Annotated in this window: 74 protein-coding genes and 2 pseudogenes; 34 read left to right on the top strand and 42 right to left on the bottom strand. The window is 71.0% G+C overall.

Going from position 1 to position 98226, the window contains the following annotated elements:
* Positions 1–152: 152 nt before the first annotated feature.
* From ACFWV3_RS36350 to ACFWV3_RS36335, 4 genes are all read right to left on the bottom strand, one after another.
* On the bottom strand, positions 153–2456 hold the full coding sequence (locus tag ACFWV3_RS36350; protein WP_382418294.1) for a glycoside hydrolase N-terminal domain-containing protein: 2304 nt from the start codon (positions 2454–2456) through the stop codon (positions 153–155).
* Positions 2457–2481: 25 nt separating this feature from the next.
* Positions 2482–4608, bottom strand: coding sequence for a hypothetical protein (locus ACFWV3_RS36345; protein ID WP_382418292.1), 2127 nt, complete (start codon positions 4606–4608; stop codon positions 2482–2484).
* 324 nt (positions 4609–4932) lie between these two features.
* The gene (locus ACFWV3_RS36340) at positions 4933–5415 is read right to left on the bottom strand and encodes a universal stress protein (RefSeq protein ID WP_382418290.1); all 483 of its coding nucleotides are present in this window, start codon (positions 5413–5415) and stop codon (positions 4933–4935) included.
* A 17-nt stretch (positions 5416–5432) separates the two neighbouring features.
* Positions 5433–6956, bottom strand: a complete 1524-nt coding sequence (locus ACFWV3_RS36335) for an MDR family MFS transporter (RefSeq protein WP_382418301.1) — start codon at positions 6954–6956, stop codon at positions 5433–5435.
* 105 nt (positions 6957–7061) lie between these two features.
* Here ACFWV3_RS36335 and ACFWV3_RS36330 point away from each other — a divergent pair, with 105 nt between their 5' ends.
* Complete coding sequence (locus tag ACFWV3_RS36330) at positions 7062–7643, top strand: TetR/AcrR family transcriptional regulator (RefSeq protein WP_382418288.1); 582 nt, start codon at positions 7062–7064, stop codon at positions 7641–7643.
* On the opposite strand, the gene ACFWV3_RS36325 is transcribed toward ACFWV3_RS36330, so the two are convergent.
* Positions 7631–8221 carry a short chain dehydrogenase gene (locus ACFWV3_RS36325; protein WP_382418286.1) on the bottom strand — a complete coding sequence of 197 codons (591 nt, stop codon included), beginning with the start codon at positions 8219–8221 and terminating at the stop codon, positions 7631–7633. The two genes, ACFWV3_RS36330 and ACFWV3_RS36325, sit on opposite strands and share 13 nt — an antisense overlap.
* 69 nt (positions 8222–8290) lie before the next feature.
* Between ACFWV3_RS36325 and ACFWV3_RS36320 the strand changes: the two are divergent.
* A pseudogene (locus ACFWV3_RS36320) lies at positions 8291–9070 on the top strand (LysR family transcriptional regulator); the annotation flags it as partial.
* Here ACFWV3_RS36320 and ACFWV3_RS36315 read toward each other — a convergent pair.
* The 12 genes and pseudogenes from ACFWV3_RS36315 to ACFWV3_RS36260 all read right to left on the bottom strand — a co-directional run bounded on the left by ACFWV3_RS36315 (position 9051) and on the right by ACFWV3_RS36260 (position 25349).
* Positions 9051–10709 (bottom strand): PucR family transcriptional regulator, encoded by a 1659-nt coding sequence (locus ACFWV3_RS36315; protein WP_382418284.1) that lies wholly within the window; start codon positions 10707–10709, stop codon positions 9051–9053. The pseudogene ACFWV3_RS36320 and the gene ACFWV3_RS36315 overlap by 20 nt on opposite strands.
* A gap of 38 nt (positions 10710–10747) precedes the next feature.
* A complete protein-coding gene (gene menC, locus ACFWV3_RS36310; protein ID WP_382418282.1) occupies positions 10748–11848 on the bottom strand; it encodes an o-succinylbenzoate synthase in 1101 nt (366 codons plus the stop codon).
* Positions 11845–12654: a GNAT family N-acetyltransferase gene (locus ACFWV3_RS36305; RefSeq protein ID WP_382418280.1), complete on the bottom strand. Its 810-nt coding sequence runs from the start codon at positions 12652–12654 to the stop codon at positions 11845–11847. The genes menC and ACFWV3_RS36305 overlap by 4 nt, the downstream gene beginning before the upstream one ends.
* Complete coding sequence (locus ACFWV3_RS36300) at positions 12651–13718, bottom strand: M20 family metallopeptidase (RefSeq protein WP_382418278.1); 1068 nt, start codon at positions 13716–13718, stop codon at positions 12651–12653. Before ACFWV3_RS36300 ends, ACFWV3_RS36305 begins: the two co-directional genes overlap by 4 nt.
* A gap of 1 nt (position 13719) precedes the next feature.
* The gene (locus ACFWV3_RS36295; RefSeq protein ID WP_382418276.1) at positions 13720–16950 is read right to left on the bottom strand and encodes a serine hydrolase; all 3231 of its coding nucleotides are present in this window, start codon (positions 16948–16950) and stop codon (positions 13720–13722) included.
* A 17-nt stretch (positions 16951–16967) separates the two neighbouring features.
* Complete coding sequence (locus ACFWV3_RS36290) at positions 16968–17999, bottom strand: dipeptidase (protein ID WP_382418274.1); 1032 nt, start codon at positions 17997–17999, stop codon at positions 16968–16970.
* Positions 18000–18007: 8 nt separating this feature from the next.
* Positions 18008–18721 (bottom strand): annotated as a pseudogene (locus tag ACFWV3_RS36285) (ABC transporter ATP-binding protein); the annotation flags it as partial.
* Positions 18718–20556 (bottom strand): dipeptide/oligopeptide/nickel ABC transporter permease/ATP-binding protein, encoded by a 1839-nt coding sequence (locus ACFWV3_RS36280; protein ID WP_382418272.1) that lies wholly within the window; start codon positions 20554–20556, stop codon positions 18718–18720. The gene ACFWV3_RS36280 and the pseudogene ACFWV3_RS36285, both read right to left, overlap by 4 nt.
* The gene (locus tag ACFWV3_RS36275) at positions 20556–21533 is read right to left on the bottom strand and encodes an ABC transporter permease (protein WP_382418271.1); all 978 of its coding nucleotides are present in this window, start codon (positions 21531–21533) and stop codon (positions 20556–20558) included. The genes ACFWV3_RS36280 and ACFWV3_RS36275 overlap by 1 nt, the downstream gene beginning before the upstream one ends.
* Positions 21530–23107: an ABC transporter substrate-binding protein gene (locus ACFWV3_RS36270; protein WP_382418269.1), complete on the bottom strand. Its 1578-nt coding sequence runs from the start codon at positions 23105–23107 to the stop codon at positions 21530–21532. The genes ACFWV3_RS36275 and ACFWV3_RS36270 overlap by 4 nt, the downstream gene beginning before the upstream one ends.
* A complete protein-coding gene (locus ACFWV3_RS36265; RefSeq protein ID WP_382418267.1) occupies positions 23104–23976 on the bottom strand; it encodes a serine hydrolase in 873 nt (290 codons plus the stop codon). Before ACFWV3_RS36265 ends, ACFWV3_RS36270 begins: the two co-directional genes overlap by 4 nt.
* On the bottom strand, positions 23973–25349 hold the full coding sequence (locus tag ACFWV3_RS36260) for a serine hydrolase domain-containing protein (protein WP_382418265.1): 1377 nt from the start codon (positions 25347–25349) through the stop codon (positions 23973–23975). The genes ACFWV3_RS36265 and ACFWV3_RS36260 overlap by 4 nt, the downstream gene beginning before the upstream one ends.
* A gap of 239 nt (positions 25350–25588) precedes the next feature.
* On the opposite strand from ACFWV3_RS36260, the gene ACFWV3_RS36255 reads away from it, so the two are divergent.
* Positions 25589–26320: an ABC transporter ATP-binding protein gene (locus tag ACFWV3_RS36255; protein WP_382418263.1), complete on the top strand. Its 732-nt coding sequence runs from the start codon at positions 25589–25591 to the stop codon at positions 26318–26320.
* The gene (locus tag ACFWV3_RS36250; RefSeq protein WP_382418261.1) at positions 26317–28818 is read left to right on the top strand and encodes an FtsX-like permease family protein; all 2502 of its coding nucleotides are present in this window, start codon (positions 26317–26319) and stop codon (positions 28816–28818) included. Before ACFWV3_RS36255 ends, ACFWV3_RS36250 begins: the two co-directional genes overlap by 4 nt.
* Positions 28819–28856: 38 nt before the next feature.
* Here the strand turns inward: ACFWV3_RS36250 and ACFWV3_RS36245 are convergent, their stop codons facing one another.
* Both ACFWV3_RS36245 and ACFWV3_RS36240 read right to left on the bottom strand, forming a co-directional pair.
* A complete protein-coding gene (locus ACFWV3_RS36245; RefSeq protein ID WP_382418259.1) occupies positions 28857–29384 on the bottom strand; it encodes a hypothetical protein in 528 nt (175 codons plus the stop codon).
* A 3-nt stretch (positions 29385–29387) separates the two neighbouring features.
* Complete coding sequence (locus tag ACFWV3_RS36240; protein ID WP_382418257.1) at positions 29388–30194, bottom strand: hypothetical protein; 807 nt, start codon at positions 30192–30194, stop codon at positions 29388–29390.
* A 425-nt stretch (positions 30195–30619) separates the two neighbouring features.
* On the opposite strand from ACFWV3_RS36240, the gene ACFWV3_RS36235 reads away from it, so the two are divergent.
* Genes ACFWV3_RS36235 through ACFWV3_RS36175 form a run of 13 tightly spaced genes read left to right on the top strand, consistent with a single transcriptional unit; the run spans position 30620 to position 48319 of the window.
* The gene (locus tag ACFWV3_RS36235; RefSeq protein WP_382418255.1) at positions 30620–32371 is read left to right on the top strand and encodes a non-ribosomal peptide synthetase; all 1752 of its coding nucleotides are present in this window, start codon (positions 30620–30622) and stop codon (positions 32369–32371) included.
* The gene (locus ACFWV3_RS36230) at positions 32368–35181 is read left to right on the top strand and encodes a condensation domain-containing protein (protein ID WP_382418253.1); all 2814 of its coding nucleotides are present in this window, start codon (positions 32368–32370) and stop codon (positions 35179–35181) included. The genes ACFWV3_RS36235 and ACFWV3_RS36230 overlap by 4 nt, the downstream gene beginning before the upstream one ends.
* Positions 35178–35471: an acyl carrier protein gene (locus ACFWV3_RS36225; RefSeq protein ID WP_382418251.1), complete on the top strand. Its 294-nt coding sequence runs from the start codon at positions 35178–35180 to the stop codon at positions 35469–35471. Before ACFWV3_RS36230 ends, ACFWV3_RS36225 begins: the two co-directional genes overlap by 4 nt.
* Positions 35468–38794, top strand: coding sequence for a thioester reductase domain-containing protein (locus ACFWV3_RS36220; protein WP_382418249.1), 3327 nt, complete (start codon positions 35468–35470; stop codon positions 38792–38794). Before ACFWV3_RS36225 ends, ACFWV3_RS36220 begins: the two co-directional genes overlap by 4 nt.
* Entirely contained in the window at positions 38791–39633 is an 843-nt protein-coding gene (locus ACFWV3_RS36215) for a 3-hydroxyacyl-CoA dehydrogenase family protein (RefSeq protein ID WP_382418247.1), read from the top strand. Before ACFWV3_RS36220 ends, ACFWV3_RS36215 begins: the two co-directional genes overlap by 4 nt.
* Positions 39630–39869 carry a phosphopantetheine-binding protein gene (locus ACFWV3_RS36210; protein ID WP_382418245.1) on the top strand — a complete coding sequence of 80 codons (240 nt, stop codon included), beginning with the start codon at positions 39630–39632 and terminating at the stop codon, positions 39867–39869. The genes ACFWV3_RS36215 and ACFWV3_RS36210 overlap by 4 nt, the downstream gene beginning before the upstream one ends.
* Positions 39866–40960, top strand: coding sequence for an acyl-CoA dehydrogenase family protein (locus ACFWV3_RS36205; RefSeq protein ID WP_382418243.1), 1095 nt, complete (start codon positions 39866–39868; stop codon positions 40958–40960). The genes ACFWV3_RS36210 and ACFWV3_RS36205 overlap by 4 nt, the downstream gene beginning before the upstream one ends.
* On the top strand, positions 40957–41919 hold the full coding sequence (locus tag ACFWV3_RS36200) for a 3-oxoacyl-[acyl-carrier-protein] synthase III C-terminal domain-containing protein (protein ID WP_382418241.1): 963 nt from the start codon (positions 40957–40959) through the stop codon (positions 41917–41919). The genes ACFWV3_RS36205 and ACFWV3_RS36200 overlap by 4 nt, the downstream gene beginning before the upstream one ends.
* Positions 41916–42986, top strand: a complete 1071-nt coding sequence (locus ACFWV3_RS36195) for an HAD-IIIC family phosphatase (RefSeq protein WP_382418300.1) — start codon at positions 41916–41918, stop codon at positions 42984–42986. The genes ACFWV3_RS36200 and ACFWV3_RS36195 overlap by 4 nt, the downstream gene beginning before the upstream one ends.
* Positions 42983–44383, top strand: coding sequence for an AMP-binding protein (locus ACFWV3_RS36190; RefSeq protein WP_382418240.1), 1401 nt, complete (start codon positions 42983–42985; stop codon positions 44381–44383). Before ACFWV3_RS36195 ends, ACFWV3_RS36190 begins: the two co-directional genes overlap by 4 nt.
* Complete coding sequence (locus ACFWV3_RS36185; RefSeq protein WP_382418238.1) at positions 44380–45615, top strand: MFS transporter; 1236 nt, start codon at positions 44380–44382, stop codon at positions 45613–45615. Before ACFWV3_RS36190 ends, ACFWV3_RS36185 begins: the two co-directional genes overlap by 4 nt.
* Positions 45612–46652, top strand: coding sequence for a MupA/Atu3671 family FMN-dependent luciferase-like monooxygenase (locus ACFWV3_RS36180; RefSeq protein WP_382418236.1), 1041 nt, complete (start codon positions 45612–45614; stop codon positions 46650–46652). The genes ACFWV3_RS36185 and ACFWV3_RS36180 overlap by 4 nt, the downstream gene beginning before the upstream one ends.
* Positions 46649–48319, top strand: coding sequence for a DUF885 domain-containing protein (locus ACFWV3_RS36175; protein WP_382418234.1), 1671 nt, complete (start codon positions 46649–46651; stop codon positions 48317–48319). The genes ACFWV3_RS36180 and ACFWV3_RS36175 overlap by 4 nt, the downstream gene beginning before the upstream one ends.
* A gap of 55 nt (positions 48320–48374) precedes the next feature.
* Here ACFWV3_RS36175 and ACFWV3_RS36170 read toward each other — a convergent pair whose 3' ends face one another.
* The 6 genes from ACFWV3_RS36170 to ACFWV3_RS36145 form a co-directional block, all read right to left on the bottom strand.
* Positions 48375–51095, bottom strand: coding sequence for a GH92 family glycosyl hydrolase (locus tag ACFWV3_RS36170; RefSeq protein ID WP_382418232.1), 2721 nt, complete (start codon positions 51093–51095; stop codon positions 48375–48377).
* A 102-nt stretch (positions 51096–51197) separates the two neighbouring features.
* Entirely contained in the window at positions 51198–52472 is a 1275-nt protein-coding gene (locus ACFWV3_RS36165; RefSeq protein WP_382418230.1) for an alpha/beta hydrolase family protein, read from the bottom strand.
* Positions 52473–52560: 88 nt separating this feature from the next.
* Positions 52561–53814 (bottom strand): cytochrome P450, encoded by a 1254-nt coding sequence (locus tag ACFWV3_RS36160; protein WP_382418228.1) that lies wholly within the window; start codon positions 53812–53814, stop codon positions 52561–52563.
* A 1221-nt stretch (positions 53815–55035) separates the two neighbouring features.
* The gene (locus tag ACFWV3_RS36155; RefSeq protein WP_382418226.1) at positions 55036–55785 is read right to left on the bottom strand and encodes a DUF899 family protein; all 750 of its coding nucleotides are present in this window, start codon (positions 55783–55785) and stop codon (positions 55036–55038) included.
* 21 nt (positions 55786–55806) lie between these two features.
* A complete protein-coding gene (locus ACFWV3_RS36150) occupies positions 55807–57426 on the bottom strand; it encodes an ABC-F family ATP-binding cassette domain-containing protein (RefSeq protein ID WP_382418224.1) in 1620 nt (539 codons plus the stop codon).
* Complete coding sequence (locus ACFWV3_RS36145) at positions 57419–59029, bottom strand: ABC-F family ATP-binding cassette domain-containing protein (RefSeq protein WP_382418222.1); 1611 nt, start codon at positions 59027–59029, stop codon at positions 57419–57421. The genes ACFWV3_RS36150 and ACFWV3_RS36145 overlap by 8 nt, the downstream gene beginning before the upstream one ends.
* 225 nt (positions 59030–59254) lie before the next feature.
* Here ACFWV3_RS36145 and ACFWV3_RS36140 point away from each other — a divergent pair, with 225 nt between their 5' ends.
* Together ACFWV3_RS36140 and ACFWV3_RS36135 are read left to right on the top strand one after the other, a co-directional pair.
* The gene (locus ACFWV3_RS36140) at positions 59255–60196 is read left to right on the top strand and encodes a patatin family protein (RefSeq protein ID WP_382418220.1); all 942 of its coding nucleotides are present in this window, start codon (positions 59255–59257) and stop codon (positions 60194–60196) included.
* A 4-nt stretch (positions 60197–60200) separates the two neighbouring features.
* Complete coding sequence (locus ACFWV3_RS36135) at positions 60201–61673, top strand: amidase (RefSeq protein ID WP_382418218.1); 1473 nt, start codon at positions 60201–60203, stop codon at positions 61671–61673.
* Here the strand turns inward: ACFWV3_RS36135 and ACFWV3_RS36130 are convergent.
* Positions 61663–62616: an alpha/beta fold hydrolase gene (locus tag ACFWV3_RS36130; protein WP_382418216.1), complete on the bottom strand. Its 954-nt coding sequence runs from the start codon at positions 62614–62616 to the stop codon at positions 61663–61665. The genes ACFWV3_RS36135 and ACFWV3_RS36130 overlap by 11 nt on opposite strands.
* Positions 62617–62684: 68 nt before the next feature.
* Between ACFWV3_RS36130 and ACFWV3_RS36125 the strand changes: the two genes are divergently transcribed.
* Positions 62685–63266 (top strand): helix-turn-helix domain-containing protein, encoded by a 582-nt coding sequence (locus ACFWV3_RS36125; RefSeq protein ID WP_382418214.1) that lies wholly within the window; start codon positions 62685–62687, stop codon positions 63264–63266.
* Here ACFWV3_RS36125 and ACFWV3_RS36120 read toward each other — a convergent pair.
* Positions 63253–64470 carry an MFS transporter gene (locus tag ACFWV3_RS36120; protein ID WP_382418212.1) on the bottom strand — a complete coding sequence of 406 codons (1218 nt, stop codon included), beginning with the start codon at positions 64468–64470 and terminating at the stop codon, positions 63253–63255. The genes ACFWV3_RS36125 and ACFWV3_RS36120 overlap by 14 nt on opposite strands.
* Before the next feature lie 118 nt (positions 64471–64588).
* Here ACFWV3_RS36120 and ACFWV3_RS36115 point away from each other — a divergent pair, with 118 nt between their 5' ends.
* The 7 genes from ACFWV3_RS36115 (at position 64589) to ACFWV3_RS36085 (ending at position 69516) form a co-directional block, all read left to right on the top strand.
* Entirely contained in the window at positions 64589–65245 is a 657-nt protein-coding gene (locus ACFWV3_RS36115; RefSeq protein WP_382418210.1) for a winged helix-turn-helix transcriptional regulator, read from the top strand.
* 504 nt (positions 65246–65749) lie between these two features.
* Positions 65750–66727 (top strand): HAMP domain-containing sensor histidine kinase, encoded by a 978-nt coding sequence (locus tag ACFWV3_RS36110; protein WP_382418208.1) that lies wholly within the window; start codon positions 65750–65752, stop codon positions 66725–66727.
* Positions 66724–67365 carry a response regulator gene (locus tag ACFWV3_RS36105; protein ID WP_382418206.1) on the top strand — a complete coding sequence of 214 codons (642 nt, stop codon included), beginning with the start codon at positions 66724–66726 and terminating at the stop codon, positions 67363–67365. The genes ACFWV3_RS36110 and ACFWV3_RS36105 overlap by 4 nt, the downstream gene beginning before the upstream one ends.
* A gap of 9 nt (positions 67366–67374) precedes the next feature.
* Positions 67375–67848: a cation:proton antiporter regulatory subunit gene (locus tag ACFWV3_RS36100; protein ID WP_382418204.1), complete on the top strand. Its 474-nt coding sequence runs from the start codon at positions 67375–67377 to the stop codon at positions 67846–67848.
* A gap of 5 nt (positions 67849–67853) precedes the next feature.
* Positions 67854–69032: a cation:proton antiporter gene (locus tag ACFWV3_RS36095; RefSeq protein ID WP_382418202.1), complete on the top strand. Its 1179-nt coding sequence runs from the start codon at positions 67854–67856 to the stop codon at positions 69030–69032.
* Positions 69029–69334 carry a hypothetical protein gene (locus ACFWV3_RS36090; protein WP_382418200.1) on the top strand — a complete coding sequence of 102 codons (306 nt, stop codon included), beginning with the start codon at positions 69029–69031 and terminating at the stop codon, positions 69332–69334. The genes ACFWV3_RS36095 and ACFWV3_RS36090 overlap by 4 nt, the downstream gene beginning before the upstream one ends.
* 17 nt (positions 69335–69351) lie before the next feature.
* Positions 69352–69516, top strand: coding sequence for a hypothetical protein (locus tag ACFWV3_RS36085; protein WP_382418198.1), 165 nt, complete (start codon positions 69352–69354; stop codon positions 69514–69516).
* On the opposite strand, the gene ACFWV3_RS36080 is transcribed toward ACFWV3_RS36085, so the two are convergent.
* Genes ACFWV3_RS36080 through ACFWV3_RS36070 form a run of 3 tightly spaced genes read right to left on the bottom strand, consistent with a single transcriptional unit; the run spans position 69498 to position 73556 of the window.
* Positions 69498–70844, bottom strand: coding sequence for a carboxyl transferase domain-containing protein (locus tag ACFWV3_RS36080; protein ID WP_382418196.1), 1347 nt, complete (start codon positions 70842–70844; stop codon positions 69498–69500). The two genes, ACFWV3_RS36085 and ACFWV3_RS36080, sit on opposite strands and share 19 nt — an antisense overlap.
* The gene (locus ACFWV3_RS36075; RefSeq protein WP_382418298.1) at positions 70828–72246 is read right to left on the bottom strand and encodes an acyl-CoA synthetase; all 1419 of its coding nucleotides are present in this window, start codon (positions 72244–72246) and stop codon (positions 70828–70830) included. Before ACFWV3_RS36075 ends, ACFWV3_RS36080 begins: the two co-directional genes overlap by 17 nt.
* Positions 72240–73556: an SLC13 family permease gene (locus ACFWV3_RS36070; RefSeq protein ID WP_382418194.1), complete on the bottom strand. Its 1317-nt coding sequence runs from the start codon at positions 73554–73556 to the stop codon at positions 72240–72242. The genes ACFWV3_RS36075 and ACFWV3_RS36070 overlap by 7 nt, the downstream gene beginning before the upstream one ends.
* A gap of 126 nt (positions 73557–73682) precedes the next feature.
* Here ACFWV3_RS36070 and ACFWV3_RS36065 point away from each other — a divergent pair, with 126 nt between their 5' ends.
* Positions 73683–74384, top strand: a complete 702-nt coding sequence (locus ACFWV3_RS36065; RefSeq protein ID WP_382418192.1) for a FadR/GntR family transcriptional regulator — start codon at positions 73683–73685, stop codon at positions 74382–74384.
* 6 nt (positions 74385–74390) lie between these two features.
* Here ACFWV3_RS36065 and ACFWV3_RS36060 read toward each other — a convergent pair whose 3' ends face one another.
* The 4 genes from ACFWV3_RS36060 to ACFWV3_RS36045 all read right to left on the bottom strand — a co-directional run bounded on the left by ACFWV3_RS36060 (position 74391) and on the right by ACFWV3_RS36045 (position 77897).
* Positions 74391–75029, bottom strand: coding sequence for a DedA family protein (locus ACFWV3_RS36060; RefSeq protein WP_382418190.1), 639 nt, complete (start codon positions 75027–75029; stop codon positions 74391–74393).
* A gap of 206 nt (positions 75030–75235) precedes the next feature.
* A complete protein-coding gene (locus ACFWV3_RS36055; protein ID WP_382418188.1) occupies positions 75236–75418 on the bottom strand; it encodes a GNAT family N-acetyltransferase in 183 nt (60 codons plus the stop codon).
* A gap of 173 nt (positions 75419–75591) precedes the next feature.
* Positions 75592–76917 carry a cytochrome P450 gene (locus tag ACFWV3_RS36050; protein ID WP_382418186.1) on the bottom strand — a complete coding sequence of 442 codons (1326 nt, stop codon included), beginning with the start codon at positions 76915–76917 and terminating at the stop codon, positions 75592–75594.
* Entirely contained in the window at positions 76914–77897 is a 984-nt protein-coding gene (locus ACFWV3_RS36045; RefSeq protein ID WP_382418184.1) for a terpene synthase family protein, read from the bottom strand. The genes ACFWV3_RS36050 and ACFWV3_RS36045 overlap by 4 nt, the downstream gene beginning before the upstream one ends.
* 186 nt (positions 77898–78083) lie before the next feature.
* Between ACFWV3_RS36045 and ACFWV3_RS36040 the strand changes: the two genes are divergently transcribed.
* Entirely contained in the window at positions 78084–78842 is a 759-nt protein-coding gene (locus tag ACFWV3_RS36040) for a glucose 1-dehydrogenase (protein ID WP_382418182.1), read from the top strand.
* A gap of 57 nt (positions 78843–78899) precedes the next feature.
* Positions 78900–79922 carry a methyltransferase gene (locus ACFWV3_RS36035; protein WP_382418180.1) on the top strand — a complete coding sequence of 341 codons (1023 nt, stop codon included), beginning with the start codon at positions 78900–78902 and terminating at the stop codon, positions 79920–79922.
* Between the two features lie 194 nt (positions 79923–80116).
* Here the strand turns inward: ACFWV3_RS36035 and ACFWV3_RS36030 are convergent, their stop codons facing one another.
* Positions 80117–80677, bottom strand: a complete 561-nt coding sequence (locus tag ACFWV3_RS36030; protein ID WP_382418178.1) for a TetR/AcrR family transcriptional regulator — start codon at positions 80675–80677, stop codon at positions 80117–80119.
* Between the two features lie 61 nt (positions 80678–80738).
* Here ACFWV3_RS36030 and ACFWV3_RS36025 point away from each other — a divergent pair, with 61 nt between their 5' ends.
* The gene (locus ACFWV3_RS36025; protein ID WP_382418177.1) at positions 80739–81908 is read left to right on the top strand and encodes a cytochrome P450; all 1170 of its coding nucleotides are present in this window, start codon (positions 80739–80741) and stop codon (positions 81906–81908) included.
* 107 nt (positions 81909–82015) lie between these two features.
* Here ACFWV3_RS36025 and ACFWV3_RS36020 read toward each other — a convergent pair whose 3' ends face one another.
* The gene (locus ACFWV3_RS36020; RefSeq protein WP_382418175.1) at positions 82016–85042 is read right to left on the bottom strand and encodes a TIM-barrel domain-containing protein; all 3027 of its coding nucleotides are present in this window, start codon (positions 85040–85042) and stop codon (positions 82016–82018) included.
* A gap of 194 nt (positions 85043–85236) precedes the next feature.
* A complete protein-coding gene (locus ACFWV3_RS36015) occupies positions 85237–87135 on the bottom strand; it encodes an FAD-dependent oxidoreductase (RefSeq protein WP_382418173.1) in 1899 nt (632 codons plus the stop codon).
* A gap of 192 nt (positions 87136–87327) precedes the next feature.
* Here ACFWV3_RS36015 and ACFWV3_RS36010 point away from each other — a divergent pair, with 192 nt between their 5' ends.
* Positions 87328–88953, top strand: coding sequence for a GMC oxidoreductase (locus ACFWV3_RS36010; RefSeq protein WP_382418171.1), 1626 nt, complete (start codon positions 87328–87330; stop codon positions 88951–88953).
* 2 nt (positions 88954–88955) lie between these two features.
* Here ACFWV3_RS36010 and ACFWV3_RS36005 read toward each other — a convergent pair whose 3' ends face one another.
* From ACFWV3_RS36005 to ACFWV3_RS35985, 5 genes are all read right to left on the bottom strand, one after another.
* The gene (locus tag ACFWV3_RS36005; protein WP_382418169.1) at positions 88956–89435 is read right to left on the bottom strand and encodes a carboxymuconolactone decarboxylase family protein; all 480 of its coding nucleotides are present in this window, start codon (positions 89433–89435) and stop codon (positions 88956–88958) included.
* On the bottom strand, positions 89432–90511 hold the full coding sequence (locus ACFWV3_RS36000; protein WP_382418167.1) for a dihydrodipicolinate reductase: 1080 nt from the start codon (positions 90509–90511) through the stop codon (positions 89432–89434). Before ACFWV3_RS36000 ends, ACFWV3_RS36005 begins: the two co-directional genes overlap by 4 nt.
* Positions 90512–90589: 78 nt before the next feature.
* Positions 90590–92248, bottom strand: a complete 1659-nt coding sequence (locus ACFWV3_RS35995) for a discoidin domain-containing protein (RefSeq protein WP_382418165.1) — start codon at positions 92246–92248, stop codon at positions 90590–90592.
* Positions 92249–92326: 78 nt separating this feature from the next.
* A complete protein-coding gene (gene dinB / locus ACFWV3_RS35990; protein WP_382418296.1) occupies positions 92327–93517 on the bottom strand; it encodes a DNA polymerase IV in 1191 nt (396 codons plus the stop codon).
* A gap of 21 nt (positions 93518–93538) precedes the next feature.
* Positions 93539–94510, bottom strand: a complete 972-nt coding sequence (locus ACFWV3_RS35985) for a serine hydrolase domain-containing protein (protein WP_382418163.1) — start codon at positions 94508–94510, stop codon at positions 93539–93541.
* A 120-nt stretch (positions 94511–94630) separates the two neighbouring features.
* Here ACFWV3_RS35985 and ACFWV3_RS35980 point away from each other — a divergent pair, with 120 nt between their 5' ends.
* Together ACFWV3_RS35980 and ACFWV3_RS35975 are read left to right on the top strand one after the other, a co-directional pair.
* On the top strand, positions 94631–96151 hold the full coding sequence (locus ACFWV3_RS35980) for a glycosyltransferase family 39 protein (protein WP_382418161.1): 1521 nt from the start codon (positions 94631–94633) through the stop codon (positions 96149–96151).
* 135 nt (positions 96152–96286) lie between these two features.
* On the top strand, positions 96287–98092 hold the full coding sequence (locus tag ACFWV3_RS35975; RefSeq protein ID WP_382418159.1) for a trypsin-like serine protease: 1806 nt from the start codon (positions 96287–96289) through the stop codon (positions 98090–98092).
* Positions 98093–98226: the final 134 nt, after the last annotated feature.

Below are 98226 nucleotides of genomic sequence, written 5' to 3'. Positions count from 1 at the left end.
CCCACCCATCGTCACCGTTTGACACCCCCATCTCGTTGCAGCGAGTGCTGTGGCGCGACTCGTGACGGGACCCCACCGCCGGCCCTCTTGGCTCAAAGCGAAGGGCTCGGCTTCGCCTTCGCTTGCTCGCCTTTGGCTTCGCTTGGTTTCGTCTACGGGCGTAGCGTTGTTGACTGGCCCTTGCGTAGCTTGATTTTCCGCTTCTGCGTGCCGAACCTGACTTCGGTTTCTGTGCCGCCTGTGCTGGTGATCCGGGCGCTGGTGATCTTGCTGTTCTGCCACTCCAGGTCCACGGTGAAGCCGCCCCTGGCGCCGATTCCCGTTGCCTTGCCTGTTTTCCAGGCTTCTGGGAGTGCCGGTAGGAGCTCGATCACGCCTGGCCTGCTGTAGAGCAGCATTTCCAGCATTGCTGCTGGTGCGCCCATGTTGGCGTCGATCTGGAAGATCGAGCGGTCGCCGAAGCTGTACATGTCGAAGAAGTTCGGGGCTGTGCCGTTGGCGTAGTCGATCGAGGGGCGGATCACCTTCTGGATCAGCTCGTAGGCTCGGGTGGCGTCCTTCAGGCGGGCCCAGCAGGCCGCTCGCCAGGCCAGGCCCCAGCCGAAGCTCTCCATTCCTCGGGTGATCAGGTGCTGCTTGACGCCGTTGAGGAGGGTGGTGGGGGAGTCGTCGGTGTTGATGCGGTCGCCTGGGAAGAAGCCGACCAGTGGGGAGAGGTGGCGGTGTGTGGTCTCGCCCAGGTCGTCTGGTGACATCCACTCCTGGAGCATGCCGGTTTTCGGGCTGACCACCGGGAGGTAGAGCTTGGCCTGCAGGGCTGCGATCTTGCGGCCGTAGTTGCGGTCTCGGCCCAGGATCTCGGTTGCCTGGCGGTACTTGCCGAAGAGGTGGTGGACCAGCTCCTGGTTGTAGGTGTTGCCCCTGGTGTCCTGCGGGCCGTGTTCTGGGGACCAGTCGTGGTCGTCGACCAGGCCCTGCGGGGTGTCCACCAGGCGGGACTCCCAGAACTCGCAGGCGCCCTTGAGGAGAGGGTAGATCTTGGCCAGGTAGGTGCGGTCGAGGGTGTACTCGTAGTGCTCGTAGAGGGACATGCAGAGCCAGGCGTTGCCTCCTGGGTGCCACCACCAGCCGCTGCCGCCGTGGATGTTGGTGGAGAAGGCGATGGCCCAGCCGGCCACTCTGTTGTTGGTGTTGCGGAAGCGGTTTCGGTCGTCCTGGTAGACGGCCTGGGTGGTGGTCGTCCAGGACGGGAGCTGGGCCAGGCAGTAGTTGGCCAGGGCCTCGAAGGTGTCGGAGAGGGCTGCTCGGTCGGCCAGCCAGTAGTTCATCTGGATGTTGATGTCGGTGTGGTAGTCGCTGTACCAGTCGGGGTTGTTGGTGGAGAGCCACAGGCCCTGGAGGTTCAGCGGGAGGTTGTCTCGGGAGCCGGTGATGGCCAGGTAGCGGCCGAACTGGAGGTAGCTCGCCTCCAGTTCCGGGTCCGGGGTGGGGTTCTGGGCCCTTGCCTGGAGGCGGGTCCAGGTGTCCATGGCTCGCTGGGCGTCGGTGGAGCGGCCCAGGGTGATCTGCTGGCGGTCGTACTTCTTGCGGTAGTCGGCCACGTGGGTGTGGAGGAGGGCGTCCGGCTTGGCTCGGACGGCTGCCTTGTCCAGGGCGGTCTTGGCTGGTTCCAGTTGCGGGTCCTGGTAGCCGGTCGAGGCGACCGGGACGTAGTTGGTGCCGCCGGAGAAGACGATGACCAGGTCCGAGCAGTTGGTGAAGGTGAGGGTGGAGCCGTCGACCTTGACCGTCCCATTTGGACTGAAGGCGGTCACTGCCGCGCTGTAGGCGAGTTTGTTGGAGAGCGAGCCGGTGAAGAGGGCGGCGGTGTGCGGGGTGTCGCCCACCGTGGGCTCGCCGTGGGTGCCTCCGAGGGTGATGGTGCCGGACTGGGCGGGGCCGGTCAGGCGGGCGATCACCACGTCGTCGGGGTGGCTCGCGTAGAACTCGCGGCGGTACTGCTGCCGGTCGTGGGTGTAGGTGGTGGTGACGAGTCCGTTGCTGAGGTCGAGGGTGCGGCGGTAGTTCGTGGCGCCGGCGTGTGTGGGGACGTCCACGTAGAGCTTGGCCAGCAACGAGAACGTGCCGAAGTGCGTGGGGTCGTAGGGGAGCTGGCCGTCGCTCTCCAGCGTGTCGTTGAGGTCGCCGGTCCACAGGGTGACGTCGGTCAGGTAGAGGAAGTCGCGGTCGACGCCGCCGCCCACCAGGGCGCCCAGGCGGCCGTTGCCGATCGGGAGGCCCTGTTCGATGATCTTCGCCTCGTCGGCGGGGGCCGGGTACCAGAGGGTGGTGGGGGACGGGTTCAGCGTGCTCGTCGTGGGGCGGGCCGGGGTGGCGTGGGCGGTGAAGGTGGGCAGGACCAGGGCGCCCAGGCCCAGTGCGCCGGTGGCCTTCAGGAACGAGCGGCGGGTGGTCATCGGTGTGCTCCTGGGAGGTCGCGGGTCACGGGGCGGTCAGGGACGAGACGTGCACGGCGTTGTCCGGGCCGCGCACCGCTACCCAGGCCGTGCCGCCGGTGCCCGCCGCCGCGCCGACCGCTCCGGTGAGAGCGTTGCTCACGAACTGGTCGCGCTTCGACCACCACGTGCCCGCGCCGTCGACCAGGTCCTGCTGCCACAGCGTGTAGTCGCTGCCGCGGACCAACACGTTCACGCGGTCGCCGTTGGCCAGGGCCGTCGGGCTGCCGCTGATCACGCCGCCGAGCGAGGTCCACGCGGACCAGCCGTTCGCGGTGCGCCTGCGGTACCAGGCCGAGTCGTCCTGGAGGCGGACGGTGACGAACGTGCCGGCGGAGACCGTTGCGGCGGAGGGCCTGCCGTAGATCTGCTGGTTGCCGGGGGAGCCGACGGACGTCCAGGTGCTGTTGTTCCTGTCGCGCGTCCACACGCGACCGTCGCCGCCGCGGCCGAAGAGGCTCCAGCTGTCCGGGCCGGTGAACGCGACCGAGACCGAGTCGGTCAGGGCGCCGCCGAGCGACGTCCAGCCGCCCCAGCGGCCGTTCGCGTAGGTGCGCTGGTAGGCCGCGTTGTCGGTGCCGCGGACGAAGAGGTCGATCCGGCCGTTCGGGCTCGCGAACGCGGCGGGCTGGCCGAGGATCTGACCGTTCTTGGGGCCGCCGAGCGTCACCCAGCCGCGCCACTGGCCGCCGGTCAGTGAGCGTTGCTGCAGGCGGCCGGACGTGTCACGGGCGAACACCGCCATGGTCTGGTCGTCCCAGCGGACGAGGGCCGGGCTGGCCGAGGTCTCGCCGCCGACGTCGGTGCCGGGGACGGCGGTCTCGCCGCGCAGCTTGAGGAACGCGGTGCCGTGCGCGGGAACCGTGACGGTGTAGGAGGAAGTGGCCGTGCCGCGGTCGGCTCGGGCGCGCAGGTCGCGGATGCTCACGGTGCCCTTGAGGCCGGTGTCGGCGAAGTTCACGGTGAACTCGGCGGGCTGCTCGGTGCGGTTGAGGACAGCGACGGCGCGTTCGCCCTTGCCGGACAACACCTTGCTGTACACGTCGACGTTGTCCGCGCCCGCGACCCGCACGCCCTGGACGGCCAGCGGGTCCTGGTCGACCGCGATGATCTCCGGGTTCTTCAGCGTCTCGATCATCGACGGCGGCAGCGTGCGCGGGTCGGACCCGATGATCAGCGGCGAGGCCATCACCGACCACATGACGAGCTGCGAGGTCGACTCCTCCTCGTTGAGCTCGTAGGTGCCCTGTTCGGTCTTGCGCATCGGGATCAGGTAGTCGGGGTCGTTGTAGTGACCGGGACCCTGCGCGCCGGGCCGGTAGAGGTTGCGGTCCATGTTCCGCAGCACGTCGCGCCAGATGCCCTCGTACGGCGTGCCGAACGCGACGTCGGTGCTGGTGCGCCACGAGTCGCCGACGCGCGGTCCGTAGGTGTACGCGACGTAGGCGGTCTGGTCCCAGCGGTGCGGGACGCCCCACTCGTCGGTGACGGGGTTGCAGAGGTTGAGGATCATCTTGCGCCCGGCCCTCTGCACCGCCGCGGAGAACTGCGTGAAGGCGACGGCCGGGTCCATGTTCTGCGCGATGCCGCACAGGAAGTCGATCTTGATGGCGTCGAACTGCCAGCCGGCGAACTGCTTCGCGTCGGCCTCGTAGTAGCCGCCACCGCTGCCGGCCGCGCAGTTCTTGCCGTCGTACGCGCCCGCGTCGGTGTAGATACCCGCTCGCAAGCCCTTGGCGTGCAAGGTGTTCACGAGCTTGGTGAAGCCGGACGGGAACCGCGCGGGGTCGGGGACGAGCGCGCCCTTGCCGTCGCGCGGCGGGCTGGCGTTCCACCCGCCGTCGATCCAGACGATGTCGTAGCCCGCCTTCGCCAGTCCGCTGCTGACGAGGTGGTCGGCGACCCCGAGCACCTTCTCCTCCGACGCCGCGCCGACGGCGAAGTAGGAGTTCCACCCCATGTACGGAGTGCGCGCGAGACCGGAGTCGTAGTAGGTGGGCGCGCCTTGGTCGACGCCCGCGTGTTCCACCGGTGCCGGGGGAGCGGCGGCGGCCACGGAGGGCGCCAGCAGGGTGAGGGCGATGGTGGCCGTGGTCAGCAGGGCTCTCGGCATTCCCGTACCTCTCGTCGTCGAGGGCCACAGCATGCGACGGCCGCTCGATCGCGTCAAGAATAAATACTAAATTAAGTTTAGAAGTCGTCCGCCCTTCCGTACGCTAGCAGTGATCGGACCTATGGCAAGGATTTGGCGGACCGGAACCAGCGAGAGGCCGCGACTGAACCGATTTCATCCGAGGTATGCAGGCGGCTTGGCTCGCGCAGCACGGCGATCGACTCGTGGAAGTGCACACGGGGCGTCATCCAGCAGGGTTGTGAAACCTGCTCGATGACGCCCCGTGCAGTGAGGAGTCGTTGCGGACGATCTCGAACGTGCGGCTCAGGGCACCACGAGGACCGGCCAGTGGCCCGACCGGATCAGCCTCGTCGCCACCGAGCCGGCGAACCGGTGCCCCGCCTGCTGCGAGGCGCCGACCACCACCATGTCCGCCTGGCACTGGTCGGCGCAGTCGCGCAGCATCGTGAACGGGTCGCCGAACGCCTTCACGAACGTCACCGGCACGTCGAGCTCCTCCGCGGCCGACCGGATCTGGGCGGCGAGTTCGGCGTGCAGCTTCGCGGTGGCCTCGTGCTCGAACACGGAGGCCACCGCCGGGCTCAGCGCCGCCAGGGACGAGTGGCACGCCACGAAGGCGACGACCAGCCGGGCACCCTGGCGGCGGGCCAGGCCGAACGCCGACGCGGTCGCCCGCATCGCGGTGTCGGAGCCGTCGGCGCCGACCAGGACGGTCCGCGCCGACGGCCGGGGAGCGGGACCGAAGGAGTCCACTGTGGACTCGAAGGCGTTCACACCGGCACTCATCAGTTCCCCCTCGACGGCTAGCGAGCGACAGCCGAGTCTGCTTCCTTCTTCTCGAGGTCGATCGTCGTGCGCAACGTGATCGGCTTGAGCAGCAGCGCCGCCACCACGCCGATCAGGCCGACCGCCGCGGAGATCAGGAAGATGTGCGCCGTCGCGTCGCCGTAGACGGTGTGCACGATCGTCTGGACCTGGGGCGGCAACGCGCTGAGGTTCAACGCGCTGGTGCTGCCGGTCGACTGGCCCGCGGGCACGTGCAGCGCCTCGGACAGGTCGGCCGTCACGCGGTTGGCGAGCACGGCGCCGAGCACCGAGACGCCGATCGTGCCGCCCAGCGACCGGAAGAACGTCACGGACGCGCTGGCCGCGCCCAGCTCGCTCAGCGGCACGCTGTTCTGCACGGCCAGCACGAGGTTCTGCATGGTCATGCCGACGCCGATGCCCACCACGGCCATCGCGATGCCGACGATCCACAGCGCGGTGGCGTGGTCGACGAAGCCCAGGCCGAGGAAGCCGAGCACCAGGGTGATCGTGCCCGCCACGATGTACGGCTTGATCTTGCCCGTGCGGCTGATCAGGCGGCCGGAGATCGTCGACGACACCAGCACGCCGGCCATCAGGGGGATCGTCAGCAGGCCGGCCTCGGTGGGGGAGTAGCCGCGGCCGATCTGGAAGTACTGCCCGAGGAACACCGCGCCGCCGAACATGGCCATGCCGACCGCGAGGCTCGCGACGATCGCCAGCGCGGGGGTGCGCTGGACCACGATGTGCAGCGGCACCACGGGTTCGGCGACCCTGCGCTCGACCGCGACGGCGGCGCCGAGCAGCACCAGCCCGCCCGCGACCATGGCGCCGGTCTGCCACGAGGCCCAGTCGAACGAGTTGCCGACGAACGAGACCCAGATCAGCAGCACGCTCACGCCGGCGGCGATCAGCGCGGCGCCGAGGTAGTCGATCTTCACGTTCTCGCGGCGCCTGGTCTCGAGCTTCAGCGTCGCCTGCAGCACCACGAACGCGATCGCGGCGATCGGCACGGCGACCCAGAAGCACCAGCGCCAGCCGAGCCACGACACGTCGACGATGAGGCCGCCCAGCAGCGGGCCGCCGACCGTGGCGACGGCCATGACCGCGCCGAGGTAGCCGTTGTAGCGGCCGCGCTCCCGCGGCGGGATGATCGCGGCGATCACGACCTGCACCAGCGCCTGCAGACCGCCGACGCCGACGCCCTGGAACGCGCGCGCGGCGATGAGCTGGCCGGTGTCCTGGGAGAAACCGCTGATCAGCGAGCCGATCACGAAGATCACGATCGCGACCTGGACCAGCGTCTTCTTGTTGAACAGGTCGGCGAGCTTGCCCCAGATCGGGGTCGTGGCCGTCGCCGTGAGCAGGGTGGCGGTGACCACCCACGTGTACTGGGTCTGCGTGCCGTTCAGCGAGCCGATGATGCGGGGCAGCGCGGTGGACACCACCGTGGAGCTGACCATGGCCACGAACAGCGCGAGCAGCAACCCGGACAGCGACTCCAGCACCTGCCGGTGCCCCATCGCCTGAGTCTCGATCTTCAACGTCCCGCCCCTTCGTCCCTGCAATTCTTGCGCGTTGTGCAAATTTGCGCAATGAGAAACTTACTCCACGGTTAGGCTGGACGCATGGAGACCCTCACCACTCGTCGCGAGCACAAGAAGGCGGTGACCAGGCGGTCACTGGCCGGGGCGGCGCTGCGCCTCGCGATGGAGCGCGGGCTCGACGGGGTGACGGTCGAGGACATCGCGGACGAGGCGGGCGTGTCGCGCCGGACGTTCTCCAACTACTTCACCAGCAAGGAGGACGCGGTCGTGGACGCCGACCGCGAGCGACTGAGGGCGCTGGTCGCCATGGTGGCGTCGAGGCCGGCGGACGAGGGGGCGTGGCAGGCCCTGCGCGCGTCCACGGCGGAGCTCTACCGCGCCCGGCCCGTCCCGGACGTCGAGTGGATGGCCCAGCTGCGGCTGCTGCGCCGGCATCCGTCCCTGATCGCACGCCAAGCAGGCGACCAGGTCGCGCTCGAACGCGACCTGACCGCCGTGCTGGTGCCGCGGGAACCGGACGAGGAGGTGGCCCGGCTGATGGCGTCGACGTTCCTCGCCACCGTGCGCACCGGGATCGCGCTGTGGCTGGAGAGCGCGGGCGCCCGTCCGCTGCCGGAGATCGTCGACCGGCTGCTGAGCCGGGTGAGCGTTCAGGGCACGTAGACCTGCCCGGTCTGCCGTCCCTCGATCGAGCGGACGTAGGCCTGGACGACGTCGGCCAGCGGCACCGGCTTCATGCCGGGGAAGAAGTCGCCGTAGACGTCCAACGACTCGGTGAACACCGTCGGGCTCACGGCGTTGATGCGCTGCGGTGCGATCTCGATGGCGGCGGCCCGCACGAACGCCTCCAGCGCGCCGTTGACGAGCGAGGCGGCGGCTCCGGTGACGATGGGTTCGCGGGAGAGCACACCGGTGATCAGCGTGAACGACTCCGTGACGTGCGTCAGGCCTTCCCGGACCAGTGAGACCTGCGACAGCACCTTGCCGGTGAGGCCGGCCTGGTAGTCGTCGGCGGTGAGGTCGGTGATCGGCTTGAACGGCACGTGCCCGGCCGCCGCGGCGACGGCGTCGACCTGGCCGACGGTCTGGTAGAGGTCCACGACCTGGGCCGGGTCGGTCACGTCGTACTGCAGGTCGCCTCCGGTGCGGGAGACGGTGACGACGTCGTGCTTGCGTTCGGTCAGTCCCCGGTGCAGCGCGGTGCCGAGCGTGCCGGTGGCTCCTACGAGCAGAATCCTCATGCCGTCGAAGCTAGGCGCGGTTCCGCGGGCTGGGAAATGCCGTTCGTGCAGCACTTATGATCGGTGGTCATGAATGTCGAGCTGCGTCACCTGCGAGCGCTCGCCGCGATCGGCGACCACCGGTCGATCACCGCGGCGGCCCACGCGCTGCACGTCACGCAGCCCGCGCTGTCCCGCACGCTCGACCAGCTCGAACGGCGGCTGGGCGTGCGGCTGGTCGACCGCACCACCCGCCACCTGGCCCTGACCGGCCCCGGCCACCGGCTCTGGGAGCACAGCCACCGCATCCTCACCTCGCTGGACTCGGCGCTGGCCGAGGCCGTGCGCCCGCAGCCGCTGCGGCTGACCTTCGCCTGGGCCGCGCTCGGCCGGTTCACCATCCCGTTCCTGCGGGAGTGGCGTGCCGAGCACCCGGACGTGCTGGTCCGCATCCGCCGTTCCGACGACCCGGAGGCGGCGCTGCGCCGGGGCGACGCGGACGTGGCGGTGCTGCGGACCGGGGCGTCCGGCGCGGGCATCGAGCACGTCGCGCTGATCGAGGAACCCCGCGTCGCGGCCATCGCGGACGACCACCCGCTCGCGTCGCGCGAGGAGCTGGTGCTCGACGACCTGGTGGGGGAGTGCGTCGCGGTGTGCGAGACGGCGGCGACGACCTCGGCCGACCTGTGGCCCGCCGGGTCCCGGCCGCGCACGGTCGACGTGCCCGGCGTGGTCGAGTGGCTGACCTCGATCGCGACCGGGGCGACCGTCGGCGTCACGGCGGCCGGCACCAGCCACCACAACCCGCACCCCGGCGTGACCTACCTGCCGCTGGCCGACGCGGAGCCGATCACCGTGCACCTCGCCTGGCCGTCAGGGACGTCGCATCCGTCGACGGCGGCGTTCGTCGCGCTGGCTCAGCGGCATCTGGCCGCCACAACCGCAGCTGCAGCATCGCCGCGAACCGCGCGTTCGGATCGGTGAGGTCGATCTCCCCGACCTCCGACAACCGCCGCAGCCGGTAGCGGAACGTGTTGGGGTGCACGAAGACGGCGGCGGACGCGGCCGCCACGTCCCCGAACGCGTCCAGCCACGCGCTGAGCGTCTCGACCAGGCACGCGTTGTGCCTGCGGTCGTACTCGATCAGCCGCGCGACCGGGCCGGTCAGCGTGTCGCCGCGTTCGGCGATCAGGTCCGACAGTTCCAGCAGCAGGCCTTCGCCGTGCACGTCGGACACCCGCGCCACCGGCGACGACGAACGGCCGGCGCGCAGCACCCGCAGCACCAGGTCGGCTCCCGCGCGGGACCGGGCCAGTGAGAGGCCGTCCGCGAGCTGGCCCACGCCCACCAGCACGTGGTTGCCGATGCGGTTGCGGAAGTCGTTCGCGATCCGCAGCGCCCTGTCCTCCGACTCGGCGGGCAGGATCGCGTAGGCGACGTCGCTGATCAACGCCGCGGCGGCGCGCGGGTGCACGGCCGTCAGGTGCATGGCCAGCGCGTCGGCGACCTGCTGGCGTTCGGCGAGCAGCCGGGCGTGCGAGGCGGGGTCGTCACCGTGGGAGTGGGCCAGCGCCAGTGCCAGCACGACGCACGACTGGTCGGCGAGTCCCAGCCGTCGCACCGCCTCCGCGGCGCCCGTGCCGCCTTCCACGGCCGTCGAGACCAGGTCGGCGCGCAGCCGGCGTTCGACGTCGGCGCCCGCCCGCTGGCGCATCATGTGCAACGCCACGAGCTTGGCGGCGTCGGTGAACGCACGCGAGGCGTCGGGGGACAGCGGTGCGCGGACCGCCGCCCAGATCGAGCCGAGGAACTCGTCGCCCGCCTTGACCGCCACCGCGACCCTGGGCAGCACGAACCCGGCGGCGGAGTCCGCTCCCTCGATCGTGACGGGCTGGTCGCTGCGGTAGAGCTGCTGGAACACCCCGCGCGCCTCCAGCAGCTGCGAGAACCGCGCGGGCACCTGCCGGCCGAGGATCGTCTCGACGCGCGACGCGTCCGCCTCGTCCTGACGGCCGGAGAACGCGAGCACGCGCGAGCTGCGGTCCTCGATCGTCACCGGGGCGTCGATCAGCGACGCGACGGCGTTGGCCAGCGCGAACAGGTCGCCGGCCGGCACGCCGCCGATGGTGTCGGACGTGTCGACCTCGCCCTCGGCCAGCAACGACCGCAGCATCGCGGCGAGCTGAGTCCACGACGCGCCGGGCGCCAGGCCGAGCAGTGTCACCCCCGACCGGTCGACGGCGGCGGCGATCTCGTCGGTGACGACGACGGGGCCGCGCAGGACGAGCGCCGCGGCACCCTGCCCGCCCAGCACCTCCAGGATCTCCGCCGGGTCCCGCACGCCCACGCCCAGCACGAGCGCGGACGGGGGCAGCGACTGGTCGTCGTCGGGGTCGTGGATCACCACGCCGCCGATGTCGGTGGCGTGCCCGGGATCGCCCCGCACGAGGTCGATCAGGGTGGTGCCGAGGTCGTCGACCACTCGGGCGAGACCAGTCCGCTGGCTCATCCCACCACCTTGCCAACCGTCTACAGAGGATTCAACGACTACAGGGCGATCCACTCCGTCTTCACCGTCACGGCGTCCAGCGCGTCCGGCAGCGGCGTGACCCCGAGACCGGGGCCGGTCGGCACGGTCAGGTGCCCGTCGTCCAGCACGAACGGCTCGGTCACGTCCATCGCGTAGTAGCGGTCGGACGCCGAGGTGTCGCCCGGCAGCGTGCAGCCGGGCAACGCCGCCAGCGCCACGTTCGCCGCCCGGCCGATGCCCGTCTCGAGCATCCCGCCGCACCACACCGCGATCCCGTGCGCGGCGCACACGTCGTGGATGCGCCGCGCCTCCAGGTACCCGCCGACCCTGCCGGGCTTGATGTTCACGATCTGGCACGCGCCGAGCGTGATCGCGTCCGCCGCCGACTTGGCCGAGGTTATCGACTCGTCGAGGCAGATCGGCGTGCGCACCACCTTCGCCAGTTCGGCGTGGGCGAGGATCTCCTCCTCGTCCAGCGGCTGCTCGATCAGCAGCAGGTCGAACGGGTCGAGCCGGGCCAGGTGCCGGGCGTCGCCGAGCGTGTAGGCGGTGTTGGCGTCGACCTGCAGCAGCACGTCGTCGCCGAACCGCTCGCGCACGGCCCGCACCGGCTCGACGTCCCAGCCGGGCTCGATCTTGAGCTTGATCCGCACGTAGCCCTCGTCGAGGTAGCCGCCGACGGCCTCCAGCAGCTCCGGGATCGAGTTCATGATCCCGACCGACACCCCGCACGGCACGCGGTCGCGCGTCGCGCCCAGCTCGCGGCCGAACGACACGCCCCGCGTGCGCAGCTCCGCGTCCAGGACCGCCATCTCCAGCGCTCCCTTGGCCATCCGGTGGCCGCGGAACTTGCCGAGCCGCGGCGCCACGGACACCCCGTCGACGTCACCGCCCAGCGCCGGCACGAGGAACCGCCGCAGCACGTCCGCGCAGCCTTCCAGGTACTCCGACGAGTACACCGGGTCGGCCATCGCGACGCACTCGCCCCAGCCCTCCGCGGAGTCCGACACGGCCCGCAGCAGCAACAGCTGACGCGTGGTCTGCGTGCCGAACGACGTGCGGAACGGGGACTTCAGCGGCATCTCGATCCAGCGGACCTCCACCCCTTCGAGCTTCACGGCGCTTCCTCCCTCTCCACGACGTACCAGCCGGCCCTGTCGAACCCGGTGACGCGGGCGCCCGAGGCGAGCAGGTCGCCCAGCACGTCGCGCACGGCGTAGCGCCACTCGGTGGCCGCGGCCGGGTTCGTGGACCGCAGCGTCTCGATGTCCGGCGGGACGGCGACGAGCACCGTCGGCGCGGACCAGGTCCCCCGCACCGGCAGGCCGTCCTCGGAGATGCCGAGACCGATCACGCCCGTCGCGGAGGTGGCCTTGGGACGGCCTTCGCACGCGGCGGCGACCTCCGGCGAGGCGATGCGCCACCGGATCAGCAGGCGGTCGGTCTCGCTGCCGCCGTTGATGTCGTCGTCCATGTGGCCGTAGAAGTCCGGCAGGTACTCCGCCGCGTCCGCGGCGAGCTTGCCCAGGTTGAAGTAGGCGTTGCGGCGCACCAGCGGGTCGAACGTCCAGGTGATCTCGGTGATCCCGCGCTCCAGGGCCCACGTCCGCTGGTCGAGCTTCATGGCGTAGCCGACGTTGCGGCCGCGCATCCCCGCCGCCACGCCCGCGATGTGGCTGTGCAACGCGCTCGCCGCCGGCGGTGAGCAGAAGCCGATGCACGCGCCGACCAGGTCGTCGCCGTCGAAGGCGCCGGCGACGTAGCTGCCCGCCTTCGCCATGGCGCGCAACAGCTCCGCGTTCACGGGGGGAGCGCCGTTCTCGCCGGTCGGCCGCCAGATCGACTCGTACAACCGTTGCGTCGCCAGCAGTTCCGCGTTCTCGGTGAGCTGGCGCACCACCACGTTCTGCGCCACCAACGTCATGTCAGCTCCTTCACGAGCGCCGCGAGCAGGGCCGTGCGCGGCTCCAGCTCCGACACCAGCACGTGCTCGTTGTCCGCGTGCGCCCCGCCACCCACCGCGCCGAGTCCGTCGAGCGTCGCGATGCCCACGCCCGCGGTGAAGTTGCCGTCGGACGCGCCGCCGACCGCCGCCTGTGCCAGCTCGAAGTCCGCGAGCGAGGACGCGAGCTCGAACAGCCCGGACGACGCCGACAGCTCCATCGGCGCGCGGTTCGGGCCGCCGGTCACCTCGACCTTCGCCCCGTCCAGCACGGGGTGCAGCGCCCGCATCGCCTCGTCCACGCGGAACTGCTCGGCGACGTTGCGCACGCGCACGTCGACCATGAACTTCCCCTGTGCGGGAACGGTGTTCGTGGTCGTGCCGGCGGACAGCACCGTCGGCACCACGGTGGTGCCGGCGGCGGCATCGGCCAACGCCGACACGGCCAGGATCTGGTGTGCGGCCTCGATCGTCGCGTTCACGCCGCGTTCGGGTTCGAGCCCGGCGTGCGACGCCCTGCCGTGCAGCGTCACCTCGTACATGGACGTGCCCTTGCGCTCGGTCTTCAGCGCTCCGCCGTCCGCCGATCCCTCGGTGACGAACACGGCCGCGTGCCGCAGCGCCTCGGCCTCGATCAGCCCGCGCGACGACGGCGAGCCGATCTCCTCGTCGCCGGTGATCAGCACCGTGACGCCGTCGGGAGACCCCAGCGACGCGACGGCGTGGAAGATCATCGCGACGCCGGTCTTCATGTCGAAGCAGCCCGGCCCGCGCAGCACGCCGTCGTGCACCCCGAACGGGATCCGCTCCAGCGTCCCGATCGGCCACACCGTGTCGTGGTGGCCGAGCAGCAACACCTTGCGCGGCCCCGATCCCAGCCGCCAGCGCAGGTGCGTGCGGCCGTCGAGCACGACGTACTCGGGAGTGGAGCCGAGCAGCGCGGAGCCCACCTCGGCGGTGACCTCCGCACTGCGGGCGACCGCCTCCAGGTCCGTCGACGGCGACTCGCAGCTCACGAGCCGCTCGATGTCGTCGAGCAAGGTCATCTCAGGACACCTTCGGCGTGGCGCGGACACCCATGTGCACGTACTCCTCACCCGTGGGCAACGAGTAGAACACCACGGAGGTCCAGCTGGAGGTCTCCGACTCGCGGGTCACGAACGTGGTCTCGTCGACCGGCACGAGGTCGACGTCCGGCGGGTCGGGGACGACGCCCTTGAGCGGACCGGTGATGGCCGCCTTGAGCCGCAGCCCGTGCTCGCCCTCGTAGACCTCCATGAGCGTCGACTCCCGCTCGTACCGGCCGACGTACCGCTTCGGATCGATCTCCGGCAGCTCGGCCGGCGGCTCCATCGGCCGAGGCATGGCCACCCCGGCGAGCTCGGCGAAGATCTCCCGGTACAGCTCCAGGTAGATCTCGCGGGCGTGGTCGCCGTTGGTCAGCAGCGTGACCGCGAGCTGCTGCTCCGGCAGCAGGCGCAGGAACGCGGACTGGCCGATCGTGTTGCCGTCGTGGCCGATCAGCCGGTGGCCGTCCCAGCCGAACCGGATCCAGCCCACGCCCCACGAGTCGCCGAGCACGTTCGGGTCGGGCAGGTCGGTCTGCTTCTCGGTCATCGCCGCGGCGGAGGCTTCGGACAGCACCCGCGTGCCGTCCTGCGCCAGGCCGCCTTCGAGGTGCATGCGGGCGAACTTCAGCACGTCCGCGGTGGTCGAGAAGATCGTGCCGGCGGGGCCGAGCGAGCGCGGCAGCTGCCACACGGGTGCGGGCACCTGCTCGCCGTCGGAGTCCATGTGCCCGACGGCGGCGAGGTGCAGCAGGGCCTCCTCCGGCAGGGTGCCGGTGTGCTCCAGGCCGAGCGGGGCGAACAGCTTCTCCTTGAGCGCCGCGTCCCACGTCCCGCCGGTGAGCTTCTCGATCACCCGGCCCGCGAGCACGAAACCGGCGTTGCTGTAGGAGAACGTCGCGCCGAGCGGGTGGTTCTGCGGTGCGTCGGCGAGCAGCGCGACGTAGCGCTCCAGGCACTCGTCGCCCCGGCCGGTGTCGGTGAAGAGGTCGCCGTCGATGCCGCTGGTGTGGGTGAGCAGGTGCCGCATGGTCACCTTCTGCCCGACGACCGGGTCCTTCAGCTTCAGCTCGGGCAGCACGTCCACGATCGGCGCGTCGAGGTCGAGCTTGCCCTCGTCGACCAGCTGCATGACGACCGTCGACGTCCAGACCTTGCCGATCGAGCCGATCTGGAAGATCGAGTCGTCGGTGACCTCGACACCGGTGCGGGTGTTGAGCACGCCGTGGTGGGCCTGGACGACCTCGCCGTGGTAGAGGATGCCGAGCGCCGCGCCGGGGACGCCGTGCTTCGTCGCGAGCGCGGACAGCCTGCGCTGCCAGTGCTGCGCGTCGAGCGGGCGGCGGCCCTCGGCGTGCTCGCGCACCCAGTCGACGACGCGGTGGTTGAAGTCGGCGCGGTGCGACGGCTTGCCGTTGAGGATGAACAGGTGCGACTCGTCCGGGTAGAGCACGAGCTTGGCGGGCACGGAGTTCTGGCGCAGCGCGCTGAACCACTGCTCGGCCTGGCCGACGGGACACCGGTCGTCGGCAGCGCCCTGGTAGACGAGCGTGGGCGTGCGGACCTGGCCGACGAGCGTCAACGGCGACAGCTCCGCGAGGTGCTCGCCGAGACCGCCCAGCTCCAGCCTGGTGATGTAGTGCCCGCCGTCGGAGGTGCCGTCCATGCTGGTCAGGTCGGCGACCACGCCACCGGCGACCGCGGCGGCGAACCGCCCGTCGCGGCTGGTCAGGTAGCACGTCATGAAGCCGCCGTAGCTGTAGCCGGTGACGGCCAGCTTCTCCGGGTCGGCGAGGCCTTCCTCGACGAGCTGGTCGAGCGGCTCCAGGAAGTCGTTGGCATCGGCCTTGCCCCACGCACCGAGCGCCGCCCGGTAGAAGTCCTCGCCGTACCCGTCGCTGCCGCGCGGGTTGAGCGTCAGCACTGCCCAGCCCTGCTCCGCGAGAACCTGGTGGTAGAGGTGGACCGGGTCGGCGGTGCCGTTCCACGCGTTGTGCGGGCCGCCGTGGACGTCGAGCAGCAACGGCAACGGGCCGGTGCGCTCGGGGTCGCGCAGCAGCCAGCCGTGCACGACCGTGCCGTCGGAGATCGTGAACTTGCGCTCCTCGCGGACGAGCGCGACGTCCGAGCCGTGTCCGGTGTGGACGGTCACCTCGCCGCTCGCGAGGTCGACGGTCGCGACCTCGCCGTAGGAGGTGGCGGAGCCCAGGACCACGGCCGCGACACCGCCGGCGACGGACAGCGCCGACACCTCCAGGGACTCGCCGCCCAGGACCAGCCGCGGTTCGCCGCCGTCGCGGTCCACGGCGTAGAGCTGGGTGAAGCCGCGGTCGCGGGCGCAGAACAGCACGGTGTCGCCGTCGAGCGCGGGCACGCCGCCGGGATACCCCGGCGCACCGGGCATCACGTTGCGGTCGAGCGACCCGGACAGCGAGCGCACCTCGCCGTCGAGCGTCACGTGCAGCAGGTCGACGTGGCCGGCGTCGGCGGTGGTCCGTCCGGTGACGAGCAGGCCGTCGTCGGTCCAGGTGATCGTCGCGCCCTGCCCTTCGGCGAGCCCGACGACGCGCGGCTCGGCGTGCCCTTCCACGTCCACGACGTGGATCGGGGAGCGGAAGGTCAGGTCGGAGTCCTCGTCGCGGGCGGCGCTGAAGGCCAGCCGCGTGCTGTCGGGCGACCACGCGGGGGAGCCGGCGAAGTAGTCGCCGAACGTCACCTGGCGCACCTCGCGGGTCTCCAGGTCGAGCACGTGCAGGTGCGTGCGGATGCTGCGCAGGTACCCGGCGCCGTCGGCCTTGTAGGCGAGGCGGTCCGCGACGACCGGTGCCTTCACGTCCGCGATGTCTACGGGTGCCGAGAACGCGAGCTTGGTGCCGTCGGCGTTCCACACGGGAGCGCCCGCGCCGAGCGGCAGGTCCGTGAGCTGCTCCGGTTCGCCGCCGTCGGCGGGCAGCAGCCACAGCTGGGCCGGTCCGTCCTGGGCGCGCAGGAACGCGATGATGCCGCCCTTCGGCGACCACGTGGGCGCCGCGTCGGCCTTGCCCCTGGTGAGCTGCTTCGCCTCGCCGCCGGACAGCCGCCACAGCGCCCGTTCGTCGCGGTCGGCCTCGCGGTCGGTGGTCCGCAGCACGTACACGACGTCCGTGCCGTCCGGGGAGATGGCGGGCTGCTCGGGCAGCGCGAAGCCGTACAGGTCCTCGATGGTGGTCATGGCGGTGGTCCCCCTCGTCAACGGGTTGCGCCGAGCTCGGCGCGGAAGAGATCGAGCACGTTGCGGCCCAGCACCAGGGCGATGTCGTCGTCGGCCCAGCCGCGCTTCTGCAGCGCCTCGGTGACGAGCGGCAGGCCGGCCGGTCCCTCCAGACCGGGCAGGAACTGGTCGATCGGAACGCCCTCGATGGCCTGGGTCTCGCAGCACGGCGGCGTGGTGTCGGCGAGGACCTCCTTGACGAAGTCCGGGCCGAGGCCGACGTGCAGGATGCCCATGACGCCCGCGATGTGCTCGATGTGGTCGATGAGCCGGTCGATGGTGAAGTCGGACTCGTGCAGGAACGGCGCGAAGAAGTTCACGCACACCACGCCACCGTTGGCGGCGATGCCCCTGAGCTGGTCGTCGGTGAGGTTGCGGTGGTGGTCGCGCAGCGCCCGTGCCGACGAGTGCGTCGCCATGACCGGACGGGTCGCGAGCTCCAGCACGTGGTCGACACCCGCGGCACCGAGGTGGCTGACGTCGAAGATCATGCCGAGCCGTTCCATCTCGTGCAGCGCCTCGACGCCGGCCCTGGTGAGCCTGCTGCCGGTGGCGTCCTCGCCGCTGCCGTCGGCCAGCGCCGTGCGGCCGAAGTGGGCGAGCGACGCGATCCGCACGCCGAGCCGGCTGAGCGTCTCGAGCAGCTCGACGTCCTCGCCGACGCCGGGCGCGCTTTCGAGGGCGAGCACGAGCGCGATGCGGTGGGACTCGAGCGCCGCGTCGATCTCCGCGCCGGTGCGGCACAGCGCGACCGCGCCGGGATTGGCCTCGGCGATGCGGTGCGCGGCCTCGATTTCCCGCAGCGTCTGCCGCAACGCGCCTTCCGGGCGGAACACGTCGTCGACGAACACCGGCAGCACCTGCAGGTTGACCCCGCCCGCCTCCAGCTGCGGCAGCCAGCGGTCGCGGAAGTGCGGCACCCACTGCTCGACGGGCCGGTGCGCGATGGCGGTGAGCAGGTCGTTGTGGGTGTCCGCGACGACGCTGCGCCCGTGCAGATCGTCGATCATGAGGCCTCCAGCCTGGTGTTGCGCTTCGGCGCGGCCGCGAGCAGCTCACGGGTGTACTCGTGCCCCGGCTCGGTGAGCACCTGCTCGGCCGGTCCCTCCTCGACGATCCGGCCGTCCTTCATCACGGCTATCCGGTCGCTCACGTACCGCACGACAGCCAGGTTGTGCGAGATGAACAGCATCGACAACCCGAGCTGCCGCTGCAGGTCGCGCACCAGGTTCAGCACGGCGCCCTGCACGGACACGTCGAGCGCGGACGTGATCTCGTCGGCGATGATCACCTTCGGCTGCCCGGCCAGCGCCCTGGCGAGCGCGACCCGCTGCCGCTGCCCGCCGGACAGCCGCGCCGGCCGCGAGGTGGCCCGGCCGGGGTCGAGGTTCACCAGTTCGAGGAGCCGCGCGACCTCGGCCTTCTTGTTCACGCCGCGGGGCATGGCCTCGGCGATGGACCCGCCGATGCTCATCCGCGGGTCGAGCGAGGAGTACGGGTCCTGGAAGACCATCTGGACCTTGCGCCGGTGGCGGCTCTCGCCGTCGACCAGCACCCGGCCCGCGGTCGGCGCGACGAGGCCGACCGCGGTGGCGGCGAGCGTCGACTTGCCGGAGCCGGACTCGCCGACCAGGCCGACGACCTGGCCGGAGGGGACGACCAGCGTGACGTCGTCCACGGCCAGGTGGTGGCCGTAGCGGACGCTGACGCGGTCGAAGTACAGCTCGCTCATCGCGCACCTCCTGCGGCCAGCGCCAGTTCCTTCTCCGACTTCCAGCACGCCACCCGGTGCCCGTCCGCCATCGGCGTGAGCTCCGGCTCGGCGGTCCGGCACCGCTCCTCGGCGAGCGGGCAGCGTGGCGCGAACGGGCAGCCCTGCGCGATCTCGCCGGGCTCCGGTGGCCGGCCGGGGATGACCGCCAGCGGCGCGTCCTTGTCCGTGTCCAGGTCGGGCACGGCGGCCAGCAGTGCCGTCGTGTACGGGTGCCGCGCGGCCGTGAACAGGTCGTCGGTCGGCAGCTCCTCGACGATCCGGCCCGCGTACATCACGAGCACGCGGTCGCAGGTCTGCGCGACCACCGTGATGTCGTGGCTGATCAGCAGGACCGCCGCGGTGCGCTCGGCCCTGATCCGCGCCAGCAGCTTGAGCACCTCGCGTTGCACGGTGACGTCGAGCGCGGTGGTGGGCTCGTCGGCGATCACCAGCCGGGGCTCGCCCATCAGGCCCATCGCGATCATCGCGCGCTGGCGCATGCCGCCGGAGAACTCGTGCGGGTACTGCTTCACCCGCCGTTCGGGCTCCGGGATCCGCACCGCGCGCAGGCGGTCGACGGCCCTCGCGATCGCGTCCTTGCGGGAGAAGTTCTGGTGCACCTCGGACACCTCGGCGAGCTGGCTGCCGATCCGGCGCGTCGGGTTGAACGACGTCATCGGGTCCTGGAACACCATGGCGAGCTTCGTGCCCAGCTCCCGGTCCGGGGTGGCGCGCAACGGCTTGCCGTCGAAGTCCAGCTGGTCGGCCGCCACCGAGCCGGGGTGCTCGATCAGGCGCGACACGGCCAGCGCGGTGAGGCTCTTGCCGGAGCCCGACTCGCCGACCACGCCGATCATCTCTCCCTTGTGGACGGTGAACGACACCCCGCGCACCGGCGTGATGCCGCCGGGGAACGACACGTGCAGGTTCCGCACGGTCAGCAGGCCGTCGTCCGGTTCCTCCACAGTGGACTCGTGACGCGCCACCGCACGGCCGCGGACGTGTTCCCTGCCCCCGGCGGCGGCCGCGGCAGCCTCGCCGAACAGGTTGAACGCCAGCCCGGCGAGCACGACGGCGACGGCGGGGCCGAGTGCGGGCGCGGGGGAGATGTAGATGCGTTGCAGGCCTTCGCCTAGCAGGCGTCCCCAGTCGTAGGACGGCGCCTGCACGCCGATGCCGAGGAACGACAGGCCGGCGAACGCCGTCAGCGCGGACCCCGCCGCCAGGGTCGCGTTGATCACGAGCGGTTCGGCGATGTTCGGCAGGATGTGCCGCACCAGCAGCCGGAACCTGCCCACGCCGCACACCTTGGCGGCCTTGACGAAGTCACGTCCGCTGACCGCCGCGGTCAGCGTCTGGGTGAGCCGGGCGAACGACGGCGCCGTCGCGAAGGCGATGGCGAGCACGGCCCCGACGGTGCCGGTGCCGAAGATGACCGCGAAGAACAGCGCGAGCAGCAGACCGGGGAACGCCACGGCGATGTTCACCGCCGACGTGACGACCCTGGCCGCCCACCGCGGCAGCACCGACGGCACGGACCCCAGCACCAGGCCGGTCGTCACGCCGATCAGCGTGGCCAGCAGTGCGAGGCCGATCGTGAGCCGGGTGGCGACGAGGACGCGGTAGAAGATGTCGCGCCCGAGCAGGTCGGTGCCGAGCAGGTGCTCCGCGGACGGGCCCTGCTGCAACGAGTCCGTGTCGATGGCGGCGGCCCGGTCGCCCCACAGGACCGGGGCGAAGACCGCCAGCAGCACCAGCAGGACGAGCAGCACGGCAGACGCCAGGCCGACGGGGGAGCGGAGTGCGGCGCGCATCAGGCCTCCCTGATCGTCGAACGGGGGTCGAGCACCGCGAGCACGACGTCCACGACGAGGTTCACCAGCAGCACGCCGGCGCCGTAGACGAGCACGATTCCCTGCACGGTGGGGTAATCCTTCTGCTGGATCGAGCTGACGATCGTCGACCCGAGGCCTGGCCACGCGAACACGTTCTCCACCAGCACGGTCCCGGCGACGAGCGACGCCAGCAGCATGCCGCCGAGGGTCAGCGTCGCCGTGACGGCGTTGGGCAGCGCGTGCCGCAGGTAGACCAGCCGCGCCGGCAGCCGCTTCGCCCGCGCCGTGCGCACGAAGTCGTTGCCCAGCACGGAGAGCAGCTCCACCCGGACGATCCGCGCCAGCACGGCGGCCGGTCCGATCGCCAGTGCCAGCACCGGCAGCACCCACGAGCCGGGCGCGTCGTTGCCGGCGACGGGGAACAGGTTCAGCGTCACCGCGAGCAGGCTCACGAGCCCGACCGCCAGCAGGAACTCGGGGATCGCCGCGAGCACCACGCTCGACGAGGTGAACGCCAGCTCGCCGCCGCGCCGGCGGCCGCCCTTCGTCAGGATCGCCATCCCGACACCGACCGGCACCGCCACGACGACCACGAACAGGAACGCGAGCACCGCGAGCTGGACGGTCGCGGGCAGCCGGTCGCCGATCAGGTCGGACACCGGCGTGTTCGTGGTGAGCGAGACGCCGAGGTCACCGCGGAAGAGTCCCGTCAGGTACCGCCAGTACTGCACCGGCAGCGCGTCGTCGAGCCCCAGCGCCGCACGCCGGGAGGCGACGACGTCGGGAGGAGCGGAGAGACCGAGCGACTCGCGGACCGGGTCGCCGGGGATCAGGTGGATCATCAGGAACGCCGCGGTGACGAGCACCCACAGCGAGACCAGGAACCGCACGGCCCGGCGCCGGGCGAAGGGCAGCCAGGTGCTGCCGCCCTCCACCCGTCGCTGCACCTTCATCATGACGCGAGCATCCTGATCGACGCCGGGTCGATGCTGTCGCTGATCGTGAACTTCGCGCCCTTCACGAACACGGGCAGCAGCGAGTCGTAGTACGGGATGAAGCTGGCGTCCTTCACCAGCGCCGACTCCGCCTTGTTCCAGTTCTCGCAGCCGTCCTTGCCCGCCTTGGTGGCGGCCTCCTTCGACTGCGCCTCGAACTCGGGGTTCGAGATGTGGGCGAAGTTCACGCCCTCCGGCGGCAGCGTGCCGGACGCGAACGGCGTGAGCTGGCTCGGCAGCGACAGCGTCAGCGGCACCATCGACGCGTCCCACGCGCCGGTGTCGAACAGCGCCTGGTTGATGCCGGCCGAGTCGACGGGCGCGATCTCCACCTTGACGCCGATGCCCTGCCACGTCTGCTGGATCAGCTCGGCGGTCGAGGTGAGCGTCGGTCCGGCGACGGTCGGCTGGAGCAGCCTGACCGACAGCTGCTTGCCGTCCTTGGCCCGCGTGCCGTCGGCCCCGGCCTTCCAGCCTGCGGCGTCGAGCGCGGACGTCGCCGCCGCCTTGTCGAACTTCGGCAGGTTCGGGCCGACGTTGTCGCCGGTGCACGGCCGCGGCTGGACCGTCACGAGGCTCTGCGACGGCTTGCCCTTGCCGTTGGTGAGCACCTTGCCGATCTGGTTCAGGTCGAGGCCCTGGACGAGCGCCTTGCGCACGGCCGCGTCCTTGCCGGGGTGCCCGTCGGCCTGGTTGAACGTCAGCGTGCCCAGCGGGGTCGCGCCGTCGACGTGGTCGACCTTCTGCGCCTGCAGGCGTTCCTGGTCGGGACCGACGATCTGGGCGGCGGTGAGCTGGCCCTGCAGCAGCAGGTTGACCGCGGTGGTCTCGTTCGGGATCACCCGGATCACGATCTTGTCCGGCAGACCCGGCTGGTTCTGCTGCCAGTCACCGGGTCCCCACGCGAAGTCCTTGCGGCGCTCCATCGTGTACCGGTCGTTCGGCACGATCTCGGTGATCTTGAACATGCCGGTGCCGTTCTCGCCCTTGGCGAGCGTCGCGCGGTCGGCCATGCCCTTGGCGCACACGATCGACAGCGTGCCGATGTTGGTCAGCAGGAACGCGTCCGGCGTGGCGCTCGTGACGGTGACGGTGCGGGTCGCGTCGTCCGCCGTCGCCGTGGTGCCCGCCGGGACCTGGAGGCCGGTGAGCGCCGACTTGTTCGCCGGGTCGCCGACGAACGAGATGTTCGCGGCGACGTCCTTCGCGGTGAGCGGCGAGCCGTCGGTGCAGGTGATGTTCTGGCGCAGGGTGAACTTCGCGCTGGTGGTCGTGGCCTCCCACTTCTCGGCGAGCCCGGCGACGATCTCGCCCTCCGGCGTCCGCTCGATGAGGCTCGCGTAGAGGAACCGGTCGACCGCGCGGGCGGCGGAGAGGACCGTGAGGGCGGGATCCAGGCTGCCCGGATCCGTGCCGATCGACATGGTGAAGGTCTTGCCGTCGGCCAGGGCCTGGTTGCCGGACCCGGTGTTTCCCTGGGTTCCGCAGGCGGTGGTCAGGACAACGGCGCCGAACAGGGCTACCGCACGCTTCATGATGGGCTCCGGAGGTGGTCGACGGCGAGACGTCCGGCGCGGCCGATCACCGCGTCGACGGCGGGTTGCCGGAGGTCGAGCGACTGGGAACGCGTGAACACCGCCACGGCGTAGCGGCGTCCGTCGGGGTAGGTGACGACTCCGGCCTCGTTGCGCACGCTCGGCAACGTGCCGGTCTTGGCGGCGACCGCGACGTCGGCCGGGAAACCCGACGCGAGCCGGTGCGGCCAGACCTGCTGGGCCATGATCGACCGGACCTTCTCACAGGCTTCCGGCGAAGCCGCGCGATCGGTCCAGATGGCGTCCAGCAAGGTCGTGATCTCCCTCGGCGTCGAGGAAGTCGTGCGTTCGGGGTCCACGATGGACAACTTCGCGACCTGCTCCCAGGACGGGTTCGCGAGGACCTCCTCGGCGTGGTCCGTGCCGAGGTCCGCGGCCACCGAGGCGAACAGGTCCTCGCAGCAGCCCATGACCCGCGTCCTGCCGAGGCCCAGCTTCGCGAGCACCGCGTCGACCGCGGCCTGGCCGACGCGGTGGAAGACGACGTCGGTCGCGGCGTTGTCGCTCATGGTCATCATGAACAGCGCGAGGTCGCGCCAGCTCATCTCGACGTCGTCGGCGCAGCCGGCCGTGCCGATGCCGCCGACGCGGTAGCGGGACGTGACGCGCGTGCGTTCGGTCTCGTCGAGCCGGCCCGCCGCCACCTCCTCGGCGAACGCCACGGCGACGGGGATCTTGAACACCGACGCGAGCACGACCGGGTCGTCGGCACCGAGGCCCGCTTCCTGGCCGTGCTCGACGCCGACCTCGCGGGCGTGGACGAACCCCTCGACGCCCACGTCCTCGAAGGCCTCCCGGAGCGAGGTCACCTGGCCACCCGGCGGTCCGCGCGGCCGGTGTGCAGGTAGAGCGCGTGCCCGGTGCCGTCGTCGCCCACGAACGCGTGCGGCATGTGGATCCCGTGCACCGGCTCGGCGGCGACGAGGGTGTCGTTGCGCCACGGGACGAGCTCGGTCCTGCCGCCGGACTCCGGGCTGACCTCGGCCATGATCCCCTTGGGCACGAGCTCCATCCAGATCCGGCCGTCCTCGTCCTGCGTGATCACGCGCTCGGCGACCGACGACACGTACACACCGGTGAACCGCTCGCCGTCGACGCGCTCGGGGTCGGCGGCGGGTTCGGGCATCGCGGACAGCTCGATGCCGGCGAGCTCGCGCAGCAGGTGCCGGAAGACCGCCTGGTAGAGGTCGAAGGTGTTGCCGCCGTTGGTGAGCAGCGCGATCGCGAGACCCTGCTCGGGGACCAGGCGCAGGAAGGCGTTCTGACCGATCGTGCCGCCGTCGTGGCCGATGACCGTCCCCTGTGGATAGTGGAACATCTCCCAGCCCAGGCCCCACGAGTCGCCCATCAGCGCGAGGTCCGGCACCTGCACCTGCACGTCCTGCATGGCGCGCACGGACTCCGGCGACAGCACCCCGGCGCCGTCGTTCATGTGCATCCGCGCGAACTTCAGCAGCTCGCTCGCGCTCATGGCGAGCATCGACCCGGCGGGCGCGTTCGACCGCACGAGCGACCAGACGGGCGCGACCTCCGGGCCGGTGGCCTCGTCGTGGGTGAGGTGGCCGACGGCGGCGCGGAACATGATCGCCTCCTCGGCGCCGGTGGCGGCGTGGGTGAGGCCGAGCTTCGCGAACAGGTGCTCGCGCAGGCAGCGGTCGTACTGCTTGTCGCGCAGCACCTCGACGATCCGGCCGAGCACGCAGTAGCCGGCGTTGTTGTAGCTGAACATCTCGCCGGGCGGGAACAGCTGCGGGGTGTCGTGCAACGTGGCGACGTACTTCTCCACGCAGTCGTCGCCGCGGCCGGTGTCGGTGAACAGGTCACCCTCGAAGCCCGCCGTGTGGTTCAGCAGCTGCCGGACCGTGATGGCCGCGGACGCGTCCTCGTCGGCGACCCGGAAGTCGGGCAGGTAGTCGCGCACGGGCGCGTCGACGTCGAGCAGGCCCTCGTCGACGAGCTGGAGCACCAGCGTCGCGGTCCAGACCTTGGTGATGGAGCCGATCTGGAACACCGAGTCGGTGGTCGCCTCCACACCGGTGTTCTTGTTGAGCACACCCGCGGCGACCTCGACGACGTCGTCGCCCACCGTGACAGCAGCGCTCGCGCCCACCACGCCGTGTTCGGCCACCAGTCGCGGCAGGTTCTCCTGCAGCCAGTCGCTGATCTCGTTGAGCTTGGACATCCGCGCGCCCTCATCCACACGTCGACGTGACTCCGGTCACCCGGAAACCTAGGTCCGGCGCCCCTGCCGCCACCTCGTCCGAGCCGACGAATCTGACCACCCGGATCTGTCCGTCCCGACGAACCGTTCACCGGGGTGGAGCAGGCTCCACCTCCGTCCGGGCAGTCTGCGTGATCGTCCGCCGGCCCTCCCGAAATTACGTTCTTCCTCGGAAGTCGTTGCGAGACAAGGAGAACGTGATGAGGGCAGACGCGCTGTCGCTGCAGGCGGTGCGGAAGGTGTACGGCTCGGGCGGCGGTGCCGTCACGGCGTTGGACGAGGTCACCGTCGGCATCCGGCGCGGCACCTTCACCGCGGTGATGGGCCCGTCCGGCTCGGGCAAGAGCACCTTCCTGCACTGCGCGTCGGGCATGGACCGGCCGACGTCCGGGCGCGTCCTGCTCGGCGACACCGACCTGGGCGGCCTGAAGGAGGCCGCGCTCACCGAGGTGCGGCGCGACCGGATCGGGTTCGTCTTCCAGGCCTACAACCTGCTGCCGTCGCTGACCGTCGAGCAGAACATCACCCTGCCGCTGCGCCTGGCCGGACGCCGGGCCGACGCCGGGTGGCTGCGCGAGGTGGTCGCACGGGTCGGGCTGGACGGCCGGCTCTCCCGGCTGCCGTCCGAGCTGTCCGGCGGCCAGCAGCAGCGGGTGGCGATCGCCCGTGCGCTGGTCGCCCGCCCCGAGGTCGTCCTGGCCGACGAACCGACCGGTGCCCTGGACTCGCGGACGGCGCAGCAGGTGCTGGCGCTGCTGCGGTCGGTCGTGGACGAGATGGGGCAGACCGTGCTGATGGTGACGCACGACCCGGTCGCGGCCTCGGCCGCGCACAGCGTGCTGTTCCTGGCGGACGGCAGGCTGGCGGGCGAGCTGGTCTCGCCGACGCCGGAGAAGGTCGCCGAGCGCATGACGCACCTCGGGGAGTGGTGAGCGTGCTCAGCCTCGCCTGGCAGACCGTCAAGGCCCGCACCAGCGGGTTCGTCGGCGCCTTCGTCGCCGTCCTGTGCGGCACCGCCCTCGTCGCCGCCTGCGGGATCCTGATGGAGTCCGGCTTCCGCGGCGGTGTCCCGACCCAGCGCTACGCGGCCGCCGACGCGGTCGTCACCGCCGACCGGACCGTGCAGCCGCCCGACGCCGAGTCCATCGAGTTCGAGCACGCCTCGGAGCAGGCGCCGGTCCCGGCCGCGCTGGCCGCGAAGATCGCGGCTGTGCCGGGTGTGCGGGCCGCCGTCGCCGAGCAGACCTTCCCGGCCGTGGTGGTCGGGGCGGACGGGCCGCTCGCGGACAAGCCCGCGTTCGGCCACAACTGGGAGTCGGCCGTCCTCGCGCCCTACGCGCTGAAGGACGGCAAGGCGCCTGCCGACGACGAGGTCGTCCTCGACTCGGGGCTGGCCGCCCGCACCGGTGCGCGGGTGGGGGACGAGGTCAGGGTCATGACCCGCTCGGTGCCCGCCGCCTACCGGGTGGCCGGGATCGCGGAGGCCGGGGGAGACCGGCAGGCCGCGCTGTTCTTCAGCGCCGCCAGGGCCGCCGAGCTGGCCGGGCACCCGGACCGGGTCTCGGCGGTCGGGGTGCTGGCGGAACCGGGCGCGCGGGACCTCGCCGACCGGCTGGCGGAGGCCCTGAAGGACGACCACGTCACGGTGTCGGAGGGCGCGGACCGCAGCGCGGCCGAGTTCGACGACGTCAGCAGGACCAAGTCCATCCTCGCGATCCTGGCGGGCTCGTTCGGCGGGTACGCGGTGCTCGTCGCGATCTTCGTGGTGGCCAGCACGCTCGCGCTCGCCACCGAGCAACGCCGTCGCGAGTTCGCACTGCTGCGGGCCGTCGGCGCCACGCCCCGGCAGGTCCGCAGGCTGATCGGCGTCGAGACGACGGTGGTGGCCGCGGTCGCGGGCGTGCTCGGCAGCCTGCTCGGCATCGCCGTGAGCATCGGGTTGCGCGACGCGTTCGCGGCGATCGGCGTCGTCCCGGACGACTTCGCGTTGTCGATCAGCGCGATCCCGCCGGCCATTGCACTCGTGATCGGCGTCGGCGCGGCACGGCTGGCGGCGTGGAGCGCGGCGCGTCGGCCGTCGTCGATCAACCCCGTCGAGGCGCTGGGGGAGGCCGCCGTCCAGCGCCGGGACGTCGGCAAGGTCCGCCTGGCGATCGGCTGGGTGCTGATGGTGGTCGGGCTCGGCGCGACGGCGACGCCGTTGTTCCTGCGCGGCCAGCTCGGCGCCGCGACGTCGGTGATGGCGGCCCTGGTCCTGATCATCGCGCTCGCCCTGGTCGGTCCGCGGGTCATCGGCGGCGCGGTGCGGCTGGTGGCACCCGTGCTGGGCAGGGCGGGGGTGAGCGGCTACCTGGCGTCGGCGAACGCGCTGAAGAACTCGCGCAGGCTGGCCGCCGCCGTCACGCCGCTGATGCTCGCGATCGGCTTCTTCGTCGTGAACTACTACAGCCAGACCACCTTCACCGCCGCGGTGCAGCAGGAGACGACCCGGTCCATCACCGCCGACCACGTCGTCACCGGCGTGACGGGCGTGTCCCCGGAGGTCGCGGACACCCTGCGGCGGCAGGGGACGGCGGCGACGTCGCTGGTGCGCACGCAGGTGATCACCGAGTCCAGGAGCAGCGACAGCGTCCAGGTGGAGAGCCGTCCTGCGAACGGCCTCGACGCCACGGCCGGTGCCGCGGTCGACCTCGGTGTCGTCACCGGCACCCTCTCCGACCTCGTCCCCGGCACGGTCGCGCTCGGCGCCGACCACGCGTCGTGGGAGAACAAGAAGGTCGGCGACACCGTCGAGTTCTGGTACGCCGACGGGCAGAAGGCGAAGCTCCGAGTCGTCGCGACCTACCGGCACGACCTCGCGTTCGGCGACTACGTCCTGTCCGCCACCGACGCCCGTGCCCACACGGTGTCCGGAATGGACAGCGCGGTGCTGGTGAAGTCGGGCGACGCCAACGCTCTGCGTGAACTGGCCGGTCGCTATCCCGGCGTCCAGGTCGCGGAACGGGTGGCGGCACAGGACCGCAGCGACGAGCGGACCCAGTTCCTGCTCAACCTGATCGCGGTCGGCGTGATCCTCGGGTACGTGGCGATCTCGGTGTCGAACACGCTCGTGATGTCGACGGCCGCACGGCGCCGCGAGTTCGCCCTGCTGCGCCTCGTCGGCACCGGACGCCGGCAGGTGGTCAGGATGATGCGGACCGAGGCGGTGCTGACCGTCGGGCTCGCCGCCGTGCTGGGCACCCTGGTGGCCGCGGTTCCCCTGATGCTGCTGGCGATCGGCATGACCGGCAGCCCGGTCCCGGTCGGACCGGTCGCGGTCTACCTGGGTGCGCTCGCCGGTGCGGCGGTGCTGGGGATCGTGTCGATCGCGATCTCGACGCGGATGTCGTTGCGCGGCAAGCCGATCGACACGATCGGGACGCGGGAGTGAGCGGAGGGCGCGGCACGCGGTGCCGCGCCCTTTCGTTCCTACCGACCGAGGTGCACGCTGGCGTGCTGGTACACCTTGGACTGAGTCGGGTCCGCTTCCGGCATGTTCACCTTGTAGCACAACCCGGACAGCGTCTGCGGCTCCTCACCGGAGTGCCGGAACGGCAGGTCCTTGTGCCACAGTCCGGGGTCGACGGACGCGGTCGCGGTGATCAGCGCGTCGCGGACCGTGCGGAACCGGTCGTGCACCAGCTCCGGTGGCAGCAACCGGCCGGCCGCGACGCCGCCGGCGTTCAGCGCCCGGCCGCAGTCCCTGGTCTCCCACCGGGGGTCGACGTACCAGTGCGCGCGGCCCGCCTGGGCCTCGGTGAGCACGGCCAGCACGATCTCGTCCCACATCGACACGTGGATCACCAGGTCGGTCAGCGAGATCGGCTCCGGGCGCAGCGGGTTGTGGTGGATCTCCGGAGGGGTCCCGCCGAGGTCCGCCTCGATCGCCGCGAGCAGGTGGTCGCGGTCGGTCGTCAACGCCTGGCAGGCGGTGTCCTGGTCCATGTAGTCGGGCAACGCTCATCTCCCCGCTTGGGTCTCTGCCTCACGGCGCAGTTCGCCGTCGAAGTCCAGCTTGCCGCCTGGACGGGCGAAGGAGCGAGCCTTGCCCGCGCTGGTGCGGCGGATCACCGTGAGGCTGTTCTGCAGCATCTTGTGCGGTTCCAGCAGGTTCACGATCTCGAGCTCGCCCGGTTTCGCGCGGCCGACCTTGGCGATGTAGTCGAGGATGCCCTCGCCCTCGGGGTAGGTCATCAGGTAGTGCATGACCAGCAGGCCGCCGTCCGGGTTGATCAGGTCCCAGAAGTTGTCGAAGAAGTACAGGCACTCCCACGCGTCGACCCAGGCGAGGTCGATCGGGGCGAAGTCCTCCGGCAGCAGGTCGCGGCACTCGCGGACGTTGGCGTTGATCACCTGCACGCGGTCGTCGAGGCCGAGGGACTCCAGCACTTCGAGCACCTGCCCCGCCGACGAGTCGGGGATGGACAGGTCGTCGACCGCGACGAACCGCGGCTCGTACGGCTGCAGGTAGAAACCCGGCGCGCGCAGCGCGGGTTCGGCGTAGACCCAGTCGGTGTCCAGCGCTCCGGTGGTGTCCAGGTGTCTCGCGGTCTTGGCCGCGAGCGCGGCCGACTCGGCGCGCACCTGGTCCGCCACCCGCGCCAGTGCCGCCGCGAGGTAGGGCGTCGTGTAGCCCATGCCGACCTCGAGGACCCGCTGCGGGCGCGTCAGTTGCACGAGCGACGACAGCAGCGGCGCCACCACCTCGGTGCCCGCCGCCGGTACCAGCAGTCTCCCGACCGCAGCGTCGAACGCCGCGTCCATCATCGTTGCCCCCTCCGCGCTCCAGGACGCGGAACCCCGGTCGTCCGGTTTCGGACAATGCCCGACCACCGGCGAAATGGATGTCCGCGTGCCGTGATCAATCCACGCGGTCCCGGTCCGCGAACTTGATTGTCACGCCGCGCACTGTACACATCAGACGGGCGAGTGGGGAGGCGGAATGGGATGAGCGGATCTCCGGTCCCAGTTCAATCGAACGGCGTATTGCAGCACCTGATGGCCCAGTTATCGTTGTGCAACTGCCTCAGAGGTGCGCGCCTTTGAGTCGTCCGGGGTCCGGGGGGATCCACTTCGTGGTGTGGCGTACCTGCACGTTTGCGCTCAGGCGCAATGGCTAATACGAGATCCGAATCGGCGTATTCGGCTTCCCGATAGGGGGCCGGAAGAAACGTGTGCGGGGGTGGAGATCAATGCGTCCGGATGAACGGACGGTGCTGACGCTTGTCCGGGACCAGGTGGAGCAACGCCCTGAGTCCGTCGCGGTGAGCGGCGGGGGCGAGGACCTCACCTACCGGCGGCTGTGGGACCTCGCTGGCACGCTGGCGGCGGAGCTCGCGGGCCTGGGCGTGCGGCGCGGTGACCTGGTCGCGGTCGCCGTGAACCCGTCGGTCGACCTCGTCGTCGCGTTCCTCGGTGTCCTCCGCGCCGGCGCCGCCTACCTCCCGCTCGACAACCGCGCGCCCGCCGACCGCCTGGCGGTCATCCTCGACGAGGCCGCGCCCCGGGTCGTCGTGCGTGCCGTGGACGAGTCCCGCTGGACGGTGCCGCTGCCGTCCGGACTGACCCCGGTCACCGTGCCCCAGGAACCGTCGCAGCAGGTCAGCGACGTGGAAGTCGGCCGGGACGACCCCGCGTACGTGGCCTACACGTCCGGCTCGACCGGGCGGCCCAAGGGCGTGGTCGTGCCGCACCGCGCCGTCGTCCGGCTGGTGACGGACGCGGAGTACTGCCCCGTCGGACCCGGTGACCGGGTCGCGAGCCTGTCCAACCCGGCCTTCGACGCGACCACCTTCGAGGTGTGGGCGCCGCTGGCCGTGGGTGGCGCGGTCGTCGCCGTCCCGTCGCCCGTGGACCTGGTCCTGGAGGACTGGGTCACCGCGCTGCGCGACCTGTCGATCACGACGATGTTCCTCACGACCTCGCTGTTCCACTCCGTCGCACGCGAGCTCCCGTCGGCCTTCGAGCACCTGGAACACCTGGTCGTGGGCGGTGAGCAGCTCGACGCCGAGATGGTGCGCAAGGTCCTCGCCGCAGGTCCGCCCGGCCGGGTCGTCAACGGCTACGGCCCCACCGAGACCACCACGTTCGCCGCCGTCTTCCAGTGCACCGCCGACGCCATGCGCGACGTCGTCCGCACCCCGATCGGCTTCCCGCTGCAGAAGACGACCCTGCACGTCCTCGACGAGGGGCTCCAGCCTGTTTTCGCAGGTGAGACGGGCGAGCTGTGCATCGGCGGGCCCGGTGTCGCACTGGGCTACCTCGGCCGTCCCGAGCTCACCGCCGAACGGTTCGTGCTGGTGGCGGGCGAGCGGGTCTACCGGACCGGGGACCTGGTCCGGCAGCTGCCGGACGGGGCGCTCGAGGTGGTGGGCCGCCGCGACCGGCAGGTCAAGCTGCGCGGTTTCCGCATCGAGCTCGAGGAGGTCGAACAGGCCGCCGCGGCGACCGGGCTCGTGGACGCGGTGTTCGTCGAAAAGGTCGGCGAAGGTCCTTCCGCGACACTCGTCGGTTTCGCCCTGCCCACCGCCGGTGGCCAGGAAGAACTGCCGGTGCGGTTGCGGGAGCGTTTAGCGGGTGCGTTGCCCGACTACATGGTCCCGGCGCGGTGGGTGGTGTTGTCCCACGTGCCGCTCGGTCCCACCGGAAAAGCCGACCGGAACGAGCTGCTCGCACTCCTCGAACCGGTTCCGGAATCACGTGTCGATCTGCCCATAGAAAAAATTGATGACATCTGTCGTATCTGGCGGGAAGTACTTCGAGTGGCACGTGTGCACCCAGACGACAACTTCATTGATTTGGGTGGAAACTCATTGCTCGCCGTTCAGGCAGCGGCCAGGATGAATGAATTCCTGGTAACCGCGGTTGAACCGGCGGAAATACTTCTCGCCGAGTCCGCCGCCGAACTGGGCGCACGTGTGCGGCACTCCGAGGCGGTCTCGTGACCGGTCCCGTCAGGCGGCACGCGACCACCGCGCCGCTGTCATTTGCTCAGGAACGACTTTGGTTCGTGCACGCCGCCGCACCCGAGTCCCCGATCTACAACGTGCCGTTGTTCTTCCACTGGCGCGGCGAGGTCGACCAGGACGCGCTGCACCGGGCGCTGCTCGCGGTGGTCGAGAAGCACGAGGTGCTGCGGACCACCTACGAGGACCGCGACGGCGAGCGCGTCCAGGTCGTCGGCGAGGCACGGGTGACCGTCGAGGTCGTCGGCCACAGCCCCGACGTCGAGGCACGGCGCGGGTTCGACCTCGCCGCCGGGCCACCGATCCGCTGCGCGGTCTGGAAGGGACAGCCGGACGGGGACGCGGTCCTGCTGACCGTGCACCACATCGCCGTCGACGGGTGGTCGCTGCCCGCGTTGTTCGGCGACCTCGGGACCGCGTACGACGCCGAGATCGCCGGGCGCCACGCGGACCTGGGCGAGCCACCGGTCCAGTACGCGGACTTCGCGGTGTGGGACCGCGCCGGGCTCGACGAGGCGCTGCTCACCCGGCGCGCCGCCGAGCTGGCGGCGGTGCCCACCGGCCTGCGGCTCGGCGGGGCCAGGCCGGTCCCCGCCGGCTTCCACGCCGGCGACCAGCACCGCTTCCCGATCCCCGCGGCCACCTGGGACGCCGTGGGGGAGCTGGCCAGGAGGCTGCGCGTCACGCCGTTCGTCGTGCTGCTCGCGGCGTACGGCGAGGTGATCGGCCGCTGGTCCGGGCGCGACGAGTTCCTGGTCGGTGCCGTCACCGCCAACCGCACCCACCCGGCGGTCGAGGACCTGGTCGGCTTCTTCGTCAACACCGTGCCGCTGCGGTGCACGACCCGCCCGCCCACGTTCGCGCAGCGGTGCGCCGAGCTGCGCCGCGAGGCGTTCGGGTCCATGACCTACCAGCGCGTCCCGTTCGACCAGCTGGTCGCGAGGACGCCGGGACGAGGGCTCGTCGAGGTCGGGTTCGCGCTGCAGAACATGCCGGCGCCGGACACGACCAGGTGGACGGCGCCCGACGTGCTGCCGACCGGGACGGCGAAGTACGACGTGCTGCTGATCGTCGAGGAGACGGCGGACGGCGTGCTCGGCACCCTGGAGCACGACACGGAGCTGTACCCGGCGGAGCTCGGGCCGCGGCTGGCCGAGGACTTCGTCGCGCTGCTCGCCCGCGCGGTGGCCGAGCCCGAGGCGCCGCTCGCCGGGCTCGCGCTGCCGCACGGACCGCTGGAGATCCCGCTGGAGACCCCGCTGGAGATCCCGTCGCCCTCGCCGATGTCCACAGTGGAGCGTGCCGGCGGCGCGCTGTCGGAGTCCGAACGACGGGCGGCGGAGCTGTTCCGCGCGGTGCTGGCCGAGGCGGGCGTCGAGATCACGGACCCGGCGCGCACCGACAACTTCTTCACGCTCGGCGGCCATTCGCTGCTGGCGGTGGGCATGCTGGCCCGTGCCCGGCGGGAGCACGGCGCGGCGGTGCGGCCGAGCGAGTTCCTGGCGGAGCCGACCGTGGCCCGGCTGGGGGAGCTGCTGCGCGGCGGAAACCGGGAGACCGAGGCCGTTCCTGTGGACGGTCCGGTGCCGGCGACGTCGACTCAGCAGCGGTTCTGGTTCCTCGACCGGATTCCGGAGCTGCGCGCGGCGTATCTGGTGCCGACCGTCGTGCACTTCCCCGGTGAGGTGGGAGCGGAGGAGCTGCGGGACGCGGTCGACACCGTGCTCGCCCGGCATCCGTCGCTCCGCTCGCGCTTCCGCTTGGACCACGAGGAGAAGCGGGTCGTCCGCACGGCGTCGGAACCACCGGCGCGGGCGACGGTCACCGATGCGCGCGGCTGGGACGAGGGCAAGCTCGCCGACCACGTCGCCGAGCTGTGCTGGACCCCGTTCGACCTCGCGGTCGAGGCCCCGGCCAGGGCGGAGGTCGTGCTGGTCGCGAGCGGCGTCCGGCTGGTGTTGTGCGCCCACCACGCGGTGGTCGACGGCGCGTCGGTCCGGGTGTTGCTGGAGCAGGTCGCGGCCGTGGTGCGCGGAGAGGAGCTGCCCGCACCCGTGCGGTCGGATCGACCGGCCGCGCAGGCCGACTCCGCGGAGCTGATCACCGCTTTGCAAGGCGCGCCAACGGATGTGCGGCTGCCGCACGACCGGCCGCGCGCGTCCGTCCACAGCATCCTCGGCGCCATCCGCGCCGTCGACGCGGTGGACCTGCGGGAGGTGGCGAAGGAGTCGGGCTGCAGCGCGTTCGTGGCGACGGCCGCGGTGCTGGCGGTCGCGCTGGCGCGGAGGTCGGACCAGCGCGACTTCCTGTTCGCGTTCCCCTGGTCGGGCCGGGAACACCCGGACGCGGTCGGGATGTTCGTGAACACCCTGGTGCTGCGGGCGGACCTGCGCGGCGACCCGACCTGGCGCGAAGTGCTCGCCCGCGTGCGCGACGCCGCCTCGGTGGCCTACCGGGCGGCGGACGTCCCGTTCGACGAGGTGGTGGCCGCGGTGCACCCGCGGCGCGACCTGAGCCGCCCGGCGCTGACGCCCGTGTACGTCGCCTCCGGGGACGACTGGCGGCCGCCGCTCGACGGTGTGCTGCTGCCGCTCGACCCGCTGGCGGTGAAGTACGAGCTGGAACTGACGGTGGTCGAGACCGCGGCCGGGCTGCGGCTGTCCGCCGCCTACCAGGCCGACCTGTTCGACGACGACACGATCGAAGACCTGCTCGCGGACGTCCAGAAGGCGGCGGCCGCGCTCGTGACGAACCCCGATGGCCCCGCGTGTGAGGAGAAACTGCGTTGACGAAGCTCGATCACGTGCGGGAGGCGTGGGCCGAGGCACTGGACATCTCGCCGGACGAGGTGCCCACCGAGGTCAGTTTCTTCGACGCGGGCGGCAACTCGTTGCTGTTGCTGCTGCTCTGGGAACGCCTCAACGGCCTCACGACCCGCGACCTCAAGGCCGCCGACCTCTTCGAGCACAGCACCGTGCTCGCCCAGGCGGAGTTCCTCGAGAGCACCGACGAACCGGTCGCCGCCGCGGCGACGTCCCGGTCGGCGCTGCTCGGCCGGTCGCGCAGGGAAGCTTCATGAGCGACACCGACATCGCTGTCGTCGGCGTCGGCTGCCGCTTCCCGGACGCCTGGACGCCCGAGGAGTTCTGGCGCAACATCGACGCGGGCCGGGTGTCCGTCCAGGACCTGACCGAGGAGCAGCGCCGGGCCGGTGGCATCACCGACGACGTCGCCGCGCAGCCGGGCTTCGTCGCCAAGGGCACGTCCCTGCCGGGCGTGGCCGACTTCGCCGGCGAGTTCTTCGGCTACCCGCCCGCCGAGGTCGACGTCATCGACCCGCAGCAGCGGATCTTCCTGGAGGTCTGCTGGGAGGCGCTGGAGGCGGCCGGGCATCCGCCCCGCAAGGACGGTCCCGTCACGGGCGTCTTCGCGGGCAGTGCGGCCGGGACGTACTCGGCGGCGGTGTTCGCCGCGAAGACGCAGGCCGAAGGGCTCGCCGCGGCCATCGACGACCTCGGCCTCACCCTCGGCGGCCAGGCCGACTTCCTCACCTCGCGAGTCGCCTACAAGCTCGGCATGCGCGGCCCGGCGGTGAGCGTGCAGACGGCGTGCTCGTCGTCGTTGTACGCGGTGCACTACGCCGTGCTGAGCCTGCTGTCCGGTGAGTGCGACATCGCGCTGGCCGGTGGCTCGACGGCGCTGGAACCGTTGGCGGGCTACCACTACCAGCCCGGCGGGCTGCTGTCGGAGGACGGCTTCTGCCGGTCGTTCGACGCGAAGTCGAGCGGCACGTCGTTCAGCTCCGGCGTCGGCGTGGTCGCGTTGCGGCGCCTCGCGGACGCGCTGGCGGACGGCGACCCGATCCTCGCGGTCGTCAAGGGCAGCGCGGTCGGCAACGACGGCGCGGACCGGCCCGGCTACACCGCACCGAGTCCCGCCGGGGTGGCGGAGGTCGTCGCGACGGCGCTGCGGATCGCCGGCGTGTCGGCCGACGACCTGCGGTACGTCGAGGCGCACGGTTCCGGCACGCCGCTCGGCGACCACGTCGAGCTGATCGGGCTGAGCAAGGGCCTGCGGCGCAGCACGCACCGCACCGGGTTCGTCGGGCTGGGGTCGGTGAAGACCAACCTCGGGCACTGCGGACCGGCCGCGGGCATCGCGGGGTTCATCAAGGCCGTGCACATCGCGCATACCGGGACGCTGCCGCCGCACCCGTTCTTCGACCGCGCCCGTGACGAGGGCGAGCTGGCCGAGAGCCCGTTCTACCTCTCGAGGACGGCGGGCAGCGACACGGACCCGAACCGGCACGTGCTGGTGAACTCGATGGGCGTCGGCGGCACGAACGTCGCCGCCGTGCTCGCCGCCCCGCCCGTCGTCGCGAAGCCGCCGGCCGAGCCCGGCGACGTCGTGCGGCTGGTGCTGTCGGCGCGGTCGCGCGGCGAGCTGGACGCGATGTCGAAGCGGCTGGCCGACGAGCTGGACCGCGGCGAGCACCCGGCCGAGGACATCGCGCACACGCTGCGGGTCGGCCGGCAGTCCTTCGCGGAACGACGCGTCGTCACCGCGGCACCGGGGAAGCTCTCGGCGGCCCTGCGGCTGCCGCGGCCACCGGCGGTTCAGACGAAGCGGGGTGCCGCCCGTCGCGCGATCGTCGTCGGCGAGGCGTCACCCGACCTGCTCGCGGCACTGCCCGCGTCGACCCAGGTCGTGGCGGAAACCCCGGTCGCACCGCCGAAGGACGCCGTCGTCGTCGGAACCGACCTCTGGGACGCGCTGACCACGGCCTGGCTCCACGGGGTCGACGTCCGCTGGGACGCCGTGTCGAAGGGCCGGCGGGTCACGCTGCCGACGTACCCGTTCCAGCGCAGGCGGTACTGGCTGCTCGACCGGCTGCCCCCGATCGCCGCGGTGCCGCAACCCGGTGCCGCGCAACCAGTTCCGGAGAAGGCGCCCGTCGGGGACGACGTGGAGGCCGACGTCGCCGAGGTCTGGCGCGAGCTGTTCGGCGTCGAGACGATCGGCATCGACGACGAGTTCGGCTCGCTCGGCGGCACCTCCCTGCTGTCCGTGCAGATGGCGTTCGAGCTGCAGCAACGCCACGGCGTGCTGGTGAACGTCCACCGCGCGGGCGGCAGCAAGGCCACCGTGCGGCGGATCGCCGAGATCATCCGCGGCAAGCTCGCCGGTGCCGAACGCGGCTCCGCCGACATCGACCCGATCGCGGACGGCGACGGCGACCTGATGGACGCCGACATCCAGCTGCCGCTCGGTGAGGTCGCACCGGCCAACAACGGGACCGGCGTGCTGGTCACCGGCGCCACCGGCTTCCTGGGCGCGTTCGTGCTGCACGAGCTGCAGAAGGCCAGGCAGGGCACCATCCACTGCCTGGTCAGGGCCGCGGACGAGGCCGAGGCGTGGGCGCGGCTGAGCGAGGCCGCCGAGAAGTACCTGCTGCCGGCACCGGACCCGTCCCGCGTGCGGGCGGTCCCCGGTGACCTCCGTGAGATCGGCGACGTCTGCCGGGCGCACCCCGAGCTGGCCGCGGACGTCGGCCAGGTGCTGCACATCGCCGCGAAGGTCGTGTTCACCGAGCCGTACCGGGTGCTGCGCGAGGACAACGTGCTGCCGATGGTCGAGCTGCTGCGGTGGATGCGCGAGAGCGGCGTCGGCGAGTTCAGCTTCGTGTCCACGGTGGCGGCGACGGCCCCCGCGCTCGGTGTGGACGGCAGGGTGCTGGAGAAGCGCGCCCAGTCGCTCGACCCGCAGCAGGGCGGGTACGGCGCCGGCAAGTGGGCGGGCGAACGGCTGCTGGAGCGGGCAGAGGCCGACGGCATGCGCGTGCGGATCTTCCGGCCGGGGTTCATCCTCGCCGACAGCCGCACGGGTGCCTGCAACGACCGCGACCTGATCTGGCACATCCTGGCGAGCGGCCTGGCCGTCGGCGCGCACCCGGTCGACGACCGGGCGAACCCGATGGCACCGGTCGACGTCGTGGCCAGGGCGATCGCGGAGCTGTCCGTCGACGCCCGTGCCATCGGCCGCGCCTACCACCTGATCGACGAGAAGTGCCACGGCCTGCGCCAGGTGTTCGAGCTGCTCGACCTCCAGACGAAACCGCTGCCGTCGGACGAGTGGCTCGCGCTGGTCGGCAAGGAGGCCCTGGCCACCGGCAACGAGGTGCTGTCCACGATGGCGCTCTACGAGGTGGAGGGCCACGAGCTGGGCGAGGACGGCATGGAGGCCACGGCGTGGCGCTCCTGGTTGCGGGACAACGACCTCAGCTCCGCACCGACCACCGCGGTCCTGCGGGGCGGGCTGGCGTACCTGGCGGAGCGGAACGGCGCGATGCGCGCCGTGCTGCCGGAGATCGCCGGAACTCGGGAACTCGGGGAGAACTCATGATCGCGGTACTCGGCGCGGGCGTGATGGGCACCGGCATCGCCACGCTCGCCATCGGACACGGCGTCGACGTCACCCTCGTGGACGTCGACGACGACAAGCTCACGGCGGCCCGTGCCGCGGTGAAGCAGCAGCTGCGCGGCGCGAAGATCATGGGCACGATGCCCAAGTCCGGGCCGGCGGGCGAGCTGGTGTGCACCACGGACCTGGGCGACGCCGCGACGGCCGAGGCGGTGGTCGAGGCCGTCACCGAGCTGGCCGACCTCAAGGCCAAGGTGCTCGCCGAGGTCTCGTCGGTCGTCGCGCCGGGCACGTTGCTGCTCACCAACACCTCGGCCATCCCGGTCGACGAGCTGGCGTCGGTCGTGCAACGGCCGGAGGACGTGGCGGGCGCGCACTTCATGAACCCGCCGTACGTGATCCGCATGGTCGAGGTGATCCGCGGCCCGCGCACCGGCGAGGCCGCGATGGACTCCGTGCGCGGCCTGCTCGGCAAGCTCGACCGCGACCTGGTCGTCGTCGGCGACGGGCCCGGGTTCGTCATCAACCGCGTGTTGCAACGGGTCATCAACGAGTCCGCCCGCATCGTCGAGGAGGGCCTGGCCACGCCGCAGGACGTGGACGCGCTGTTCGAGGGCTGTCTCGGCCACCGCACCGGGCCGCTGGCGACGGCGGACCTCATCGGGCTGGACAACGTCGCGGACAGCCTGCGGGTGCTGCACGAACGCACGGGGGACGCGGGCTACGCGCCGTGCGACCTGCTGCTCGCGAAGGTGCGCGACGGCGAGTTCGGACGCAAGACGGGCAAGGGATTCTACGAGCACGGAGGGGTCTGGGCGTGAACATCACTGTGGGGCTGCACGACTTCCTCGTCTCCCGCACCAAGAGGACGTGGGAGCCGGACGAGGACCTGTTCGCCGCGGGTGTCGTGTCGTCGTTGTTCGCGCTGGAGCTCGTCGTGTACCTGGAGAAGGCGCACGGCGTGGAGGTCGAGGGCGAGTACCTGAGCATCGACAACTTCCGCACGATCAGCCGCATCGAGAAGATGGTGCACGAGCTGCAGGCGGCCACACCGTGAGCGACGTCCTCGGCTCCGCGCTGGAGCTGCTGACCGAGCGCGTGGCGGACCGGGCGGCCGAGTGGGACCGCGCGGGCGTGCTGCCCGTGGAGGTTCTGCGCGAGCTGGGCGCCAAGGGCGTTCTCTGCGCTCAGGTGTCCACATCGGACGGTGGGCTCGGGCTGTCCAGCGTCGAGAACGGCGAGCTGACCGCGCACCTCGGCACGTTGTGCGGCTCGACCAGGAGCGTGGCGACCTCGCACGGCATGGCCGCGTGGGTCGTCACCCGCCTGGGGTCGCGCAAGCAGCGGGCGGAGTTCCTGCCCCGGCTGACGAGCGGCGAGCTGGCCGCGGTCGCGTTCAGCGAGTCCGGTGCGGGCAGCGACCTGGCGTCCATGACGACCGAGATCCGGCGCGACGGCGACGAGGTCGTCGTGTCGGGCGGGAAGGTCTGGATCACGGTCGCCGCCTACGCCGACCTGGTCGTGGTGTTCGGCAGGTTCGGCGAGGGCGCCGGTGCCGTCGTGGTGCCGACGAACGCGGAAGGCGTGCACGTCGAACGGATCCCCGAACCGCTCGGTTGCCGCGCCGCCGGTCACGCCGTGGTCCGGCTCGACGACGTCCGGCTGCCCGCGGACCACCTGCTCAGCGGCGCCGGCATGTCGCTCGGCCTGCTGGTCACGTCCGCGCTGACCTACGGCAGGCTCTCGATCGCCTGGGGCTGCGTGGGAATGCTGCGCACCTGCCTCAAGGAGGCCACGGAGCACGCGCGGTCGCGCACGCAGTTCGGCGTCGCACTGGCCGAGCACCAGCTGGTCGCCGGGCACCTCGCGGACCTGCTCGTCGCGGAGCAGGTCGCGACCAGGATGTGCGAGCACGCCAGCCGGTGCTGGGACGACGGCACACCGGAGCTGGTGACCGCGTCCGTGCTCGCCAAGCACGTCTCGGCGACCAACGCGGCCCGTGCGGCGGCCACCGCCGTCCAGGTGCTGGGGTCGGCGGGCGCGCGGGACACCCACCCGGTGGCCAGGGCGTACCGGGACGCGAAGCTCATGGAGATCATCGAGGGCAGCAACGAGATCTCGCGGCTGCTGCTGGCGGGTGCGGCATGAGCATCGGCATCGGCTCCATCCACTGCGTGCTCCCGGAGCAGCTCGTGAAGGTGAGCGAGCTGCCCGAGTTCGAGGCGCTGGGCCACGACGAGGCGGAGTTCGCCCGCACCTGCGGTGTCGAGACGATCTCCGAGTTCGACGACGTCACGGCGGGCGACCTGGCCGTGCGGGCGACGCGGGAGCTGCTGGACCGCGACCCCGTCGAACCCGACCTGCTGATGCTGGTCGGGCCGCGCGCCCCGGACGTGCTGCTCGGCTCGGACGTCTGCCGCGTGCAGGCCGAGACGAAGCTGACCGGCGCGTTCGCCTTCACCGTCGACGGCCTGGGCTGCACGGGGTCCAGCGCCGCCTGGGCGCTCGGCAGGGACCTGCTGCTCGCCGACCCGGCGAGGCAGTCGGTGCTGATCACGCACGCCAGCAGGCCGACGGGCGCGGACCGGGTGCGGTTCCCGGTCACCGTGATCGGCGACGGCGCGTGCGCGATGACGCTGGTCAAGGGCGGGCGGCCGGTCCTGCGGGCGCACCGGATGGCGACCGACGGCACGTTCCACGACCTGTTCGGCGTCGACTACAAGCAGACGCCCTGGTACGAGTGGCGGGAGGAGTGCGAGTCGCCCGACCGCTACCGCTTCGAGCTGGCCATGCACAGCAAGGTGCGGCTCGGGAAGCTCGTGAAGGCCGTGCTCGCGGACGCGGGGATCGACCGGGCCGACGTGGCCGCGACGCTGATGCAGAACGTCACGGCCGGCGCGTACGACTTCTACCAGTCCCTTTTGGACCTGACGATTCACCCCGTCTGCAAGGAGAACCTGAGCCGCCACGGCCATCTCGGCGCGATGGACGTGGTGCTGAACCTCGACCGGCTGCTGGCGAGCGGGGAGCTCGCCGAGGGAGATCTGGTGCTGGTGCTGAACAACAGCCCGGTCGCCGCCTGGGCGGTGACGTTGTGGGAACTGTGAAATGCCTCGTCTGGGACCTCGACCGGACCCTGTGGGCGGGAACCCTGCTGGAGGGCTTCGAACCGACGCTCTCCGACGAGGTCCGCGAGACGATCGTCGAGCTGGACCGGCGGGGGATCCTGCAGTCCGTCGCGAGCCGCAACGACCACGACCACGCGTGGGAGTGGCTGGAGAAGCTCGGCGTCGCCGAGTACTTCGTGCTGCCGCGGATCGGCTGGGGCGCCAAGTCCGAGTCGGTGCGGGAGATCGCGGACAAGCTGAACTTCGCCCTGGACACCATCGCGTTCGTGGACGACCAGCCCACCGAACGCGCCGAGGTCACCTACCACCTGCCCGAGGTGCGGGTCTACGAGGCCGAACGGGTCGCGGAGCTGGTGGGGTTGCAGGAGTTCACGCCGGCGACCATCACCGTCGACTCGGCCCGGCGGCGCGAGATGTACCAGGCGGGCTTCCGGCGGGACACCGCACGGGCCGAGCACGCCGGCCCCGACGAGGAGTTCCTGAGGTCGCTCGACCTGGTCATGACGATCAGCAGGGCCACCGAGTACGAGCTGGCGCGGGCCGAGGAGCTGACCCTGCGCACCAGCCAGATGAACGCGACCGGCGTGCACTACTCGGACGAGGACCTGCGGGCGCTGCTCGCCGATCCGCGGCACGAGGTGCTCGTCGTGACGATGGCGGACCGGTTCGGCCCGCACGGCGCGGTCGGGTTGCTGCTGCTGGAGAAGCTCGGCCGGGCCTGGCACCTGAAGCTTCTGGCGACGTCGTGCCGGGTGGTCGCGTTCGGCGCCGGAGCGGTGCTGCTGCGGTGGCTCGCCACCGAGGCGGCCGAGGCGGACGCGCACCTCGTCGCGGACTTCAAGAAGACCGAGCGCAACCGCATGATGGAGGTCGCCTACCGGTTCGCCGGGTTCCGCACGGAGGACTGCGCGTGCCTCGCGGACGTGGGGACCGCGAACAGGGGGACCGCGAACAGGGGGACTGGGGACGTCCAGCACCTCCACCTCGTGCCCCAGCGGCACGAGCCACCGACCACCATGACCCTGGACGCGGTGAGGCTCGCATGAACACGCTGTACCACTGGTTCGCGCGGTCGGCCGAGCGCCACCCGGACCACGTCGCGATCGAGGTCGGGGGAGAGGCCCTGACCTACCGGGAGCTGCGCGAGCGGTCCGACGCGGTGGCGGCCGGCATCCTCGCGGCGCACGGTTCGGTGCCGGCGCGGATCGCGCTGCCGGCCGACCGGTCGCTGCCCACGTACCTCGGATACCTCGCCGCACAACGGCTCGGTGCCACCGTGACGCCGATCAACCCGGCCCACCCGGAGTCGCGCAACCAGGCGATCCTGGACCTGGCGAAGCCGGATCTCGTGCTGTCCGAAGTGGACGAACGGGACGGCGAGCTGCCGTCGCCGGCCGAGCAGGACGTCGCGTACGTCCTGTTCACCTCCGGCTCGACCGGCAGGCCGAAGGGCGTGCCGATCACGCACGCCAACCTCGAGCCCTACATCGCGCACAACATCGCGAAGTTCGAGGTCGGCCCCGGCTGCCGGATGTCGCACACGTTCGACCTCACGTTCGACCCGTCGGTGTTCGACCTGTTCGTCACCTGGGGCGGTGGCGCGACCCTGGTCGTGCCGGAACGCGCCGAGCTGCTCGAACCGGTGAGGTACCTGGCCGAGCGGGGGATCACGCACTGGTTCTCGGTGCCGTCGGTCGTCTCGGTGAGCGCGAACCTCGGCAACCTGCCCACGGGCGTCGAGAACTCGTTGCGGCACAGCATCTTCATCGGCGAGCAGCTCACGTACGGGCAGGCGCGGGCGTGGCAGGAGGTCGCGCCGCAAGCGGTCATCACGAACGTCTACGGCCCGACCGAGCTGACGGTGGCGTGCACCGAGTACACGCTGCCCAGCGATCCCGCGCGGTGGCCGGAGACGTCGAACGACACCGTGCCCATCGGCCCCGTCTACGCCTTCCTCGACTCGGTCGTGCTCGACGACGGCGAGCTGTGCGTGCGCGGCTCGCAGCGGTTCGCCGGCTACCTCGACCCGGCCGACAACACCGGCCGGTTCCTGCCGGCGCACCTCCCGCTGTCGGACGGGCACTACTACCGGACCGGCGACCGGGTGCGCGAGGAGAACGGGAACTGGGTGCACCTCGGCCGGCTCGACAACCAGGTGAAGATCCGCGGCTACCGGATCGAGCTCGGCGAGGTCGAGGCCGCCCTGCGCGGGCACGAGGGCGTGCGCGACGTCGTGGTGATCGCCGCCGACACCGGCGCCGAGACCGAGCTGGTCGCGTACTTCACCGGCGAGCCGCACACCACCGTCGAACTGGTGCGGTGGCTGCGCAAGCGGTTGCCGATCCACATGGTGCCCCGGCGCTTCCACCACCTCCCGGAGATCCCGCTGAACGCCAACGGCAAGGCGGACCGCAAGGTCCTGCGAGAGCTGGTGAGCTCATGACCGCGTTGCACGAGAAGCTGATCCGCCAGATCTACCCGCCGGCCGGCCCGGTCAGGGTGCTGGTGGCGGCCAACCTCGGACACGGCCTGTCCAACGGCATGCTGCTCACCGTCGTCGTGCTGTACTTCACGAACTCGGTGCACATCCCCGCCACCCAGGTGGGCATCGGCCTGACGATCGCGGCCGCGCTGAAGATGGCCGTGAGCGTCCCGCTGGGCCACCTGATCGACGTGATGGGCGCCCGCACCGCCGCCATCGCCTTCCACCTCGTGCGCGGCGCGTTCATCGCCGGGTACGTGCTCGCCGAGGGCGCGGTGGCGTTCGCGGTGGTGGCGAGCCTCGTCTACATCGCGGAGTCCGGCGCCCACTCGTCGCAGGCGACGGTGGTGGCGGCCGCGATGCCGCCGGAGGAACGCATCAAGGCGCGCGCGTACACCCGGTCCGCCAACAACATCGGCTTCTCGGTCGGTGCGCTGGGCGGTGGTGTCGCGCTGACCGCCGACTCCCGGCCGGTCTACGTGACGCTGCTGGTGATCTGCGCCGTGCTGTACGCGGCCAGCGGCCTGGTGTACCTGAAGCTGCCGAACGCGCCCAAGGTCGACCGGCCCGCGGGCGCCAGCCGGTGGGAGGTGCTCAAGGACCGGCCGTTCGCCGTGTTCGGGTTGCTGAACACCTTGCTGGTGATGAACGTCGGCATTCTGCTCGTCGCGCTGCCGATCTGGATCTCGCAGAAGACCAGCGCGCCGCCGGTGCTCTACTCCGTGATCCTGGTGCTCAACACGGTGATGGTCGTGCTGTTCCAGGTCCGGGCCAGTGAGGGCGCCGAGACGATCGAGGGTGGCGCGAAGGCGTTGCGGCGCTGCGGTGTGCTGCTGGCGGTGTGCTGCGCGCTCTTCGCGTTCGCCCAGGGCCAGTCGATGTGGGTCGCGATCGCGTTCCTGCTGGCCGGCGCGGTGGTGCACGCGGTCAGCGAACTCCTGTACAGCGCGGGATCCTGGGCGTTGGCCTACGAACTGGCGCCCGAACACGCCCACGGGCAGTACCAGGGCTTCTTCGGCATGACCTCGAACCTCGGGTCGATGGTCACCCCGCTCGTCGTGACCACGCTGATCATCGACCAGGGCTGGCCGGGCTGGCTCGTGCTCGGTGCCGTCCTGCTGGCCGCGGGTCTCGCGGCGCCGTCGGTCGCCCGGTGGGCGGCCGCCACCCGACTCCAGGAAAAGGCGGTGTGACCGCGGTGGACTTCAGCCTGTTCTACTTCGCCAACGACAACTGCTCGCTCGACGCGAACCGGTACGACCTGCTGCTGTCGGGCGCGAAGTTCGCCGACGCCCACGACTTCGCCGCGGTGTGGACGCCGGAGCGGCACTTCCACCCGTTCGGCGGGATCTACCCGAACCCGGCCGTGGCGGGCGCCGCGATCGCCGCCGTGACCGAACGGATCGGCATCCGCGCGGGCAGCGTCGTCTCGCCGCTGCACCACCCGCTGCGGATCGCCGAGGAGTGGTCGGTCGTCGACAACCTCTCCGGCGGCAGGGCCGGCATCTCGCTGGCGTCCGGCTGGCACGCGACGGACTTCGTGCTGCGCCCGGAGAACTACGAGAACCGCCGCCAGGTGGTGATCGAGAACGTCGAGCAGCTCCGCTCGCTGTGGCGTGGGGAGAAGATGCCGTTCACCGACGGCGTGGGGAACACCAGCGAGGTCAAGGTCTTCCCGCCGCCCGTGCAGCACGAGCTGCCGATCTGGGTCACCAGCGCGGGTGGCGCCGAGACGTTCCGCAACGCCGGCCGCATCAAGGCAGGCCTGCTCACCCACCTGCTCGGCCAGGACCTGGACGAGCTGGCGGACAAGATCGCGCAGTACCGCGAGGAGGCGGGCGACGCCGCGCACGTCGTGCTGATGGTGCACGCGTTCCTCGGCGACGACGAGGACGACGTGCGCGAGATCGTCCGCGAGCCGATGTCCGCCTACCTGCGCAGCTCGATCAACCTGCTGCTGGGGTCGCAGCTGCCCGGCGCGAGGAAGATCGACCCGTCGAAGCTGCGCGAGTCCGAAGTGGACTTCCTGGTGCAGCGCTCGTTCGACCGCTACTACGACGACGGCGGGCTGCTCGGCACCGTGCCCAAGGCCCTGAAGGTGGTCGAACGGGCGCGGGCCATCGGCGTCGACGAGATCGCCTGCCTGATCGACTTCGGCATCGACACCAAACAGGTCCTGGCGGGCCTCGACCACCTGAACGAGCTCCGACTCCTTGCGAGGAAGCCTTGACCAACGTCCACGCGCTGTCCGACCGGTACATCGACGAGTTCGCCGCGCTCGACCCGATCAACGGCAGCTACCTCGGCATCCCCGGCCACGACGAGAACCTGACGGACTTCTCGCCGGACGGCTACAAGGCCCGCGGCGAGCTGCGCGCCCGCACGTTGCGCGAGATGGCCGACGCGCCCGCCGCCGACGAGGCCGAGGAGCTGGCGCGGGAGGTCTTCCAGGAACGGGTCGGCACCGAGCTGGACATGTTCGAGGCCGGGCTCGACGAAGCGTGCGTCAACACGATCAACAGTCCCGTCCAGGACATCCGGATCGCGTTCGACCTCATGAACCCGGAGACCCGGGAGGACTGGGAGAAGGTCGCCCGGCGCATGGCGAAGGTGCCCGAGACGCTGAACGGTCTCGCCGCCTCCCTCGCGAGTGCGTTGCGGCGCGGCACCTCCACGTCCGGCCGTCAGCTCACCAAGATCGCCGGCCAGTGCGACACGTGGGCGGGCAACGCGGACCCCGAGGCGTTCTTCACGAAGTTCGTCCGCGGCGCCGGAAACGTCCCGGCGAGCCTCCGCGCGAAGCTGGAGACGCACGCGGAGGCGGCCAACGCGGCGTTCGCGGGGTTCGCGACCTGCCTGCGCGAGGAGATCGCCCCGCAGGCTCCGGACCGCGACGGCGTCGGCCCGGACACCTATGCTCTTTGGTCACGCCAGTTCCTCGGCGCTCGGATCGACCTGCACGAGGCGTACGAGTGGGCGTGGGGCGAGTTCGCCCGTGTGGAGAAGGAGATGCTGGCGCTCGCCGACCGCATCAAGCCCGGTGCGTCACTGGCCGAGGCCGCGGTGGTGTTGGACGCCGACCCCCGCTACCTCGTCGAGGGACGGGACGAGTACGGCGCGTGGATGCAGAAGCTGAGCGACCAGGCGCTGAGCGACCTGCGCGGTGTCCACTTCGACATCCCCGACGAGCTGATGCGCTTCGAGGTGCGCCAAGCCCCGCCCGGAGGGTCCGTCGGCCAGTACTACGCCGCGCCCACCGAGGACTTCTCCCGCGCCGGCAGCACCTGGTGGAGCGCACCGGCCGACCAGACCCGGTTCCACACCTGGCGGCAGATCTCGACGCTATACCACGAGGGCGTGCCCGGTCACCACCTGCAACTCGGCACCGCAGTGCACCAGGCGGACAGGCTGAACAAGTACCAGCGGCTGCTGGCGTTCTCCTACGGCCACGGCGAGGGATGGGCGCTGTACGCCGAGAAGCTGATGCGGGAGCTGGGGTACGTGTCGTCGGACGGCGACGTCTTCGGCTCGCTCACCGACGAGATGTACCGGGCGACGCGGGTGATCCTGGACATCGGCCTGCACCTCGGCCTGGACATCCCGCGCGGCACCGGTTTCCACGAGGGCGCGCGGTGGACGCCCGCGCTGGCACTGGAGTTCTTCCTGACCCGCACCACGGTCCGCGAGTCGCTCTCGCGCGACCAGGTGGACCGCTACCTCGGCTGGCCGGCGCAGGCCACGTCGTACAAGCTCGGCGAGCGCATGTGGCTGGAGGCGATCGCGGACGCCCGTGGGCGGCACGGGGAGGCGTTCGACCTCAAGGACTTCCACATGCGGGCGCTGGAGATGGGCTCGATGGGGCTGGACACGTTGCGGGTGCAGCTGGCGAGGCTCTGACGGACCGGGGGCGCACCGCGAACCGGTGCGCCCCCAACCGTTCCACGCCGTCAGGTCAGCTGGCGTAGACCTCGAACTCGTAGATCCGCGCCGCCGTGTTGCCGTCGTTGGTCGGCGTGGTGATGTTCAGCTTCACGTACCGCGCCGACCGTTGCGTGAACTGGTGGTAGGACCGGCTCGCCCGCGCCGACGAGACGGTCGCGACCGTCGTCCAGTTCGTGCCGTCGGTCGACGTCTGGACGTTGTAGGCGCCCGTGTTGAACCCGGTGCTCTCCCCGCCGAGCCCGGCGTGCTTGAGCACGACCGACCCGACGTTCTGCGCCGAGCCGAGGTCGACCTGCAGGGACTTCGTGCCGCCGGCCAGTGAGCACCACTTCCCGGACAGGCTGCCGTCGAACGCCTTGGCCGCCGTCTCGCTGTCGTTGCAGGGCGTGGACCCCGAGGCGGACTTGCCCAGCGCCAGGTTCGTGCCGAGGGCCGGCGGTGCCGCCGGGGGCGTGAAGCCGTCGTTGTACGAGGGCGGCACGTCCGAGGCGTTCGTGCCCCAGCTGCTGGGCGACGAGCCCATCGTGTAGCTCAGGGTCGTGTTGCCGGAGATGTCCCCGTAGCGCAGCCAGGACTTCGTCGTCGCGGTGCCGTTGCGGCTGAAGCTCTGCACGTACTGGGACGACGAACCCGCACCGGACGCGTTGATCTGCAGGGTGGCGCTGGGGCGGTTGACCGTGATGGACGGGAACAGCGGTCCGTGCAGCGCCAGCACGTCCGCGCCCGGCGTGGGCGGGTACATGCCCATCGCCGACCAGACGTACCAGGCGGAGGTGGCGCCGAGGTCGTCGTTGCCGGGCAGGCCGCCCGCCGCCGTGGTGAACGACTCGGACATCACCCGGCGCACGGCCGCGCTGGTGCCCTGCGGGTAGGCCGCGTAGTGGTACGCCCACGGCACGCCGTGCTCCGGCTCGTTGCCGATGTAGAAGTACGGCTGGCTGAGTCCGCCGTTGAGCTGCGTGAAGTGGTGGTCGAGCCGCTGGACCGCGGTCTTCGGGCCGCCCATCAGGTTGATCAGGCTGCCGAAGTTCCACGGCACCATCCACGTGTACTGCGACGCGTTGCCCTCGGTGTAGCCGCTCGGGCTGCCGGGGGAGACGGGCCACGCCCACGAGCCGTCGGAGTTGCGCTTCTGCACGTACCCCGACTCCGGGTTGTACACGTTGGCCCACCACTGGGCGCGGGTCATGTAGGTGTTGTACTTCGTCGTGTCGCCCACGGCCTTCGCGAACTGCGCGACGGCGAAGTCGGAGCTCGAGTACTCCAGCGAGTCCGACGGGTCCTCGGTGACGTAGTGCCGGCTGAGGTACCCGGACTGCCGGCCGCGGATCGCGCTGCCCTGCGTGGTGCCGCCGTTGGAGCTCTTGTCCATCAAGGACAACGCGGCGGCGGTGTCGAAGCCGCGCACGCCGAACGCGTACATGCTGGACACGATGATCGGCCCGGGATCACCGTTCATCACGAAGATCTCCTGGCTGTTGTGCGACCACTTCGGCAGCAGCCCACCCTGCTGCCCGTCGAGGACCATGGACTTGGCGATGTCACTGGCTTCCGCCGGTGCGAGCAACGCGATCAGCGACGCCCACGAGCGGTAGATGTCCCAGCCGGAGTAGTTCTGGTAGACGGTGTGCGACGCGGTGCGCACGGCCTGGTCGAAGCCGCGGTACTGGCCGTTGACGTCACTGGCGATGTTGGGGTTCTGGAACACGTGGTAGAGCGCGGTGTAGAACTTCTGCAGGTCCGTGGCGGAACCACCGGACACCTGCACCTTGTTCAGCACGTCGTTCCACGCCGTGTCCGCGCTCGCGCTGATGCCCGCGAAGTCGAAGCCCGTGTTCTCGGCGGCGAGGTTCGCCTGCGCGCCCGCGACGCTGACGAACGAGATGCCGACCTTCATCTGCACCACGGGGTTCGACGACGTGTCGAACGTGAGGTAGCCGCCCGAGTTCACGCCGCTGGTGCTCGCGGACCCGGCGGTCACCGTGCCGCCGAGCCACGTGCCGAAGCCGCTCGGCGTGCGGTCGAACTGGATGGCGTAGTAGAGCGGGTAGGTCTTCGACGACCCGCAGAAGCCACCGCCGGTGAACGTGCCGGTGAGCTGGCTGCCGTTGATCGAGATCGACCCGGTGCGGTTGCCGGTGGCGCTGCGGCTGCTGTTGATCAGCACCCTGGCCGCGGTCGTGCTCGGGTAGGTGAGCTTCATGAACCCGGTGCGCTTGGTGGCCGTCAGCTCGACGCCGGTGTTGTAGGTGTCGAGCCGGTTCTTGTAGTAGCCGGGCGCCGCCGACTCGTTGGACTTCGTGTAGGTGCCCGCGTAGCCGGTCCAGCTCGTGCCGGGGGAGTTCGTGATGTTTCCGGTGATCGGGAGGATGCCGAGGTCCTCGTTGTTCGCGCAGCCCGCGCCGTTGAAGTGGGTGAGGCTGAACTCCTCGATCTTGGTGTCGCTGTAGCGGTAGCCGGACGGCGAGGCGGTCGGGGTGTCCGGGCTGAACTGCACCATGCCGAACGGCACGACGGCGCCGGGGTAGGTGCTGCCGCCCGCGCCGCCGGGGACCGGGTTGGGCGAGTTGCTGTTGTCGGTGCCGATGAACGGGTTCACGTGCTGCGTCAGGGCGACGGCCGCGCGCGGTGCGGCCGCCGCGGGCGTGGCGGCGGCCAAGCCTGCTATCAGCAGACCAGCGGCGAGCAGCGGGATGGAGTGTCTGGCGCGTCGGTGCAGGGAGCCGAACATGGACCTTCCTCTCTTCGTCGGGCTGTGGTGTTCAGGGGCAGGGTTGGGTAGACAACGTTGTCAACGCCCACGCGGGGGCGCTGAGTCAGCGGGGGTGTCCGGTCAGCAGGTGGGGTAGAGGGCTCTCGTGCCGCCGGTGGCCTGCCGGTCGCTGAACCGGCAGCCGAACCGCGGGTCGTCCGTCCTGCGGATGTCGTCGCCCGCCGGGCGCTTGCCCCGGTCCACCCACGTCGTCAGGTCGCGCCAGGCGTCGCCGGCCTCGGCGGGGGAGAACTCGCAGTGGTCGACCGTGCGGATGGCGCGCTGCACCAGCAGGTTCGTGCGGCCGAACCGGGCGGCGTCGTCGCGGTAGTCCTGCTCCATCTTGAACGGCACGAACAGGTCGCCGATCCCGTGCAGCGACACGACGGGAGCGGTCGGCAGGCCCTGCACAGCGGGGATCTCGGTGAGCGCCCACGTGTTCCGCGCGACCGGGTCCGCGGCGCGAACCCGTTGCACGGTCGCGTTGACGTTCACCGGCGAGTTCGGCCGGTAGCGCGTGGTGAGGTTCGAGGCGATCAGTTGCGGGTTCTCGGCGAGGTTCGGGTTGGTGGAGGCGCCGACGAGCGTGTACAGGAAGTCCTGCCAGTACGCGTAGGCCGCGTCGGTGCCGGGGCGCGCGCCGCCGGTCAGGTCGGCGACCAGCGCGCGGAACTGCGCGTCGTTGCCGGCCAGTGCCTGGCGGATGCGCGGCACGACGGCCGACTGGTAGTCCGCCGGGAAGGGGTAGGCGCGGATGCCGGTCAGGGTCTGCGCGACGAGGTGGTAGCTCAGGAAGTAGTCGAACAGCTCGTGGTCGCCCACCACGCCGCACATCGGCAGCGCGCCGTCGTAGAAGCCGGGGTACTGCTCCAGGGACCGGGCGATGACGTGCCCGCCCATCGAGACGCCGGCGAGGAAGACCTTCTTCGGCCGTTGCACCTTCTGCCCGAACAACGTCGCCAGCTCACGGGTCGTCGTGACGCCGGCCCGGACGTCGTAGGCGTTGGCGTAGTAGGACGACGCCGCCCACGCGTACCCCTCGTCCAGCCACCGCTGCCGGAGTCCGTAGCCGGGCGTGTCGACGGTGAGGACCTTGCCGGTGCCGCGGTAGCCGTGCGCCCAGAGCGCGAGCCGCCCGTTCCAGTGCGGGGGCACCTCGATGACGTACCCGGCGTGGCTGTGCACGCCCTGCAGGACCCGCGTGGGCTTGCCGCCGACCTGCGCCGGGGCGAGCGGGGGGTTGTCGATCGTGTAGCCGGGCAACGGCTCGTCGCCGCGTGTTCTGTCCGCGGCCGCGGGATGTGCGGCGGTGACCACGAGGAGGAACGACAACGCGACGCCGAGCAGTCGTCTCATGCCCTCGGACGCTACTAGCGGGCGGGCCTCGTCCGCAGGAAGCCGTTCGGCCGCACGCGGGGTGTTCCGGTGCGGCCGAATGCCCTCGTCACTGGATCGGGCTGCTGTGCGCGCCGAGGTGGACCGGCAGCGAGTGCAGCCCGTAGACGATCGAGAGCTTGCGGAAGTCGAGCGCGCCCGGCTCGACCGCGAGCCGCAGCTCCGGGAACCGGCGGGCGAGCGCCGGGTAGGCGATCCGCAGCTCCATCTTGGCCAGCTCGGCGCCGATGCACCGGTGCGCGCCGTACCCGAACGCCAGGTGCTGGCCCGCCGGCCGGCTCGGGTCGATGACGTCGGGGTCGGCGTAGACGCTCGGATCGCGGTTGGCCTGCGACAGCGAGCACGCGACGATGTCCCCGGCCTTGATCTTCGTCCCGGCGATCACCACGTCCCGGCGCGCGATGCGCAGGAACGCCACCTGCACGACGGTCTGGTGCCGCAGCAGCTCGTCGACCACCCCGTTGACGGCCTCCTCGCCTTCGAGCACGCGGCCGAACAGGCCGGGGTCGCGCAGCATCGCGAGCGTGCCGAGCGAGATCATGCTCGCCGTCGTCTCGAACCCGCCCGTGAGCAGCCCGTCGGCCAGACCGGCGAGCTCGTCGTCCTCCAGCTCGTCCCCGTGCTTGCGGATGAGCTCGCCGAGCAGTCCGTCGTTCGGGTTCTGCCGTTGCGCCCGCACCAGCTCGCGGAAGTACACGATCGACTCGGACACGGCCGACAACGAGGCCGTCGCCGCCCCACCGAGGTCGAACCGCGACACGCTGCGCCGCTGGAACTCCTCGCGTTCACTCGCGGGCACACCCAGCAGCTCGCAGATCGTGAGCGCGGGCACCGGCATGGCGAAGTGCTCGACGAGGTCGACCGGTCCGTCCTTCATGGACATCAGGTCGAGCTGGTCCGCCACGATCTGCTCGATCCGCGGCACCAGTCGAGACAGCCGCCGCATCGTGAACTCGGGCGTGAGCACCTTGCGCAGCCGAGTGTGCTCCGGCGGGTCGCTGAACCCGAGCCCGCCGGGCGCCTCGTCGGCGGCCAGCCCCAGCTCGCGCAGGTGACCGAAGTCGTTGCTGAACGCGTCGGCGTCCACCAGCACCTGCTTGGAGGCCTCGTACCCGGTCACCAGCCACACCGTCACGGGCAGCGGCAACCGCGTGACCGGCCCCTGCGCCTGCATCCGCGCGAGCTCCGGTACCGGGTCCAACCCGTTGCGGCGCAGCGGTGCCAGCACGCGCGACGGCACGAACCACGACGCCCCGAGGTCGAAGCCGGTCTTGCTGAGGCGGGCGAGCAACCTCTTCCCCATCCATCCGGTCACGCGGGACCGGACGTCTGTCGCTGACTGCAGAACGTCCCTCATGTGCGGGTCCCTTCGGCGGAAAGGGTGACGTGGCAGCTGGACGGCCACAGGACCGGACAATAACGACGTCGCCGCGCGCACGTCGTCATACCTGGGCCTAACGCGCCGTCATACTTTGGTCCAGATGTTGATCAGGGTCCGATGGGGTGCGGCGGAGGGCGTCCGGGCGGGCGCGCAGGGTGAGCTTTCGGTCCGCTTCGGGGGCGTCTTCGGGGTCGCTTCGAGGGCGCTTTTGGTGAGCGTCGGGGCGCCACAGTGGACCGGACGATTGTGGCCGGGCGCTGTTTCCCCGGGCGGTCGGGGAGGTGACGGGTGCGGGACTTCGGTCGGCGCTGGTCGGGTGCGGTGGGTTGGTGGCGCTGACGGGGGACGGGTGCCGTGCGCACGGGTTGGTTCCGCGGGCATGGACTGCAACGCGCGCATGGCCCGCCGTATGCATTGCTGGCCGACGCGCGCACGGGTTGGCGACGCGCGCACGGGTTGGCGACGCGCGCACGGGTCGCTGACGTGCGCATGGGTTGGCGACGCGCACGGCCTGCCAAGCACATGACCAGCCGACCCGTGCACGGGTCGGCGGCGCACACGGGGTGCTGACGCGCGTATGGATCGCAACGCGCGCACGTCCTGCCATGCGCATGGCCAGCTGACGCGCGCGCACGGCCGACCAACGCGCGCACGGGTGGTCGGTGTGTGGAAGGGCGGCCGACGCGCGCACGGTCGACAACGCGCGATCCTGTCGGCCTCCAAAGGCGCCCACCTCGACAAGCCAACCGCGAAACCCGAACCGCGCCGCCGCCGTGCCGCCCCGCCATGCCGCTACGCCGCCCCCGCCACGGGGCCACGCCGCCACGCCTCGCTTCGCCACCGTGCGGCCTCGCCGCCTCGCTTGGCCGCCCTGCCGCTCCGTCCTGCCGCCGCGCCCCGCCGCCACGCTTCCTCACCTCGCCGCCCTGCCGCGCCCGCTCCGCCGCGCTGCCCCGCCCGCCGCCCGGCCCGCCCGGTTCCCGGCCCGCCTGCCTCCCGGCCCGACGCCGCCCGCCCCGACGCGCTCCGGCACCCGTCGCCCCCACCCCCACAGCGCCGAGCCCCGCCCCACCTCCACCCCCCCACCGTCCCCACGGCACAAAGACGAGGCGGCGCCACCCAGCACCGCCCCCCAGCCCAGACTCAGTGGCCGTGCCCCTGCCGCCCCAACGTCGTCACCGGCCCAGCCCCAGGCCGGGTCCACTGCGGCACCGGCCGGCTGTCCTCACCCCAGCTCGACTCCCCGTCCGCGTCACTCCGCCAGAACCACCCGGCATGACGCCCCTCCGGCCACCCCGGAGGCTGCACCTCCCACGCCTCACCCCGACCGCGCACCGTCATGTCCAGCAGACCGAGCGACCCGTTGACCCGCTCGGTGCCGCGCCCGGTCGTCGAGTAGGTCAGGAACGTGCGGGAGCCGTCGCGCAGGTAGCTGGTCAGGTAGCCCATCTCCCCGCCGACGGGGTCGTCCAGGCCGCGTACCGAGTACCAGGGCGACGCGTAGCCCATGAACGACACGAAGGCCGCCACCTCGTCCCAGGCGCCGGTGGTGACGAAGGCGAACGAGACGCCGCGGGCGTTGAGGTAGGCGGCGTCGTCGAAGTGCCACGGGATGTGCGTGCAGCCCTCGCACTGGCCCTGGTGCGGCGCGCCGTCCCACCACATGTGCTTGTAGACGACCAGTTCGTCGCGGCCCTGGAACAGGTCGAGGAACGGCACCGGGCCATCGGCGCCGACGACGGGGACGGTCCCGTCGAACTCCACCATCGGCAGCCGCCGGCGGGCGGCGGCGATGGCGTCGCCCTCGCGGGTGTGGGCCTTCTCGCGGAGCAGGAGCTCGTCGCGGGCCTTCTGCCACGTGGCCAGGTCGACGACGGGCGGTTGTCCGGTCATGGTCGCGGTCCCTTCGTGAAGTCAGGTGTCGAGGGGGCGTCGAAGCCGCGCGCCGCCTCTCGACATCGGGATCTCGACACCTCGCCACCGCGTCCGCAGCCAGCGGTCGTGGCTCGCGACCACGATGGCGCCCGGACCGGGACCCAGCGCGTCCTCCAGCTCGTCGCACAGCGTCGGCGACAGGTGGTTGGTCGGCTCGTCCAGCAACAGCAGCTGCGGCGGGGCGGCCACCAGCAGCGCCAGCGCGAGCCGCCGTTGCTGGCCGACGGACAGCGCGCCCACCGGTTTGCCCAGGTCCCAGCGGTGCAGCAAGCCCAGCGACGCCAGCGGTACCTCGGCCACGCGCGCGGCACCGAGCGCGCGGCCGTAGGTGGCACGGGCGGTGAGGCGCGGGTTGGCGAACGACGTGTCCTGGTCCAGCAGGCCCACGCTCACCGGAACCCGCCGCACGCCCGGCACGTCCAGCCGCCCGGCCAGGACCAGCAGCAACGTCGACTTGCCCGCGCCGTTCGGGCCGGTCACGAGCAGCCGGTCGCCGTCGCGCACGTCGAACCGGTCCACGTCCAGCCGGCTGGGCACCCGTACCTGCCGCAAGGACACCAGCTCGGCACCCGACGACGTCAGCGCCGCGTGGAAGCTCAGCGGGCGCGGGGGAGCGGGCACTGCGCTGCGCTCCAGGTCCTCCAGCCGACGGGTGGCGTTGCGGACCCGGCGGGAGATCTGGCTCTGCACGCGGTTCGCCCGCACGCCGTAGCCCATCTTGTCGCTGTCGCGCATCGCCCGGTTCGGCGCGACCCGGCCCGCGATCAGGCCCAGCGACGACCTCAGCTCGTCGAGCTCCTCCTGTTCCTCGGCGTACTGGCGTTCCCACCGGGCCCGGTCGGCGCGCTTCTGCCGCAGGTACTCGCTGTACGTGCCGCCGAACCGCACCGGACCGTCCACCGCGGGGTCCAGGTCGAGCAGGTCCGTGCACACCGCGTCGAGGAACGCCCGGTCGTGGCTCGCCACGACCAGCGCGCCGGGCAGAGACCGCAGCTGCTCCTCCAGGAACGTCGCCGCGTCGTCGTCGAGGTGGTTCGTCGGCTCGTCGAGCAGCAACGCCGACGGCTTGCCGACCACGAGCGCGGTCAGCATCAGCCGGCGGCGCTGGCCACCGGAGAGCGAGCCGAGCGGACGGTCCCACGGCACGTCGCCGAGCCCCAGCCCGGCGAGGACGACCTGAGCACGCCGGTCCGCGTCCCAGGCCTCCAGCCGCTGGGCCTGCTCCAGCCGGTCCGCGTACTCCGCCAGCCGCCCCTCGGACGTGAGGCGCTCCAGGTCGGCCAGCACCGCCCGCGACTCGGCCAGCGCGTCGTCGAGGACGTCGGCGACGGACGCCGAGTCCGGGAAGGTCAGCTCCTGCGGCAGGAAGCCCAGGTCAGGTGGTCGCGTGACGGTGCCGCCGTCGGGCTGGTCGGTCCCGGCGAGCAGGCGCAGCAACGTCGACTTGCCCGCGCCGTTCTCCCCGATCAGCCCGATCCGCCGGCCGGGCGCCGCCACGAGCGACACCCCGTCGAGCACCCGCCGCCCGCCGAAGCCGCGCACCAGCTCGTGCGCGACGAGCGCCGCCCCAGCCGCGGACTGAGCTGCGGAGTCAGCCACGGCCGGCCTCCAGCAGCTTGCCGCCCTCCAGGCGCAGCCGGCGGTCGATCCTCACCTCGCTCAGGAACCGCTCGTCGTGGCTGACGACCACGAACGCGCCCTGGTAGGCGTTCAGCGCACTCTCCAGCTGACCGGCGCTGACCAGGTCGAGGTTGTTCGTCGGCTCGTCGAGCAACAGCAGCTGCGGCGCGGGTTCGGCGAACAGCACGCACGCCAGCGTCGCGCGCAGCCGTTCACCGCCGGACAGCACGCCGACCGGAAGGTGCGCCCGAGGGCCGCGGAAGAGGAAGCGCGCCAACAGGTTCATCCGCTCCGCCGGGGGCATCGCCGGGGCGAACGCGGCCAGGTTCTCCGCCACCGTCCGCGCGTCGTCCAGCAGGTCCAGGCGCTGCGACAGGTACGCGACGCGGCCGTCCGCCCGTTTCACCTCGCCGCTGTCCGGCACCAGCGACCCGTGCACCACGCGCAGCAACGTCGACTTGCCCGCGCCGTTCGGGGCGGCGAGCGCGATGCGTTCCGGGCCGCGGATCGTGAGGTCCACACCGTCGAACAGGTCCCGCACCCGGATGCCGGACCCCGCGAAGAGGGTGCGACCGGCCGGAACGGCGGTCTGCGGCAGCTCCAGGCTGATCCGCTGCTCGTCCTTCAATGCGCGTTCGGCCTGGTCGAGCCGGGTCTTGGCGGCACTGAGCCGGGACGCGTGCGTGCCGTCGGCCTTCGCCGCGGACACCTCGGCGTTGCGCTTCATGGTGCCCGCGAAGATCCGTGGCAGGCCCGCGTTCGACAGGTTCTTCTGCGCGTTGGACGCACGGCGGGCCGCACGCTCACGGGCCTGCTGCATCTCCCGCTTCTCGCGCTTGACCTCCTGCTCGGCGCTGCGGATGTTCTTCTCCGCCACCTCGCGCTCCGCCGCGACCGACTCCTCGTACTCGCTGAAGTTGCCGCCGTAGAAGCGGATCTCGCCGCCGTCGAGCTCCGCGATCCGGTCCATCCGGTCGAGCAACGCGCGGTCGTGGCTCACCACGAGCAGGCAGCCGCGCCAGTCGTCGAGCACGTCGTAGAGCCGATGACGGGCGTCCAGGTCGAGGTTGTTCGTCGGTTCGTCGAGCAGCAGCACGTCCGGCTGCCTGAGCAGCTGCGCCGCGAGGCCGAGCGAGATGACCTGGCCGCCGCTCAGCGTGCCCAGCACCCGGTCGAGGGCGAGGTCGCCCAACCCGAGCCGGTCGAGCTGGGCGCGGGTGCGTTCCTCCAGGTCCCAGTCGGTGCCGATGGTGGTGAAGTGCTCCTCGGCGGCGTCACCGGACTCGACGGCCGCGATGGCGCGCAGGACGTCCGCGACGCCCAGCACCTCCGCCACGGTCAGCCCGGCGGTGAGCGGCAGGTCCTGCGGGAGGTAGCCGACTACGCCGTCGACGGTCACGGTGCCGTCGGACGGCGTGAGTGCGCCGGCGACGAGCTTGAGCAACGTGGACTTGCCCGCACCGTTCGGGGCGACGAGACCGGTGCGGCCGCCGGGCACGGTGACGGACAGGCCGTCGAAGACGGGGGTGTCGTCGGGCCAGGAGAAGGACAGGCCGGACACGACGATGAAAGCATCGGACATGGGTGTGAGACCTCAGGTGTGCTGCGCGCGGGTCGTGCACTTCGCGCGAAGGGAAAAGGGGACGACGAAACGGCCATCACGTCGATGGCCTGTCACATCCCGGGCTCACCCGGAGATGTCGTCTTCACCCACCAGCACGTCGAGCTCCTCGGTCGGAACGGTGATCTCCCCTTCACGATAACAGCCGTCGCGAATGGATTGCCGAGTCATGATTCACTCGGGTGTGTGACCAGTGAAGGACCCGTTCTGGAGCTGCTGCGCGAACGACAGCGGCGCGGGAGCGTTCCAGGACGACGCGACGACGGTGCCCGGCTCGTGCTGCTGATCGAGGGCGGCAGCTCGCGCGGCGCGTACTCGAGCGGCATGACCCACCCGATCGAGCAGGGCGGCCTGCTGCCGCTGTTCGACGCCGTCTACGGCAGCTCGGCGGGCACCCTGAACGCGGCCTGGCTGCTGTGCGGCCGCGTCGACCGCAGCAAGCACGCCTGGTGGGACCCGGCGGTCATGCGCACGACCATCGACCTGCGCCGCGCGTTCAGCAGGCGTCCGGTCGTCGACACGCGCCACCTCGTCCACGAGATCTACACGCAGCTGCACCCGATGGGCTTCCAGGAGATCCTCGACAACCCCGTCGAGTTCCACCCGATGGCCACGGACGGCCTGAGCGGCGAGTCGGCCGACCTGCACAAGACGATCCACGACACGTTGAGCGTGCAGACCGCGCTGCGGGCCTCGGCCGCCATGCCGCTGCTCGCCGGCGAACCCGTGGTGATCGACGGTCGCCCGTACGTCGACGCGGGCCTGACCGAGATGGTGCCGGTGCGCACCGCGCTGGCCCAGGGCGCCACCCACGTCGTCGCCCTGCGCACCCGGCGGACCGACGAGGTCGCGATGCCTCCCGCCCGCGCCGAACGCCTGCTGCTGACGCGCTGGTTCGCCAAGTACGCGCCGGGGGCGGCCGCGCCGTGGCTGAGCCGCGTCGAGTCGTGGGTCGAGGAGGAGGCGGCGCTGAACTCGCACCCCGCGTGCCTGCAGATCCGGCCGCCGCTCGGCAGCGCGCAGGTCGGCAGGACCGAACGGGGCCCCGACGTGCTGAAGGCGGCGTTCGAGACCGGCGTGGCCGCGGCGCGGGAAGCGCTGGCCGAGGTGGCCGAACAGCTACGTTGAGCGCGTGGACTTCGACGAGTACCGGAACTACGACGCGACCGGGCTGGCCCGGCTCGTCGCGGACAGGCAGGTGTCCGCGGCCGAACTCCTGGAGACGGCGCGCAAGCGTGCCGCCGAGGTGAACCCGAAGCTGAACGCGATCGTCAGGGACGTGCCGGCCGAGCCGTCCGACGACCTCACCGGGCCGTTCGCCGGGGTGCCGTTCCTGATCAAGGACCTCGGTCAGGACTACGCGGGCCTGCCCACCTCGAACGGGTCGCGCTCGCTGGCCCGGCACGTGGTCGCGCGGCACTCGACGGTGGTCCAACGGTGGGTCGACGCCGGGCTGGTGATCTTCGGCAAGACCAACCTGCCGGAGTTCGGCGCCAAGGCGATCAGCGAGTCGGTCGCGTGGGGTCCGGCGCGCAACCCGTGGGACCTCTCCCGGACGCCCGGCGGGTCGTCCGGTGGCAGCGCCGCCGCGGTGGCCGCCGGGATCGTGCCGTGCGCCGGTGCGAACGACGGTGGTGGCTCGACGCGGATCCCGGCGGCGTGCTGCGGGCTCGTCGGTCTGAAGCCGGGGCGCGGGCTGACGCCGTTCGGCCCGGACACGGCCGAGATGATGCATGGCGCGGCGGTGCAGGGCGTGGTGTCGCGGACCGTGCGCGACACGGCGGCGATGTTCGACGTCATCTCCGGTGGCGAGCCGTCCGGGCCGTTCTCGGTGGCCATGCCCGCGGAGTCGTTCCTGTCCTGCGTCGGTGCTGATCCGGGCAAGCTGCGGATCGGTGTGCGGGTGCCGTCCGCGATCAACCCGAACCCGGATCCGGAGGCGCGCAAGGCGGTCGAGTCGGCGGTCCGCGTGCTCACCGACCTCGGCCACCACGTCGAGGAGCTGCCGGAGGCGCCGTTCGACGACGCCGTGCTGGCCAAGGACTTCCTGCTGACGTGGTTCGTGAACCTCGCGTGGAAGGTCGCTGACGCGAAGCGCCTGACCGGGGCGCCGGACGTCGCGTTCGAACGCGACACGCTGCTCATGGCCGCGCTGGGGCGGGCCACGAGCAGCGTCGACTACGTGGACGCCGTGCACCGCAGGCACGAGCACACCCGCCGGCTGAGCGTCTTCTTCGAGTCCTACGACCTGCTGCTGACGCCGACGCTCGCGACCCCGCCGCCGAAGATCGGCCAGTTCGAGCTGCCGGCGTCGCTGCAGCGGGCGACCGACGTGCTGCTCAAGACCCGCACCGCGCGGTTCCTGCGGCACACGAAGATCGTCGACGACATGATCCAGGACAACCTCGGCTGGGTGCCGTACACGCAGCTCGCGAACCTCACCGGGCGTCCGGCGATCTCGTTGCCGCTGCACTGGACCGCGGACGGGCTGCCGCTCGGCGTCCAGTTCGTCGCGCCGCTCGCGGGGGAGTCGTTGCTGATCAAGCTCGCCGCGCAGCTCGAAGAGGCGTTGCCGTGGGCCGGTCGCGTGCCGGTCATGAGCTGAGGAACCGCAGCAGCTCCGCGGTGACGAACTCGGGGTTCTCCTCGACGAGCCAGTGTCCTGCGCGCGGAACGTCCACCGCGCGCACGATGTTCGTCATCCGCGGGGCCGCCGTGCCGCGGATCGCTTCCGCCTGTCCTTCGGCCGCCATGACCAACGTCGGCACCTGAACCGGTTGCGCCGCTTCGGTGTCGCGCACGTCCTGGTCCAGCGCGCGGTACAGCTCGAACCCGTTCGTCAGCGCGGCGGTGTACGTGCGGGCGTACTCGTCGATCTCGCGGTCGGTGAACGGCGACTTCGTCGAGGTGCCGCCGAAAGCCGTGCCCTGGTAGGAGACCTGCGGGTAGAAGAGCCTCAGGTAGTCGCGGACGTCGTCGTGCACGACCGCCTCCGGCACCTCGCGCTGGGAGTGGAAAGCGATGTGCCAGCTGAGGTTCCGGTAGGTGCGGGCGTCGATCGCGGGACCCGGCAGCGGCAGGTCGAGGTAGCCGAGTTTCGCCGTGTCCGCGGGGAACTGGCTGGCGTACTGGAACGCGACGGCGGCACCGAGGTCATGGCCGATGATCGACGGGTTCTGCAGGCCGAGCTTCCGCGTCAGCGCGTGGACGTACTTCGCGAGTGTGGCTTTGTCGTAGCTCTTGGCCTTTCCGGTGCTGTCGCCCAGGCCGGGCAGGTCGAGGGCGTAGACGGTGTGGCTCTTCGCCAGCTCCGGCATGATCGGCCACCAGCCGTACCAGGTCTGCGGCCAGCCGTGTACCAGCACGACCGGTGTGCCGCTTCCGCCTGTCACGTAATGCATCCGGACGCCGTCGACGTCCGCGAACTCGTGCTTGAAGCCCTGCTGGAACGCCGGGTCGTCGCGCGTGATGGCGGTGTGGCCGGGAAGTTCCGGTGCCGGGGCGCAGGCCGTGAGGAACAGGAGTAGTGCGAGCACGAGGCGTTTCATGGCCACCAGAGTTGCGGGGCTCGGCCTGGTCTGGCACGAAAACTTGCCGCTCTGGCAAGATCGGGCTCGTGAACCGCGAAACCGAAGAGGTGCTCGACGGCGTCGGACCCCGGCTGCGGGCACTGCGCCGGCACCGCGGTGTCACCCTCGCCGACGTCTCGACGACCACCGGCATCTCGGAGAGCACGTTGTCCCGCCTGGAAAGCGGGCAGCGCCGCGCCACCCTGGAACTGCTGCTCCCGTTGGCTCGCATGTACGACGTGCCGCTGGACGAGCTGGTCGGCGCGCCCCGCACCGGCGACCCGCGCATCCACCTGACGCCGATCCACCGGTTCGGGATGACGTTCGTGCCGCTGTCCCGGCGGCCGGGCGGGGTGCAGGCGTTCAAGATGCTGATCCCGGCGACGCCGAAGCCACTCGACCCGACTTCGCAGACGCACGACGGGTTCGAGTGGCTGTACGTCCTCAACGGACGGTTGCGACTGGTGCTCGGCGACCTCGACCTGACGGTGCCACCGGGGGAGGCCGCCGAGTTCGACACCTCGTCACCGCACTGGCTGGGCAGCGCGGACGGCGGCGCGGTCGAGCTGGTGGTGCTGTTCGACCCGCAGGGCGTGCGCGCACACGTCCGTCCCGCTACTTCCGGTTGAGCCTCGCGGTGGCGATCACGCCGCCCAGGGCCACGACCGCGGTGATGACGCCGAACCAGGACGCCATGGTCGCCGCGCCGACGACTCCGGCCACAGGCCCCGCGACGACCGCCGAGACGCCCATCCCGAGGTAGCCGACGACGTAGATCGCGGTGAACAGCCCGGCCCGCTCGTGCGGCGCGACCTCCGGCACCAGCCCGCGCGTGGTGCCGGCGAACGCTGCCCCGATGCCCGCGCCGGTGACCAGCGCCGCGACCCAGATGAGCGGCAGCGCGTGGGCACCGATGCTGCCGACGAACAGGACCGTGCCCGCGGTGATCCCGCTGGTGCCGAGCAGCCGCAGCCGGTGCGGGCGGACTCCGCTGGTGGTGGCGGAGGCGACCGTGCCCACCGCGAACACGACGAACGCCGCGAGCGCCGCCACGATCGGGCTGTGCACCTGGAAGACCGACACCAGCACGACGGGAACCAGTCCCATCCACAGCGTCATCAGCATGAACGCGCTCACGATCCCCGGCACCGTCGTCGCGTACAGCCGGCGCACCTGCGGGGGCAGCGACACCCGAGGCACCAGCGACGCCAACGCGCCGGGCTTGCGCGTGGCGGTCTCCGGCGTGAAGACGGCGAAGGCCGTCGCCAGCACCATGACCACGACGAGCACCAGCCACACCGCGAACGCCGCGTCGGACGCGAACTGCGCGACGAGACCCGAGTAGAGCGCCCCGATGCCCAGCCCGGCGAGCGGCGCCATGCTGGTCATCTGCGCACCGAGCTTCTTGTGCTTTTCCGGCGCGAGCTCGACGACCGCCGCGCTGAGCGAGCTCGACGCCGCCGCGGTGGCGACGCCCTGCACGATCCGGCCGACGATGAGCCACTCGATCGACGGCGACAGGAGGAACACCACCATCGCCACCAGGTCCAGCCCCAGCGAGCTGATCATCAGCGGCCGCCTGCCGACGTAGTCCGACAGCGACCCGACCACGGGGATCGTGACGAGCAACGCGAACGCGTAGACGCCGAACGCCAGCGTCAGCATCGACGGCGCGAACCCCCAGTGCGCCTGGTAGATCGGCAGCAGCGGACCGGGCGCGCCGGCCGCGACGAGGACCGCGACCATCGCCGCCGAGATGCCCGCGAAGCCGACGCCGTGCGGCAGGAAGACCCCCCTCGTCCTGGCAGCGGGGCGGTCGAGGACTGCGGTCATGACGGTTCCTCCACGTCGGGTTGAGGAAACCGACGCTAACGACCGCACTTCGTCTTTGCAAGTAAACTCTTCTTTGGAAAGTTAGCTAGTTCCGCGCAAGCGCGCTATCGTGGGCTTCGTGAAGCGACGTGACTACGCCCAGTACTGCGGACTTGCCCGAGCTCTGGAGCTCGTCGGCGAGCGCTGGGCGTTGCTGATCGTGCGCGACCTCACAATCCGCCCCCGCCGCTACACCGACCTCCAGGAAGGCTTGCGCGGCATCCCGACCAACGTGCTCTCGACCCGGCTGAAGGAGCTCGAACAGGCGGGCATCGTCGAACGCCAGGTGGCTCCGGCGCCCGCCCGTGGTGTCGTTTACGCGCTGACCGAGGTGGGGCAGGCGCTCGAACCGTCGCTGATCGCTCTTGGTCGGTGGGGCTCGTCGCAGCTCGGTGATCCGCAGCCCGGTTACGTCGTGACTCCCGACGGGGCCGTGCTGAACATGCGCGCTGCCTTTCAGACGGGGGAAGCGGCTGGGCTGACGGCGTCGTTCCAGCTGCACCTGGCTGACGTCGTGGTGCACGCGGTTCTCGTCGACGGGAAGTTGACGTCCGGGCTCGGGCCGGCGCCCGGTGGGGCCGACCTCGTCATGACGGCTCGGTTCGCGGAGGACGAGATCCCGGCGTACCGGACGTTCGTGCGGGCGGCGAAGGAGGGGCGGGTGGACCTGGAGGGTCCGGCCGAGCTGTTCGACACGTTCCTGCGGGTGTTCACGTATCCGGCGAAGGCTGCTTAGTCGCTGGCTGCATGGTGCATTCCGCGCTTCGCGGCCGGGTGCATCTTGCGTTCGACGTCTGGCTGCCACATGCATGGTGCTTTCGGCGTCTCGCAGCCGCGTGCACCTTGCATCCGGCGCCTCGCCAGCACGCGCATCTTGCATCTAGCGCTTCGCCACCGCGCGCATCTTGCATCTGACGTCTCGCCGCAGCACGCAATTTGCATCCTGCGCCTGGCCGCCGTGCGCAACTTGCCTTCAGCGCCTGGCTGCGACGTGCAACTTGCATTCAGCGCCTGGCTGCCGCATGCACCTTGCAACCAGCCCCTCGCCACCACCCCGCCAGGTGCATCTGGCGCCTCACCCCGCCCACCGAGCCGTGACCCCGGCCACACCCCACCCTCACCCGGTCCACGTGTGGGTGGTCACGCCCACCCCGCCGACCAGCGCACCTCCGAGCTCCCCGCGAACATGGGTGTTGCCACGGATGGACACGTGGCGCCCTCGCCAGTCAGCCTCGCAGGCGTGGCGGGAAGTGATCACGGAAAGGCGGCGCGCGTGTCGTTGTTCGGGCGGATCTTCCTGCTCAACGCCCTGGTCCTGGTGGCGGCGGCCGCCGTGCTCGTGTTCGGGCCCGCGACGGTGTCGACGCCGGCGCTGCTCAGGGAGGTGCTGGTGCTGGCGGCCGGGCTGGCGGTGATGCTCATCGCCAACGCCCTGCTGATCCGGGTGGGGCTGGCGCCGCTCGGCAGGCTGACCAGGGCCATGACCACCATCGACCTGCTCAAACCGGGACCGAGGTTGCAGGCCAGGGGGCACGGGGAGATCGCGGAGCTGATCACCACGTTCAACAGCATGATCGACCGGCTGGAGGCCGAGCGCGGGTACAGCTCGGCCATCGCGCTGTCGGCCCAGGAGTCCGAGCGGCGGCGGGTGGCGCAGGAGCTGCACGACGAGGTGGGGCAGTCGTTGACGGCGGTGTTGCTGGGGCTCAAGCGGGTGGCCGACCAGTCGCCGCCCGAGGTGTGCGAGGAACTGGTGCAGGTGCAGGAGACCACGCGCAGCACGCTCGACGAGATCCGCAGGATCGCGCGGCGGCTGCGGCCGGGGGTGCTGGAGGAGCTCGGGCTGGTGAGCGCGCTGAAGTCGTTGACCACGGAGATCACCACGCAGACCGACCTGACGGTGAAGCGGTCGTTCGACAAGAACCTGCCGAAGCTCGACGCCGAGACCGAGCTGGTGGTCTACCGGGTGGCGCAGGAGGGGCTCACGAACACGGTCCGGCACGCCGACGCCGGGAAGGTCGAGCTCAGCCTCAAGTCGCGGACGTCGCACGTCGAGCTGCGGCTCCAGGACGACGGGCGGGGGATCGGTGCCAGCCAGGAGGGCGCGGGGATCCGGGGGATGCGGGAACGGGCGCTGCTGGTCGGCGCCGAGTTGGCGGTGGGGCCCGCCCAGCCGAGGGGCACCGAGGTGCGCCTCGTGGTGAAGGCGGCCGAATGACCGTGCGCATCCTGCTGGCCGACGACCACGCGCTCGTGCGGCGCGGCGTCCGGCTGATCCTCGACAACGAACCGGACCTGGAGGTCGTGGCCGAGGCCGGCGACGGCGCGGAGGCGATCACCAGGGCCAAGGCCGACCAGCCCGACCTCGCGATCCTCGACATCGCCATGCCCCGGCTGACCGGGTTGCAGGCCGCCCGCGAGCTGTCCCGGATCCAGCCGGACCTCCGCATCCTCATGCTCACCATGTACGACAACGAGCAGTACTTCTTCGAGGCGCTCAAGGCGGGCGCCTCCGGGTACGTGCTCAAGTCGGTGGCCGACCGCGACCTCGTCGAGGCGTGCCGGTCGGCCATGCGCGGCGAGCCGTTCCTCTACCCCGGCGCGGTGAGCTCGCTGATCCGCAACTACCTGGACCGGGCAAAGGAGGGGCTGCCGCCGCGGACGATCACCGACCGCGAGGAGGAGATCCTCAAGCTGGTCGCGGAGGGCCACTCGTCCAAGGAGATCGCCGACCTGCTGGTGATCAGCGTCAAGACCGTCGAGCGGCACCGGGCCAACCTGCTGCAGAAACTCGGGCTCAAGGACCGCCTCGAGCTCACCCGGTACGCGATCCGCGCCGGGCTCATCGAACCCTAGGAAACTCGAGTGAACGTCGAAGTGACGCCCCTGCCCGGCATAGGGGTCAGGCAGGACTTCTCCATCCGCTCCGGCCGCCGGATCGGCGTGATCACCTACCGCGACGGGAAGTTCGAGCTCATCCTGTCCAAACAGGACGATCCAGACGCCACCGCGGCGTCGATCCCGCTCGCGCCGGAGGAGGCGGGGACGCTGGCCGGGTTGCTCGGCGCGCCGCAGCTCGTGACGCAGCTCGACAAGCAGCACCGCGACATCGCCGGGATCTCGACCCGCCAGCTGCCGGTCACCGCGTTCGCGAGCCGCACCCTCGGCGACACCGGGCTGCGCACCCGGACCGGCGCGTCCATAGTGGCCGTCGTGCGGGCGGGCAACGCGCATCCGTCGCCGGGTCCCGACTTCCTGTTCGAGAACGGCGATCTCGCGGTCGTCGTCGGCACCGCGGAGGGGCTCGATGCCGCCGCGGACATCCTGACGGGCGGCTGAGCAACGTGCACGACACCACGATCGCGCTGATCCAGCTCGGTGCGGTCTTCTTCGGACTCGGTCTGCTCGGCCGCCTCGCCTGGAGATTCGGCATCTCGCCGATCCCCCTCTACCTCGTCGGCGGGCTCGCGTTCGGCTCCGGCGGGCTCATCCCGTTGCACGGCATCGAGGAGTTCGCCCACCTCGCCAGCGAGATCGGCGTGGTGCTGCTGCTCCTCCTGCTGGGCCTCGAATACTCGGCGTCCGAGCTCACGACGGGCTTGAAGAAGTCGTGGATGGCGGGCGTCCTCGACATCGTGCTCAACGCCGCGCCCGGTGCCATCGTCGCGCTGCTGCTCGGCTGGGGACCGGTCGGCGCGCTCGCGATGGCCGGCGTCACCTACATCTCGTCGTCCGGCATCATCGCGAAGGTCCTCGGCGACCTCGGCCGCCTCGGCAACCGCGAGACACCGGTGATCCTCTCGGTGCTGGTGTTCGAGGACCTCGCGATGGCCGTCTACCTGCCGGTCCTCACGGCGGTGCTCGCGGGCGTCAGCTTCCTCGGCGGCCTCACGTCCGTCGGCATCTCGCTGCTCGCGATCACCGTGGTCCTGGTGGTGGCGCTCAAGTACGGCCGGGTGATCTCGGCGATCGTCGACAGCCCCGACCACGAGGTGTTCCTGCTCAAGCTCCTGGGCTCCGCGCTCCTCGTCGCGGGCATCGCCTCGGAGCTGCAGGTGTCCGCCGCCGTCGGCGCGTTCCTCCTGGGCATCGCGATCTCCGGCTCCACCGCCGAGAACGCGACCCGCCTGCTCGAACCGCTGCGAGACCTGTTCGCCGCGATGTTCTTCGTCGTCTTCGGCCTCAACACCGACCCGCGCACGATCCCGCCCGTGCTCGGCATGGCGGTGCTGCTCGCGGTGATCACCACGCTGACGAAGGTCGCGACGGGCTGGTGGGCCGCCCGCCGCCAGGGCATCGGGAAGATGGGCAGGGCCCGCACGGGTGCCGCGCTCGTCGCCCGCGGCGAGTTCTCGATCGTCATCGCCGGGCTCGCCGTCGCGTCCGGTCACGTGAGCGAGCAACTGGCCGCGCTCGCCACCGCGTACGTGCTGCTGATGGCGATCATCGGTCCCATCGCCGCCCGCTACGTCGAACCGGTCGGCGAGTTCTTCCTGCGCCGCAAGGAGGCTGCCGCGCAGTGAGGTGGCCGGCACTCCTGCTGGCCCTGCTGCTGGCGTTCGTCGGCACGAGCGCGCGCGACACCGCGGCCGACCAGCCGGGATCGGGGCTCAACGCCCCGGTCTCGGCCGTCCACGTGCACACGACGGGCTCGCCGGACGCCTGCTGGGCGTTGGTGAGCGGTGCGAGCGTCCCGCGCCCGCCGTGCACACCGGCGCTCGCCGTCGTGGCGGGGGCCGTCAGCGTCGAGGGAACGACCTCGGGTCACCGGTCGAGCCGGGCACCGCCGTTCGCGGCCGCCCCGACTCCCCGCAACTCCCTTTGACCTGAGGAAAACCACCGATGTCGATCGTTGCTGCCGTGTTGCTCGTCGCGTCCGTCCTGTTCGCGATCGGAGCGTTCGTGGGGATGGTGACCAGGAAGGACCCGTTCTACGGCGTCGTCGGGCTGGTCACGCTGTGCGTCCCCAGCTCGATGCTGGCCTTCACCTACCTGGTGGTGGCCTGATCCGCGGGCCGGTCGAGCCGGGCGAAGCCGCGCGCGACGCCCAGCTCGACCAGGTCCTGCGGCCGCAACCGCAGCTGGTCGGCCGTCCGCCGCGCCTGCGACGGGTCGCGCTTCAGGATCGCCGCCGCCAGCTCGGGTGAGATCACCGCGAGGTAGCTGTCCGGCGTCACCCACATCCGCTCCGGCGAGGCGAACGCCAGCGCGCCACCGGATCCGCCCTCCCCGATCAGCAACGTCGTGACGGGCACCCGCGCCGCGGCGATCGCCGTGAACATGTCCGCGATGGCCGCCCCCACGCCCGCCTTCTCCGCCGCCACGTCATTGGCCGCACCCGGCGTGTCGACGAGCGTGAGCACCGGCACGCCGAGCCGGTCGGCGAGCCGGACGAGCCGCGCCGCGGTCCGGAACCCGGCCGGTCGGGTGGCCGTGCCGCACTGCGCCGCGTAGGCGAACGTGACCCCGTCGCGGTGCCCGAACCCGCACAGCACACCGGGATCGACGCCACCGGCGCGGTCGCCGTTGATCGGCTCGTGCCACTCGAAGTAGGCCGCCAGGTAGTCCTTCGCGTGCGGGCGGAGCGTGGTGCGGGCACGCTGCACGGCGTCCCAGCCGGTGTCCGGCACCGTCGTGGCGCCCAGTGCGGACGGCACGGGAGCGGCGTCCCGAGCCGGTGTGGTGAGCAGTCGCAGCCACCGCTCCAGCCGCGGGCGCAGCTCCTCCGCCGGCATCAGCTGGTCGACCAGACCGGCCGCGAACTGCTGCGACACCGAGTAGCCCGGCGGCCGCACCCGCGACCCGGCGAACCCCACCTGGGCACCGCGCAGGCCCAGCACGACGTCGGCGCCCGCGCCGAGCGTCGCCCAGCCGCCGCCGGTCGTCGGGTCGCGCAGCACGGCGACGTGCGCGAGCCCGGCCTCGCGGTGCAGCGTGAGCTGCCGGGCGATCCGGGGGAGCTGCATCAGGGCGGGCGTGCCCTCCTGCATGCGGCTGCCGCCGGTCGCGACCAGGGAGACGACCGGGACCCGCAGCTCGCGGGCCTTCGTGAACGCCTGCTCGACGCGGGCGCCGGTCCGGGTTCCCAGCGAGCCGCCGAGGAACCCGAACTCGAACGCCACGAGCACGGCCGTGACGCCGCCGATCTCCGCGACACCGCAGACGACGGACTCGCGTTCGCCGGTCTGGGCGGCGGCGGACGCGAGTGCGTCGTCGTAGCCGGGCCACCCGAGCGGCCCGTCGGTGCCGCACGGTCCGGTGTCGTCCGGCAGTTCCGCGAACTCCGCCGCGACCTTCCCGATCAGCGCGCGGGCGGGCTCACGTCCCGAGGGCACGCTTCATCACCTTGCCCATGTCGTTGCGCGGCAACGACTCCACGAACCGCACCCGGCGCGGGCGCTTGTGCGGCGTCAGCAACCGCGCCACGTGGTCGGACAGCTCACCGGCGTCCGGGGCGTCGCCGGACGGCACGACCCAGGCGACGATCCGTTCGCCGAGGTCGTCGTCGGGTTCGCCGGTGACCGCGACCTCCTTCACCGCCGGGTGCTCCAGCAGCGCGTTCTCGATCTCCCCGGCGCCGATCTTGTAGCCACCGCTCTTGATGATGTCCGTGGCCTTGCGCCCGACGATCCGGTAGTAGCCGTCGTCGTCGCGCGTGCCCACGTCGCCGGTGCGGAACCAGCCGTCCGCGAACGCCTCCGCGGTCGCGTCGGGCCGGTTCAGATACTCGGTGAACAGGTTCTGCCCGCGCACCTGGATCTCGCCCACCGCACCGGTCTCGTCCAGCACCGCGCCGTGGTCGTCGACGAGCCGCACCTCGACGCCGGGCAGCGGCAGACCGACCGCTCCGGGCCGCCGGTCGCCGGACGCGCGCACGCTGGTGTTCATCAGCGTCTCGGTCATGCCGTACCGCTCGACGACCCGCTGCCCGGTGGCGGCCGCGATCCGCTCGTGGTCGCGCACCGGCAGGGCGGCCGACCCGGACACCAGCAACCGGGCCTGCTTCAACGCGGCCGCGAGCTCCGCGTCTCCACCGACCTCCTCCGCGATGCGGTGGTACATCGTCGGCACGCCGAACATCATCGTGCCGTCGGCGTCCAGCGCCCGCGTGACCTGGTCGGTCGAGAACTTCCCGAGGTGGTGCAGGGTTCCGGCGAGCCGCAGCGGACCCAGCACCCCGAGGATCAGCCCGTGCACGTGGAACAACGGCAGCGCGTGCACCAGCACGTCGTCCGCGGTCCACTCCCACGCCTCGGCCACCGAGTCCAAAGTGGACAGGATCGCCCGCCGCGGCAGCACCACGCCCTTCGGCGACCCGGTGGTGCCCGACGTGTAGACGATCAGCGCCGGCGCCTCGGGACCGGGCTCGGCCGGCAGCTCGACGGGGTCGCCGTCGAGCGTCACGTCCCGGCGCGGCACCGAGTCCAGGCCCGCGGGCAGCGCCACCCCCGGCGCCGCGAGGACCGAGGCGGGCGCGCTGTCCGCCACGATGTGCGCGAGCTCCCGTTCACCGACCTTGGGGTTGAGCGGCACCGCGGGCACCCCGGCGAGCAGCGCCGCGACGACCGCCACGCACGTCTCGATCGTCGGCGTGGCCCAGATCGCCACCCTGGGCGACCCGGCGAGCTGCCGCGCCAGGGTTCCGGCGCAGGCGGCCAGCTCGGCGTGGGTCAGGGCGCGGTCGCCGAAGCGGAGTGCGACGCGGTCGGACTGCAGTGTGAACAATGGACTCACCAGATTCCCGGGACGACGAGGACGAGCCACACCAGCGGCGGCGCTGCCGCCACCATGATCCCGCCGTAGACCATGAGCTGCTTGAAGAACCGGTCGCGGTCGACGTCCTGGGCGCCGGCGAGCACCAGGGCGCCGTTGGTGGAGAACGGGCTCACGTCGACCACCGTCGCCGACACCGCCAGAGCCGCGATCAACCCGACCGAGCTGACCTCGCCCTGCAGCAGGAACGGCACGGCCAGCGGGATGAGCGCGCCCATGATGCCGACCGACGAGGCGAACGCCGACACGATCGCGCCGATGTAGCAGATCAGCAGCGCGGCGAGCAGGGGAGTGCCGACCCCGGCGACCGAGTCGCCGGCCCACTTGATCGTGCCCATCGTCTGCAGCACCGCGACGTAGGTGAGGATGCCGCAGATCAGCAGCACGGTCGGCCAGGTGATCTGGGTGATGGCCTGCTTGGACGTCTCCGGCCACACCACGCTGAGCAGCACGGCGACCGTGATCGCGGCGAGGCCGACGTCGAGGTCGAACACGAGCGCCGCCACGACGAGCGCGACCAGTCCGGCGAGGGTGGCGATGCGCGGCGTGGTCAGGGTGAGCCGCTCCTCGACCACCTTGGTGTCCGCACCACCGCCACCACCGTCAGCACCACCGCCGGCACCGCTGACCTCGACGTCCTCGTCGGCGGTCTGGGCGTTCAGCGGGTGTCGGGCCAGCTTCATCCCGCCCAGCACCACGAACACCACGGCGGCGATCACCAGGTTGACCACGAGGCTCGCCAGGAACAGCACGATCTCGCCGCCCGGCAGCCCCTCCTTCGCCACGATGCCGTTGACGATCGTCCCGTAGATGCTGATGGGGGAGAACCCGCCGGCCTGGGCGCCGTGCACGACCATGACGCCCATCAGCAGCGGGTTGATCTTGTACTTGGCCGCGAACCCCATCGCGATCGGCGCCACGATCGCCACCGCCGCCGGGCTGACCGCGCCGATCGCCGTCAGCACGCCGGTGATCGCGAACATCACCCACGGCATCAGCGCGATCCGCCCGCCGACCAGCCGGATCGCGACGTGCACGAGCCAGTCGGTGGTGCCGTTGGCCCGCGCGATGGCGAACAGGAACGTCACCCCGACCAGCACGACGAAGAGCGACCCGGGGAACCCCTTGAAGATGTCGTCGGTCTTCATGTCCGCGACCAGCGTGCCGACCCCGAAGGCCGCGGCGAACGCCAGCGCTCCCATGTTGATCGACCGCGTCGTGGCGATGACGAACACCACGACCAGCACGAGTATCGAGATCAGTTCGGCGGACATGCAGGGCTCCCGTCGTTGGGGCTGTCCGGATAGTGGCCGAGTGGCTCAGCCACTTTCCGCCCAGCTTCCACCCGCTGTCAAGAGGTGGCCTAGTGGCTGAGCCACTCGGCCGGATATCCTGGGCAGATGTCCGAGGCACTGCGGCCCATGGTCAAGTCACGCCTGTACGAGCAGGTGCTCGAACGCCTGCGCGCACACGTGAGCGAGGCCGGGCTGAAGGCAGGGGACAAGCTGCCCGCCGAGCGCGACCTCGCGGCGAGCCTGGGCGTGAGCCGCGCGTCGGTCAAGCAGGCGATCGTGGTGCTGGAGGTCCAGGGCCTCGTCGAGGCACGTCACGGCGGCGGCACCTACCTCGTGCGCGACACCCTCGACGTCGAACCGGTCGAGCAGCTCGTCGAACGCCGCAAGCGGCTCCCGGAGGTCCTGGAGGCCCGCGAGGCGCTGGAGACCAAGCTCGCCGAGCTGGCCGCCGAACGCCGCACCGACGCCGAGCTGGAGGACATCGAGCAGGCGCTCGTCTTCATGCGCGAGGAGATCGCGAACGGCGACAACGGCGTGGAGGGGGACCGCCGTTTCCACGCCGCCGTCACCGCCGCCGCGCACAGCTCGCTGCTCGCGGACTTCATGAAGACGATCGCCACCCAGATCACCGAGAGCCGCACGGAGTCGCTGCGCCAGCCGGGGCGTCCGTCCCGTTCGCTGGCGCAGCACACCGCGATCTACGAGGCGATCGCCGCGGGCGACGGCAAGAAGGCCGCCGCGGCGATGCGCAAGCACGTGCGCACCGTCGCGAAGGTGCGCCTGCTCACCTGGGTGCCGGAAGACTGACGAAGATCAAGACTTCAGCTCGGACAGGTCGTCCTGCTGACGGTCGGACCGTCTGACGCGCCGGCGGACGATCAGGACGACCACCCCGGCCGCGACCACGAAGCACGCGATGGCGGCCCCGCGCCCTGCCCACCTGCTCGCCGCGGCGAGCGACCCGCCGGCGGCGTAGCCGACCAGGACGTTGGTGGACATCCAGGTCACCACGCCCGCCGCCGAGTAGGCCGTGAACACCGGGGCGGGAAGGCCGGACGCGCCCGCCGACAGGGGCATGCAGGTGCGCACGAACGGAATCCAGCGCGCGAAGAACACGGCGGGACCGCCCCGTCCGCGCAGCAACGACTCGGCGCGGTCGAGATAGCGCGCCGCCCGGCTGGAGGCGCGGACCGTCCTCCTCGTGTGGAGGGTCCGTCCCGTCCAGTACGCCACCTGGTCACCGGCGATCCCCGCCGCCACGCACACCGGCAGGGAAAGCGTCAGCGGCAGCACACCTTGGTAGCCGAGGAGTCCCACGACGAGCAGGGTGCTCTCGGCCGGGACCGCGAAGCCGATCAGCACCGCGGTCTCGACGAACATCAGGAGCGCCGCGACGAGCAGCAGCGTGTGCGGGGGCAGCTTCGCCACCGTGTCCACCCAGTCGGTGAACACGGCGTCAAGCCTTGCTCGGAGTCGCCGGGGAGGGTGGGAGGAGGGCGGTGGGGAGGCTCATGCGGGTCTGCTTTCTGCGGTGCGGACCAACGAGAGCGCCGGAGACCGTGCGCCGAGTCCACTGTGGCGTCTGCGAGCAGCCAGCCGGTGAAGTGCAGGTTGCGGATGAGGCGGTTCACCCGATCGCCTCACCGGGGCGCCGGTGTTCAGTCGTCGAGGACCCTGGCGAGGAGCATGGTGGCCGGACCGAAGCCGGCCCGCCGGTAGAAGGGCACCGAGCGTTCGCTGGGTGAAAGGACGATCCGGGCGCAGCTGCGGGCCCGTGCGTGCGCGACGGCCGCGTCGAGCAGGGCAGTGCCGATGCCGCGTTCGCGGTGGGCGGCGAGCACGAACGCGTTGCCCAGGTACGGCCGGCCGGCCCGGCTTCGGCATCCGCTCGAACAGGGCGAGGTTCACCATCCCCACGGCGTGGCCGTCTACCTCGGCCACGAACGCCGTCCGGCGCGGCGCTTCCGCAACACACCACTGCCGGTCCGTCGGACCACCGCAGGAACTGGAGGAGTCATGATCCGACCCTCCTCTCCAGCCGGACCCGGACCGCCTTCGGCATGTGCAGCATCGAGATCCGCGCCCGCGCCGGCTCACCGACCGCCGTCCACCGCCAGGTCCGCAGCACCTGGCTCAGCACGATGACCATCTCCGCGAGGGAGAACTGCATGCCGATGCAGAGCCGGGGCCCACCGCCCCACGGCACGAAAGCGCCGCGGGGGAACGACTCCGCTGCCCACCGGTCGGGGTCGAACCGGGTGGGGTCGGGGAAGACGGCGGGGTCGCGGCCGAGCTGGTAGGCGCTGTAGGCCACGTTCGTCCCGGCGGGCAGGTGGTGTCCGCCGAGCGTGGTATCCCGGGTGGTGACGCGGGTCAGCAGCCAGGTCGGCGGGTGCACGCGGAGCGACTCGTGGAGGACGTGGGTGATGTACGGCATCCGGTCGACGTCCTCGCCGGTGGGGTCGCGGTCGCCCAGGACGCGGTCGGCCTCCTCGGCGGCTCGGCGCTGGATCTCCGGGTGGTGTGCGAGCAGGTCGACGGTCCAGGACAGCACCGTCGAGGAGCTCTCGACGCCGGCGAGGTACATGCTGATGAGCTCGTCGTGGATCTGCTCGGGGCCGAGGCCGCTGCCGTCGGCGTCCCTGGCGGCCAGCAGCAGTTCGGGCACGTCCTGCTCGGCGTGGGCGACCGGGCAGGACGGCTTGCCCGCCAGGGTGACGGAGTCCTCGATGGCCTGGTGCACGCGGCTGGACGCGCGCTTCCACTCCGCGCCGACGGTGAAGCGGCGCAGCCGGGCCGGGGTGATCAGCTGCCTCAGCCATCCCGTCGCGATGGTCGAGACGTCCTCCTGCAGCTGCTCGAACTGCTCAGGGCTGATCCGGGAGGAGAACAACGTCGCCGTGGTCTGCCGGCGGATGATCGCGTGCAGGGCGGTGCGGGCGTCGAGGACCTGACCGTCCTGCCATGAGCTGATCAACGGCGCGCTGTGGGCGACCATCAGCCGCGAGTAGCCCGGCATGCGGGAGCGGGCGAACACCGGCTGAACGAGACGGCGGTTGCGCCGGTGCCTGGCGTGCGCGCACGTGATCAGGCCGTCGCCCATGACGGTGCGGACCTGGTCGAACACCGCGCCGCCGCGGTCGTACACGTCGTCGTGGACGAGCATCTCCTGCACGAGGTGCGGGGCGCACACGACGTAGATCGGCAGCGTTCCGACCTTCAACCGCACGAGGTCGCCGTGAGCGCGCAACGAGTGCAGCAAGGACCACGGCCGCAACAGGCGCAGGGCGTGCCCGACGAGCGGGAGATCGCCGGGCGCGGTGGCAACGTCAGACGTCATCTCGGTAACCCGTCCTCGAGAAGGTTCGGGGCCGCCGCGTCCTCACCGACGACCACTCTGACTTGGAACGACGAGTCCTCCAGCTCCTGCACCTCGCCGTACCGCGTCTCGTCGGGCACGTGCGCGCGAGCCATCCCGAGGTGGTGCGCGCAGGCCAGTTCCTGCCACCACGTCAGGTCGGGCCGGTGCGCACGGGCTCGGTCCAGGTCGGCCAACCGCCGGCGCACGATCGACAGGTGCATCGCGGCGAGTTCTCGCGCTGCGGAAACCCTTGTGGTGGAACGCTTGTCGGCGATCAGCGAGCAGAGGTTCGGCACGCCGCGCCGCTCGTCCCTCGCGACCGAGGTGACGTCGTTGAACGCCACCATGTAGTCGTGCTTCGCGAAGACGTAGGCGTTGCGGACGTACGAGGTCGTGTGCTGCTCGGGGCTGAGTTCCTTATGGTGCACGAACTCCAGGAGGTCCAGCCAGGCCGCGGCTCCCGTGCCGTCCGGCCGGCGCCGCACGTAGTCCTCATAGGACTCCCGCCGTCCGCGCTCCGGTAGCCGGGCGTTGTCGTACCAGGTGTTCAGATTGCCCAGGAAGCGCCGGAACCAGCGTTCGCTCATCCCGCTGTCCCGCAGCTCATCGCCCAGCTTCCGCCACTCCTGGAAGTAGGGGTCGGTGGTCGCCGGGGTGTCGCCGCGCAGAGCCGCGAACACGGCGGCGGTGTGGTGTTCGGAGATGCCCCACTGTTCGCCGATGTCGTCGTCCATCGTCCACAGCGTGAGGAGTTTCGCGATGGTGAGCAGTCGTTCCGGCCGGCCACGCGGGTAGGAGTGGCAGGCGAAACGCTCGGCGTGGGTCAACGGACGCAGCTGCCCTGCCGGATGACCGCTCGGCATCAGCGTTGCGCCACACGCCCAGTCACGCACTCGGCCGCCCACCGCGGTCAGCAGGTCGGGGTCGGGAGGGACGTCCCACGTTCGGGGATACCACATGTCCACCATCAGGAGCTCAGAACGATCGGTTGCCGTCATCCAAAGTGTCCGTCTCATCTGGCCGGATGTGATGAACTGCGCCGCTTCTCCTGTCTACCACTGGGGATGGGCACGCGCTACGGTGACCGCAACCGCAGAACCTGTTGCGGCAGAAGAATTTACTGACTCCATTTCAGGAGTGGCCGAATGACGCTCGCGGGTAAGTCGGTGCTCGTCACGGGAGCAGCGCAGGGGATCGGAGCGGCGATCGCCGAGCTGTGCGCCGATCAAGGTGCGGCTGTGGTGGTCGTCGATGTGCAAGAGGCACAAGGAGAAGAGCTCGCGAGGAGCATCAACGCCCGCGGGGGTGAATGCTGCTTCGTCCGAGCGGACGTCACCCGTGCCGCCGAAGTGGACGCTGCCGTTCGTCTTGCGGTGGAGCGGTACGGCCGGCTGGACTGCGCCGTCAACAATGCCGGGATCGACGGGGAGAGGTCCTTGTTGCACCTTTCGTCGGACGACAACTGGGCCGCCGTTCTCGCGGTCAACCTCACCGCGGTGCGCCTGTGCATGAAGTACGAGCTCGCCCGGATGAACGAGCAGGGGTCGGGTGCCATCGTCAACGTCTCCTCCGCTGCGGGGCTCGTCGGCGTCGACCAAGGACTGTCCGCCTACGTCGCGGCCAAGCACGGAGTGGTGGGCCTCACGCGTGCGGCCGCCCTGGAGTACGCGAAGAAGGGCATTCGCGTGAACGCGGTGTGCCCGGGAGTCGTGCGGACTCCCATGCTGGACGCCCTGCTGCGGGACGGCATCGTCACGAACGAGTTCGCGGAGGGCATGCACCCGTTCGGCAGGCTGGCCGAGACCGCCGAGGTCGCCGAGGCCGTGGCCTGGTTGTGCTCCGACGCCTCCTCGTTCGTCACGGGACACCCGCTCGCCGTCGACGGGGGCCTCGTCGCGGGCTGACCCGCTGAGCCCCTCGCCCTCACGCCGAAGTTCCCCCGACCTCAGGAGGCGGCTTTCATGGACGAGAAGAACGACCAGCCGGTCCCGCCCGCGCTGCGGATGATGGCCATGGTGACCGGGTTCCAAGTCTCCCAGGCACTGTACGTCGTCGCCGAGCTGGGCGTGGCGACCGCACTGGCCGACGGGCCGCTCCCGTGCGCGGAGCTGGCCGAGAGGGTGGGGTGCGACCCGGACGCACTCCGTCGCATCATCCGGTTCCTCGCGTCGGCAGGAGTGTTCCAAGTGGACGGTGACTCCGTCCGGGCCACCCCGCTGGGCCTGACGCTCGCCGATGGCGCACCCGGTTCCATGCGCGACATCGCCCGGTACTTCATGCAGACCCACTACCTGCCGTTCACGGATCTCCTGCACACGGCGAGAACGGGGGAGAACGCGGCACAGCACCACCTCGGCATGCCCTTCTTCGACTGGGTGAACAAGTCTCCGCACCTGGTCGAGCTGCAGAACCGCGCCATGGCGGCGGGCGCGGGAGGGCGGGACGAGGCGTTCTTCGCCGGTTACCGCCTCCCGCCCGGTGACGTGGTCGTCGACGTCGGGGGCGCGGACGGCAGCGTGCTCGGCCACCTCCTCGCGCACGAGCCGGACCGGCGGGGTGTCGTGCTCGACCTGCCGGACGTGATCGCCGCGGCCCGCGACGAGCACGCGGCCTCAGCGGTCGCGGACCGGGTGGACCTGGTCGCGGGGGACTTCTTCGACGAGGTGCCGGCGGGCGACGTCTACTTCCTGTCCGTGGTGCTGCACAACTGGGACGACGACTCCGCGGGCCGAATCCTGGCCACCATCGCGGCGGCGGCGCCCGGCGGAGCCCGAGTCGTGCTCCTCGAGACGGTGCTGCCGGAGGGGGAGATTCCCGTCTTCGAGGCGATCCTGGACCTGACCATGCTCGCCGTGCTGAACGGACGGGAGCGCACCGCATGCGAGTGGCAGGTCCTGCTCGAGCGCAACGGGTTCGCTCTCGACCGCATCGTGGAGACCGCGACCCCGTTCTCGTTCGTGGAGGCCACGCTCGCCGCGCGGTAGGCACGTCCGCGTTCTGGGGACTGGAAGACACCGGGCACCTCGCGGTGATCGACAAGTTCCGCGCCGCCGAAGCCTCTGTCGCACAGGGCTTCAGGCTCTCGAAGCCGACCATAGCGGGGGCCTCGGTGCAGGTCGACAGGACTTCTCCGCAGGTGCACGGATCAGACAAGAACTGTGCGCTGGCCCGAAAAGCTCTAGGCGGGCTTCCGCGCGCCGTCGAGAAAGATCGCCAGTGCGGCCTCGGTGGCTTCCTCCGGTGTCATCCGGTCGCCGATGGTCAGGTAGAGCGCCCGTTCGAGGATCGCGGTGAACATCTCGAACACGGCCTCGCCGCGCAGGTCGTCCCGCAGCACCCCGTCGCGGACGGCGCGGTCGACGACCTCGCGCAGCGGGCGGGTCACGCGGTCGATGTCGGCCGGGTCGGAGTGGGTCGCGTCGACCTGGCTGATCACGGCCGCGTACTGGGCGCCGTTGCGCATGACCACGGCCGTGATCCTGGCGATCGCCCGGTCGGCGGGAAGGTCGTCGAGGGCCGCGGCCTCGAACGCCTTGGCGATCTCGGCGATCCCCGCCTCGCCCACGCCCTGCCGCAGCGACTCGCGGGTCGGGAAGTGCCGGTACAGCGTGGCCCTGCCGACGCCCGCCTCCTCGGCGATCTCCGCGATCGCCGCGTCCGGGCGGCGGCTCAGCAGCCGGGTGGCGGCGTCGAGGATCGCCGTGCGCGTCCGCTGCATCCCCGCTTCCGATCTCACCACCGGGTCAGGTTACCTCTCCATCGTGAGACACGCGTGTCTCACGATGGAGTACGTTGGTCTCATGACGGAAGCGATGGAAGTACCGCTGCAGATCCGGCGCCACGGGTTCGACCCCGTCGAGGAGCTCGCACGGGTCCGTGACGACGAAGGGGTCGTGCCAATCACGACGCCGTTCGGCCTGCCCGCCTACCTGATCTGCCGCTACGAGGACGTGCGCGAGGTGCTCGCGGACGGGACCCGGTTCAGCAACGCCCTCGTGCCGTTCAACCGGCTCGGCGGGGACGACGAGCGGACCGGCAGCCTGATCGCGCTCGACCCGCCCGACCACACGCGGCTGCGGCGGATGCTCACGCCGGAGTTCACCGTGCGCCGCATGCGCAGGCTGGAGCCGCGGATCACCGAGATCGTGGACGCGGCGCTGGACGACCTCGAGACGGCCGGCCGCCCGGCGGACCTGGTGGCGCACTTCGCGTTACCGGTGCCCTCGCTGGTGATCTGCGAGCTGCTCGGCGTGCCCTACGCCGACCGCGCCGAGTTCCAGGACCGGACCGTGCGCATGCTGGACGCGTCGCTGCCGCCCGAGGAACAGACCGCCGTGTGGCGGGAGAACCGGTCCTACATGGCGACGCTGGTCGCCCGCGCGCAGGCCGACCCCGGTGACGACTTGGTGGGCATGCTGGTGCGCGAGCACGGCGACGACCTCGCCACCGCGGAACTGGTCGACATCGCCGCGCTGCTCCTGGTGGCGGGGCACGAGACCACGTCGAACATGCTCGGTCTGGGCACCCTGGCCCTGCTGCGGCACCCCGACCAGCTGGCCCTGGTCCGCGAGGACCCCGCACTGGTCGAGCCCGCGGTCGAGGAGCTGCTGCGCTGGCTGTCCATCGTGAACACGACGGCGCCGCGGATGACCACCACCGAGGTGCGGATCGCCGGGCACGCGATCCCGGCCGGGTCGCTGGTGCTGCCGTCGCTGTCGGCCGCCGACCGCGATCCCGCCCTGGTCGAGAACCCCGGCACGCTCGACGTCGGCCGAGGCGCTCCCGGGCACGTCGCGTTCGGCCACGGCGTGCACCACTGCCTCGGGGCGCCGCTGGCCCGGATGGAGATGCGCATCGCGTTCCCCGCCCTGCTGCGACGTTTTCCCGGTCTCGCCCCGGCCGAGGACCAGGACGACTTCCGGACCTTCAGCGTCATCCACGGACTGCGCTCGCTGCCCGTGACCTGGTGAGGCGATCCGAGGCTCGCCCCGTCCGGTGGTCCTCGAACGGACAACCGTTCTGCCGCAGGGAAATCAGGCGTGGGACAAGACCGTCTTGTCCCACGCCCGTCAGAGCGCTAGACCCGGACCACCACCTTCTGGAACGCCGGCTTGCCCGGCGCCTTCAAGGTCCTGGTCGTGCCGTCGGCGTTGTGCACCACGACCGTCCAGTCCCGTTTGGACACCTTGCCGGGGAACCAGCCCCTGGCCGGGTGGATGGTGACCTTGTCGCCGTCCTGCACGATGCGCGTGCGGGACGAGAGCTTGCGGCCGCCGTCTTCGTAGAGCGAGAACTCGCCCTTCGCGCCGGCCGTCACGTGCACGGTCAGCGCCTCGGTCTTGTTCTTGGCGTCGTTGGTCACGTTGTCGGTCCGCTCCACCAGGACGCCGCCCGAGCGCAGGAACACCGGCATGGTGTCGAGCCCCGCGCTGACGGTCGCCCAGGTGTTGCCCTGGTAGACCTGCCCGGTGAAGTAGTCGGTCCAGGTGCCGGGCGGGAACCAGACCCGCGTGGAACCGGTGGTACCGGGCGTGGTGATGGGCGCGACCAGCATGTCCGGGCCGAGCAGGAACTGGCTGTCCACAGTGGAGTACGCCTCCGGGCTGCCCGGGTACTCCAGGTAGGCCGGGCGCACCATCGGCACGCCGGTGCTGTTCGCCTGCTCCGCCAGCGAGTAGATGTACGGCACCAGGCGTTCGCGCAGGTTCAGGAACTTCGTCGCCGACGCGTTCGCGGCCGCGCCGTACTGCCACGGCAGGCGGTCGCTGTGGTTGCTGTGCAGGCGCGTGATCGGCTGGAAGACGCCGAGCTGCACCCACCGCGCGTACATGTCGTCCGGCATCTTGGTGGTCCAGCGGAGCTGGCCGTTGTCGAGGTACTGCTCCGACCCGCGGATGCCGGTGGTGTCGTTGTGGCCGCCGATGTCGTGGCTGATGTTCGACATGCCCGTCGACACGCCCTCGTTGGACGTGTAGGCGATGGTGCCCTTCATCGTGGCCCACGTCGACGAGGTGTCGCCGGTGAAGTGCAGCGTCGTGCGCTTCTCCGCCCACGGCCCCGTCGGCAGCGCGCCGCCGCCGCTGTACCCGCCCGCCTGCAACGAACCGAAGCCGCGGGAGAACGCGAACGCGCCCATCTTCGCGTACTGCTCGTTGATCCACGTGTCCGGCGTGACACCGCGCTGCGACGACCCGGAGGCGTCACAGCACCAGTCGAGCCACCAGAAGTCGGTCGGCATCTTGCCGTGCAGCTCCACGTAGGCGCGCAGCTGGTCCGGGTCGCCCCAGTCGAAGCTGTAGTTGTCCACGCCGTCGCGGGTGCCCGTCTTGGCGAGCTTGCCCTTGGCGGTGGCCTGCGCCTTCGCGAAGTCCGGGTCGTTGCCCTGGATGCTCGGGTGGATGTTGAGCGTGGTGTGCAGGCCCTGGCCGTGCGCCCAGTCCAGGAACCCCTGCGGGTCGGGGTACTTGTTCTGGTCCATCTGCCAGCCGTTCCACAGGTTGCGCGCCTTGAAGTCCGTGTCCACCACGAGGACGTCGAGCGGCACGCCGTTCTGCCGGAACGCGGGCACGATCCGGTCGCGGAAGTCCGCGGCCGTCCGGTCGATGTACTCGGAGTACCAGACGCCGTAGGCCCAGCGCGGCAACAGCTTCGGCCCGCCGGTCAGCGTGGCGAGGTCGCCCAGCGCGGTCTTGTAGTTCTGGCCGTAGCCGAACACGTACCCGTCCTGGTACGGCTGGGCGCCCTTGTTCGCCCGCAGGGTCCCGTCGCGCAGCGCGGAGGGCGTGTCGTCGAGGGTGAACCAGCCGTCCCGGTAGAGCAGGCCTGGGTAGAGGCGGGGACCGCCGTTGTCGCCGTTGTAGCCGTCCAGCGAACGCCGGTAGCCGCCGAGCGCCAGGTGCTGCGCCGACGAGTTGATCCCGATCGTGTCCAGGTTGACGTGGCAGCCGGCCGTCGGGCACGTGACCGTGAGGTCGGACGCCCCGGCGGGCAACGGGACCTGCAGCGTCGTGGTGCCCCACGTCGTCCAGTTGTCCGTGGCGGGCACGGTGTACGACTGGCCGTTGACCAGCACGGTCCTGGCCTCGTGCTTGCCGTCGCCACCGGTGCCGTTGGCGAAGCGCAGGACGACGGGGTACGTGCCGGCCGACGGGACGCTGGTCACGCGCTGGACCAGCTTCGTGCCGCCGACGAGCTCGGCGACGAACCCGGTGCCCGCGTAGCCCGCGTGCTCGTCCGCGACCTTCGCCGCGCCGCTGACCACGCCGTTCTCGGCCTCGCAGGTGGTGCCGAACCGGCACTCGTCGGTCGCCCTGACGCTCGGGTAGGCCTGGCCCGCGGTCAGCAACGCCAGGCTGTCAACGTTGACGTTGCCCGAGTCGCCCGCGTTCTTGGTCAGCGCGACGCGGTGTTCGCCGGCGGCCAGGTCGACCTCGGTCTCCACGGTCCGCCAGTCGTTCCAGTCGTTCCCGCGGGCCAGCGTGACCTGCTTCGGCGACTGACCGTCGACGCTCAGGCTGAGCGTGCGGTTCTCGTACTTGCCGTCGCCGCCCTGGCCGTTGGCGTACCGCACGACGACCCGGTGCCTGCCCGCACTGGTCGCGCGCACCGTGGCCGTGACGCCGTTGTTGGTGTACTGGAACCCGGCGACGAACCCGGAGCCGGTGTGGCCGGGGTGGTCCGCCTGCACGAGCATGCCCTCGCGCGCCTGCTCCTCGGCCTCGCAGAGCTGCCCGGTCGCACAGACCACCCGCCGCCACGGGGACGCGGTCGTGCCACCGGCCTTGAGCTCGAGGTTGTCCGCGCGGAACGGGCCGGAGCCCACGCGGTACCGCAGGGTCATCGCCGAGGTGGTGATGACCAGCCAGCCGTCGGTCACCCGTGAGCTGTAGGACGGGGGCGTGATGTTCCGGTTGACGGCGTTGAACGTCGCCGCGTTCTCGAACCGGGTGTCCCCGGCGTACTCCGTTCTCACGAGCGTGGGGGAGAGGATCTGGAATCGGGCCTGCCCCGAGACGACCGTGCCGTTCGGCTGGGCGGTCGCGGGGGCGGGAAGACCCATGGTCAGCAATGCCAGCAGGGGGATGACTGTCGCGCGTCTTGGCATCGTTCTCCTCGTCTGACGCCTTCGGCTTCCGAGGTGTTCAGGTACCTGAACGTCCTTCACCTTGGCCTGACGTTGTGGAGCGATCAAGACACCACTCGGACGATGGGTGCGACGGTCGAACGGAGGAGCGTTGCGCATGGTGCAAATAAGCTTTTCGGACCACCGGGGGACTGTCGTCGGTGGACACCCCCGCGCTAGGCGGTCCCGCGCCTCGCTTCCGGTAGGGTCGCCGCCCCGAGCGCGGTCTCCAGCTGCTCCCACCGCGTCACCAGGTCGGACAGCATCAGCATCATCACCTCGGGGAAGGCGTACAGGAAGCTCTGGTACCGGTAGTGGTCGAGGTAGAACACCGAGACCTCACCCACCGCCGTCACGGACGTGGTGCGGGCGTTGAAGAACATGTCGTAGTGACCGAGCAACGTGCCGGAGCCGAGCACCGCGCGTTCGTAGATCCCTCCGAAGTCGACCTCCACGTCACCGCTGCGGACGAGGAGCACGCCGTGTGCCGCCTCGTCCTCGCGGAACAGCTGATCTCCTGCTGTGTAGGGGATCTCGTCGAACATCGACGCGAGCGTCTCCAGCTCGGAGTCGAGCAACGCGCCGAACAGGCGCACGCCGTGCGGGTCCGCGCTCGACCTCAGGCACGCCACCCGTGAGGCCAGGTCGTCGTCGGTGAGGTGGTTCATCCTCATCCGCACGAACCGCAGCATCCGGTCGGTGTTGCGCGACTGGCGGCGGGACTTGCCCGCGCTCGGTGGCGTGTAGAGCGACGAGTCGCCGCTGATCCGCGCGGCTTCCCGCAGTCCGGACTCGTAGGCACTGTGCACGCAGCCCCAGTGGTACGGGTTCGTGCCCTCGCCGGCGAAGAACAGCGCGTCGCCGACGGGCTCGGCGAGGGTGGCGATGTCCTGGGAGGACGAACCGACGCCGATGCTGGTGTAGGAACCAAACGCGTACGGGTCGCTGGACCACGCGGTGCGGGACACGGCCGAGGGTGCGGGCGCGTCCGCGCCGAAGATGTCGCGCACGACGGACTGGGCGTACGCCGAGACCTCGTCCGCGGACCACGTCTCGGCCGAGCGGCCGAGGGACGCGCCGAGCAGCATCACCAGTATCGGCTTGCCGTGCGACTTCCACATGCTGATCACGACGGTCGGGTGGCGGTCGGTGTCGCGGCACAGGTAGCCGAACACGTACTGCTCCCGCGGCCAGAACGGGTCGTCGTAGTGCAGGGCGATCTTGTTCAGCGTGCCGAAACCCAGCCGCTCGATCGCCGACCGCTTCGCGTCCGGCAGCGGTGGCACGAACTCCACGGCGCCGGCCTTCAACACGCCGAGCGGCACGGTCACGAGCACCTTGTCCGCCTCGAACACGCCGTGCGACGTCGTCACTCGTCCGGGCTCGATCCGCGAGACGACGTGTCCCAGCCGGACGTCCAGGCCGTCGGCGAGGGCGTCCACAACGGACTGGTAGCCCTGGTGCAGGGTGCTGTCGCCGTAGCCGTAGACGAGGTAGCCCTCCTCCCAGTGCTGCAACGACAGCTTGTCCGGGTCCTCCGCCGCGTCCTCGCGCAGGATCACGTTCAGGTGGTAGCGCACGGCCTGCTCGTCCTCGGGGGACAGACCGCGCTCGGCGAGGATCCGGTTCAGCGCCGAGCCCAGCGGCACGTCGGGCAGCTCGTCGTGACGCGCCGCGGCGGCGCGTCGTTCGAGCTCGTGCAGCACCTCGTCGGCCAGTTCGAGCGTGCGGGTCTTGTGGCGGTGGCCCATCGCCCTGCCGTCGGCGCCGAACAGGTCCAGGCTGTCGAAACCGCCGGTGTACGCGCTGTCCCCGCCCACGTAGCTGTACGGGATGCCCAGCTCCTCCACCAGTTCGGTGACGGGGTTGCCGTCCGTGCCGTGGATCCAGTGCGCGCCCAGGTCGACGCCGTGCTCGTCGGTCCAGATCCGCCCGCCGACCCGGTCCCGCGCCTCCAGGACCGTGACGGGATGGCCCCGGCCGCGCAACGCGCGTGCCGCGGCCAGTCCCGCGATCCCCGCGCCCACGACCAGGACGCCCGGTCTGGCGCCCTCGCTGTCAGATACCACCGGCATCGCTCGATTGTGGGGCGGCCGGGCGTGTCCGGACATTCCCGGATCGTGTGCTCCCGCTGGGCCGTCCGGGTTGTCCCGCACACCGGCCACCCGCGCTGCGCTCCCCGAATGAACCGGGACGACCAGGTAGTGACTTGACCTGTCGGCGCAGGTATAACTTGTTCTCATGCGCCCACAGTGAGGAAGATCACAATGAAGCACACAACGTCGTGTGACAACGGTTTGCCCGGTCCCTCCCGTCGCACCTTTCTTGCTGGAACAGGTTCTATTCTTGGAGCCGTCGCCCTCGGTGGCGCCACTCCGGTCGCCCGAGCGTCCACTTCGATCGCCGACGCGGCGGTCGTTCCCGCGCTGGTCATCGGCACCGGGTACGGCGGATGCGTCACGGCCCTGCGGCTCGCCCAGGCGGGCATCGACGTGCAGATGGTCGAGATGGGCATGGCCTGGGACACCCCGGGCTCCGACGGCAAGATCTTCGCCAACACGACCACACCGGACCAGCGGTCGTTCTGGCTGCGCACCAAGACCAAACAGCCGCTCAGCAACTTCCTGGGCTTCCCGATCGACAAGGCCATTCCGAAGTACACCGGCATCCTCGACGCGGAGGAGTTCGCCGGCATCATCGTCTACCAGGGCCGCGGTGTCGGTGGCGGCTCGCTCGTCAACGGCGGCATGGCGGTCACGCCCAAGCGCGAGAACTTCGGCGAGATCCTGCCCACGGTCAACGCCGACGAGATGTACGACACCTACTACCCGCGCGCCAACGCCGAGCTCGGCGCCAGCCTGGTCCGGTCGGCGTGGTTCGAGAGCACCGACGCCTACCAGTACGCGAGGGTCGGCCGGAAGCACGCCCAGCGGTCGAACTTCCCGTACGTGTTCGTGCCGACCGTGTACGACTGGAACTACATGGAGCAGGAGGCCGCGGGCACCGCCACGAAGTCGGCGCTGGCGGGGGAGATCCTCTACGGCAACAACTACGGCAAGAAGTCCCTGCAGAAGACGTACCTCCCGAAGATCAGGGCGACCGGCCGCGTCACGATCTCACCGCTGCACCGGGTCGCCTCGGTCGCGCCCACGTCCGGCGGGTACCTCGTCACCATCGAGCAGCTCAACACCACCGGTGACGTCATCGCCACCAAGCAGGTGACGGCGGCGAAGGTGTTCTTCGCGGCCGGCAGCGTCGGCACCAGCAAGCTCCTGGTGAAGCTGAAGGCCACGGGCGCGCTGCCGAACCTCAACGGCGAGGTCGGCAAGGGCTGGGGCGACAACGGCAACGTCATGTGCGGCCGCGCCAACCACCTGTGGGACCCGACCGGCAGCCTCCAGTCGTCCATCCCCACGCTGGGCATCGACAACTGGGCGGCGGGCGGCGCGTTCGCCGAGGTCGCGCCGTTGCCGACCGGGATCGAGACCTACGCGTCGTTCTACCTGTCGATCACCAGGACGCCGAACCGCGCGCAGTTCTCCTGGAACCCGTCGACGAGCAAGGTCGACCTCAACTGGCAGACCGCGTGGAAGGAAGTCTCGATCAACGCCGCCAAGAGCATCTTCGACAAGATCAACTCGAAGGAGGGGACGATCTACCGGACCGACCTGTTCGGCGTCTACAAGATCTGGGGCGACCACCTGACGTACCACCCGCTCGGTGGCGCGATCCTCGGCAAGGCCACCGACAACTACGGTCGTCTCCAGGGGTACAACGGTCTGTACGTCGTGGACGGGTCGCTGATCCCCGGCAGCACGGTGGTGAACCCGTTCGTCACGATCACCGCGCTGGCCGAGCGGAACATCGCGAAGATCATCGCGACCGACTTCTGAGCTCAGATCTTCGGCAGCACGCACATCGCGTCGAGGCCGAACACCCGGTTCAACCTGCCGAACACGAGCCAGGCCCCGATGCTCATCGTCAGCTCCACGACCTCGGTCTGGCTGTAGTGCCGGGTCATGCGCGACCAGAACTCCTCGTCCAGACCGTGGTGGTCCAGGGCGTACCGCTCGGCGTACTCCGCGGCCAGCCGCGCGCGGTCGTCGAACGCGTCGGTGGTGCGCCACTGGGTCACCGCGTCGAGGAACTCCTCCTCGACCTTCTCGCCGTCCCGTTCGGTGCGGAAGTCCAGGCAGAACATGCAGCCGTTGATCTGCGCGATCCGCAGCCGCGCCGCCTCGAACTCGCGCAGCCCCAGCGTGGTGTGCTGGTACACCGCGAGCGAGAGGTTCGCGGCGGAGACGCCGATCCCCGGCACCATCTCGCCCCAGACGTAGCCGATGGGGTCCTTGCCCTCGGGGATGTCGATGTTCATCCCTTGCTCCTCCCGAGCTTCCCCGCGACGGGCCGCAGGGGCACGTCCAGCGCGTCGTACAGGCCGGGCTCGGCCGCGGCGAGCCAGTCGATGGCGTTGACGATGCGTCCCACCGCGGTCGCGTTGCCGCCGGCGGACCGGTTCTCGCCCTCGTCCACGGCCTCGACCGACACCTCGATCCGCGGCTGTCCCTCGATGATCACCTTGTGCGCGCCGTCGCCGGACGGCGGCATCGGCCAGTCCGTGGCGCACGAGGCGTGGATGCGCGTGACGTGCTCGATGACGATGAGCGGCTCACCGCCGACGATGCCCTGCACCTCGAACCGGATCGCGCCCTGCGTGCCCGCCTCGAACTCGCCCATGGTCCTGGTCGTCACGGTCTCGTCGAGCGCGCGCCGGTCGACGGTCTCGCGGATCTCCTCGACCTCCACGCCGAGCGCCCGTGCCATCAGCCGGATCTGCCCGCCCCACACCATCGTCGGCACGGTCGCCATCAGCATCGGCGCCTGGTAGTCGAGCGGCTGCCCGAACCCGATCAGCCACCGCACCGCGTCGGGCTGGTCGTAGGTCGAGTAGTCGAAGATCTCCTGGCAGCGCACGGCGTCGATGGTGTGCCCGAGCCCGCTGACCATCAACGGCAGCACGTCGTTGCCCCAGCCGGGGTCGACGCCCGAGACGAACAGCGACCCGCCACCGGCTTTGATCGCTTCTAGAACAGGTTCTCGCAACTCCGGTGGCGCGCTGCGGTGGTCGTAGAGCGCGTACAGCGACGGCGTGACGACGATCGCGCCCGCTCGGATCGCCTTGGTGATGTCGGCGAGGGCGTCGTCCGGCCGGATGTCGCCGGACGCGGCGTAGACGACGGCGCGCGGACTCGCGGCCAGCACCGCGTCGATGTCGGTGGTGGCCGCGATCCCGAGCTCGTGGTCCAGCCCTGCGAGATCACCCGCGTCCCGGCCCGCCTTGTCCGGGTTGTGCACGACCACGCCCGTCAGCTTCAGTCCCGGATGGGCCTCGACGGCGCGAATCGCGGAACGGCCGACGTTTCCGGTGCCCCACACCACTGTGGCGATCATGCAGGTAGGGTAACTAGAACACGTTTCAGTTCACAAGGGGGTGTGTCTTTCGCTGCGGCTCCGCGGCGGCGCGAACTCTCAGGCGTGGAGGCGCAGGCCTGACAGCTGCGCCGCCGGCCAGCCCGTGTTGCCGCTGAACGAAAGCCGCAGGTAGCGCACCGGGGTGCCGGGCAGCGTGATGGTCGCCGAGTTGCCGGTCGCCGGGTCGAACACGTACCCGGCCGACCCCACGAGCGTGCCGAACGACTGGCCGTCGGTGCTGCCCTGGACCGCCAGCGTCTGGGTCCGGCGACCCCAGGCGGGGTTCGGCGGGAGCGTGAGCACCGCGCGCCGCAGGGCGGCCGAGGCGCCGAGGTCGACCTGGACCCACTGCGGGAACGCGTTGTTCGCACTCTCCCAATAGGAGTTCGGGTCACCGTCGACGACGTTGCCGCTGCCGTAGTTCTGGGTCTGCGAGCTCTGGGTCGTGGCACGTCCAGCGGCCAGGTCGGCGCCGGGGTCCGGGGGCGCGCCGACCCACGGCTGGGTCGGCCGCACCGCGGTCAGCGCGATCTGGCCCTTCAGCATCCGGCCGCCGTCGCCCGTGAGCCGCATGTAGTAGTCCGCCGAGCACCGGGTGCCGTCCTCGTCCAGCGCCAGGTAGCCCGAGCCGACCGGCACGTCGGCCTGCGTCTCGGCGGTCTTGCAGATCTGGTTGCCCTCGTTGAACTCGTCGAACATCGAGATGTAGATGCCCTGCGCGCCCAGGCGGACCATGTTGTAGAACTGCCGCCACATGAAGTCGCCGTGCAGCCGCTGACGTGAGCCGACGTCGCCCGGCAGCACGCACGGCTGGTAGTCGATCCCGCGCGCGTTGCACTCGGCCTGGTCCGGTGAGTTCACGTTGGTGTGGAAGCGATCCGTGTCCGCCGGGGTGCCGATCCGGCCGACCATCCACGGCGAGAGCATGTCGAACGACCGGTAGACGCCGCCGAACCCCTGCCGCGAGTCCTCGATCTCGAGCCGCCAGTGCGTCGGGACGCCGCCGATCACGTAGCAGCCGCGCGCCTTGAACCAGTTCACGACGTCCTGGCACGCGTCGGGGGAGAAGGGCCTGCCGGGATCGTTGAACCCGAAGCCCCAGATGCAGACGACGGGCTTGCCGTTCTGCCGGGCGTAGGCGGACGACGAGGTGTACGCGGACATCTTGGTCAGCCAGTCGGTCTTGATCTCCGACTGCATGGCCGTCCAGTTCGTGACGTCGTACATGATGTAGAACTTCCGCCCGGCCGCCTCGGCGGCGCCGCGGACGTGCGCGGTCACCGCGTCGCGGATCGGGCCCTCGCCACCGGTCGGGTTGAAGCGCTGCAACGCCGCCGTGTCGATGTTGTTGTCGCGCATCCACTGGAAGTGCACGTCGACGGTCTGCCGGTCGTAGTTCGAGAACAGGGTCGCCGGCCGGCCGTCGCCGAGGGCGGCGAACGCGGTCTGGTAGGTGCGGGCGTAGTCGCGGACGTCGGGCCAGGCGACGATCGAGCTGGTCGGCGGCGCGGGCGGCCTGCTCCAGTCGTTGTTCCAGTGCCACCAGCCGTCGATCGGCGAGCTGTCACCGCGGCAGGCGAACCAGCCCTGGTACCCGACGGTGATCTTGCCGACGACGTCGCCGGGCGGACTGGCCGCGCGTGCCGCGGCCGGCAGGAGGCCCAGGGCGGGAACGGCCACGGCGGAGCTGAGCAGGGTGCGGCGAGACAGGGTCATCGCGAACTCCTTTGTCGGCGAAGCGACTCCAGAGTGCAAGATGTCGACAACATCACGCAATATTTTGACGGACCGGAACTAATCCGGGAGGAGCGGCACTGAGATCCCCGGATCACGGCCGAGGGACGCCGCCCGCGTCACCGACGCGCTGCCGAACCGGTGCCGCACGTGGTCCAGGGCGGCGTCGAGCGCGGCGGGCTTCGCCTCCTCGAACGGCAACGCGAGCTGCATCGGCGTGTCGTCCTGCAGGTTGGTGAGCGAGACGCCCAGCAGTGTGATGCCCCGGTCTCGGATCAACGGCATCGCGGCGTCCAGCAGCGTCCGGGCCGCCCCGAGCAGCACCTCGGTCTCGGCGGTCGGGCCGGCGACGGTCAGCGAGCGCGTCACGCGGGTGAAGTCGGCGAACCGCAGGCGCAGCACCACCGTCCGGCACGCGCGGTGGCCGGTGCGGAGCCGTCGGGTGATGCCGTCGACCAGCGACGCGAGGACGGCTTCGAGGTCGTCGCGGGTTCGCTCACGGCGGCCCAACGCGCGTTGCGAACCGATCGAGCGCCGCCGCCGTCCTGTTTGGACCGGACGCGGGTCGTGGTTGTGCGCCAACGCGTGCAGGTGCCGGCCCGCCGCCCGGCCGATGAGCGAGACCAGGCCGCTCTCGTCCAGTGCCGCCACCTCGCCGACGGTCCGGATGCCGAGGGCGTGCAGCTTGGCCGCGGTCACCTCGCCGACGCCCCACAGCCGTTCGACCGGCAGCGGGTGCAGGAAGTCGAGCTCGCCGTCGGCCGGCACGACCAGCAGCCCGTCCGGCTTCGCGACGCCGCTCGCGACCTTGGCGAGGAACTTCGTCCGCGCCACCCCGACCGTGATCGGCAACCCGACCTCGGCGAGCACGCGTGCCCGCAGCCGTGCGGCGATGACCTCCGGCGGTCCCGCGATCCGGCGCAGTCCGCCGACGTCGAGGAACGCCTCGTCGATCGACAGGCCCTCGACCAGCGGAGTCGTGTCGCGGAAGACCTCGAACACCGCCTTGCTCGCCGCCGAGTAGGCCGACATCCGCGGTGGCACGACGATCGCGTGCGGGCACAGCTGCTTCGCCCTGCGGCCGCCCATCGCCGTGCGCACCCCGAACGCCTTGGCCTCGTAGCTCGCCGCCAGCACCACCCCGCCGCCGACGATCACCGGCCGGCCGCGCAGGCTCGGGTCGTCCCGCTGCTCGACCGACGCGTAGAACGCGTCCAGGTCGGCGTGCAGGATCGGAGTGCTCACGAACAGATGTTCGCATCCGTCACCTGTTCAGAACAGTGTTGTTAGGGCACGAGCGATCGGCCACGCACCGGGCGCGGTGTTGGACAGCACCGTCGTCGTGGTGCCGGTGTTCGGGTCGTAAGTCGACTTGAAGGACGCCCCGGCGTCGTACCCGACCAGGATCACGACATCGCTCGTCGCGTGCAGCCAGAACCCGAGCCCGTACCGCAGCGACTCCTCGGGCACGTCGTGGCGCGGCCTGCGCACCTCGTCGGCGAGGTCGGTCGCGAACAACGCCCGCCAGAACTTCGTCATGTCCCCGGCTGTGGTGTGGATGCCGCCGTCACCGCTCGCCAGCACGGGCAGGTGGAAGACGTTGGACCGGTCGCACCCGTCGAGGTAGCCCACGGCCGCGTCGCCCGGCAGCTCGTCTGAGCGCAGGAAGCCGGTCCTGGTCAGGCCGAACGGCTCCAGCACCCGGTCGCGGACGAGGTCGTGGTACCCCGCTCCCGAAGCCCGTTCCGCCAGCAGGGCCAGGACGACGAAGCCGCTGTTGCAGTAGCCGAACCGGTCGCCCGGCGGGAACTTCGCGGGACGCCCGTCGAGCAGCGGCAGGAACGCCTCGGTCGTCGTGAGCACGTGTGCGGCGCCGATCAGGTAGTCGTTGACGTCCATCTCGGCTTCCTCGTCGAGGTAGTCGCCGATGCCGGACGTGTGGGTGAGCAGGTGTTCGACCGTCACGTCGGCGGCGATCAACGGCAGGTCGTCGCCGAGGAGCTCACGGGCGGTCGTGCCGAGGCCCAGCGCGCCGTCCCGGACGAGCGAGAGCACGGTCAGGGCGGTGAACCCCTTGCCGCCGCTGGCGATGCCGAACCGGGTGTCGAGCGTGTTCGGCACCCGGTAGGCGCGGTTCGCGAACCCGTAGGCCTGCGCGAACTCGGTCTCGTCGCCGCGGTCGACCTGGACCACGCCGGAGAAGCCGGTCTCCCGCGCGATCCGCTCGATGTCCTTCCACGGCATCCGCGCAGGTTAGACCCCGGATGACGGTGATCACGACCGAGTTTCCGCGAATGCTTGACAACCAAACGCGCGGGCATCCCGTTTCCGGGAGTACCTGGACCACGAGAGAGGACTGAACGGGTGCTGCTCGCCACCACCACGCCGCCCGGACCCGTCGCCGAGGTCCTTCGGACACCGGCGAAGTCACGGCGCGGCTGGCTGTTCGCGCTGGTGGCGGCGGTGCTGCTGGTCCAGATGGCGATCGCGATGGTCACCACGGCCGTCCAGCAGACCCCGACGATCGACGAGCCCGTCTACATCGGCGCGGCGACGGTCTACGTCGAGGACCACAGCCTGCGCTACAACCTCGAGCACCCACCGCTGGGCAAGCTGGTCATGGCGGCCGGGCTCGCGTTCGCGGACGTCCACGTCGACCGGGGGTTCCAGGGCGACCAGACCGAGTTCGGCCGGCACCTCCTCTACGAGTCCGGCATCGACGCGCAGCACCTGCTCCTGCTGGCCAGGCTGCCTATCATCGTGCTCACGCTGCTGTTCGGGATCGTGGTGCTGCTGTTCGCCCGCGACCTCACCGGCAACGTCGGCGGTGTCCTCGCGCTGGCCCTGTACGCGTTCTCCCCGGACCTCATCGCGCACGGCTCGCTGGCCACGCTCGACGTGCCGGCGGCGGGGTTCGTGCTGACGTCGGCCTGGTTGTTGTGGCGTGCCAGGGAGAACGCCCGCTACCTGCCACTCGCCGGCCTCGCGGTGGGCGCGGCGCTCGCGACCAAGATGAACACCCTCGCGGTGGTGCCAGTGCTGCTGTTCCTGGCCTGGCACGCCCGCGGGCGCATCAAGCCCGTCGCCGTGACGGCGTTGATCGCGGTGTCCGTGGTGTGGGCGTCGTACGCCGCCGTCGACCCGTCCCAGGCGTTCCCGGGGCCGTACCTCGAAGGAGTCCGGCTGCAGTTCGGGTTCGAGGACCGGGTGTGGGGCGGCTACCTGTTCGGCGTGCACTACGAGGGGTCGCACTGGTACTACCTGCCGGCCGCGCTGCTCGTGAAGACGCCGCTCGGTGCGCTCCTGCTGTGGGCGGCGGGAACCGCGGCGATCATCCGGCGCCCGCAGGCGTTGTACGTGCTGTTGCCCGCCGGGGTGCTGCTCGCCGCCGCGATGACCGGCCACCGCGACCTCGGCGTGCGGTACGCGATCTTCGTGCCGATGTTCCTGGCGGTCGCGGCGGCGTTCGTCGTGGACCGCCGCTGGGCCACCCCGGCGGTCGCGCTCGTCGCCGCGAGTTCGCTGTGGACGTTCCCGTACTACCTGCCGTACTCCAACGAGCTGTTCGGCGGCCCGTCCAAGACGCACATGCACCTGCACGACTCGAACGTCGACTGGGGCCAGGACTTGGGCCGGCTCGCCGAGCGGCTGCAGCGCTACTCCGGCGAACGGCTCTGGCTCGTCTACAAGGGCGCGGGAGTGCCGGAGTACTACGGGATCCACGCGGAGGACCCCCGGAAGACCCCGGTGGACCAAGTGCACGGGCTGCTCGTCGTGTCGGACACCGCTATCGCGAAGGCCGACGGCAGGCTCCAGGAACTGCTCGACACCAGCACGCCGATCGACGTCGTCGGCCACAGCATCACGATCTTCCGCAGGAACTGACGAGAAAGTTCCGTACCCCTACGGATGCCGTCCCTGATTGTTCCTCTCCTGCCCTCCTCCGAAAGTGATCCGCAGCGAACGGCCGCCATTCCCTGCCCTGAGGGGGCCGTTCCGAGATCCGGAGAGGAACCCAACGTGACCAGAACACGTTCCTGGGGCCTGCTGGCCCTGGTCGCGGCCACGGTGTTGACGCCGCTCGGCGTCGCGGACGCCGCACCGCAGAAGAACGCCCCTGCCGCGAACTACCTGGGGGACACCGTCCCCGCGAACCTCGGTGACGCCTCGCCCTTCTTCGCCGGCGGGCAGAACGCCACCGTGAGCGAGTTCCCCGGCATCGTCGCGGGCATCCGCGCCGGGGGCTCCCGGCCGCAGGGGCAGACCTGCACCGGCACGGTCGTCGCGCCGCGCAAGATCCTCATCGCCGCGCACTGCGCGGACGCCGAGGGGGAGAAGAAGTTCGTCTACGGGCTCGACGACCTCAAGGACTACAACAACGGCGACGGGTCCGGGTTCGCCGTCAACGTCGTCAGCTACAAGAAGCACCCGAAGTACGTCAACTTCGACCAGGGCTTCGACGTCGCCGTCGTGACGGTGGACCGGGACATCGCTTTGAAGGGCGGTGCCGCGTACCCGAAGTTCGCGACCTCCGCCGACGCGGGTGGTGCGGCGCCGGGCAAGACCGGGCTCGGCTTCGGCTACGGAAAGAAGGACTTCAACGACACCTCGCAGGACGTCACGCTCGACAAGGCGAGCCTGCCGGTCGTCAACGGCGACAGCGTCTGCCAGGGCGTCGGCGCGGGCTTCAAGTCGGCGACCATGATCTGCGCCGGCTACTCCGACGGCCGCACGACGATCCTGCCCGGCGACAGCGGCGGCCCGCTGATCTTCGACGGCAAGGTCTACGGCGTCGCGTCGTGGAGCCGCTCGGACTTCAAGTGGTACTCGATCTACGGCCGCCTCGACAACGAGATGGGCGACTGGGTCAAGACCGAGGTCGGAGAGCAGCCACCGGTGGGTGACTTCGGGCTGACCGTCGCGCCGTCCAGCGGCTCGGTCGCGGCCGGCAAGACGCTCTCCGCCGGCATCACCACCACGGCCGGATCCGGTGGCGCGGAGAACGCCACGCTCTCGGCGTCCGGTCTGCCCAGCGGTGTGAAGGCGGTCTTCCAGCCGACGTCGGTGACCACCGGCAGCTCGGCCAAGATCACGTTCGACGCGAGCACGTCGGCGCCGAACGGCACCTACGAGGTCACCGTCACCGGCACGACGTCCAGCGGCAAGACCGCGTCCGGCAAGTACTCGCTGACCGTCACGGGCGGGGGAGACCCGCAGCCCGGCGACTTCACCCTCTCCGCCTCGCCGAGCAGTGTGAAGGCGGCCAAGGGGAAGTACGTCTCGACGACAGTCAACTCCACCGGTGGCGGTCAGACGATCAACCTCAGCGCGTCGAACGTCCCCAGCGGCGTGAAGGCGACGTTCCAGCCCACCTCGATCGGTGCGGGCAGCGCGGCCAAGCTCACGCTTGACGTCTCCACCACCGCCACCGCCGGCACCTCCACCATCACGGTCACCGGGACGGATGCGGGCGGGAAGACCGCCACCACAACGGTTTCGCTCACCGTCGAAGGCACCGAGCCGCCGACCGGTGACGTCACCGTGACCGCGACGCCGTCCTCCACCACGGTCCGGCAGGGCCTGCTCGGCCAGACCGTCGTGAAGGCCAGTGGTGGCACCGGGAACCTGACGCTGACCGCGTCCGGGGTGCCGACCGGCGCGCAGCTCTCGTTCAACCCGGCCACGATCGGCCAGAACGGCAGCAGCAACGTCTGGGTCTTCACGAACTTCTCGACCCCGCCCGGCACCTACCCGATCACCGTCAAGGCCACCTCGTCCGACGGGAAGACCGGCACGACGACGTTCACCCTGACCGTCACCCGCTAGGACCCGACGCGAAAAGTGGGGTGTGGCCGCGGAAGCGAACACACCCCCCCTCTCTGTTCCCCCTGTCCGAACGTGAGAGCCCAAGTGTCGACGGTGCCGACGGCATAGGTGTAGAAGCCCCTCACCCGGAGGTT

The organism is Lentzea sp. NPDC059081 (assembly GCF_042738015.1).
Classification (GTDB): domain Bacteria; phylum Actinomycetota; class Actinomycetes; order Mycobacteriales; family Pseudonocardiaceae; genus Lentzea.
This window is presented reverse-complemented; position numbering and strand designations above follow the sequence as displayed.

Coding starts and splice junctions, on each gene's coding strand:
- ACFWV3_RS36350 (WP_382418294.1), bottom strand. CDS start 2,456: ATGACCACCCGCCGCTCGTTCCTGAAGGCCACCGGCGCACTGGGCCTG.
- ACFWV3_RS36345 (WP_382418292.1), bottom strand. CDS start 4,608: ATGCCGAGAGCCCTGCTGACCACGGCCACCATCGCCCTCACCCTGCTG.
- ACFWV3_RS36340 (WP_382418290.1), bottom strand. CDS start 5,415: ATGAGTGCCGGTGTGAACGCCTTCGAGTCCACAGTGGACTCCTTCGGT.
- ACFWV3_RS36335 (WP_382418301.1), bottom strand. CDS start 6,956: ATGGGGCACCGGCAGGTGCTGGAGTCGCTGTCCGGGTTGCTGCTCGCG.
- ACFWV3_RS36330 (WP_382418288.1), top strand. CDS start 7,062: ATGGAGACCCTCACCACTCGTCGCGAGCACAAGAAGGCGGTGACCAGG.
- ACFWV3_RS36325 (WP_382418286.1), bottom strand. CDS start 8,221: ATGAGGATTCTGCTCGTAGGAGCCACCGGCACGCTCGGCACCGCGCTG.
- ACFWV3_RS36315 (WP_382418284.1), bottom strand. CDS start 10,709: ATGAGCCAGCGGACTGGTCTCGCCCGAGTGGTCGACGACCTCGGCACC.
- ACFWV3_RS36305 (WP_382418280.1), bottom strand. CDS start 12,654: ATGACGTTGGTGGCGCAGAACGTGGTGGTGCGCCAGCTCACCGAGAAC.
- ACFWV3_RS36300 (WP_382418278.1), bottom strand. CDS start 13,718: ATGACCTTGCTCGACGACATCGAGCGGCTCGTGAGCTGCGAGTCGCCG.
- ACFWV3_RS36295 (WP_382418276.1), bottom strand. CDS start 16,950: ATGACCACCATCGAGGACCTGTACGGCTTCGCGCTGCCCGAGCAGCCC.
- ACFWV3_RS36290 (WP_382418274.1), bottom strand. CDS start 17,999: ATGATCGACGATCTGCACGGGCGCAGCGTCGTCGCGGACACCCACAAC.
- ACFWV3_RS36280 (WP_382418272.1), bottom strand. CDS start 20,556: ATGCGCGCCGCACTCCGCTCCCCCGTCGGCCTGGCGTCTGCCGTGCTG.
- ACFWV3_RS36275 (WP_382418271.1), bottom strand. CDS start 21,533: ATGATGAAGGTGCAGCGACGGGTGGAGGGCGGCAGCACCTGGCTGCCC.
- ACFWV3_RS36270 (WP_382418269.1), bottom strand. CDS start 23,107: ATGAAGCGTGCGGTAGCCCTGTTCGGCGCCGTTGTCCTGACCACCGCC.
- ACFWV3_RS36260 (WP_382418265.1), bottom strand. CDS start 25,349: ATGTCCAAGCTCAACGAGATCAGCGACTGGCTGCAGGAGAACCTGCCG.
- ACFWV3_RS36255 (WP_382418263.1), top strand. CDS start 25,589: ATGAGGGCAGACGCGCTGTCGCTGCAGGCGGTGCGGAAGGTGTACGGC.
- ACFWV3_RS36240 (WP_382418257.1), bottom strand. CDS start 30,194: ATGATGGACGCGGCGTTCGACGCTGCGGTCGGGAGACTGCTGGTACCG.
- ACFWV3_RS36235 (WP_382418255.1), top strand. CDS start 30,620: ATGCGTCCGGATGAACGGACGGTGCTGACGCTTGTCCGGGACCAGGTG.
- ACFWV3_RS36220 (WP_382418249.1), top strand. CDS start 35,468: ATGAGCGACACCGACATCGCTGTCGTCGGCGTCGGCTGCCGCTTCCCG.
- ACFWV3_RS36215 (WP_382418247.1), top strand. CDS start 38,791: ATGATCGCGGTACTCGGCGCGGGCGTGATGGGCACCGGCATCGCCACG.
- ACFWV3_RS36200 (WP_382418241.1), top strand. CDS start 40,957: ATGAGCATCGGCATCGGCTCCATCCACTGCGTGCTCCCGGAGCAGCTC.
- ACFWV3_RS36190 (WP_382418240.1), top strand. CDS start 42,983: ATGAACACGCTGTACCACTGGTTCGCGCGGTCGGCCGAGCGCCACCCG.
- ACFWV3_RS36185 (WP_382418238.1), top strand. CDS start 44,380: ATGACCGCGTTGCACGAGAAGCTGATCCGCCAGATCTACCCGCCGGCC.
- ACFWV3_RS36170 (WP_382418232.1), bottom strand. CDS start 51,095: ATGTTCGGCTCCCTGCACCGACGCGCCAGACACTCCATCCCGCTGCTC.
- ACFWV3_RS36165 (WP_382418230.1), bottom strand. CDS start 52,472: ATGAGACGACTGCTCGGCGTCGCGTTGTCGTTCCTCCTCGTGGTCACC.
- ACFWV3_RS36160 (WP_382418228.1), bottom strand. CDS start 53,814: ATGGGGAAGAGGTTGCTCGCCCGCCTCAGCAAGACCGGCTTCGACCTC.
- ACFWV3_RS36155 (WP_382418226.1), bottom strand. CDS start 55,785: ATGACCGGACAACCGCCCGTCGTCGACCTGGCCACGTGGCAGAAGGCC.
- ACFWV3_RS36145 (WP_382418222.1), bottom strand. CDS start 59,029: ATGTCCGATGCTTTCATCGTCGTGTCCGGCCTGTCCTTCTCCTGGCCC.
- ACFWV3_RS36130 (WP_382418216.1), bottom strand. CDS start 62,616: ATGAAACGCCTCGTGCTCGCACTACTCCTGTTCCTCACGGCCTGCGCC.
- ACFWV3_RS36120 (WP_382418212.1), bottom strand. CDS start 64,470: ATGACCGCAGTCCTCGACCGCCCCGCTGCCAGGACGAGGGGGGTCTTC.
- ACFWV3_RS36105 (WP_382418206.1), top strand. CDS start 66,724: ATGACCGTGCGCATCCTGCTGGCCGACGACCACGCGCTCGTGCGGCGC.
- ACFWV3_RS36085 (WP_382418198.1), top strand. CDS start 69,352: ATGTCGATCGTTGCTGCCGTGTTGCTCGTCGCGTCCGTCCTGTTCGCG.
- ACFWV3_RS36070 (WP_382418194.1), bottom strand. CDS start 73,556: ATGTCCGCCGAACTGATCTCGATACTCGTGCTGGTCGTGGTGTTCGTC.
- ACFWV3_RS36065 (WP_382418192.1), top strand. CDS start 73,683: ATGTCCGAGGCACTGCGGCCCATGGTCAAGTCACGCCTGTACGAGCAG.
- ACFWV3_RS36050 (WP_382418186.1), bottom strand. CDS start 76,917: ATGACGTCTGACGTTGCCACCGCGCCCGGCGATCTCCCGCTCGTCGGG.
- ACFWV3_RS36045 (WP_382418184.1), bottom strand. CDS start 77,897: ATGTGGTATCCCCGAACGTGGGACGTCCCTCCCGACCCCGACCTGCTG.
- ACFWV3_RS36040 (WP_382418182.1), top strand. CDS start 78,084: ATGACGCTCGCGGGTAAGTCGGTGCTCGTCACGGGAGCAGCGCAGGGG.
- ACFWV3_RS36035 (WP_382418180.1), top strand. CDS start 78,900: ATGGACGAGAAGAACGACCAGCCGGTCCCGCCCGCGCTGCGGATGATG.
- ACFWV3_RS36025 (WP_382418177.1), top strand. CDS start 80,739: ATGACGGAAGCGATGGAAGTACCGCTGCAGATCCGGCGCCACGGGTTC.
- ACFWV3_RS36020 (WP_382418175.1), bottom strand. CDS start 85,042: ATGCCAAGACGCGCGACAGTCATCCCCCTGCTGGCATTGCTGACCATG.
- ACFWV3_RS36015 (WP_382418173.1), bottom strand. CDS start 87,135: ATGCCGGTGGTATCTGACAGCGAGGGCGCCAGACCGGGCGTCCTGGTC.
- ACFWV3_RS36010 (WP_382418171.1), top strand. CDS start 87,328: ATGAAGCACACAACGTCGTGTGACAACGGTTTGCCCGGTCCCTCCCGT.
- ACFWV3_RS36005 (WP_382418169.1), bottom strand. CDS start 89,435: ATGAACATCGACATCCCCGAGGGCAAGGACCCCATCGGCTACGTCTGG.
- ACFWV3_RS36000 (WP_382418167.1), bottom strand. CDS start 90,511: ATGATCGCCACAGTGGTGTGGGGCACCGGAAACGTCGGCCGTTCCGCG.
- ACFWV3_RS35995 (WP_382418165.1), bottom strand. CDS start 92,248: ATGACCCTGTCTCGCCGCACCCTGCTCAGCTCCGCCGTGGCCGTTCCC.
- ACFWV3_RS35985 (WP_382418163.1), bottom strand. CDS start 94,510: ATGCCGTGGAAGGACATCGAGCGGATCGCGCGGGAGACCGGCTTCTCC.